Raw genomic sequence first — 113241 nt, forward strand, 5'->3', positions numbered from 1 at the left:
CGCGGCGGCGCCGACGCTGCGTTTCCCGCTGCGCGTCAGCGAGGCGGGCGGCGGCGCGGTGCACGCCGTCGCGCTGCGCTGCCAGATCCGCATCGAGCCCCAGCGGCGCCGCTACTCCGCCGCCGAGGCCGAACTGCTCACCGATCTGTTCGGCGCGCCGTCGCGCTGGGGAGAGACGCTTCGGCCGCTGCAGTTCGCCACCGTCTCGCTCATGGTGCCGGGGTTCACCGGGTCGACGGAGGTCGATCTGCCGGTGCCGGTCTCCTACGACCTGGAGGTGGCGGCGGGCAAGTACTTCGCCGCGCTCGACGACGGCGAGATCCCGCTCCTGCTGCTCTTCAGCGGCACCGTCTTCGCCAGGACACCTACCGGCTTCGCGGTGGAGCAGGTGCCGTGGGACCGCGAGACCCGCCACCGGCTGCCCGTCGCGGTCTGGCGGGAGCTGATGGACCGCTACTTCCCCGGGGAGGGATGGCTGCGGCTGCGCACGGACACGCTGCGCGCCCTGCACCTGTTCAAGTCCGCCCACGCGCTGGCGACGTGGGACGACACCGTGGAGGCGCTGCTGGCGCGGGCGAAGGAGGCGACGTCGTGACCATGTCGATGCGGATCGCCCGTGAGGTCGCCGACGCGGTGCTCTACGAGGGGTACCTGCTCTACCCCTACCGGGCCTCGGCCACCAAGAACCAGGCGCGCTGGCAGTTCGGGGTGCTGGTGCCGCCGGCCTACACCGCGACGGCCGAGCACCCCGTCTGCCAGACCGAGTGCCTGCTCGAGGTGGCCCCCGGCGCCGAGGACGCCGTGGTGCGGATCGACCTGCGCTTCCTGCAGGTCCGCTCCAGGACCGTCGAGCGCGCCGAGGCCGGCGGGCACCGCCCCGTCCCCGCGCTCGAGATCGCCGGGCAGACCTACCTCACCTTCGACGAGGCCGTGGAGCGGGAGCGCGACACGGTGGTGGCGCTGGAGGAGGTGCTGGCCGCCGAGAGGACCTACGACGTGGGCCACCCGGGGGCGCGTGCGGTGGAGCCGCTGACTGGCCCCGGCGGCGAGCCGCTCGGCCGGATCGTGCGTGAGGACCGGCGTCTCGACGCCGTGCTGCGGGTGCGGGCCGAGCGGGTGGACGGGCCGTATGGGCTGGTGAGGCTGCGCGTGCGGGTCGAGAACACCACGGAGTGGGACGATCCCGACGCCTCCAGGGACGACGCGCTGCACTGCTCGCTGATCGCCGCGCACACGCTGCTCGAGGCCGGGTCGGCGGCGTTCGTGTCCCTGCTCGACCCGCCCGCCTGGGCGGCGGCCGCGGCGGCGGCGTGCGAGAACCTGCGCACCTGGCCGGTGCTGGCCGGCGAGCCCGGACGGCGTGACGTGATGCTGTCCGCGCCGATCATCCTGTACGACCACCCGTCCATCGCGCGGGAGAGCCCGGGCGACCTGTTCGACGCGACCGAGATCGACGAGTTGCTCAGCCTGCGCACGCTCGCCCTCACCGATGCGGAGAAGCGCGAGGCCAGGGCCACCGACCCGAGGGCCGCCGAGATCATCGACCGGGTGGGCGACCTCCCGGCGGAGGTGCTCGAACGGCTCCACGGCGCCGTCCACCGGCTGCATCCGGCCGCGCAGGCCGCTCCGCCGTGGTGGGATCCGGGCTCCGACCGGTCGGTCTCGCCCGAGAGCGACAGCGTCGTGGTCGACGGGGTGACCCTCGCCAGGGGCAGCGCCGTGCGCCTGCTGCCGGCGCGCGGCGGCTCGCGCGCCCGCCGGGCCGACGCCCACGACATGTTCCTGGCCGGGCGGCGGGCGACGGTCGAGGCGGTGTTCCTCGACGTGGACGGCGAGCGCCACCTGGCGGTGACGCTGGACGACGATCCGGGCGCCGACCTGCTGCGCGAGCAGGGCCGGTTCCTCTACTTCGCGCCCGACGAGGTGGAGCCCCTGACGGGCGGGCAGGAGGGCGGATGAGCCGGAAGGTCCTGGTCGCGGGGGTCGGCAACGTCTTCCTCGGTGACGACGGCTTCGGCGTCGAGGTCGCCAGGCGGCTGCTGTCGGAGGGCGGTCTGCCGGCCGAGGCGGTCGTGGCCGACTTCGGGATCCGCGGCGTGCACCTGGCCTACGAGCTGCTCTCCGGCTACGACGAGATGATCATGATCGACGCGCTGCCGATGGACGAGCCGCCGGGAACGCTGGCGGTCCTGGAGCCAGCGCTCGACGAGCACGGGCCCGCCGACGACGTGCTCGCCCGGGCGGCTCTCGCCGACGCCCACGGCATGACCCCCGAGGCGATCTTCGGCCTGATGCGGGCCTACGGGGTCACGATCGGCCGCGTGGTCATCGTCGGCTGCCAGCCCGCCGACGTCTCACCTGGCATGGAGCTGAGCGAGGCGGTCGCGCGAGCGGTGCCGCGCGCCGCCGGGCTGGTGCGCGAACTTTTCGGACCGCGACAGGAAGGAAGGCCCGACGATGCTGAAGCGTCTGCTGATCGTGCTGTGCGTGGCCGTGCTGGCCGTGCTGGTGTGGCAGTCGATACCCGACATCAAGCGCTACCTCCACATCAGGGGGATGTGAGCCGTGCATGAGTTCGGGATCGCCGCCTCGGTGCTCGACGCCGTGGAACGCCGGGCCGTCGGGCGACGGGTGGCACACGTCAAGGTCCGCGCCGGCGCGCTGCTGCGCATCACCGGGCCGGCGCTCGACCAGGCCTTCTCCCTCGTCGCCCAGGGGACGGTCGCCGACGGCGCCACGATCGACCTGATCGTGGTGCCCGTCCAGCTCACCTGCAGGACCTGCGGGCGCCAGGAGGAGACGGCCGACGCGCTGGCCGTGTGCGGCGGCTGCGGCGGCGACGACGTCGACCTGCGCGGCGGCGACGCCCTGGTCCTCGAATCGATCCAGATGGCGGAGGGACACCATGTGCCTGGGAATCCCCGGTGAGATCGTGGAGATCCTGCCGGACCACGCCGACCTGGCCAAGGTCGACGTGAGCGGGGTACGGCGGGCCGTCAACATCGGCCTGCTGGAGAACGAGCGGCTCCAGCCCGGCGACTGGATCCTCATCCATGTCGGCTTCGCGCTGTCGAAGATCGACGAAGAGGAGGCCAGGGCCGCGCTGGACTTCCTGGAGGGCATCGGCCAGGCCTACGACGACGAGCTGGCGGCGCTTCGAACGTCATCGATCGACCGGGGGTGAGGCGCGATGCGCTTCGTCGACGAGTACCGCGACGCCGAGAAGGCACGCGCCCTCTCCGCCAGGATCGCGAGCCTGTGCGAGCCGGGCCGGGCCTACAAGTTCATGGAGGTGTGCGGCGGCCACACCCACACCATCTACAAGCACGGCCTGGAGGACTACCTGCCCGAGACCATCACGCTGGTGCACGGGCCCGGCTGCCCGGTGTGCGTGATCCCGATGGGGCGGGTGGACGACGCCATCCACATCGCCGAGCAGCCCGACGTCGTCATGACCTCCTTCGGGGACATGATGCGGGTCCCTGGCGGGCGCGGCTCGTTCTTCGACTCCATGGCCCAGGGTGCCGCGATCCGCATGGTCTACTCGCCGCTGGACGCGCTCAAGGTGGCCAGGCAGAACCCGGACAAGCGCGTGGTCTTCATGGCCATCGGCTTCGAGACCACGGCGCCGTCCACCGCCATGACGGTGCTGCGGGCGGCGGCAGAGGGTCTCGGCAACTTCTCGGTCTTCTGCAACCACGTGACGATCATCCCCGCGATCAAGGCCATCCTGGACTCGCCCGACCTGCGGCTGGACGGCTTCATCGGCCCCGGTCACGTCTCGACCGTCATCGGCTGCCGGCCGTACGAGTTCATCGCCCGCGACTACGGCAAACCGCTGGTCGTGGCGGGCTTCGAACCGCTGGACATCCTGCAGTCGATCTACATGCTGCTCGTGCAGCTGGCCGAGGGCCGCTCCGAGGTCGAGAACCAGTACGCGCGCGTGGTGCCCTGGGCGGGCAACCTCACAGCGCTCAAGGTCATCAACGAGGTGATGGAGCTGCGTCCGTACTTCGAGTGGCGGGGTCTCGGCTTCATCTCCCACTCCGCGCTGAGGATGCGGGAGAAGTACGCCGCCTTCGACGCCGAGCAGATCTTCGAGATCCCCGGCGGCAGGGTGGCCGATCCGAAGGCCTGCCAGTGCGGCGAGGTGCTGAAGGGCGTGCTCAAGCCGTGGGAGTGCAAGGTGTTCGGCACCGCCTGCACGCCGGAGACGCCGATCGGCACCTGCATGGTCTCCTCCGAGGGCGCCTGCGCCGCGTACTACAACTTCGGCCGCTTCTCGCGCGAGCGGGTGAGGGAGGCGACGCGGTGACCGGCGTGGAGAGGACGGGCACCGACCGGGCCCGCCTCGGCGGGACGGACCTCGGCGGGACGGGCATCGGCGGCACCGCCGACTGGGCGGAGGCGGCCGTGCGCGAGCACGCGGCCGAAGCCGAGGGACCCAGCCGCGAGGAGCAGGTGCTCGAACGGATCGACCGGGCGCGCCGCCGCAAGGCCAGGGTGAAGGAGGAGCACATCACCATGGCCCACGGCTCGGGCGGCAAGGCGACGCAGACGCTGGTGGAGGCGGTCTTCCTGGAGTCGTTCCGCAACCCGCTGCTCGAGCCGCTCGAGGACGGCGCCGTGCTGGACGTCGGTACGGCCAGGCTCGCCTTCACCACCGACTCCTACGTGGTGTCGCCGCTGTTCTTCCCCGGAGGGGACATCGGCGACCTGGCCGTCAACGGCACCGTCAACGACCTGTCGGTGTGCGGCGCCCGCCCGCTGTACCTGTCGGCCGGATTCGTGCTCGAGGAGGGCTTCCCCGTCGAGGACCTGCGGCGCATCACCGCCTCGATGGCGGCGGCGGCCGCCGCCGCGGGCGTGCTCATCGTGACCGGGGACACCAAGGTCGTGCAGAGGGGCAAGGCCGACGGCTGCTACGTCAACACCGCCGGTGTCGGGCTGATGGACCGGCGCTTCGACCTGGGGGTCTCCCGCGCGCGTCCCGGCGACGCGATCCTGGTGTCGGGACCGATCGGCGAGCACGGCGTCACCATCATGCTCGCCAGGGGTGAGCTGGACATCGAGGCCGACCTGACGTCGGACACCGCGCCGCTGAACGGCCTGACCGCGGCGCTGCTCGACGCGTGCGCCGGCGAGGATGACGGCGCGGGCGCCGGTGAGGACGGTGGCGGGGCCGGCGGCGGGGGCGCGGTGCGCTGTCTGCGCGACGCCACCCGCGGCGGGGTCGCGACGATACTCAACGAGATCGCGCGCGCCTCGGGCGTGGCCGTGGTCGTCGACGAGGAGGCCGTCCCGGTACGGCCGGGCGTGCGCGGCGCGTGCGAGTTGCTCGGCATCGACCCGCTCTACGTCGCCTGCGAAGGCCGCATGGTCGTGGTCGTCGACGGTGCGGCGGCCGACACCGCCCTTGCGGCCCTGCGAGGGCACCCGCTGGGCGAGGGTGCCGCGCTGGTCGGCCACGTCAAGGACGATCCCGCGGGTCTGGTGCTGCTGAAGACCGCCTTCGGCGGCACCCGCATCGTCGACCTGCTGGTCGGCGACCCGCTCCCCCGCATCTGCTGATGACTTCTGACGGAGGTGCTGAACATGTCAGAGCCCCGCGAGCCCGAGGACCAGCACGGGTTCTCTCCCGACGTCGGACGCGGGAGCGAGGAGGCCCGCCAGGCCGGTGACCGTGCCTTCACGCCCGAGCAGGCCGCTCCGCCCGGCGAAGGGCGGGCGCCGTCCGAGGAGGAACGCGCCGGTGTCTCCGCCACCGACACCGAGCCGGGCACACCGCACGGCGTGGGCGAGAGCACCTCCAGGCGGGCGGAGGAGATCGCCGAGGAGGAAGAGGAGGCCGGAAGGGAGACGATCGGGGTGAAGGGCGAGTCGGGCCGGCCGTACGGCGGCTCGAGCGCCGAGGACTCCACGGGGGTGGGGCCGCAGGAGCCGCAGGACGGGGAGAGCCCGACCCTGCCCTCGGGCGACCAGGGCGGCTGACCCGCGCCGCTCAGCGAAGCCGGTCGCGGGCCGCGGCGACGGCGGCCTGGCCCAGGCTGATCCCGCCGTCGTTCGGCGGCACCCGCCGGTGCGTCAGGACGTGGAAGCCGCGCTCCTCCAGCAGCGCCGTGGCCCGCCCGAGCAGCAGGAGGTTCTGGAACACCCCGCCCGACAGCGCCACCGTGGACGGGCCGCCGGCCTGCCGTAGCCGGGTGCAGCCGTCGGCGACGGCAGCCGCGATCGCGTTGTGGAACCGGGCGGCTGTCACTGCCCGGTCCGTGCCCGCCCGCACGTCCTCCACGACCGCCCGGACCAGTTCGGCGCCGGGCACGACGAACGGCTCCTCCCCCACCAGGCGGCACGGGTAGGCGCCGTCCTCGGCCTGGTCGGCCCACTGTTCCAGCTCGATGGCGGCCTGGCCCTCGTAGGTGATCGCGTCGCGCTCGCCGACGATCGTCGCGACGGCGTCGAACAGCCTGCCCATGCTGGAGGTGGGAGGGGCGCCGACGCCGCGGCGGGCGAGCGCGACGACGGCCGCCCAGCGCTCCGCGTTGCGCCGGACGACGTCGAGGCCGGCCGGCACGTCGCCGTCGTAGGCCAGGTCGAGGTGGGCGGCGGCCATGCGCCACGGCTGCCTGATCGCCGCCGCGCCGCCGGGCATCGGCACCGTCGCCAGGTGGCCGGCCCGCCGGAAGCCGGTCAGGTCCGCGATCAGGAACTCGCCGCCCCACAGCGTGGCGTCCTCGCCGTAGCCGAGCCCGTCGAAGGCCACGCCGATGACCGGCCCCGCGACGCCGTTGTCGGCCAGGCACGAGGCGACGTGCGCGTGGTGGTGCTGCACGGCGACCAGGTCGAGGCCGTCCCTGGCCAGCGCGTACTTGGTGGACAGGTACTCCGGGTGCAGGTCGTGCGCCAGCACCTCGGGGACGATGTCGAACAGCCGCCCGAAGTGCTCGACGCCCTCGGTGAAGGAGCGCAGCGTCTCGTAGTTCTCCAGGTCGCCGATGTGGTGGGAGACGAAGGCGTGCCCGTCCCTGGCCAGGCAGAAGGTGTGCTTGAGTTCGGCGCCGCAGCCGAGGACGGGCCGCGGGAAGGGCCAGGCCAGCTCGAGCGGCTGGGGCACGTACCCCCGGGAGCGCCGCACGGGCAGCGCCTCGCCGCGGAAGACGCGTACCACCGAGTCGTCGGTGCGCATGTGGATGCGCCGGTCGTGGGTGAGGAAGGCGTCGGCGATGCCGCCCAGCCTGGGCACGGCCTCCTCGTCGACGTACACGATGGGTTCGTCGCAGACGTTTCCGCTGGTCAGCACGATGGGGGTGGCGAGCCGGCGGAGCAGGAGGTGGTGCAGCGGGGTGTAGGGCAGCATCAGGCCGAGCCAGTGGTTGCCGGGGGCCACCGGGGCGGCCACCTCGGCGTCCGGACGGCGGCGCAGCAGCACGATCGGGCGGGCCCGGCAGGTGAGCAGGCGCTCCTCCTCCCCGCCGACCTCGCACAGCAGGCGGGCGGCGGCCAGGTCGGGCACCATGACGGCGAACGGCTTGTCCTCCCTGTGCTTGCGGCGGCGCAGCGCCGCGACCGCGCTGTCGTCGGCGGCGACCGCGGCCAGGTGGTATCCGCCCAGCCCCTTGATCGCCAGGACGGCGCCGCCGGCCAGCAGCCGCGCCGTGCCCTCCACGGGATCGCCGTCGACCTGCCGCCCCTCGCGGTCGAGCAGCCGCAGGCCGGGCCCGCAGGCCGGGCAGCACACCGGCTGGGCGTGGAAGCGGCGGTCGGCCGGATCGTGGTACTCGCGCGCGCAGTCAGCGCACATGGCGAAGGCGGCCATCGTGGTGCGGGCCCTGTCGTACGGCACGCCGCGGACGATCGTGAAGCGCGGCCCGCAGTTGGTGCAGTTGGTGAAGGCGTAGCCGTGGCGGCGGTCGGCCGGGTCGTCCATCTCGCGCAGGCAGTCGGCGCAGGTCGCCACGTCGGGTGAGACGAGCGCCCGGCGCCGCCCGCCGGTGGCGCTGCCCGCGATGACGAAGCCCGCCTGGCCCGTGGCGGGGATGGCCCCCACGCTGATGCGCTCGATCGAGGCCAGCGGGGGCGGGCTGGCGCGCAGCGTCGCCAGGAACTCCTGGACCCGGGCGTGCGCACCCTCGACCTCGATGAACACCCCCCGCTCGTCGTTGCCGACCAGCCCGTCGAGGCCGAGCCCGGTGGCCAGGCCGTACACGAAGGGCCGGAACCCGACCCCCTGCACGACGCCTTCGACCAGGACCATGGCGCGGACACGCCTGCTCACCTCCTCATTGTCCGTCCGGACCCGGACGGGCGAGAAGCTGGGGGCGGCAAGGGAAAGTTGGTTATGGTCGTACAGAACCGTCGACAAGGTCTGTGCTCAAATGAAGCTTCCAGGCCGGAATCCAGGCCGGCGCACCTGACGTGCGCATCGTCGAGGCGAACACCGGGAAACCCATGGAAAGACGCAAGCATCTGCGCGGCATCGTCCAGCGGCGCGCCACGGACCTCGCAGGCGAGCTCGACCACCAGCTGGCCGAGTGGTCGCGGCGTACCGGGATCGCCGTCGAGACTTGGGCGTTGCCCTCCGAGCGGGTGCCCAGGCGGGTGGTCGAGGCGGTTCTGGGCTGCTTCGCCGAGGCGCTGTCCAACGTCGAGAAGCACAGCGGCGCGCGGGTCGTCTCCGTCGCCGTGACCGTGGGCGACAAGGGGCTGCGCCTCACGGTCAGCGACGAGGGAAGGGGTTTCGTCGGGCCGGCCGCCGGCCGCGGGATCGTCGCGATGCGCGCGCACCTGGCGTCCGTGGGCGGACGCTGCACCGTCACCAGCACCCTCGGCGGCGGCACGACGGTCAGCGGGGTGATCCCGCGCGCCGCCCTGCGCGGCCTCTAGCGAGGCGGGCGGGCCGTCAGGTGTGCTCGGAGATCAGGATCCCGCTGGTCGACGGCTCCAGCGCCTCGAAGACGTGCGGCAGGTCTCCCGGATAGGAGATGTAGTCGCCGGGACGCAGCTCCACCGGCTCGTCGACGACGCCCACCAGCGCCCGGCCGGCGGCCAGGACGACGTGCTCGATGACGCCGGGCATGTGGGGATCGGAGGAGCGCACGGTGCCGGGTTCGGCCTCGATGCGGTAGATGTCGCGGCGGGCGGCCGGGGGGCTGGCGGCCAGCAGGACGGCCCGGTAGTCGGCCTGCGCCGAGGCGACCGCCACGCCCTCGTCCGACCTGATCACCCGGACCCGCGGCCGGGGCGGGTCGATGATCTGGGAGAACGGCACGTTCAGCGCCGTCGACAGCGCCCACAGGGTCTCGAGGCTGGGATTGCCCTGTCCGGACTCCAGCTGGGAAAGGGTCGACTTGGCGATGCCGGCCCGGCGGGCCACCTCGGTGAGGGACAGGCCGGCGGCGCCGCGCTCGCGGCGCAGGGCGGCCGCGATGGATTTCATGGGAACGTCCCGCTCCATGTGTTCAGAATATCATCCGGCCGTTCGATTTGACGAACACGGACAGAAGTGTTCATTCTGGACTCCATGCGTTCGATAGTACGAACACTCGACCGCGGGCTGCTGCGCGACATCGCGCTGGTGAGCCTGGCGATCGGTGTGGTCGGCATCTCCTACGGGGCGACCGCCGTGGCGGCCGGCTTCCCGCTGTGGCTGCCGGCGATCCTCGGCCTGCTCGTACTGGCCGCGGGCTCCGAGTTCCTGTTCATCGGGATCATCGCGGCGGGCGGCAGTCCCATCGCCGCGGTGGTGGCCGGGCTCGCGGTCAACGCGCGCCACCTGCCGTTCGGGCTGGCCCTGCCCGACGTGCTCGGGCGCGGCTGGCGGCGGCTGCTCGGCACCCACCTCATGAACGACGAGTCGGTCGTCTTCGCCCTCTCACAGGAGGAGCCCGCGCGGAAGCGGGCCGCCTACTGGGCCTGCGGGATCGGCATCCTGATCTGCTGGCCGCTCGGCGCCGTGACCGGCGGCCTGGCCGGGGCCCTCATCGACGACACCGGGGCGCTGGGGCTCGACGCGATGTTCCCGGCCGTCCTGCTGGCGCTGGTCCTGCCGGCCCTGCGGGACAGGGACAAGCGCCACGCGGCGCTGGCCGGCGTCGTCGTCGCCCTGGCCGCCACGCCGTTCCTGCCCGCGGGGCTGCCCGTGCTGCTCTCGCTGGCCGGGCTGGCGCTCATCGCCACGCGCGCGGAGGCCTCCCGATGAACAGCCCCGTCGTGCTGGTGGCCGCGGCGCTGGTGCTCGCCGCGGGCACGTTCGCCTTCCGGCTGGCCGGCCCCCTGCTGCGTGACCGTGTCACCTTCCCGCCCCGGATGGAGCGGCTCATGGCGGCGGGCGCCGTCGTCCTGCTGGCCGCGCTGGTGGCGACGACGACCCTGACCGAGAAGGGGGGTCTGGCGGGCGTCGCCAGGGTGGCGGGGGTCGCGGTCGCCGGGGTGCTCGCCTGGCGCAGGGCGCCCTTCCTGGTGATCGTCCTGTCCGCGGCCGCCGTCACCGCGGGGCTGCGGCTGCTCGGCGTGCCATGACCGCCGGCCGCGGTCACCGCGCTCGTGCTCCATGGAGGATGCACACCAGGCCGATCTCGGCGACGTTCTTGGTCAGCTCCACGTTGAGCCAGCCCGCCACGTCGGCCAGCGTCTGCTCCTGCCCCCACAGCCCGGCGGTCCGGTCGGCGGAGTCGAGGTCGGCGTCGGTCAGCGACGACAGCCGCTCCTGCCAGTCCGCCTTCAGCCCGCGCAGCCACTCGGCCGCCGCGGCGGCGCCACCCGGCCAGATGATCTCCTCGCGCGGTGGCGCGCCGTCGCCGAAGCAGTGCCCGAGCGTGGTCGTCCACCAGAAGCCCATGTGCCAGGTCAGCCAGCCGATCGTGACCGCCGGCACCGGGTCGGGCTCGGGCACCTGCCAGTCGGCCACCCACCGGCCCCGACCGTCCTGACGCACGCTCCAGCAATGCGGCGCCGGCTCCCACAGGCACAGCGCGTCGTCGATGTCCTTGAGGTGGTGGTCGAACAGCGCCCAGGCGATGTCGAGCTGGCGCAGGAGGAGGTCGATACGGGCCACAGTCATGCGCGGGAGTCTGGCAGCGACGGCGGGGGACTACCACCGATTATCCCGCGGCCGCCTTGGCGATCAGCGTGGCGGCGTGCCGTACCTCCTGCTCGGTGCTCCAGCGGCCCAGCGACAGCCGCAGCGCGGCCAGCGCGCGCTCCGGCGGCAGTCCCATGGCCAGCAGCACGGGCGAGGGGGCGTCGACGCCTTCGTGGCAGGCCGAGCCGGTGGAGGCGGCGATCTCAGGCACGGCGGCCAGCAGGGCACGGCCGCTGGTGCCGTCGATGCTGACGTTCAGCGTGCCGGGCAGGCGCGCGTCCGGGTGACCGTTGAGGCGCACCCGGCCCGGCAGCCGGGCCTCCAGCTCCGCCTGCAGCAGGTCGCGCAGCGCGGCCAGCCGTACGGCGCTGCCGGGCAGCTCGCGCCGGGCGGTCTCGGCGGCCTGGCCCAGGGCGGCGGCGAAGGCGACGTTCTCCGTGCCGGCCCGCAGGCCGCGCTCCTGGCCGCCGCCCGGGATGACGGGACGAAGCGGGGTGCCGGCACGCACGTACAGCGCGCCCACCCCCTTCGGGGCGTACATCTTGTGGCCGACCACGGTCAGCAGGTCCACACCGAGCGCCGCCACATCGACGGCCACCTTCCCGACGGCCTGGGCGGCGTCGGTGTGGAACAGCGCGCCGCTCTCCCGCGCGACGGCGGCCAGCTCGGCGATCGGCTGGATCGTGCCGGTCTCGCTGTTGCCGTAGGCGACCGACACCAGCGCGATGTCCCCTTGCCGCACGGCCGCGCGCAGGTCGCCGGGATCGACGCGGCCGTGGCCGTCCACCGGCAGCGGCGTCACGATGAAGCCCTCGGCCCGCAGGCCGTCGCAGGACCGCAGCACGGCGGGGTGCTCGGTGGCCGGCGCGACGACCCGCCGCCGCCCGGGGTCGCCGGCGCGGACGGCCAGGGCGGCGCCGCGGACGGCCAGGGCGTCGGCCTCGGAGCCGCCGCCGGTGAAGATCACCTCTGAGGGCTCGGCGCCGAGCAGCTCGGCCACCTGCCGGCGGGCACGGTCGAGGGCCGCGCGCGGCGCGCGGGCGTAGGCGTGGCCGCTGGAGGGGTTGCCGAAGTGGGCCGTCAGGTACGGCAGCGCCGCCTCCAGCGCTTCGGGGTCCACCGGGGTGGTGGCGTTGTAGTCCAGGTAGACGGGCGCGCCCGCGAGCGCGGGATGCGTCATGGCGGCCTCCTCGGGAGCGGATGAAGATCGCGATCCCGGCCGAACGTAGCAGGAGGGGCTCCCCCCGGGAAGTCAAGCTATTGCTTAGGAAAGTTTCTTTATAAAGAGTGGACTCGACCGTCCCTCTCCCCCCATTGGAGCACACATGCGTCTCCGCCCCCTCGTCCTGGCCGCCGGCTTGTGCGCCGCGCTGGTCACCCTCGCCACCCCCGCCCACTCCGCCGCCGTCGTCGACGTCCCCTTCGGCCCTCTCTCGATCGGCGACTACTGCCGCGCCAAGGTCTCCTCCTCCGCCTGGATCGGCTTCTACGAGTCGAGCGGCCTGCGGTGCTACGGCAGCGGCCCCGGAGGCGGCCTGCAGTACGCCGGGTCCGGTGACCCGTACCTGGCCTGCAAGTTCCTCACGACCGACGTGGTCATGAGCGCCTTCCGCGGCACCTCCGACGCCCTGGTGTGCCGGGTGATCCGCTGACGGTCCCCTCCCGCCGTGCCCGCGAGGGCGCGGCGGCCCTCCACCGGCGCCGGGCGTACACCGTTCGGTGTAGCCCCTACCCCGAACGGTGCACAGGACGGTGACGATCACCGGATGACGCGGCCCCGCGCGGCATGCGGCGCTCGCGCCCGCGGAACGCCACCCCCGCTGCCCGGTCCAGCCGGCCGCTACCCCGGCGTGCGCGTGCCTCGCAGGTGGGTCATCCCGGGGACGAGAAGCAGGCATGGCGGGATCACCAGCACGAGCCCCGCCGCGCCCAGAAGGACGGCCTGGTCGCCGGTCAGGTTCGTCAGCGGCCCGGTCACCGCCTGGCCGAACGGCATGAGGCCGAAGGTGGCGAGCCAGGCCAGCGAGGTGATCCGCCCGATCAGGTGGTCGGGTACCTCGCGGTACATCGCGACGTCCCAGCAGAGGGCGTACGTCTCCACGCCGAAGCCGGCGATGAGGTAACAGCAGAAGAGCACCCAGATCGAAGGGGCGTACAGCAGGCCGAGAGGGACGAGGGCATACAGCGACATCGAGCACATGGCCACGACTCCCGAGCGCCGGGGGCGCCAGGCCATCATCGTGACGCTGCTGATCAGCCCGCCGGCGCCGTAGCACGCGAGGGCCGTGCCGTACGCCGTGTAGGAGCCGAACATGTCCCGGCTCAGCACGGGCAGGAGCACCTGGCTGGGCGCGATCACGAACATGAGGCTGACCGGGGAGAACAGGAGCAGGGCCGTCAGCCACGGCCGGCGCCCCGCCTCGGCGAATCCCGCCGTCGCCTCCTTGAGGAGGGAACGGCGGGCGACCGGCGTCCATGACGGCTCCGCGACTCCGCGAAGGGCGAGCGCGGCGGCGGCGAACACGAGCGCCGCCAGCACGAAGGGAAGGACCCGGCTCCCGCCGGCGAGCAGCGTGCCGATCACCGGACCGGTGATGACCCCCACCCGGGTGCAGATGTTGACCAGGGCCCGGCCGGACATCCGCCGGTCCTCGTCCAGCGAGCCCGCCAGGATGGCGTTGAACGCGGGCCGGATGAACGCCTCGGCGGCGCCGACCACGAACAGGACGGTGGCCGGCAGCCACACGGCGGCGGTGTGCCCGCCCACGACGATGGGCACGCTCGCCGCGGCGGCGTCGACGGCGAGCATGACGGTCAGGATCCGCCGTCGCGACAGGCGATCGGACCAGACTCCCCCTACCAGGAGCAGGCACAACGACGCGACGCCCTTGGCGGCGAGCACGACGCCGACCGTGGCCGCGTCGCCCCCGGCGCTGAGCACGGAGACGGTGACGGCGACCGCGAGGACCTGCTCGCCCACCACGAAGCCGAGCTGCGCCAGCGCGATCATCCGGAAGGCGGGATTCCGCAGTGCCGTCAGATCGATGCCCGCCGGTATGAGCCGCACGATGCCAGTCCCCCGGCTTCTCTGCCCGGAGCGCGAACTCGACGAGCGCTGACGTGGCGGCCGCGAACATGCGCCGGGCGGCTTCGAGGACACTCCGGAACCCGCCTACAACAGGCTGACGGCCCGGTCAACGGCGCCCGCCACGTCTCCGTCGGCCGGATAGAGAAGCGACCGGCCGGGTACCAGGCCGAGCGCCGTCGGCATCCTCAGCGCGCGTTTCCATCGGTCGAAAATCCGCTCGGTATCGGTGCCGTCGCCGCCGAGCAGCAACACCGGCAGGGTCGAGGACGCCAGGACGTGGGTCATGTCGTCGATGGCGGGGAGTTTCAGCCAGGTGTAGGCGCTGCGCCGACCCAGCCCGCACGCGATGACGATCGACCGGATCACGGCCTCCGGTGACAGGTCGTTGCGGATCCTGCCGTCGATCCACCGGGAGATGAACGGCTCGACCATCGCGATCAGCTTGCGGTCGTTGAGCTCGTTCACCGCCCGCGCGGTGTTCTCCAGCACCGAAGGCGTGGCGGCGTCGTCCAGCGCGATCCTCGTCAGCGTCTTGCCCCCGTCGAAGCCCATGGCCGCGATGGTCTCCGCGTCGTAGCCGGTGAAACGGTCGTCGATCTCGAACGACGAGCCGGCCAAGCCGGTGCGATTCATGGACCCGAAGACCGACTTGCCGTCCAGGACGCCCAGCAGCAGCAGGTCTTCCAGGATGTCGGCGGTGCCCATCACGCCGGTGACGCCTGGACGTTCGAGCGCCGTGCAGAGCCGGTCCAGGAGATCGCCCCGATCCGCCATGGCCATCGGATCGCCGCCCGCGCCGAGCGCGCCGCGCGCTGGATGGTCCGCGGCGATGATCATCACTCGGCCGTGCTCGCCCAGCACGGAGGGCGCCGGTATGCGAAGCCTCGCGGCCTCGGCGATCGCCTCGGGGTTGTGCACGCGTGTCCGCACGATCTCGGCCACCCTGGCAGCCACGGCGCTCCTCCAAAGGGGCAGCTTGTCAGGACATAGTTTTGTCCTGACAAGACTTATCAGCCGGCAAACCCCGAGTCAATGCGAAGCGGATCGACGGCCGGGCGACGTGGTCCGCACCCTGCGAGCCGCGGAACGCGGAGGTCGGGCGGCGCTCCGAACCAGCACGGAAGGGCGCCCGTCCCACCCGGGGCAGGCAGCGACCGGGACCTTCGGTCGTCCTCTAGCCGGTCGGCGTGATGGGTCCGTGCAGGCGCACGCCCTCGAGGGAGAGCCGAGACTCGTAGGCCCCCGCCAGGTCGCGCAGCGCCGACCCGCAGTCGCCGTGGTAGACGGGCCCGTGCATGAGGCAGAGCGCCGTCGGCTCCAGCCCGGCCAGCGCGCGCATGGTGGGACCGGTGGACGGGGTGAGACAGGTCGCGCCGTAGGCGTCCTCCGCCGCCAGCGCGGGGCTGACGATCTCCTTGTCGGTCATGGCGGGCGCCGGGCCCATCGCGGTGAACAGGTCGCCGCACAGCAGGGTGCCGGCGGTCTCCTCGTAGAACAGGCCCGCGTCCCAGCCGTGCGGGACGTGCGGCGTCTCGATCCGCCGCACCCGCCTGCCGCCCAGGTCCATGACCTCGCCGTCGGCCAGCGGCCGGGGCGGCCGGTCGGCGAGGTCGTTCACCGACACCAGGCACCCCACGCGGCCGTGCGCCACCTGGGCCCGGGGCGCGGCGGCCAGCCAGGCGTTCATCGATCCGCACTCGTCGGCCTCGACGTGACCGAAGGTGATCCAGCGCAGCCGCTCCAGACCGATGAGGCGGTCGACGGCCGCCGACACCGGGAGGAACAGCGCGCGCAGCCCGGTGTGGAACAGCAGCGGCTCCTCGGCGTCGATCAGGTACTGGTTGAACATGATGCCGGCGTCAGGGACGAACGTGGACATCCGGTAGACGTCCGGCGCGACCTCGGTGACGGTGGTGTCCATCCTGGTGCCCCCTCGCGGCGGGTCCCCCTTCCGCCATCGTCTCACGGGGCACTGGTGATCTCCGCGGCCGGCGTCCGGTGCGCGCGTGAGGCCAGTCCATCTCCTGCAGCCACCGGGGGCGAGCGTTCCCCGAGGCCGGATCCCTCGGCAGGGGTTCGCAGGCGGGGATCCGCCCGGCCCTTCCTGCTGAGAGTGGTCTCAGGTTCGGCCGCGCGGGCGAACATATCGCGATATATCGTCCTAACCGGGAACATGTGATCCTCCGGCGGTGGTTGTCCCGGAGATACTGGCTTGTGGAGGGTGAGCGATGGCGGCGATGCGGACAGTGGGCCGATTGCTCGCGGGTGGGGCGGCGCTGGCCGCGGCGGGCTGGGCGTTGCGCGACGTGCCCGCGGAGCTGGGCGTCCGGCCGTTGACCTCGGGCGAGGAGCGGGCCGGCAGGATCCGCCGCTCGCGGCAGTTCAGGGACGGCGTCTTCTACAACCCCATGCCGGAGCCGACCAGGGTGGGCGCGCCGTCCCCCGGCCTGCTGCGCGAGCTGATGAGGGACCGCGAGTCGCGCCGTCCCCCCGGCCCGATCCCGCTGCGCACGCCCGCCGCCACGGCTCCGTCACCGACCGGGCTGAGCGTCGTCTGGTACGGCCACGCCTCCACGCTCGTGGAGATCGAGGGCAGGCGGGTGCTGTTCGACCCGGTGTGGAGCAGGCGGGTCTCCCCCACGCCGTTCGTCGGCCCGCGGCGGCACCACCCGGTGCCCGTCGCCATCGAGGAGGTGCCGAAGCTCGACGCGATCGTCATCTCGCACGACCACTACGACCACCTGGACCTGTCGACGGTGCGCAGGCTCACCCGCATCTCCAAGGCGCCGTTCCTGGTGCCGCTCGGCATCGGCGCGCACCTGGAGCGATGGGGCGTGCCGCTGTACCGGATCATCGAGCTGGACTGGGAGGAGGAGGCGATCGTCGCGGGGCTGCGTTTCGTCTCGACGGCCGCCCGCCACTTCTCCGGCCGGTCTGTGACCCGCAACGACACGCTGTGGGGTTCGTGGGTGGTCGCGGGCGCCCGGCGCAGGGTCTTCTACGCCGGCGACTCGGGCTACTTCGAGGGATACGCCACGATCGGCGCGGACCACGGCCCGTTCGACCTCACGCTCATGCCGATCGGCGCCTACAGCCCAGCATGGCCCGACATCCACATGAACCCGGAGGAGGCGGTGAACGCCCACGTCGACCTGGGCGGCTCGGTGCTGCTGCCGGTGCACTGGGCGACGTTCACCCTGGCCCTGCACCCGTGGTCGGAGCCGGTCGACCGGCTGTGGCGCGAGGCCAAGGCGCGCGACGTCTCGATCGTGGTCCCGCGTCCCGGCGAGCTGGTCGACACCGCCTCGGTGCCGGCGGTCGACGCCTGGTGGCAGGCCGTACAGTCGTAGGCGTGAGCAACATCGAACCCAACCCGCAGGAGACGGTGTGCGCGGCGGGCGAGCCCGTCCGCGAGCTGGTGCGAGGGCACGAGGTCGCGCTCGGCGGGCCGCGCGCGATGACGGTCACCCGCACCCTGCCCGCCGTGGGGCGGCGCATGGTGGGCGCGTGGTGCTTCGTCGACCAGTACGGCCCCGAGACGGCCCGGATGCGGGTGCCGCCGCATCCGCACACCGGCCTGCAGACCGTCACCTGGCTCGTGGCAGGCGAGGTGCTCCACCGTGACAGCCTCGGCAGCCTCCAGCCGGTACGGCCGGGCCAGCTCAACCTGATGACGGCCGGGCGCGGCATCTCCCACTCGGAGGAGTCGCCGCGGACGGAGCTGCACGGCGTGCAGCTGTGGGTGGCGCTGCCCGAGGCGGCGCGCCACGTGGCGCCGCACTTCGAGCACCACGGCGACCTGCCGGTGGTACGTGGGCCCGGACACGCGGCGACGGTCCTCATGGGTTCCTTCGGCGGCGCCGCCTCCCCCGCGAGCACCTACACGCCGCTGGTCGGCGTCGAGGTGTCGGTCGACGGCACGGCCGAGCTGCCGATCCGGCCCGACTTCGAGCACGCGGCGCTGACCCTGGACGGCACGCTGACCGTCGACGGCGAGGCGCTGCCCGCCGGGCCGCTGCTGTATCTCGGGCTCGGCCGGTCCGCGCTGCGGGTGTCGGGCACCGGGCGGCTGCTGCTGATCGGCGGCGTGCCGTTCGAGGAGGAGATCGTGATGTGGTGGAACTTCGTCGGCCGCACGCACGAGGAGATCGAGACCTTCCGCAAGGAGTGGGCGGAGGGCACGCTCTTCGGCCGGGTCACCGGGTTCGACGGCGACCCGTTGCGCGCTCCCGCCCTCCCCACGGCCCGTCTCAAGCCGCGCGGCCGGACCCGCTAGCCGTCACAGGGCCTCGAGCAGGCGGCCGATCTCGTCCTCGGTGTTGTAGTAGTGCACCGAGGCGCGCACGGCCGACCCGGGCGACACGGTGTCGAAACGCTGGTCGGGCTCGGTGGCGCTGACGTTGATGCCCTGCTCGCGCAGCCGCAGCTTCACCGCGGTGCTGTCCTGGCCCGCCACGGTGAAGGTGACGATGCCCGAACGCCTGGCGCCGCGGTCGTGCACGGTCACGCCGGGCTTGCCGGCCAGTCCCGCGCGCAGGGTCTCGGCCAGTTCGGCCACCCTGGCCTCGATCTCCTCCAGACCGATCGCCAGCGCGTAGTCGACGGCCGCGCCGAGTCCGAGCTGGCCGGCGAAATAGCGCTCCCACGTCTCGAACCTGAGGGCGCTGTCGCGGATCTCGTAGGTCGTGGGGGTCACCCAGCTGGCCGCGTGCAGGTCGAGGAAGGGCGGCTCGAGGCCGCGCATCGCGCTGCGCCGCGCGTAGAGGAAACCGGTGCCGCGCGGGCCGCGCAGGAACTTGCGCCCGGTGGCGGACAGGAAGTCGCAGCCGATCTCGTCGACGTCGAGGGCGATCTGGCCGACGGACTGGCAGGCGTCGAGGAGGTAGAGCACGCCGGCGTCCCTGCACCGCCTGCCGACCTCGGCGGCGGGGCTGACCAGGCCGTTGTGGGTGGGCACGTGGTTGATGGCCACCAGGCGCACGCCGCCCCTGCCCAGCTCGGACTCCAGGCGGTCGAGGTCGATGGTGCCGTCGGCGTCGTCGGGGATCACCTCGACGGTGACGCCGCGCGAGCGGGCGATCTGGAGGAAGGCGATGCCGTTGCTGACGTACTCGCTGGTGGTCGTCAGGATCCTGTCGCCCTCCTGGAAGGGGATGCCGTAGAAGGCCATGTCCCAGGCGCGGGTGGCGTTCTCGACGTAGGCGATCTCGTCGCGGTGGGCGCCGAGCAGGGTGGCGACGGAGTCGTAGAAGCCCTCCAGCCGCTCGGCCTCCCGGTCCTTGGCCTCGTAGCCGCCGATGGCCGACTCCAGGTCGAGGTGTTCCTTGACGGTGTCCATGACGACGCGCGGGGGCAGTGCCGCGCCGGCGTTGTTGAAATGGATCACATGCGCGCAGCCAGGGGTCTCCGCACGCGCCTTGTCAATGTCGATCACATGTCACACGCTATCAATACACCGAGATGTGCGGATGGTCGTAGTGGTTGGCGGTGGTTCCGCCCCTGTTCGACATCGTGCGCCAGGTCTTGGTCCTGACGTGCCAGATCCGCTGCCGGTAGATCACGTACATGATGCCGAGCCGTTCGGCGTTCTTGACCACCCAGGCGGAGATCTCGTGGCCGCGCTGCGCCTCCTGGGCCGACGGCATGGCGCCGCCGCGGCTCAGCATGAAGTCGCAGGCGCGCCCGAGCGGATGCTCGCCGCCGTCCTGGATGGTCCGGTAGCACCCGATCCCGTACGGCACGCCGAACCGCTCCGCGATGAGCTTCTTGACCAGCCGCATCCTCGGCGTGATGTTGTCGGGACCCGAGGGCAGCTGCGGCACCCACGACCCGTCGGGCCTGCGCACGCCGGGCGTCGGGTAGAGGAGGTCGATCCTGTCCTTGATCTTCGCGATGACCTTCTCGGCGTCCTTCTTCTGGACCTCGAGCTCCTTGATCCGCGCGCCCAGCTCGTCGGCCCGCCGCTCGGCGTCGGTCTTGGCCTGCCGGTGCTCGTCGCGTACCCGCGTGAACCCCTCGAGGCGCGCGCCCTGCTCCTCGCCGATCGCCGTCAGCACGGCCATGCCGTCGAGGTCGACCTGGCCGAGCAAGGCGGGGACGATGCCGAGCCCGCCCGACATGTACTGCTCGGTGGCCATGAGGCGCAGCTGCGCCGACTCCCTGTCGAAGTCGGCCTGGGCGACCTTCAGCCGCTCGCGGGCGGTCTTCTCGACCTTCTCCACCTTCTGCAGCTCGACGCGGCTGCTGTAGTACTCGGTGATGAGCTTGTCGGACTTCTTCTGCAGCGCGGCCAGCTCTTTCTTGAGCTGCTTGACGCTCGGCCTGGGCTTGGCCCACGCTTCGGCCGGTGGCGACGCCAGGGGCATGGTCACCGCCAGACCGGCCGCGAGCACGATGCGGAGCGGGGCGCGCCGCCGGTCGCCGGGGGCCGCAACCGCCACGCTTCTCCTTCGTCCGGGGGATGGCGCGGGGAGAGCGCCGTTCTGTCCGATGGACGATAGTAGAGGATCCGGTCAGATGTGCGGCATTCGGCCCTGACGCCGCGTCAGGGCCACGGTTGCTCACGGGCCGCGCCGCCGGCCCGCCCACGGTCCGCGGCGGCCCCGGACGACGGCGCCAGGCGACGGCGACGGCGGGTGACGGCCATCCGGCGGCCGAGCAGCAGCACGCCGGGGAAGGCCGCGCCGCCGAGCAGTCCGGAGCCGACCGTGACCCCGAGTCCCGCGTTGACGAGGCCGTCACCCTCGCCGCCCAGCAGGGGGACCTCGACCGAGACCGACACCTCGGCGGACACGATCGGGCGCCCGGCGGGCGTGGTCGCCTGGCCGCCGGAACCCGTGTCACGGGAGCCCGTGTCACCGGAGCCCGAGTCGCCGGAGCCCGTATCACCGGAACCCGAGCCACCGGAACCGGAGTCGCCCGGGTTCGGCCCACCCGTTCCGGGATCACCCGAGTTCGGATCACCGGACCCCTGGTCGCCCGGCCCCGGGTCACCCGATCCCTGCTGCCCCGGCCCCGGATCGGCCGGAGCGGAGGTCGCGGGATCGGCCGGCGGGGTGGTCCTGGCGCGGGTCGGTTCGGGGGCGGCGGTGCGCGTGCGGGTGGGTTCGGGCGCCGGGATGCGGCTGGGTTCGGGGGCCCTGGTGCGGGTCGGTCCAGGATCAGAGGTGCGGGTCGGTCCGGGATCAGGGGTGCGCGTGGGGCGCCGGCCGGGGGTGGCGGGCGGCGGGCTGGGCCGGGCCGGCGGCGGGTCCGTGACACCGGGAGGCTGCCGGTGCGCGGTGTCCGCGGGCCGCGGCTCGGCCGGCCACTCCGGTTCACCGGGCCGCCCGGGGCGCGTGTCGGGGTCCGGGACGGCCGGCGCCGCCGTACCGGAGGCAGGGGCGGGCAGGGCCGCAGGGCCGGTCGTCGGGCGGCGTCCGGACAGCGGTTCCGCCGGCGGGTCCCGCCAGATCGTGAAGGTGGCGAGCACCGCGGCGATCGTGGCCACGGTCACGGCGGCCGTCACCGCCAGCTTGCCCGCGGGCGCGAGGGTGGTCCGCGCCAGCGTGCTGGTGGTCTCGGCGATGGTGGGCCCGGCCAGCGGGAAGAGCGTGGTGTACGGCACGGTGAGCGCCGCCAGACCGGTACGGCCGCGCCGTTCCCAGTCCTCGCCGTAGGCGGCGGCCGCGGTGGCCTCCAGTTCGGCGATGAACGCCTCGGCCGAGGCGGGCCGGGCGGCGGGGTCCTTCGCCAGGCCGTGCCCGACGAGCGCCCTGACCGGTTCGGCCACGTCACGCAGCGGCGGCGGCAGGTACTGGTGCTGGTAGGCGAGGGCGGCCGTGGTCGGGCCGTCGAAGGGACGGCGCCCGGTGAGGCACTCGTAGAACACCACGGTCGCGGCGTAGACGTCGGTGGCGGGGCTCGCGGGGGCCTCGTTCCACTGTTCGGGCGCCATGTACGGCGGGGTGCCGGCCGGCGGGCCGCTCTGTCCGCACGCGCCGGCGAGGCCGAAGTCGACGAGGCGGCTGTCGCCGTCCGAGGTGACGATCACGTTCTCGGGCTTGAAGTCGCGGTGCACGACGCCCGCGCGGTGCGCCTCGGCCAGCCCGAGCAGCGCGCCCTTCAGCACGGTCATTGCGGCCTCGGGGCCGGTCGCGCCCTCGCGCGTGAGCAGCCGGCGCAGGGTGACTCCGTCGACGAGTTCCATGACGATCGCGGCGCCCCGCTCACCCTCGACGTACTCCAGCAGGCGGGCGATGTGCGGGTTGTCCAGGCCGGCGACGAGCGCGGCCTCGGTCCTGAATCGATCGACCAGTTCGGGGTCGGACAGGTGCTTGATCGCGACGGGTGATCGGTCGGTGTCGCGAAGGGCCAGCATGACCCGCCCCGTGCCGCCGTGGCCAAGCTCCCTGATCTCGGTGTAGCCAGGCACCTGCATGCCCGGACGTTAACCCGCCGTCCCACACCATGTCGAGATCCGTTGTCGAACTATGCGCTGTAGTACCCTGTGCCGATTACCTATAGGGGGCACCCGTACCCCTCTCCCCCTGGACGCTGACGGAGTATGAAATGTCCGACATGCACGATGCGCATGACCATCACGGCACGCACGGCCATCATGCCGCGCCCGCCCGCCACGCCGCGCACGAGCACGAAGCGGGGCACGACCATCATGCCGGGCACGGCAGTCATGCTGAGCACGGCAGTCATGCCGGGCACGGCAGCCATGCCGCGCACGGCGGTGGCGTTTCCTGGGGCATGGCCGCCACGGCGACCCTGCACTGCCTCACCGGATGCGCCATCGGAGAGGTGCTCGGCATGGTGATCGGCACCGCCCTGAGCTGGTCGAACGCGCCGACGATCGCCCTGGCCATCGCCCTGGCCTTCGTGTTCGGCTACCTGCTCACCATGATCCCCGTGCGCAGGGCCGGGCTGAGCTGGGGGCGCGCGCTGCGGGTGGCCCTGGCCGCCGACACGGTCTCCATCGTGGTGATGGAGATCGTGGACAACGGCGTCATGCTCGTCATCCCGGGCGCGATGGACGCGGGGCTGGCCACGGGCCTGTTCTGGGGGGCGCTGGCGGTGGCGTTCGCGATTGCCTTCCTGGTGACGACGCCGATCAACAAGTGGCTCATCGGCAAGGGCAAGGGCCACGCGGTGGTGCACGCCTACCACTGAGATCCGCCGGTCAGGCGGCGACCCTGGCGGCCCCGAGGAACCTGCGCACGTTCACGGCGGCGGTACGGCCCGCGCGGTTGGCGCCGACCGTGCTGGCCGAGGGGCCGTAGCCGACCAGTTGCAGGCGCGGCTCCGCGACCGCCTGGGTGCCGTCGACCTGGATGCCCCCGCCGGGCGTGCGCAGCCGTAGCGGGGCCAGGTGGTCGAGCGCCGAGCGGAAGCCGGTCGCCCACACGATCGTGTCGGCGGGCTCGAACCGGCCGTCGGCCCAGGCCACCCCGTCCGGCTCGATCCTGGCGAACATCGGCAGCCGGTGCAGGGTGCCCTTCTCCATCGCCTCGAGCACGACGGGGGTGTGGCCGAGGCCGGTCACGCTGACCACGCTCCGCGGCGGCAGGCCCTGCCGTACCCGCTCCTCGACCTTGGCCACCGCCTCCCTGCGCGCCCCCTCGCCGAAGTCGTCGTCGCGCCAGACCGGCGGGCGGCGGGTGACCCACAGCGTGCCGGCCGCGACGCCGCCCAGCTCGGACAGCACGTGCATCGCCGAGGCGCCGCCGCCCACCACGACGACCCTGCGGCCGGTGAACTCCGCCGGTCCACGGTAGGCGGCGTAATGGAGCTGCCTGCCGAGGAAGCCCGCTCCTCCCGGGTAGTAGGGCCAGTAGGGGCGCGTCCACGTGCCGGTGGCGTTGACCACCGCCCTGGCCGCCCACTCCCCCGCGCCGGACGAGACCACGAGCCTGTCGCCGGCGCCGCGCCGCACCGCGCTCACCTGGGCGGGCCGCACGATGGTCAGCCCCACCTGCCGCTCGTAGGCGCCGTAGTACTCGGGGACGACCAGCGCGGCGGGCGCGAGCCCGTCGGCGGACGGCTCCCGGTGGACTCCGGGCAGGTCGAAGATGCCGTGCACCTTGCTCATGGTCAGCGAGGGCGAGCGGTGCCGCCACGCGCCGCCCGGCCCCTCGGCGGCGTCGAGCACCACGGGTCCCAGGCCGAAGCGGTCCAGGAAGTAGGCGCTGGACAGGCCCGCCTGACCCGCTCCGATCACCACGACGTCGGTCTCGTTCACGTCCATCACCAACCACGCGGGCGCGCCGGGCCTTCCCGCCCTCGGGGAAGGCCCGGTACGGCCTCAGCCGAGCGTGACGCTGTCGAGGTCGGGGGCGTAGGCGATGTCGTTGAAGAACCGCAACGTGTTCGACCCCGCCTGCAGCGACGCGGTGAACACCGCCGACACCGGCGTGTTGAAGTCCGGCCCGGTCAACGTCACCGCCACCGGCGCCCCGCCGTTCACACTCACCGAGAACGACCGCGTCCCCCCGACCGTCCCCGCCACCGTCACCTGACGCGCACCCGCCGACGCCGACACCACCGACAACGTCACCGCGTTCGCCGGACCGTTCCCGATGAACCGCACCTTCGACCCGCCCGAACACGCCCCGCACGACGACACCACCGCCGCCCCGCCCAGCACCCCGGCCTCCCCCTCGTACGCCGAGACCGGCGGCGCCGCACCCGACACCTCCAGATAATCCAGATTCGGCCCCCCACCCGCGGTCGTCGCCGTCGCCGTCACCGCGTTCACCCCGGCATTCAACGGCACCGGCACCGACACCTCCCGCCACGCCGTCCACGACCCCGTCCCGGGGAAGTCCACTGGCAACGCCGTCCCGTTCACCGCCACCGCCATCGGCCGGTTCGCCGTCGTCCCGTTGGCATACCGGAACGTCAACGACGCCTGCCCCGCAACCGCGGCACTCACCTGGAAACCCACCGACGAACCCACCACGTTGTCGTAGTTGACGAACCCACGACCCGAGAACCCGGCGTGATTCGACTCCACCACCCCCTGACCGATCACCCCGTCCTCGGCCTCGTGGCGTCCGGGGGGCGGCGCGCTGCCGGGGTAGGAGGTGCCGACCCACGCCTCGTCCACGCGAAGCCTGGCGACGCCGTGACTGTTGACCTTCTCCAGGCGGACATACCTGGTCGTGGAGGCGGGCAGGTCGATGATCTGCACGCCGCGGTGGTTGGGCAGCGTGCCCGTCTTGACGGGCGAGCCCCACGTGGAGCCGTCGTCGCTGACGTAGACCCGGTAGTCGCGGATGCGGGCCGACTGGGTGACGGGGTGGGTGGCGGAGTCCTCACGCTGGTTGACGGCGAGGTAGCGCACCTGCTTGGCCGAGCCGAGATCGAAGCGGAGGGAGACCGGCTGCGTCGTGCCGGCGTCCCAGTAGGTGAGGTAGTCGCCGTCGCCCGCGGCGGCGGCCGAGGTCGTGACGCCGGAAAGGATGCCCTCCCGGCCGCTGGAGACGACCTTGAAGACGGTGTCGTAGGGGTCCCATGATGAGATCCCGGTGAGGGTGAGGGTGCCGCCGCCCTGGCTGAAGGTCACCGGCGCGCCCGTACGCAGGTCGGTGACGGAGGTGATGCGGTAGCCGTTGTCGCGCAGCGCGAGCGTGCCGCCCGTCGGCCTGGTGAGGACGTGCACGTAGTGCAGGTTCGGGTCGGTCCTGCTGATCGTGGTGACGCCGTGGGCGCCGTCGTTCCAGAAGCCGGGCTTGAGCCCGCCGTGCATGTAGCCGCCGCCCTCGGTGCCCTTCAGCGACTCCCAGATGGCGTCCAGGTAGCCGTCGGCGAAGGTGTTGAAGGCCGCCTGGTTGGTCGGGAAGGTGCCGTTGACCTGCGCGGTCTCGGCCATGAGCGCCTTGACGGAGGATCCGGCGTTGCTGATCAGCCGGCCGAGGGTGAGCATGCGGTCCACGCCCGGGTCGGACCCGTCGTACCACCAGGCGCCCGACGTGGGCAGCTTGAAGTCGGCCTCGATGAGTCTCGGCAGCGCCGTGTAGACCGCCTGCGGGTAGTCGTAGGGCGGCGTCATCCCGGTCTTCTGCTCGTTGCTGATCATGTCCATGATCGCGGTGTCTTCGTTGTTGTTCGACAGCGTCATGTCGGGCCGCTGCTGGTAGATCTTGGCGTAGAGGTTGTTGCGCTCCCAGTAGGCGTTGTCGTTGTCGATCCAGAACCCGGCCAGCTTGGGGTAGCGCTGCATCTGCTCGAAGAACTGCAGGTAGCTGAACTCGCCGAAGCCGTCGCGGGTGCTCAGGTCGACGCTGTGGCCCACGTAGGCGGAGAAGGCCGCCGAGTTCAGCCACGACCCCGAGCCCAGCCCCTCCCGATGCCACTGCGGGTCGTCGGTCATGTAGTAGATGACCTTCAGGCCACGGGCGTCGGCCGCGTCGATGAGCTCGCCGAGGAAGTCCCTGCCGGTACGGCAGGAGCCGGGGATCTGCGAGGGGTACGGCCTGGCGTAGCCCAGCCTGCTGTGGAAGGTGGCGAGCACGATGTACTCGGCGTGCAGCTTCTCGGCCTCGCGCACCCAGTAGCCGGCGTCCCATCCGCCGTTGGTGACGTCGGCCTCCCACTGGGTGCAGTCGGTGTGCTGGGGCGCGGTCCGCAGCCCCCAGTGCAGGAACAGCCCGGCGACGGCGTCGCGCAGGAACGCCTGCCGCGGATGCTGCAGGTCGGCCGCGGCGGGCGCGAAGGCCGGCAGGCTCAAAAGGAGCGCGAGCAGCGCGATCCGCAGGGTGCGGGAGCGCATCTACACCACCTCCAGGTGGTCGAGGTCGGGTGCCGTCGGCGGTGGTGGCGATCTCCGCGGAGAGATTGGAGCTTTGCACCGTGATCCCACACATAGTCACGGTGGTCAACGGGAAAAGGGGCCCAATTTAGGAAACCTTCCTAACTTTCATGGACGCGTTGACCATGATGACGTATGAGTTGAGCAGAGGCATACGGGAGAAAACGCGCCATCAGCCGCCCGCAAGCCGTCCATGAGACATGGGAGGTCTCGTGCGCATGTCACTCAGATTCCGTCATCTGGCCGCGGCGGTGGCGCTGCTGCTGGAGGCGGAGGCCGCCACGATCTCCCAAGGCGTGGTCGAGTCGAACCACGCCGGGTTCACCGGGTCCGGCTTCGTCAACTACCACAACGTCGCCGGCTCCTCGGTGGAGTTCGCGGTCGAGGCGGCGGAGGCGGGCACCCACACGCTGACCTTCCGCTACGCGAACGGCACCACCGCCAACCGGCCGATGAGCGTGTCGGTCAACGGCACCGCCGTCGCCGTCGACTTCCCGCCGACGGGCGCGTGGACCACCTGGCGGACCGCGGTCGTCGGCGCCAGGCTCGAGGCCGGCGCCAACACCGTCAAGGCCACCGCCGCTGCCGCGGTCGGCGGGCCGAACCTCGACTCGCTGCGGGTCGAGCCCGTCGACTGGTCGCGCGAGGTCGTCGAGTCGACGATGGCCCGCCACACGCCCGCCACGCTGGGCGGCTGGAGCTACACGCGCGGCCTGTACCTGTGGGGCCAGTACCTGGTGTGGCAGCGTACGCGGGACCCTCGCCACCTGGCCTTCATCAAGGACTGGGCGGACCGGTTCGTCGACGCCTCGGGCGGCATCGGGCAGAGCTTCGACAACCTCGACAGCATGCAGTCGGGCAACATCCTGCTGGCCCTCTACCGGGAGACCGGCCAGGCCCGCTACCGGACCGCCGCCGCCAAGATCAGGAACCGGCTGAACACCTATCCGAGGACGAGCGACGGCGGGTGGTGGCACGCCACCTCCGACTCGCGCCAGGGCCAGCTGTGGGCGGACGGCGTCTTCATGGTCAACCCGTTCGTGGCCCGTTACGGGGCGTGGGTCGCCGCCGACTCCTTCACCCGCGACGAACCCGCCAGGCAGCTCGAGGTCTACTTCAGCCATCTCAGGCGCCCCGGCGGGCTGCTCTACCACGCCTACGACGAGCCAGGCGGGCTCACCGCCTCGTGGGTGAACCCGTCGCTCGGCAACACCAACGGCCTGTCCTGGTGCCGGGCCATCGGCTGGTACGGCATGGCCACCACCGAGCTGCTGGAGATCATGCCGGCCGACCATCCCCGCCGGGCCGCCCTGGTAGACATCCTGCGCACGCTCGTCCAGGCCTACGCGCACTGGCAGGACCCCGCCACCGGCAGGTGGTTCCAGGTGGTCACCGAGCCGGGGGACCCGGCCAACTGGACGGAGACCTCCTGCTCGGCGATGTACACCTACACGATCTCGCGAGCGGTCGAGCGCGGCCACGTCGACGCCTCCTACGCGGCCGTCGCCGCCCGCGGCTACCAGGGGGTGCTGGCGAAGGTGTCGCTCGGCGCGGACGGCCGGACGACGATCACCGACATCGGCGAGGGCACCAACGTCGACGACGTCACCGGCTACTACTACGGCAGGGCGCGGCCGGTCAACGACTTCCACGGCCTGGGCGCCTTCCTCATCATGAACGAGCAGCTGGCCCGGGTCAGCCGTCCTTCCTGAGCGCGGCGCGGCCCTCGGCCGCGCCGACGAAGCGCATCTTGCCCAGCGGCACGTCCGCGGGCTCGGGCGCGGTCCTCCTGCCGGTCCGGCCCGCGCCTTCGCGATCGGTGGGCAGCACGTAGGGCCGCCTGAGCACCTCGTCGAGGATGAAGACCGTCTCGGTCGCCTTCACCGCCGGGATGTTGGCCATCCGCTCGGTCACCAGCCGGTGCACCTCGGCCACGTCGGCGACCCGCACCTGGATCATCGCGTCGTGCTGCCCGGTGGTGATCGCGCAGTACTCGACCTCCGGCATCCGCGCCAGCTCGGCGCGGAACTGCTTCCACATCTGCTGCCGCACGGTGACGAAGACCAGCGCCGTGATGCCGAGCCCGGCGCGCACGTGGTCGATCTCGGCGGTGAAGCGCTTGATGGCGCCGTCGGCGCGCAGCGCCTCGAAGCGGGTGTAGGCGTTGGCCCGCGAGATGCCCACCCGTTCGGCCAGCGCGGCGACGGAGATCCGGCCGTTCTCCCGCAGGACCTCGAGGATCTTCATGTGGGTGGCGTCGAGATCAAGCCCGATACCGATCCGTCCAGTCGGATCCCCAAGCCTCCCGCTATTCCCAGACATTTCACTCATTGTGTAGCCAATTTCTTCAGTACCGTCTCACTCATATGACGTGAGCTGGACATTCTGCCGCACAATCCTCGACCAACCCCAACCAACCGTCCAGCTTCGGAGGACACCCCCATGGCGACCCGCTCTCAGACGGCAGCACTGCTGGTCGTCGGTGCTCTCGCGCTCGCCGCCTGCTCCGCCGGCGGCGTCAAGTCGTCGGCAGCCCCGCAGTCCGGCGCCAAGTCCCTCGTCATCGACACGTCCTTCGACCTGAAGACCGCCGACCCGGGCCGCACCTACGAGCCGACCGGGCTCATCGTCGGCAAGGCCGTCTACGAGACGCTGCTCACCTTCGACGGCTCCGACGTGACCAAGCCGGTGCCCGGCCTGGCCGAGTCCTACGAGCTGTCCGAGGACGGCAAGGCGCTGACCCTCAAGCTCAGGCAGGGCGCCACGTTCGCCGACGGCTCCCCCGTGACGGCCGACGACGTGGTGTTCTCGCTGACCAGGGTGCGCGACATGAAGGGCACCCCCTCGTTCCTGCTCGACGGGGTCGAAGTGGCCAAGACCGACGCCACCACCGTCACGCTGACCTCGAAGGCGCCGAACCCGGCCCTGCCGTACATCCTGCCCAACCCCGCCCTCGGTGTGATCAACAGCAAGGTCGCCAAGGAGCACGGGGCCACCACCGACGCCTCCGACAAGGCCGAGCAGTACCTCAACTCGGCCTCGGCCGGCTCCGGCCCGTACGTGATCGAGTCGTTCAACCTGACCAGCCAGGTGGTGCTCAAGGCCAACCCGAAGTACTACGGGACCAAGCCCGCCTACGACCGGGTGGTCATCCGCAACGTCGAGGCGGCCACGCAGAAGCTGAACGTCCAGCGCGGCGACAGCCAGGTGGCGCTCAACCTGTCCGGTGACCAGGTGACCGGCATGCCCGCGACGCTGCAGGTGAAGAAGACCGCCTCGGCGAACGTCATCTTCCTGCTGGCCAACCAGGACTCGGCGATCAGCAAGACCACGCCGAACGCCAAGTTCGTCGAGGCCCTGCGCAAGGGCATCGACTACGCCGGGCTGCTGGAGCTGGCCGGTGAGGGCTCGACGCAGGCGCCGGGCATCATCCCCTCGCAGCTGCTCGGCGCGCTGCCCGCCGACCAGGCGGCCAAGCGCGACGTCGAGGGCGCCAAGGCGGCGCTGGCGGCCAGCGGGCTGTCCAACCCGACGGTGAAGCTCGAGTACCCGAGCGAGCTGACCGTCAACGGCCTGTCGTTCCAGCCGCTGGCCGAGCGCATCCAGGCCAACCTCAAGGAGGTCGGCATCACCGTCGACCTCTCGCCCGCGCCCGTCACCACCGCGCTGGACAACTACCGCAACGGCAAGGAGGAGCTGGGCCTGTGGTACTGGGGCCCTGACTACCCCGACCCCAGCGACTACCTGGCCTTCCTGCCCGGCAAGCTCGTCGGCCTGCGCGCCGGCTGGAAGGACGGGGCGGCCAAGGACGTCTCGGCGGCCGGCGACAAGGCGGCCACCACGATCGGCGACGACGCGCGCAAGGCGGCGTACGCCGAGGTCCAGAACAAGCTGAACGAGGCCGGGCCGTTCGTCCCGCTCATCCAGCCGAGCCAGAACATCGTGACCGCGGCGTCGGTGACCGGCCTGGAGTACCACCCGGTCTGGACGGTCGACGTGGCCGACCTCGGCGCCAAGTAGGCCGCGATGACCGTCCCCGAGGACACCTCGGCCGCTCCCCCCGCTGCGGGGGCGGCGGCCGGGGGCTCCCCCAGCAAGGCGCCCGCCCCCGCCCCCCGTGCGGGCGGGGCGCGCGCCCGCAGGCACCCGCTGGCGCGCTTCCTGCTGCGCCGGGTGCTCATCGCGATCCTGCTGGCGTGGGGCATCACGCTGGTCACCTTCGTCCTGACGAACCTGGTGCCCGGCGACCCCGCCGCCGCCAACCTGGGCCAGCGCGCCCTCGGCGATCCCGCGATCGTCGCCCAGTGGCGACAGGAGCACGGCCTGGACAAGCCGCTGCCCCAGCAGTACCTCCTGCACCTGCGGGGCCTGCTGAGCGGCGACCTCGGCACCAGCCAGCAGAGCCACCGGCCGGTCAGCCAGGACCTCGCCGAGACCGTCCCGGCCACCCTCGAGCTGGCGGGCGCGGCGATCCTGGTCTCGCTGGTCCTGGGAGTGGCCTTCGGCGTCGTGGCGGCGCTGCGCAGGGACCGGCTGTCGGACCACTTGCTGCGCGTGCTGAGCCTGATCGGCATCTCGGTGCCGACGTTCTGGCTGGCCCTGGTGGCCTTCTACGTCTTCTTCTACCGCCTACAGCTGACCCCGGGCAGCGGGCGCATCGACCCCGGCCTGACCGCGCCGCCGCCCGTGACGGGCCTGGCGACCGTCGACTCGGCCCTCGCCGGGCAGTGGGACGTCTTCGCCAGCGCCGTCGGTCACCTGCTGACCCCCGCGCTGGTGCTCGCCCTCTACACCATCGGCCTGCTCACCCGCTTCACCAGGAGCGCGGTGCTGGAGGTGCTGGGTCAGGACTACGTCAGGGCGGCCAGGGCCAAGGGCCTGCCGGGCCGGGTGATCCTGTTCAGGTACGTGCTGCGCTCGGCGCTCGTGCCGATCATCACGGTGGCCGGGCTCGCCTTCGGCAGCCTGCTGTCCGGCACGGTGCTGGTCGAGGCGATCTTCGCCTGGCCTGGCGTCGGGCAGTACGCCTACAAGAGCGCCACCACCCTCGACCTGCCCGCCGTCATGGGCGTGGGCCTCGTGGTCGGCGGCGTCTACCTGGTGATCAACCTGATCGTGGACGTGCTGTACGGCGTCATCGACCCCCGAGTGAGACTGCAGTGAGACGACGACTCCCCGAAGCCTGGCGGCAGCCCCTGGCCATCATCGGCGGGGCCGTCGCGCTCGCCTGGCTGGTCATCGCGCTGGCCGCCCCGTGGCTGGCCCCGCACGACCCGCTCGCACAGGACCTGCCCCGCCTGGCCGCGCCAGGCCCTGGCCACTGGTTCGGCACCGACCAGCTCGGCCGCGACATCCTCAGCAGGGTCCTGTACGGCGCGCGCGTGTCGATCCCGCTGACGCTGCTGCTGGTGGTGTTGTCGGTGCTGGTCGGCGGGCTGCTCGGCGCCTGCGCCGGATACTTCGGCCGCTGGGTGGACGAGACCATCATGCGGGTGGCCGACCTGGTGTTCGCCTTCCCCACGGTCATCCTGGCCATGGTGGTGGCCGCGGCGCTCGGCGCGAGCCTGGGCAACGCGGTGCTCGCCGTCCTGGTGGTGGCCTGGCCCGCCTACGCCCGCGTCACCCGCGGGCTGGTGCTCGGCGTGCGGGAGCGGGAGTTCGTGCTGAGCGGGCGGCTGCTCGGCTTCTCGGTCTGGCGCTCGCTACGCGTGGACGTGCTGCCGAACGTCACCGGGCCGGTCCTCGTCCTGGCCACCCTCGACATCGGCACCGCGCTGCTGCTGCTGTCGGGCCTGTCCTTCCTCGGCCTGGGCGCCAAGCCGCCGTCCCCCGAATGGGGCGCGATGGTCGCCGGCGGTGTGGAGGTCTTCGACAGCTGGTGGGTGGCGACCTTCCCCGGCCTGGCGATCCTGACCGTCGTGCTGGCCTTCAACTTCCTCGGCGACACGCTGCGCGACGCCCTCGACCCGCGTACGGCCCGCGCCATCAAGGAGCGTGCCCTCTGATGCTGGACATCACCGACCTCAAGGTCACCATCGGCGGCAGGACCGTCCTCGGCGGCGTCGACCTCTCGCTCCGCGAAGGTCAGATGCACGGCCTGGCGGGCGAGAGCGGCTCCGGCAAGACCATGACCGGTCTGGCCGTCCTCGGGCTGCTGCCGCACGGCGCGAGGGCCACCGGCACGATCGCGCTGGAGGGCAGGGACCTGCTCGGCCTGCCGGCCAAGGAGCTGAACAAGGTGCGCGGCGGCCAGGTCGCCATGGTCTTCCAGGACCCCGCGACCAGCCTGCACCCGATGCTGACCGTGGGCAGGCAGCTGACCGAGCACATGCGCCACCATCTCGGGCTCGGCCGGGCCGAGGCCCGCGCGCGGGCGGTGGAACTGCTGGGCAAGGTGCGCATCCCCGGCCCCGGCGAGGCGTTCGAGCGCTACCCGCACCAGTTCTCCGGCGGGATGCGGCAGCGCATCGCGATCGCCATCGCGCTGGCCTGCTCGCCCAAGGTGCTGATCGCCGACGAGCCGACGACCGCGCTGGACGTGACGGTGCAGGCGGGCATCCTGCGGCTGCTGCGCGGGCTCTGCGACGACCTGGGCCTGGCCGTCCTGCTGGTCACGCACGACCTCGGGGTGATGTCGGCGGTGGCCGACCAGGTGAGCGTGATGAAGGACGGCCTGGTCGTCGAGACGGGCCCGCGCACGCAGGTCCTGCGCGAGCCCGCCCACCCCTACACCCGCGCGCTTCTCGACTCGCTGCCGGACGCACCCGCGCCTCTCGCGGCCGGCCCCGCCGAGCGGCCCGCACAGCAAGAGCGCCGAGCCGACGGGGAGAGCTCATGACGACGCTGGACATCCGCGACCTGGTGGTGGAGCACCGCTCCCCCGGACGGCCCGTCGTAAGGGCGGTGGCGGGCGCGAGCCTGACGGTCTCCCCCGGCGAGGTGGTGGGCCTGGTGGGCGAGTCGGGCTGCGGCAAGTCGACGCTCGCCAGAGCCGTCTGCGGGCTGCACCAGGCGGCCGAGGGCGAGATCACCTTCGGCGGGCGCCAGGTCACCCCGCTGGGCCTGCGCAGGCGGGCGCTGACCGAGATCCAGATGGTCTTCCAGGACCCCTACGCGTCGCTGAACCCGCGCCGCCGCGTCGGCGACCAGATCGCCGACGGCCTGCGGACCGCGGGCGACACCACCACGGCCCCTGCCGACCTGCTGGAGCGGGTGGGCCTGCCGCGCGAGTTCGCCGGCCGGCACCCGCACGAGTTCTCCGGCGGCCAGCGGCAGCGCATCGCCATCGCGAGGGCGCTGGCGGCCAGGCCGCGGCTGCTGATCGGCGACGAGCCGATCTCCGCCCTGGACGCCTCGGCCCAGGCGCAGGTGGCCAGGCTGATGCGGGACCTGGCCGTCGACTCGGGCGCGGGCCTGCTGTTCATCAGCCACGACCTGTCGGTGGTACGGCTGATCGCCGACCGGATCGCGGTGATGTACCTGGGGAAGATCGTCGAGGTGGGCCGTACCGAGGAGGTGTGGGCCGACCCCCGCCACCCCTACACGCGGGCGTTGCTGGCCGCCATCCCCCAGCCCGACGGGCTCGGCGTGCTGCCGGCGGAGCTGTCCGGCGACGTCCCCGACCCCGCCGACCCGCCGCCCGGCTGCCGCTTCCACCCCCGCTGCCCCCTCGCCATGGACGTGTGCCGGGTGAAGGAGCCCGACTTCGGTCCCGTCGCCTGCTGGCTGCACGCCCCCGAGCGATGAGGGAGGAGCTGGTCAGGCAGGCGATGTCCGGGGCCGGGGTGGACGCGCTGGTGCTGCGTCCCTCCCCCGACTTCCGTTTCCTCGGCGGCGCCGCCGAGGGGTTCCTCGTCGTCACCCTCGACGGGCCGCCCGTCGAGACCGGCGACCCGGTGCCGTGCATCCCGCGCGGGGCCCGCCGGGTGGGGGTGGACGACGAGATGCGGGTGGCCGAGCTGTTCGGCATGCGGATCGACGCCGAGATCGTCCCGGCCTCCGCCGTCCTGCGCGACCTGCGGCTGCGCAAGTCGGCGGAGGAGGTCGAGGCCGTGGCCAGGGCCGCCGCGGCCGCCGACGCGGTCGTGACGGCGGCGCGGGAGCTGGCCTGGTTCGGGGCGACCGAGCGGGAGATGGCGCGCCGGCTGCGGATGCTGCTGATCGAGTCGGGCTGCGAGGAGATCCTGTCGGTACGCGTGGGCGCCGGCGAGCACACCGCGGCCAGGGACCACCGGCCCACCGACCGGGTCATCAACCCGGGTGACGCGCTGCAGGTCTCGGTGTGCGGCAGGTGGGACGGCCTGTGCGCGGAGGTGGCCAGGGCCTTCGCGGTCGCCGAGCCGCCCGAGGACTTCGAGGCGATGCTGTCGGTCGTGCTCGCCGCGCGCGCCGCCGCCCTCGACGCGGTACGGCCCGGCGTCCCGGCCGAGCAGGTCGCCGCCCGCGCCCGCCAGGTGATCGAGGACAGCGGCTACGGCGGGTTCGCCGACGTGAGCGGCAGGGGCGTCGGCTGGGGGCACCAGGAGGGCCCGTCGCTGGCCGACCCCGAGCCGCTGGCCGACGGGATGACGTTGTGCGTCGCCCCGGCCATCCACCTGACGGGGCTGTTCGGCGCCCGGGTGGCCGACACGGTCGCCTGCGCCGCCGGCGGCCCCGTCCTGCTCAGCTCCAGCTCCCCCGCCCTCCACGTGCTCGACGCCTGACCCGCCGCCCGGCCGGGCGGACGGGCGGCGCGCCGTGGTCTCGCCGGGAGGGCGCCGCGAGCCTGTCCTGGTTCGTGAGGGCCTTCCCGGCGGCGTGGGCCCGGCGGGGCGGGCGCCTATCGGCGTTCGGCCAGCCAGGTGAGGTTGTGCCGCTGGTCGGCGAGGGTGGCGGCCCACGTGTCGGGGGTGACAGGGGGGCTGTCCTGCTCGATGACGTACCAGCCGGCGTACCCGTCGGCCCTCAGCTGGGCGAGGAAGGGTTCGAGGGCGACGTCGCCACGGCCGAGGGGGCTGGCGACCTCGCCCCACCACGCGTCCAGGCGCGCCTCGCCCCTGGCCTCGGCGTCCGCGACGACCGCGTGGCAGACGTCCTTGACGTGGACGTGGTGCACCCGGCCGGCGTACTTGCGGGCGTATTCGGCCGGTTCGGCGCCGCCCAGCGCGAAGTGGCCGCTGTCGAGGCAGAGCGCCACGTCGGTCAGCTCCATGAGCGTGTCGATCTCGTCGGCCCGCTCGACGTAGGTGGCGTAGTGCGGGTGGAAGACGGGCCGCACGCCGTACGAGGTGACCAGCTGGCAGGCGGCGGCGACGCGGTCAGCCGCGCGGCGCCAGGCGGCGGCGTCCCACCGGCCGCCGGTACGCCACGGGTCGGCGCGCAGCGCCTCGTCGCCGTCGTCGGCCAGCACGGCCACCACGTCGGGGTTGCCGGAGGCGGCCAGCTCCTCCAGCGTGTGGCGCATCGCCGCCAGGTCGGCGTCCGGGACCTCGTGCGGCGCCGACAGCTTCAGCGGGACGTAGGCGCCCACGACGGCCAGCCCGTTGTCGGCGAACGCGCGGGCGGTCTCCTCGGGTGAGCCGAAGAAGCCGGGCGGGCCGAGCTCGCTGCCCGTGTACCCGGCTGCAGCCATGGCCTCGAGCAGCTCGACCGGCTTCATGCCGATGCCGTGTCCGCTGTGCACGCCGTAGCTGCAGGGCGCGGAGGCGATCTTGTTCATGCGAGGCTCCTGGCGATCTGCTGGAGGGCCGCGGTGTCGTAGGCGGCGCCCGCGGCGGTGGACAGGACGGGCGCGCCCTCGGTGACGGAGGCGTGGAAGGCGAGCAGCTCGTGCAGGAAGCCGGTGCGGTGGTCGCAGCGGAACTCGGTGGTGGCCCGCTCGCCGTCCTTGGCGGTCTGCACCACCAGCGAGGCGCGGGCGTCGCGCAGGTAGGGGCCTGGCATGTTCAGGTAGAGGCGTCCGGCGGACCCGAAGACGGCGATCTCCTCGCCGTAGTCGGGATAGTCGGGCAGCCAGTTCCACGACAGCGACAGCTGGGCCTCGCCGAAGGTGCCGAGCGCCTGCAGCTGCGGCGGTTCCTTCAGCTTCACGCCGGGCTCGAGCCCGGCGGCCTGGGCGTGCGCGATCGTCAGCGGCTGCTCGCCGAACAGGGCGCGCAGCACCGACAGCTCGTGCACGACCGAGCCCTGCAGCACGTCGGCGTAGATCGACAGGTACGGCTCGCCCAGGTCGCCGACGGCCTCGACGGCCTTGCGCCGCTCGTGACCGTCGGCGGGGACCACCGCGTCGGAATGGCGCAGGAAGCGCTGGTGGGAGTACTGCGGCTGGTCGGCGGGGTGGAGCACGGTGACCCGCACGAGCCGGATCGCCCCGAGGCGCGACAGCTCCCCCCTGGCCCTGGCCATGATCGGGTCGTACATCTTCATGTACGCCACCTGCAGCACCAGCCCCTTGGCGGCGGCCGTGGAGCCGAGCTCGACGCACTCGGCCACGGTGTGCGCGAACGGTTTCTCGGCGAGCACGTGCTTGCCCGCCTCCAGCGCCCTGCGGGTCAGGTCGGCGTGGGTGCCAGGGGTGAGCAGTAGGACCGCGTCGACCTCGGGGTCGGCCAGCACGTCCGCCGCGTCGGTGGAGTGCCGCACCGGGCCGCCGTGCTCGGCCGCGATCTGCGCCGCCAGCGTGGGCGACAGGTCGCAGACGTGCGTCACCTGGTACTTCTCGCGGAGCGCCCGCAGGTTCTGCAGGTGCACGGCTTGGGCGATGAGGCCGAGACCGATGACGCCGAGGCGCATGGGCGTGCTCCTTGACTCGATGGGATCAGCTTTTTCTATCGACTCTCCCACCGAGGTGTCAAACATTTGTTAAGACATTAGGTGGTTCTCATGTGTGGTCCTCACGTGGTGGCGGCAGCCGTACGGTCAGCTCCAGGACATCTCCCCCGTGGCCACCTTGGCGCCGAGCTCCAGGTTGACCAGCCCGCCGAGCCCGGGATAGCGCCTGGTCATGGATCTGCGCAGGGCCCTGGCCCGGTCGTCGCGGCGGCTGGCGTCGCGCAGTTCCGTCTCGAACGCCACGAGGTAGTCGTGGGTGAAACGGATGACGGAGGCGTCGAAGGGCCCGCCCGACGCGCGGTGGCCGGCCACGACGTACTCCGGCTCGAGCGCGCTCATCTCGTCGAGCGCCCGCCGCCAGCCCTCGCGCTCCTCCGGCGTGGGGGTGTCGGCGGTCCACGGGTGGACGCCGCTGAACAGGGCGGCGCCGCCGAGGACGGCGCGCCGCTCGGCGTTCCACAGGTACCCGGTGCGCCACTCGACGGCCGGATCGCCCGCCCGCACCTCGAAGACGTGCTCCTCGAGCTCCAGGTGGCCGCCGAGGAGCGGCTCGGGGATGACCACGTCGGTGGCGAGGTTGCCGCCCAGTTGCTTCCAGATCTCCAGCTTGGACCGCCAGGTCGCCTCGATGCGCTCGACGGTGTCGGGGGTGGCCAGGACGCGCACCCGCGGGAAGACCTGCCTGACCACCTGGAGGCCGAAATAGTAGTCCGGGTCGGCGGCGCTGACGAAGACGGTGGACAGGTGCTTGCCGCTGTCGATGACGTCGGCGAGGACGCGGTGCTGCTCGGCGAGGGTGAACTGGCCGTCGACGAGCAGCGCCTGCTGCTCGCCGGCCACCAGGACGGACGTCTTTCCCAGGCCCGTCTCCCCTGCTGTGTGAACGCTGAAGCGCACTGTGGGCATGCCGGGATGATTCCCGACCAGGGTCAAGTCGTAAGGCGGAGTTTCGTCCAGACTTGGTGATTTCGCGGTGCGGGCCCGCCGCGCCCGGGCGACGCCTTGGGGTAGGAGACGAAGCGACGCCTGATTTTCCGGCTTGCCGGACGAATCGGTGGAGGGTCGTCGTGGCCTAGCGTCGGACGGAGCCCTGCGACGAAGTGGAGAGACAATGAAGATCACCGGAGTGGAACTGCGCCGGATCGCCATGCCGTTGGTCGCGCCGTTCCGCACCTCCTTCGGCACCGAGACCTCCCGCGACGTGCTCCTGGTCAGAGTGGTCACGCCGGACGCCGAGGGATGGGGCGAGTGCGTGGCGATGTCGGAACCGCTCTACTCCTCCGAGTACGTGGAGGGCGCGGCGGAGGTGATCCGGCGCTTCCTGCTGCCCCTGCTGCCGGACGACCTGGACGCGTACGGCGTGGGCAGGGCCATGGAGCCGATCAAGGGCCACCGCATGGCCAAGGCGGCGCTGGAGACGGCCGTGCTCGACGCGCAGCTGAGGGCCTCGGGCGAGTCGTTCGGCCACTTCCTGGGCTCGGCGAGGGACCGGGTCCCCTGCGGGGTGTCGGTCGGCATCATGGACTCCATCCCGCAGCTGCTCGACGCGGTGGAGGGCTACCTCGACGAGGGCTACGTCCGGATCAAGCTGAAGATCGAGCCGGGCTGGGACGTCGCGCCGGTGCGCGCGGTCAGGGAGCGGTTCGGCGACGACGTGCTCCTGCAGGTCGACGCGAACGCGGCCTACACGCTCGTCGACGCCCAGCAGCTGGCCAGGCTGGACGACTTCGGGCTGCTGCTGATCGAGCAGCCGCTGGCCAACGACGACCTGGTGCAGCATGCCGAGCTGGCCAAGCGGCTGCGCACGCCCATCTGCCTCGACGAGTCGATCGAGTCGGCCGAGCACGCCGCCGCGGCCATCTCGCTCAAGGCCTGCTCGATCATCAACATCAAGCCGGGCCGGATCGGCGGCTACCTGGAGGCGCGGCGCATCCACGACCTGTGCAGGGCGCACGGGATCGCGGTCTGGTGCGGCGGCATGCTGGAGACGGGCCTCGGCCGGGCCGCGAACGTGGCCCTCGCCGCCCTGCCCGGCTTCACCCTGCCCGGCGACACCTCCGCCTCGCGCCGCTACTACGCCACCGACATCACCGAGCCCTTCGAGCTGGACGGCGGTCACCTCGACGTGCCGTCCGGCCCCGGTCTCGGCGTCGAGCCGATCAAGGACATCCTGGAGGAGGTCACCACGGCAACGGAGTGGATCGGCCTCGGCTGAGGCCGGTTGGGCTGCCGGACGAACCGACCCCCCCGTCTTGATGTTTCCCGACGAGTTCCTCCGGCGGCCCCTTGGCATACCGTCACGGCATGCCGTTCGATCTCCACCACCGCGCCCTCGTCGCGGACACGCATAACGACCTGCTCATGGCCGTCGCCGCCCGCCCGCCGCAGCGCTGGGCGGGCTTCTTCCGCGACCGGTGGCTGCCCCAGTTGCGGGAGGGCGGGGTCGATCTCCAGGTGCTGCCCGTCTTCATCGACGACGCCTTCCGCCCGGAGGGCGCGCTGCGCGAGACGCTCCGCATGATCGAGTGCGCGCACGTCGTCGCCGAGGGCAACGCCGACGCCGTCGCGCTCTGCACCGACGCGGCCCAGATCGACGCCGCCCTCGACGACGGCAGGATCGCGCTGGTGCTGGCCATGGAGAGCATGCCGGGCCTCGACGCCGACGTGGAGCTGATCTCCACCGTGTACCGGCTCGGCGTAAGGATCGCCTCCATCGCCCACTGGGGCCGCACCCCGCTGGCCGACGGCAGCGGCGAGGACGCCACCGGCAGCGGCCTCACCTCCCACGGCGTCGCCGCGCTGAAGGAGATGGAACGGCTCGGCATCGTCTTCGACATCTCCCACCTGGGCGCCTCAGGCGTCGCGCACGTGCTGGAGCTGGCCACCAGGCCGCTCATGGCCACCCACTCCTCGGCCCGCGCCCTGCGCGACCACCACCGCAACCTGACCGACGACCAGCTGAGAGGGGTCGCCGCGACCGGCGGCGTGGTCTGCGTCAATTTCGTCCCCGCGTTCCTGGTCGACGACCCGGCCGGCCACACCCTCGACCGGCTCGTCGACCACATCGAGCACATCGCCGCCGTCGCCGGCGTCGACCACGTCGGTCTGGGTCCCGACTTCGTCCGCGAGGTTCTCATGGACACCACCCCGCCCTGCTGCGAGGAGCTCGGTTACGGCGAGATCGACCCCCTGGCCACCCTGCCGGGACTGGACGGCCCGCGCGGCCTGCCGCTGGTCACCGAAGCCCTGACCCGCAGGGGCGTGCCGGAGAAGGACATCCTCAAGATCCTCGGCGGCAACGTGCACCGGCTCCTCGGCGAGGCGCTGCGATGACCGAGATCAGGGAGTTGCACAGCCTCGAGGAGTTCGGTGAGGCCTTCGCGGTCTTCACCGGCATCTGGGGCTTCGAGCAGAGCAACCAGCCGATCAACCCGGAGCTGATGCGCGCCCTGGCGCACGCGGGCAACTACGTCGCCGGCGCCTACGAGGGCACGCGGATGGTGGGCGCCTCCGTCGCCTTCTTCGCCGAAGGCGGGGCGCTCCACTCCCACATCACCGGCGCGGTCACCGGCCGGGGCGTCGGCTTCGCGCTCAAGCAGCACCAGCGCGCGTGGGCGCTGGCGCGCGGCATCAACCGCGTCACCTGGACCTACGACCCGCTGGTCCGCCGCAACGCGCACTTCAACCTGGCCAAGCTGGGCGCCAGGCCCGAGGAGTACCTGCCGGGCTTCTACGGCGTCATGCAGGACGCCGTCAACAGAGGCGACGAGTCCGACCGGCTGCTGGCGGTGTGGCGGCTGGCCGAGCCGCCGGTGCCGTACACGGTGGAGGGGGCGGGCGTGGCGCTGAAGGAGGAGGACGGCAGGCCCGTCGCGGGCGACACGGACGCGAAGGTGCTGCTGGTCGCGGTGCCCGCCGACGTGGAGGCGCTTCGCAGGCGGGATCCCGGCACCGCGAAGGCCTGGCGGCACGCGGTGCGCGAGGTGCTGGGGGGGCTGCTGGAGGACGGCGCCCGGGTAACAGGTTTCCATATGAAATCCCATTACGTGGTGGAGCGGCCCTGAGGGGCGCAGTATGGGACGCGTACCTCTGTTGAGGAGGACGCGATGCTATCCGAAGGACCGCGCGTGGTCGTCGGGGTCGACGACACACCCGCCTCTCGCTGGGCACTGCTCTGGGCGGTGGAGGCCGCCAGGCTGCGGGGGATGGCGCTGGTCGCCGTCCATGTCAGCAGGGCGCCCGTGCATCCCTTCCCTGAGGCGCTGCCGTACACGCATACCGTCAGGCAGATGGAGGAGGCCAGGAGCGTCGAGCTGATCCAGACCCTGTTCGACGACATGACGGGCGGCGCCCCGCCCGACATCAACACGCTCGCCGTCGCCAGGCTCGGCGAGCCCGGCCCCCTGCTCGTGGAGCTGGCCAGGCCGATCGACCTGCTGGTCGTGGGCAGGGGGCACCGGAGCGGGCTGGACCGGCTGCTGATGCCGTCCACCCGCCGCTACTGCACCGGCCACGCCCGCTGCCCGGTGGTCGTCGTGCCGACGCCGCCGGCCGCGGACCAGCGGACGGGAGCGCTCTCCCGTCCGGCGTGGATCCGCTGGCTGTCGCCGCGCCACCCCGCCGAGTGAGGCGTCCCGCCCCGTGGCGGCCCGCCACGGGAGGCGGTTCGCGGGGTGAGGCGGCCACGCGCCGGCGCTCAGGTGGTGGGCAGGCGCGGCACGGCCGCCAGCAGGGCGCGGGTGTAGTCGTGCGCGGGCGCCTCCACCACCTGGTCGGCGGGCCCGTACTCCACCAGCCTGCCGTGACGCATGACGGCGATGTCGTCGGCGACGTAGCGGACCACCGCCAGGTTGTGCGAGATGAACAGCATCGACAGGCCGAGCTCGGCGCGCAGCGAGCGCACCAGGTTCAGCACGGCGCCCTGCACCGACACGTCCAGCGCCGAGGTGATCTCGTCGGCGACCAGCAGGCGGGGCGCGGCGCCGAGCGCCCTGGCGATCGCGACGCGCTGGCGCTGGCCGCCCGACAGCTCGCGCGGATAGCGGGCGGCCGTCTGCGCCGGCAGCGACACCAGGGCGAGCAGCCGTTCGACCTCCTGGGCGTCGGGCCTGCGCAGGCCCTCGGCCACCGACGCGCCCACCGTCATCCGCGGGTTCAGCGAGGCGTAGGGGTCCTGGAAGACCATCTGCACCCCGCCGCCGTCCTCGATCACCCCCGTGTACGGCACCAGCCCGCTCACCGCTCTGGCCAGCGTCGACTTGCCCGAGCCCGACTCGCCCACCAGGCCGACGACGCGTCCTGGCGGGATCTCCAGCGAGACGTCGTCCACGGCGGTGAACGCGCCGAACCTGACCGTCAGGCCGTTGATGATCACGAAACCTCCCAGCAGGCGACACGGTGCGCCTTGCCATGCTCTTCCAGTGGCGGACGCTCGGCCACGCAGCGGCTGGTGGCCAGCGGGCACCTGCCCGCGAACGCGCATCCCTCGCCGACCTCGGCCGGCCCCGGCTGGCGGCCGGGGATGCTGGCCAGCGGGAGCGACCTGTCGGTGGTCATGTCGGGCACCGAGGCGACCAGCGCCCTGGTGTAGGGGTGGGCGGCGGCGGCGAGCCGGTCGGCGGGCAGTTCCTCGACCACCCGGCCGGCGTACATGACGACGACCCTGTCGCACAGCGCGCCGACCACCGCGATGTCGTGCGAGATGAACAGCGTTCCCGCCTGGCTCTCCTCGGTCACCTCGCGCAGCAGGCGCAGGATCTCCTGCTGCACGGTGACGTCCAGGCCGGTGGTGGGCTCGTCGGCGATGACGAGCCGGGGCGCGCCCATGAGCCCCATGGCGATGACGGCGCGCTGGCGCATGCCGCCGGAGAACTCGTGCGGGTGCTGGCGGGCGCGGCGCTCAGGGTCGGTGATCCGCACGTGGCCGAGCCGGTCGACGGCCCTGCGCCAGGCGTCGGCGCGGTCGGCGCGCTGGTGCACGGTGGCCACCTCGGCCAGTTGCCCGCCGACCTTCAGCGCCGGGTTGAGCGAGGCCATGGGGTCCTGGAAGACCATGGCCAGGCGGGTGCCGAGCAATTTCCTGCGCTGCTCCTCGGGCAGCGCGTGCACGTCCTGGCCGCACAGCAGCACCGGCCCGCCGCCGACCACGCCGGGGTGGGGTACCAGGCCGCCGACGGCGTAGGCGGTCAGGCTCTTGCCGCTGCCCGACTCCCCCACGACGCCGACGATCTCGCCGGGGCGGACGGTGAGCGAGACCTCGCGCACCGGGGTGACGCCGCCGGGGAAGGTGACGGTGAGGTCCCTGACCTCCAGCACCGCCTCGTCGTCGTGCCGCCCGTCCTCGTCCGCCGGGGGCGGCGGGACGGCCGGGGCCGCCCGGTGGACCTCCGCGCGGCTCGCGGTCCTGGCCAGCGCCTCGCCCAGCAGGTTGAACCCGACGCCGGCCAGCACCACCATCAGCGCGGGACCGAGCGCCACGACGGGGTTGACGTAGATCCGGGCGAAGCCGTCGAACAGCAGCCGCCCCCAGTCGTAGCCGGGCGGCTGCACGCCGAGCCCGAGGAAGGACATCCCGGCCAGGCCGAGCAGGCTGCCGCCGATCATGGTGGTGAGGTTGAGGATGAGGGGTTCGGCGATGTTCGGCAGCACGTGCCTGGTGACGATCCTGGTCCTGGACACGCCGAGCAGCCTGGCGGCGGCCACGTAGTCGGCGGCCGCCACGGAGGCGGCCAGCGTCTGGGTCAGCCTGGCGAAGCCGGGGGCGACGGCGACCCCGATGCCGAGCACCGCCCCGCGCGCGCCGAGCCCGGCCACGACGGCGGTGAACATGGCCAGCAGCAGCCCGGGGAAGGCCACCAGGGCGTTGACGGTGGCGGTCACGAGCCGCGCCGGCCGGCGCGGCAGCACGGAGGGCAGCGTGCCGAGCACCACGCCGATCGCCGCGCCGATGGCGGTGGCCAGCACGGCCAGCAGCAGCGACATCCTGGTGGCCACCAGCACCCTGGCCAGGATGTCGCGGCCGAGGTTGTCGGTGCCCAGCGGGTGCGCGGCCGAGGCGCCCGACAGGGCCGCCACCGGGTCGATGAGCTCGGCCCTGTCGCCCCAGATCGGCGGCCCGACGACGGCCAGCACCAGCATGAGCGCGACGACGGCCGCTCCGGCCAGCCCTGCAGGGGTCCGCATCAGCCCTCCTTGATGGTCGAGCGGGGGTCGAGCGCGCCGAGCGCGAGATCCACGGCCAGGTTGACGACGAGCACGATCGCGCCGTAGACGAGGATCACGCCCTGGGCGACGGGGAAGTCCTTCTGCGTGATCGCCTCGGTCAGCCGCATGCCGAGGCCGGGCCAGGCGAAGACGTACTCGACGAGCACGCTGCCGGCGATGAGCCCGCCGAGCAGCAGGCCGCCCGTCGTCAGCGTGGCCGTCAGCGCGTTCGGCAGCACGTGCCTGACGTTGACCCTGGCGGCCGGCAGCCGCTTGGCCCTGGCCAGCCTGACGTAGTCCTTGCCGAGCTCGCGTGCGGTCTCCACGCGGACCAGCCGGGCGATCAGCGCGGCGGGCCCGATGGCCAGCGCGGCGATCGGCAGCACGAACGACAGGGCGCCCTCCTTGCCGGCCGGCGGGAACCAGCCCAGCGTGATGGCGAAGACCACGACCAGCGCGATCGAGTAGAGGAACTCGGGGACGGCCACCGCGGCGCCGGTGCCGGCGGTGAAGCCGAGCTCGGTGCCGCGGTGGCGGCCGTTCTCGGTGCGGATCGCCACCCACAGCCCGAGGGGCACCGCGACCAGCAGCGCGACGAGGGTGGCGAGCACGGCCAGGGTCAGCGTGTTCGGCAGCCGCTCCAGGATGGTCTGGCCCACCGGCTCCCCGGTGAGGAACGAGGTCCCGAGGTCGCCGGTGAAGACGCCCCTGACGTAGGTGACGAACTGCATCGGCAGGGGCTGGTCCAGGCCGAGCGCCGCGGTGCGGGCGGCGACCAGCTCCGGGGGCGCGGCGGGCCCGAGGGCGGCCCTGACGGGGTCGCCGGGAATGAGGTGGATCATCGCGAACGTGGCGACCATGAGGGCGGCCAGGGCCGCCGCGAACCTGACCAGGCGCGGCAGGAGCAAGGGTCAACCCGCCTTCGTCATGCGGATGGAGGTAGGCATGACCAGGCTGCCGACGATGTCCACGGTGGCGCCCTTCGTCGCGACGACCACGGTGTTCTCCACGACCGGGACCAGGTCGGCGGCCTCGAACAGGGCCGACTCGGCCGCCAGCCAGTCGGCGCAGCTCTCCGCGGCAGGCCTGGCCGACGCCTTGGCGACCAGTTCGTTGTAGCGGCTGTTGTCGATGTGGGCGAAGTTGGCGCCCTTGGGCGCGCTCGGCCCGCTCAGGAAGCCGGTCAGCTGCGACGGCAGGAACACGCCGATGGGCAGCCAGACGACGTCCCAGTCCTGGGTGACGTTGAGCGATTCGGCGAGTTTGGTGTCGATGACGCCGTTCAGCCGTACCTCGACGCCCAGCTTCTTCCAGGTGGCGGCGAGGTATTCGGCCGCGGCGAGCACACCCTGTCCCCTGGTCGTGGCGTACAGGTAGCGCAGCGTCAGCCGCTTGCCGTCCTTGACCCTGACGCCGTCGGGACCGGGCCGCCATCCGGCGGCGTCGAGGGCGGCGGCCGCGGCCGCGGGGTCGTGAGCCGGCACGTGCCCGCTGACGCTGTCGCCCTTGCAGGGGCGCGGCTCGAGCACCAGGCTGGTGGCCTTCCGTCCGGTGCCCGAGGCGGCGATCGCGGCCAGTTCCGTCAGGTTGACGCCCTGGGTGAGCGCCTTGCGCACGGCGGGATCCGCGGTCGGCCGGTCCTCACCCTGGTGGTAGAAGAACTGGCCGTTGGCGGCGCCGAGGACGGTCTTCTGGATCGACCGGTCGGCCTCCACGCGCTGCCTGTCGGGCCCCTGGATGTCGGCCGCGTTCAGCGCGCCCGACGTCAGCAGGTTGACCGCGGTCTGCTCGTTGGGCACGACCTTCAGCACGACCTTGGCCGGCAGCCCCGGCGTCCTGGCGGTGACGCCGCCGGGGCCCCAGGCGTAGTCCTGGCGCCGGGTCAGGGTGTAGTGGTCGCCGGAGACGGCCTCGGCGAGCTGGAACGGGCCCGAGCCCGAGGTCTGCCTTGCCAGCAGCGAGCGGTCCTTCAGTCCCTTGCCGCAGACGATGTACACCATGGCCGCGCTCTCCACGATGAAGGAGAAGGGCTGGGGCATGGTCAGGGTGACGGTCCCGGCCGCGTCGTCGGCCTTGGCCGTCATCCCGGCGGGGACGAATACGCCGTAGATGGGCGACTTGGTGGCGGGGTCGGCGATGTGGGTGAAGTTCTCGGCCACGACCGACGGGGTGACGGGCGAGCCGTCGGCGCAGGTGACGTCCTTGCGCAGGGTGAAGGTGACCGACTCGGGTCTGACGTCCCACTTCGCGGCCAGGGCGGGGGTGAGCGTCCCGTCGGGCCGCATGCCGACGAGGGTGTCGTAGGCGTAGTTCAGCACCTCGTTGGTGACCGACAGGATGGCCGTCGCGGGGTCGAGAGCGCCCGGATCGGCGGGGATGGCGGCGGTGAAGGTGGCGTTGTCGGCGAGGCCGCCGGCGCCAGGGGTGGACGGCGCCGCGCCGCAGGAGGCGGCCAGCAGTCCCGTCAGGGCGAGCACGGTCGCCGCGGTGGTTGCGTTCATGCGAAGCTCCCGGCTGGAGGGGTGGCCTCACCCTCCCCTGTGGCCTCGCGGGATTCTTCGTGCGCGGCGACGAAAGCGGCTGCTCCTCTAGTGCCGCCGTCCGAAGATACGCATCATGAGCATGGCGGCGAGCCGCGCCTCGGCGTCGGCGAGATCGAGACCGCTGATCTCGGTCAGGCGGCGCAGCCGGTATCTGAAGGTGTTGGAGTGCACGTGCACGGCCGCGGCGGCGGCGTTGACGTCGCCGAAGCTGTCGAGATAGGCGCCGAGGGTGGCGGCCAGTTCGGTGCCGTGCTCGGCGTCGTAGCGCAGCAGCCGGTGGTAGGGCCCGGTCGGGGCCTGTTCCTCGGCAGCGGCCAGGTCGCCCAGCTGGAGCAGCAGCGACTCGAAGTGCACGTCGCTGTAGCCCGCCACCTGTCCTGAGAGGCCCCTGGAGCGCAGCACGCGCAGCGACCTGTCGGCGTCGGCCCGCGATCTGGCCACCTCGCCCAGGTCGGCGGCGAGCCTGCCGACCCCGATGTTGGCGCTGTGGCGGGGCCCGACCCTGGACAGGAAGCTCTCGGCGACGCGTACGGCCCTGGCCTCCTCCTCACCGCTGGCGTGCAGCGGCAGGAGCGCGTAGGCCACCGAGCCGACGAGGGCGGCGGCCGCCCTGGGATGGATGGCGCCGACGTGGAGGGCGAGCGCGTCGCAGAAGCGCTGCCGGTCGGCCTCGGCCTGGGCGGCGTCGGCCCGCGTCTCGGTGAGCTGCGCGGCCAGCACGCACAGCCGTTCGCTGGCCACCCCGAGGCGGCCGGCGGCTTCGGCGGCGTCCCTGCCGCCCTCCAGGATGGTGGACAGCAGGTCGGCCTGCAGCCGCCGACGGGTGTCGGCGCCCACGCGCTGGCGCAGCAGGTGCAGGGCGACGATCTTGGCGGCGTCGACGAGCGCCCACTCGCGCTGCTCGCTGAGCGGCTCGCGGACGGCGGCCCAGATGGAGCCGAGGATCTCGTCGCCGGAGCGGACGGCGATCGCCACCCGGGGCAGCCCCTCGGACAGTTCGATGAAGATCGGCCCGGTGCTCTGGTAGAGCTTGCGGAACCAGCCCTGCTCGTCGAGCATGCGCTGGTACACCTCGGGCACCTGGCGGCCGAGCACGGTGGCGATCCTGCTGGAGTCGGCCTCCTCCTGGCGGCCGGAGAAGGCCAGCACCCGGGCCGAGCGGTCCTCGATGGTGACCGGCGCGTCCAGCAGCGCGCACAGCGCGTTGGCCAGGGAGAACAGATCGTCGGGCGGCTGCTGGCCGGACTCCGTCAGATCGCCTTCGGCCAGCAGCGAGCGCAGCAGCGCCGCCACCTGTGACCAGGAGGCGGCGCGGGTGAGGCCGAGCACGGCGACGCCGGTCTCCAGCACCTTGGCCCGCACCCGCTCGTCGGCCGCCACGGGCTGCTTGATCACGATGCCGGAGCCGGGGCGGGCCCCCTCCAGCAGGTCGCAGATCGCCTCGGCGCCTTCGACCCCCACGCCGAGCAGCAGGCCGCCCGGGGGCAGCAGCAGCTCGTCGAGGGGGTCGTAGATGTGGACGCCGGTGACCTCGGCGTCGAGGTCGCCGGGCGAGGCGGCCACGTCGAGCACCGTGCTGCCCAGATCGTCGAGGATCCGGCGCAGACTGGCCCGCGGCCGAGTCGTCATCTCCTCACGATAGTGGACGAAAACTGACATCAGCCGCGTAGCTCGTCGACCGCCTCGCGGGCCACCGCGCCGATGACGGCATCCGCCTTGGGCAGGCGGTAGCCGAGCGAGCGCGGCCGGAGGTAGACAGCGACGGCGTAGCGCCTCCCGTCCGGGTACTCCACGACGCCCGCCTCGTTGCGGACGCCGAAGATCGTCCCGGTCTTGGCGGAGATCCGGACGTCGTCGCCGAAGCCCGACGACAGCCGGTGCGGCCAGACCTGCCGTCCCATGATCTGCCTGACCTCCGCGCAGGCCTGCGGCGGGCCCGCCTCGTCGCGCCAGATCTTGGCCAGCAGCGTGGTGGTCTCGCGGGGGGTGGAGGCGGAGGTCCTGGCCGGGTCGAGCACCGACAGCGTGCGCATGGTCTCCGGCGGCGCGGCCGCCGCCTCCTCCAACGAGCCGGCACCGAGCTCGGACAGGACACTGCCCAGCAGCACGCGGCAGTCACCGACCAGGCGCGTGCCCTTCAGCCCGAGCTCGGCGAGGGTGGCGTTGACACGCTCCACCCCCACCTTCTCCAGCAGCACGTCGGTGGCCGCGTTGTCGCTCATCGACATCATGAACAGGGCCAGGTCGCGCAGGGAGAGCTCGATCTCGTCGGCGCAGCCGGAGGTCCCGATGCCGCCGTCGCGGTGCTCCAAGGTCACCGGCAGCCGCTCGGTCCTGGAGATCAGGCCCGCGGCGGCCTGCCTGGCGTACTCCAGGACGATCGGGATCTTGAAGACGGAGGCGAGCACCACGGGGTCGTCGGCCCCGTGGCACACCTCGCGCTCACCGTCGATCTCCCGCGCGTGCAGGAATCCCTCGACCTCGGCGGCCGCGAACAGCTCACGCACGTGCCACCGCCCTGCCGCCGCTGTGGAGGAAGATCCGCCCGTCCCGCTCCAGGAAGGTGATCGTCGTCTTGGCCTCGACGTCGATGAAGGACTCGTCGGAGTGGTGGACGAACCTCTCGGTCGTGCGCTCGATGCCCGCCTGGCGCATGAACTCGCCGGGAATGGTGGTCACCTCCAGGCCGCCGCCGACCGCGGCCACCTCCTGCACGGCGGCCGGCCCATGGTAGGTGCCCGCGTAGCGGGTGGCGTCCACCGCGGCGGGCCGGTCGGGCACGGTCGGCAGCGGGGTGGGGGTCACCCCCGCCAGCTCGCGGACCAGTGAGAAGGCCAGGTCATCGAGCATGGCGGGCACGTCGCCGCCGTTGCAGCTCATCGCGATCGTGAAGCGGCTGCCGGGGACGATCCGCCAGAACGTGCTCTGCCCGACGGTGCCGCCGTCGTGGCCGAAGACGGGCGCGCCCCAGTCGAACAGCTCGAAGCCGAGCCCCCACCGGTCGGCGAGCAGGCCGGGCACGCCCGGCACGTCCACCTGGGCGGTGGTCATCGCGGCGACCGTCTCCTCCTCCAGCAGCCTGGTGCCGCCGGGCGTGACGCCGCCGTCGAGGAACATCCGGCCGAAGCGGACCAGCTCGCGCGGCGCCAGGCACAGGGTGGACCCGGCGGGCGCGTTCGAGCGCGGCATCTGCCAGTTCGGGTTGACCGCGTTGCCGGGCCCGAGGTGCCCTGCCGAGGCGCGGAACAGCACGGCCTCCTCGGCCAGCAGCGCCCCGTGCGTGACGCCGAGCGGGTTCATCAGCCGCTCGCGCATGGCCCGCTCCCACGTGCCCCCGGCCAACCTGGCGGCCAGCGCGCCGAGCACGACGTACCCCGAGTTGCAGTAGGAGAACATCGCGCCCGGCTCGTAGACCTGCGGCGCGCCGTGCAGGAAGCTCACGAAGCGGTCGAGGCAGTCGTCGCCGCGCCCGGTGTCCTCGAACAGGTCGCCGGCGAACCCGGCGGTGTGGGTCAGCAGGTGCCTGACCGTGACCGTCTCGGCTGCGGCGGCGTCGGCCAGGCCGAACTCCGGCAGGTACTTGCGCACGGGCGCGTCGAGGTCCACCGCGCCCTCCTCGACCAGGCGCATGACCAGGGCGGCCGTCCAGATCTTGGTCGTGGAACCGACCTGGAAGAGGCTGTCGGTCGTCGTCTCCACGCCCGTGTCGCGGTTGACGACGCCGGTGGCCGCCTCGATCAACCGGCCGTCCGCCCACACGGCGACGGCGGCTCCGGGGACGTTGTGGTCGCGCGCGGCCTCGTCGAGGCGGTGCTGCAGGTCCATGGATGCTCCTCAGGCGATCTTGGGAGTGGCGCGGACGCCCATGTGGACGTAGGGGGAACCGTCGGCCAGCTCGTAGAAGACCGCCGACAGCCACTGCGGGTCGTCCGGGAGGCGGCCGACGAAGGTGACGTCGTCGACGGGCAGCAGGTCCAGCTCGGCCGGCTCCGACAGGTCCGCCAGGGCGCCCGTGGACTCCATCAGCAGCCGCAGGCCGCCGTCGCGGACCGTGATCGTCAGCCGCGCGCCGACCCGCTCGTACACCCCGGCGTACCGCTCGGCGTCCACCTCGACCGGCTGCTCGGGCGGCCCGAGCACCGGGGGGACGGCCACGCCGTCCAGCTCGCGGAACAGCTCGGTGGCCAGGTGGTGGAAGAAGGCCGCGCTGTGCCCGCCGTTGGCCACGGCGCACACGACGGTGCCGGTGTCGGGCAGCATCCACAGCATCGACGACTGGCCGATGGTGTTGCCGCCGTGGGAGACGACCCGCCGGCCGTCCCACTCGTCGAGGATCCAGCCGATGCCCCAGTGCGTGCCCAGCGTGTACGGGTTGGGGAGGGCGACCTGCGGCTCCCACAGGGCGCGCGGGTCCTTGAGCAGACCGCCCTCCAGGTGGGCGCGGGCGAAGGCGACGACGTCGGCGGGCCTGGCGGTGATCAGCCCGGCCGGGCCGCAGGAGCGCATGAGTCCCCACACGGGGCTGGGCTCCCCGTCGACGTGACCGACGGCGGCGCCGAAGCGCAGCACGTCCTCGGGCAGGGTCCAGGTGTGGGTCAGGCCCAGCGGTTCGATGATCTGCTCGCGCAGCGCCTGGTCCCACACCTTGCCCGTCAGGTGCTCGACGACACGGCCGGCGATGACGAACCCCGCGTTGCAGTAGGACTGGGTGGCGCCGAGCGGATGGTTCTGCGCCAGGTCGGCGCAGGCGGCGACGTACCGCTCGATGCAGTCGTCGCCACGGCCGGTGTCGAGGAACAGGTCGCCGTCGATGCCCGAGGTGTGGCTGAGCAGGTGACGGACGGTCACCGTCCCGGTCACCTCGGGGTCGCCGACCCGGAAGCCGGGCAGCAGCTCGGCGACGGGGGTGTCGAGGGTGAGCGCGCCCTGCTCGGCCAGCAGGGCGAGCTGGGTGGCGGTCCACACCTTGGTGACCGAGCCGATCTGGAAGAGCGAGTCGGGCGTCACCTGCGCGCCCGTGCGGCGGTTGAGGACACCGGCCGCGCTCTCGTGCACCTCCCCCTGGTGGAGGTAGGCGACAGCGGCGCCGGGGACGTCGTATTCGGCGATCAGCTCTGCGAGCCGATCACCCATTGCTCCAGCCACGCGACGATCCTTTCGTTGTAGTCGAGCCGGTGGGACGGGCGTCCGTTGAGGATGAACAGGTGCGAACCACCCGGGTAGCGCACGAGCCTGGCGGGCACCCCGCGCTCGCGCAGCGCGGCGAACCACTGCTCGGCCTGCCCGACGGGGCAGCGGTCGTCGCGCTCGCCGTGCAGGACGAGGGTGGCCGCGCGCACGCCTGCCACGTGCGTGAGCGGCGACTGCGCCGCCAGGTCGCCGCGGCACTCGAACGTCTTGAGCAGGTGTCCGGCGTCCGAGGTGCCCGACATGCTGGTCAGGTCGCTGACGCAGCCGCCGGGGATGGCGGCCCTGAACCGGTCGGTGGTGGCCGACAGCCAGCAGGCCATGTAGCCGCCGTAGCTGTAGCCGGTGACGGCCAGCCGGTCCGGGTCGGCCACGCCCTCCTCGACCAGGTCGTCGAGCGCGGCCAGGAAGTCGCCGGCGTCGGCCAGGCCCCACGCGCCGATCGCGGCGGTGTAGAAGGCCTCGCCGTACCCGTCGCTGCCGCGCGGGTTGAGCGTGAGCACGCTCCAGCCGCGCGCGGCGAGCACCTGGTGGTAGAGGTGGACGCCGTCGAAGACGGGTGCCCACGCGTTGTGCGGGCCGCCGTGCACGTCGAGCAGGAGCGGTCCCGGCTGCTTCAGCGCCGGGTCGCGCAGCAGGAAGCCCTCGACCGGGGTGCCGTCGGGGGCGGTGAACACGCGGCGTTCGAGCGGGAACAGCTCCACGTCGGGCAGCGCGTGATCGGTGAGCCGCCGACCGTCGAGGTAGACGTCGCCGGCGCTGCCAGGGCCGGCGGCCACGTAGGCCAGGCGGCCGGCCGCGGCCGTGGCGCCCGACACGCCGAACTCCCCTCCCACCCTCGCCCGGCCGTCCAGGTCGAACAGGTGGGTAAGGCCGCCGTCACGGGCGCAGAACAGCAGCTCGTCGCCCAGCAGGAGCGGCGGGGCGCCCGGGTAGCCGGGGGCGCCCACCATGACGTTACGGTCCAGGCCGGTCTCGATCTCGACCAGGCCGCCCGCCTCGAGCGCGAACAGGCGGGTGTGGCCGACGGGCTCGCCGGTGAATCCGGTCACCACCAGGCGCTCGCCGAGCCACCACACGCCCGTGCAGGTCACGCCCTGCTCGGTGAGCCGCTTGGGCTGCCCGCCGTCGAGGTCGACGAGGTAGACGGCGCCGCCGGGCACCAGGTCCCGGTCGGGCTCCATGGCGGCGACGAAGGCGAGACTCTGCCCGTCGGGCGACCAGGTGGGCTCGCCGGCGTGGAAGTCGCCCTCGGTGAGCCTGCGCCAAGCGCCCGAGTCCACCTCCACGACCACCACGTGGGTGCGCAGGTCGCGCAGCAGGCCGGCGCCGTCGGCCTTGTACTCCAGGGTGTCGGCCACGACCGGGTCGTGCGCCTGCGCCTCGCCGTACGGGGCGGTGAAGGCCAGGCGGCGGCCGTCCGGCGACCACACGGGCGGGCCCGCGCCGTCGGTGGCCAGCACGCGCGGCTCGCCGCCGTCCATCGGCAGCAGGTGGATCTGCGGCTTGCCGTCGACGGGGCGGACGAAGGCGAGCGTTCGGCCGTCGGGCGACCAGCGGGGAGCCAGGTCCGCGGGGCCGCCGGTCAGCCGGCGCGGCTCGTGGCCCGGCTCGGCCAGCCACACCTCGCAGCGGTTGTCGTCGGCGTCCCTGTCCGCGGTGGTCAGCGTGTAGGCGACCGCGCCGCCGTCCGGGCGCACCTGCGGATCACCGGGTACGGCGATGCGGAAGAGATCGTTCAGGGAGAGGCGGGACATGATCGAACGGTAGGTGAGAGGCCAGGACGCATCTTCGGCCGCGCGCACGAAGCGGACGCGGTTCATTGTGCCGTCGTACGAGGGGGCACCCCATCGGCGAAGTGATCAAGGCCACATCCTTGTCCTGTCCGATCGGTCAGCTCTGACCGATCGGACAGTTATCGTGGCTGGCATGGCACGTCCCGCTTCCGCCCTGCGCGGCCACCTCCTGGACGCGGCGTTGGACCTGTTCGCCACGCGCGGCTACAAGGGCACCTCGCTGCACGACATCGCCCAGGTGGTGGGCTGTTCCAAGGCGTCCTTGCTCTACTACTTCGTCAGCAAGGAGGCGATCCTCACCGAGCTGCTCACCCCCGCCGGCGAGGAACTGGGCGCGCTGGACGCCCGGCTCGCGGGCATGGAAGGGGCCCCGGCCGCGGAAGCGGCCGTCACCGGCTTCGTCGACCTGGCCATGCGGTTCCGGCGCGAGGTCAAGGTCCTGTTCCAGGACATCCCCGGGCTCACCGGCCACCCGGCGCTGGGTGCCGTGCCCGCCGTCATCGCGCGGCTGATGGCGGCGATGGCCGAGGGCTCGGCCGCGGCCAAGGGCCTGGTCACCGCTTCCATGGTCATCGGCGCGGTCTCCGTCACCTGCGCCAGCGACCTGCCGGTGACGGACCAGGACCTGCGTGCCGAGCTGATCCGCGGCGCCCTGCGCACACTCGACCGCGAAACCCCCTGAACACGAGGAAAGACACCCACGTTCATGGCTTCTCTGCTTTACCGGCTCGGCCGGTTCTCCTTCCGCCGCCGGGGGCGGGTCCTCGCCGTCTGGCTGCTCGCGCTCGCCCTGCTGGGCGGGGCGGCCGCCGCCTTCATGGGCCCCACCAGCGACGACTTCACGATCCCGGGTACGGAGTCGCAGCGGGCGCTCGACTCCTTGCGGCGGCAGTTCCCGCAGGCCGGCGGCACGACCGGCACCATCGTCATCGCCGCACCCGAGGGGAGGAAGCTCGACAGGGCCGCGGTCGCCGCCATCGTGCAGGAGGCCGACCGGGTTCCGGGTGTGATCGCCGCCGTCGACCCCTTCCAGGTCGGCGCGGTCTCGCGCGACCGCTACGCGCTGGTCCAGGTGCAGTTCGACACCGCCACCAGCGAGATCACCGACGCTCAGCGCGCCGCCTACCAGAAGGTCGGCGCCTCGGCGCACGGCCTGCGGGTGGAGCACGGCGGTGAGGTGATGACGGCAGGAGCCGAGATCGGCTCCACCGAGGCTCTCGGTGTCCTGGTCGCCGCCGTGGTCCTGGTGGTCACCTTCGGCTCCCTCGTGGCCGCCGGCATGACGCTGCTGAACGCGCTCGCCGGCGTGGCCGCGGGGATGTCCGGGCTGTTCGCCCTCAGCGGCGTGCTCGACCTGACCAGCACCGCGCCCATCCTGGCGCTGATGCTGGGACTGGCCGTGGGGATCGACTACTCGCTGTTCATCACCTCCCGTTACCGGCAGTTCCTCGCCGAGGGCGTCGAGGCGCAGGAGGCCGCCGGGCGGGCGACCGGCACCGCGGGCTCGGCCGTGGTCTTCGCCGGTGCCACCGTCGTCATCGCCCTGGCCGGTCTCGCCGTGGTGGGCATCCCCTTCCTCACCGTCATGGGCCTGGCCGCGGCCGGCACCGTCACCCTTGCCGTGCTGGTCGCCCTCACCCTGCTGCCCGCCATGCTCGGCTTCGCCGGCCCCCGCGTCATGCCCAGGGCGCACCGCCGTGGAAGGGCCGCCGGCCCCGGCCGCGAGGGCTTCGGTTACAGCTGGGGCCGGATCGTCACGCGCCTGCGCGTCCCGATTCTGGCGGCCGGTGTCGTGGGGTTGGCCGCGCTGGCGCTGCCCGCCCAGGACATGCGCCTGGCCCTGCCCGACGCCGGCACAGCCCCCTCCGGCTCCGCGCCCCGCGAGGCCTACGACCTGATCACTGAGGGCTTCGGGCCGGGCCTCAACGGCCGGCTGGTCGCCGTCGTCTCCGGCGACGACGCCGCATCCACCGGCGCGGCCGCCAAGCAGGCCGCACTCCTGATCCACGGCACCGAGGGCGTGCTCGGCGTCTCCCCGCCGCAGACCAACAGCCAGGGCACCACCGCGCTGATGACCGTCATCCCCAAGGCCGGGCCCACCGACGCCGCCACCGAGCGGGCGGTGCGCCTGATCAGGGAGCGCGTGTCCGGCGTCAAGGGCGCCACCGTCGCGCTGACCGGCGCCACGGCCATCGGCATCGACGTGTCGGCGAAGCTCGCCGAGGCGATGCCCGTCTACCTGCTGCTCGTCGTCGGCCTGTCGATCCTGCTGCTCATGCTCGTCTTCCGCTCGCTGCTGGTGCCGCTCAAGGCGGCGCTGGGCTTCCTGCTGACCGTCGGCGCCACGTTCGGCATCACGGTGGCCATCTTCCAGCAGGGGCACCTGGCCGACCTGGTGGGCGTCGACGTCCCCGGACCGCTGGTGAGCTTCCTGCCGATCCTGCTGATCGGAATCCTGTTCGGGCTGGCCATGGACTACGAGGTCTTTCTCGTCTCCCGCATGCGGGAGGACTTCGTCCGCGGCGACAGTCCGGGCCAGGCGACCGTCAACGGGCTGGGCCACAACGCCCGCGTCGTCACCGCCGCGGCTCTCATCATGGTGGCCGTCTTCGGCGGATTCGTGTTCATGGATGACCCGATCATCAAGTCCATCGGCTTCGCGCTGGCCGTCGGGGTGTTCGTCGACGCGTTCCTCGTCCGGCTGACCCTGGTGCCTGCCGTGATGTCCCTTCTCGGCCGCGCGGCATGGTGGCTGCCCCGCGCCGTCGACCGGGTCCTGCCGAACCTCGACGTCGAGGGCGAGGGCCTTCACGAGCACCCCGCCGACCGGCACCGCGACGACTCCAGGGAGACCGCCAGGGTCTGACGTCCCGCCCAGCCGTCCGCTCGCTCCCGGCGGGATCGCGGCGCTGGCGCGGCGGTGGCGTCGCCTGGGCGCGGATTCCGGCGCGGCGGTGGCGCGGCCCGGGTGCGGATTCCGGCGCGACGGCGGCCGGGTCCCGGTGGGGGACCCGGCCGCCAGCCAGGCCGGACATGCTAGTCGAGGATGGACAGCACCGTGCCGGCGCCGACCGTCAGCCCGCCTTCGCGGATGGCGAAGCCGAGCCCGGGCTCCACGGCCACCGACCGGCCGAGCTCGACGACCGCCTCCACCGTGTCGCCCGGCGCGGCGGGCCCGTCCATGACGATCTGGCCGGGCACGTCGGTCGTGCGCAGGTAGAACTGCGGCCGGTAGCCGCTGCCGACGGGCCGGCGTCGCCCGCCCTCGGCCTCGGTGAGCAGGTAGATCCTGGCGGTGACGCGCGTGTGGGCGCGCTGGGAGCCGGGCGCGGCCAGCACCTGGCCCCGCCGTACCTGCTCGCGCCGCACGCCGCGCAGGAGCACCGCCGCGTTGTCACCGGCCTCGCCGCGCTCCATGGTCCTGCCGAAGGTCTCCACCCCGGTCACCACCGCGGTGAAACCCTCGCCCAGGCCGACGACCTCGACCGTGTCGCCGACCTTGACCGAGCCGCGCTCGATCGCGCCGGTGACGACCGTGCCGCGCCCGGTGACGGTGAGCACGTTCTCCACCGGCATGAGGAACGGCGCCTCGACGTAGCGGACGGGGACCGGGATGTGGTCGTCCACCGCCTGGAGCAGCGCCTCGACGGACGCCGTCCACGTGGGGTCGCCCTGCAGCGCCCGCAGCCCGGAGACGCGGACCATGGGCACGTCGTGGTAGCCGTGCTCGGCCAGCAGCTCCGACAGCTCGAGCTCGACCAGGTCGGCCAGCTCCGGGTCGGCGCCGTCGGCCTTGTTCAGCGCGACGACCAGGTGCTCGACCCCGACCCGCCGGGCGAGCAGCACGTGCTCGCGCGTCTGCGGCATGATGCCGTCCTGCGCGGACACGACCAGGATGGCGCCGTCGAGCTGCGCCGCCCCCGTGATCATGTTCTTCACGTAGTCGGCGTGGCCGGGCATGTCCACGTGCGCGTAGTGGCGGGTGGCCGTCTCGTACTCGACGTGCGAGATGTTGATCGTGATGCCCCGCTGCGCCTCCTCGGGCGTGCGGTCGATCCGCTCGAACGGCGTGTACGTCGCGCCGCCCCGCTCGGCGAGCACCTTGGTGATCGCGGCGGTCAGCGTGGTCTTGCCGTGGTCGACATGCCCCATGGTGCCGATGTTGAGGTGCGGCTTGTTCCGCACGTAGGCCTGCTTGGCCATCGTCCCTTTCCTTCGACGCTCGATGCCTGGTGACCCGTCGGGTCGTCAACCCTCCCCCGCCGGGTCACGATCGGACGCACGGGAAAGGGTCAGCGCTCCAGGCCGTCGCGGAGCGTCGCGGCACGGCCCAGCGCGCCTGCTGCCGCAGGCGTGAGCTGGAGGACGTACCGGAACATGATGACCATGATGTCGGTGTGGAATGCCCGGCGGCAACGGATTATTCCGCGTCCCGCCCGGCCGCACGGCGCTGTCAGGCGGCCGCCGCTCCCGGACGGGCCTGTGAGGCGGCCGTTACTCTCGGACGGGCCCTGTCAGGCGGCCGCTACTTCCGGACGGGCCTGTCAGGCCGCCGTTACTTCCGGAGGGGCGGGGCGGCGAGGGGAAGGCGCAGGACGAAGCGAGCCCCGCGGGGGTGATCGGCGGCGTGCAACTGGCCGCCGTGCGCGCGGGCGATCTCGCGCGCGATGGCCAGGCCGAGTCCGGTGCCACCGGGGTCGCGGTGGCGAGCGTCGTCCAGCCGGTACAGGCGCTCGAAGACCCGTTCGCGGTCGGCCGACGCGATGCCTGGCCCGTCGTCCACGACCTCGAGGATCGCCTCGGGCGGGGCTGTGGTGACGTGGACCTCGATCGTGGTGGAGGCGTGCCGCTCGGCGTTGTCCAGCAGGTTGCCCAGCAGCCTGGCGAGGCGGATCCGGGAGGCGCGTACCAGGACCTCGCGCTCCAGGCCGGTGACGACGGTGGCGGCGGGGGCGCGGCGTTCGAGCTCGTCGGCGGCGAAGACGCCCAGGTCGAGCACCTCCATGTCGGCGGTGGTGCCGCTGTCGGGGCGGGCCAGGTCGAGCACGTCCGCGACGATCTCGCTCAGCCGCTCGGTGTTGCGGAGCAGTTTGCGCAGCATCTGCCGCTGGTCGATGTGCGGTTCGGCGAGCGCGGCCTCGAGCTCGGTCAGCAGTCCGGTGATGGGGTTGCGCAGGTCGTGCGAGGTGTCGAAGACCGCCTGGCGTTGCCGGCGGACGGCCTCCTGGAGCGCCGAGATGGTCGCCCGTTGCCGGTCGTGTGTCTCCTGGAGCTGTCCGGCGAGGTTGTGCAGTTCGCAGGCGCGCGCGTAGAGATCGGCGTTCACCTCGTCCGGTTCCACGTCGCGGCCGGGGGCGGTCCGCATGCCGTACCGCTTCATCGCCTTGACGAAGCCGGTGACCTCCTGGCTGCTGAGCAGGATCCAGTCGACCCCGTCCTTCGGCCCCAGGATAGGCGTGTTGACCGTGCTCCAGTACCTCTCCTCGAAGACGCCGGGCCGGCCCACCTCTTCGATGTCGTAGCGCTGCGCCGACATGACGTCGGCCTGGCCGGTGGCCGCGACCTGTTCGAGCGAGGCGCGCAGCGCCTTGGCGCCCTGCATGCCCGGGTCGTCGAGGATGTTCGGGTTCATCGGGAAGGCGGCGAAGACGTCCTGGCCGATCAGTTCAGCCCGGGTGCGATCGAGCGCCCTGAGGAGGGAGTCGTTGACCGCCGTTATGACGAAGTCCGGTGTCAGGACCGCCGACAGGGACGGGGCGGCCGTGAACACCGCCTCGTAATCGATCTTTACCTGCATACCCCAGCCCCCTTTGGCGTTTTTTGTCCTTTTTGGGGTGACCTAAACGCGGGGAACGCCGGGGGCCGGACGTCACGGCTGGTCGAAGGGCGCTCCGCCCAGACTCGTCGAGAAGGAGGTGGTGGCCGTCGGGGTGGTGATGACCCCGTCGAACGCCTCCCGCATGGGGGTCAGCACGCTGGCGCTCTGGCTGCGGATGCGGTCCAGCGCGCCCTGCGGGGCGTGGCGCAGGTTCGTGAGGCTGACGGCGGTGCCGAATCCCGCATCGACCAGCGCCGCCTCGACGCTTCCCGGCTCGGGCGCGGCGAGCTGCTCCTCGGCGACGGTGAAGCCGGCCTCGCTCTTCTCGTCCAGGTGCATCTCGGCGACGCTGCCGGCGGTGTGGGTCAGGGCGAGCGCCCGGTAGCCGTCGCCGAGCATCCGGCTCAGGTAGTGCCCCATGGGAAGGGCGGCCAGCTCGCCGCCGTAGCACACGGGCGTCTTCTGGATGTGCTGGTTGTGGGCGGCCAGGACGATGCGCGCGCCGGGCTCGGCGCGGTCGAGATGCCAGCGCAGCGACCGGGCCATGTAGTGGTCCCGTACGGACGCGTCCCCCGGCAGTCCCTCACCCGCGAAGAGGGCGCGGATGGCCCCGAACATGTAGTCGGCGTGCAGCGCCGCCTCCAGATGGCGCCGCGCCACGTCGTAGCGGTGCTGGTCGCTGCGCGAGACGTAGAGCGGCTCCAGCGCCCGGAAGCGCAGCAGGAGCCGGGTCAGCGAGGCGGTGAGCGCGTCCTGCTCGCCCGCCCCCAGGCGCGCCCACCGGGGCGCCGCCACGGCGACCGATCTGCCGGTGAACCGGTCGGCGATCGCCATGGCCCGCTCGACCTGGCCCAGCGCCTCCCTGTCGACGTCGAGCAGGTAGCCGGCCAGCGGCTCCAGCGCGGGGCGCAGCTGCCCTCCGGCCACGGGGGTGTCGACTCCGACGAAGCGCACCGGATGCGCGCTGGTGAGGTTGTGCCGGCGCAGCCAGCGCACCATGTCGGGGTTCATCCCGGCGTTCGTGGTGCCGCTGAGGGCGGCCAGATCGGCTTCGTCGCCGTCGCCCCGCAACCACTCGTCCAGGGCGAGGCCTTCGCTGAACCCGAACTCGAAGGCGAGGACGGTGAACCCGCACCGCTCGGCGAGGAAGCGCAGCACCCGCTGGCGGACCTGGGTGAACTCCCTCACGAAGTGGGCCCCCTCCCCCACGGCCACGACCCGGGCATCACCGATGATCTCGCGCAGCGGCTCGAGGTCGTCGAGCGGCGCGTCGGGATCGAGGCCGGTCAGGATGCTGGTGTGCGTCCGGAACCAGGTGGCGAGAAGGTCCGCGGACATCCGGTCGGTCGTCATGGCGAGTCGCTCGATTCTCGGTATGGAAACGTCGGAAGGTCACCGAAAAGGGGGGCGCGGAAGGAGCCGAGCGGCGGCGAAGGGAGACGGGGCCGTGGCCCCCGCGTCATCCGGCCGGAGACGAACGCGCTCCGGCGTCAGAGGAAAAGACTGCCCGTGGCCATGGAAGCGACACTATCAGCGCCGCGACCTCGGACGACGTAAGGCCGGTCCCCTCCGGGTGAGAGGACCGGCCCGCGTGGCGGCGCGGCGGTCACACCGCCGAGAAGCGGAAGCCGAAGCGCGCCTCCCGCGCCCGCAGCTCGTATCGCGGCAGGACGCCGGGGCCGCACGCCGCGCTGCCGACGCCGTGCTGGGCGTGGTCGAGGTGGACGTGCACCCGCTCCCCCGCCCGCAGGTCCGTCAGGTGGGCGGCGCGCTCCAGCTCGGCGGTGCTCCACCGGCGTGCGGTCAGCCCGAACGCGGGCTCGCCCGCGATGCGCAGGCCCCGGCCCTGGCCGTCGACGAGGATGGCCCACCGCACGTCGGCGCGCTGCCCGTTCTCCTGCGGATACACGTACGGCGTCTGCAGTTCCTCGATCGTGGCGCCGAAGCCGCCGATCCGGGCCGCCAGGCCCGTGTCGGGGTAGGACTCGCCCGGGCCTCTGCCGAACCAGACGACCTCCGACAGGCTCGACGGCAGCGTCATGGCCACGCCGAGCCTCGGCAGCGGCAACGTCCACTCCCCCTCGGGCACCACGTGGACGTCGAGCGCGAGTCCCGCCTCGTCGGCGGTCCACCGGTAGGTGACGCGCATGCCGAGGTCGGTGGCGGCGGGGGCGACGCGGGCGCGGACGGTCAGCGCGTCGTCCTCGTGGGTGACGGCGACGACCCGGTGGGTCAGGCGGTGCAGTCCGAGGCTGCGCCAGTTCCAGTCGAGACCGCCGAAACGCTCGTTGTCGACGGGCGCCCGCCAGAGGTGCAGCCTGGGCCCCTCGACGTCCAGCCCGAACAGCGTGGTCAGCCGTCCTGTCCTCGCCTCGAACACCCCTCCGCCCAGCTCGGCGCTCTCCCCCCGCACCACGAGCTCCGCCCGCCCCGCGGGAGCGGGTCCTTCGCCGCGCGCGGGGGCGGGCGAGCCGTCGCCGACCTTCAGCTCGCTCCAGGCGATCTCGTGTCCCTTCTCCGCCCACGGCAGGTCGGCCGCCAGGACGGCCTGCACGGTCAGCCACACCTCGCCGGGCTCGTCCGTCTCCGGCAGGTCGGGGAGCTTGACCTCGGCCCGCTCCCCTTCGGGCACGTCCAGGACGCCCTCGGCGACCGCAACGCCGCCCGCCGTCAGCGCCCACCAGAACTCCAGCGGGTACGGCACCGCCCGCGTCACGGTCACCGTCCCGTCCGAGAAGGTGACCGTGACGGGCTCGAACACCTTCTTCAGGTCGAGCAGCCCCGGCGACGGCCGGCGGTCGGGGAAGACCAGGCCGTCCACGACGAAGTTCGCGTCGTGCAGCGGCTCGCCGTAGTCGCCGCCGTAGGCGTAGCCGTACTCGTCGTGGGCCAGGCCGTGGTCGATCCACTCCCAGACGAACCCGCCCGCGAGTCTCGGATAGGTGTCGAACAGCTCCTGGTACTCCGCCAGGCCGCCGGGGCCGTTGCCCATCGCGTGGGCGTACTCGCACTGCACGAACGGCATCGCCCTGCGCCGCGCGTCCAGCCCGGGGTCGTCGAGCGGGTCCTCGGCGCCCCGGCCGATCGCCTCCACCTCGGCGTGCGAGGCGTACATCCTGCTGTAGACGTCCACGTCGGCGCACGACGGGTCGCCCTCGTAGTGGATGGGCCGCGACGGGTCACGCTCGCGCGTCCAGCCGGCCATGACCGCCAGGTTGGCGCCGGCGCCCGCCTCGTTGCCGAGCGACCACATGACCACGCTGGGGTGGTTCTTGTCGCGCTCGACCATCCGCTTCATCCGGTCGAGCAGCGCCTCGCTCCAGCGAGGGTCGTCGGTGGGGTTGCCACGCCAGCCGACCTGCCCGAACCCGTGCGTCTCCAGGTCGCACTCGTCGACCACCCACAGCCCGTACTCGTCGCACAGGTCCAGGAACGCGGGGTGCGGCGGGTAGTGGCTGGTGCGGACGGCGTTGACGTTGTGCCGCTTCATCAGCAGCACGTCCTCGACCATCGTCTCGTACGGCACCGCGCGGCCGTGCCGGGGGTGGAACTCGTGCCGGTTGACGCCCTTGAAGACCAGCGGGACGCCGTTGGCCTTGAGCACGCCGTCCTCGATCGTGATCGTGCGGAAGCCGATGCGCAGCCGTACGGTCTCCTCGGCGGTGGAGAAGACGGCCTCGTACAGGCGGGGCGTCTCGGCCGACCACGGTTGCGCGGCCACGCGCACCTCGGTGCCGGGCGCCAGGTCGGTCACGCCCAGCTCAGGGACGGACAGCAGACCCGCGCCCTCGAAGCTGAGCGTGCCGTCGGCGGCGGCGTGCACGAACACGTCAGCGGTGGATCGGGTGAGCGTCACCTCCCTGAAGATTCCGGGCAGCCACCACATGTCCTGGTCCTCGAGATAGCTGGCCGCCGACCACTGGTGCACCCGCACCGCAAGCACGTTGCGCCCCGGCCTGAGGTACGGCCCGGCGTCGAACTCGGCGGGCAGCCTGCTGCCGGTCGTGAAGCCGAGCTCGTGGCCGTTCAGCCAGACCTTGGCGCACGAGTCGACGCCCTCGAACCGCAGCCGCCCGCCGCTCCACCCCTCGGGAAGCTCGAACGCGCGCCGGTAGTCGCCGGTGGGGTTCTCGTCGGGCACGTACGGCGGGTCGACGGGGAAGGGGTAGGAGACGTTGGTGTAGGCCGGGCTGCCGTACCCGTGCAGCGGCCAGTGGGAGGGAACGGGAAGCGTGTCCCAGGCCGCGTCGTCGAAGTCTGGGGCGGCGAAGTCGTCGGGCGCGTCGGCGGTGGCCGACAGGCGGAAGCGCCAGTCACCGTTGAGATCGATCGAAGGGGCGTCGGAGCGGAGCGCGGCGCGCGGGTCCAGTCGGCCCGCTCCCGGAGCGAAATCGGCGAAGTACACAAAAACCGATGTTTTCCGAATTAATCACACATGTCCAGACGTTCAGCGGGTCCGGCGACGTCGCGACGGCCCGCCACGCGCGCTCGGGGACACGTGCCCCTGGACGCGTGCCCCTGGACGCGCCCCGGCCCGGCGCCCAGGGTGGCGGCCGGGTGGGCTCGCCGTACGGGAGGAAGAGCCGGGGTGGCCGCGCCGTACGGGAGGAAGAACGGCACGGGCGGGCTCGCGGTAGCGGAGAGGACGGCACCGGACGGCCGGACCGGGCAGGCAGGACGGGGGTTCAGTGACGCGGGGGGAGTTCGCCGGAGCCGCGAGGGATCAGGTGGGTGGGGATCTGGGTCTTGGCCGTGCGTGACCGGTCGCCGGCCAGCCGGGACAGCACCAGCGCCGCCGCCGCCGCCCCCATCGCCGCCGGGTCCTGCGCGACGACCGTCAGGGGCGGGTCGAGAACCTCGGCCAGCGGCAGGTCGTCGTAGCCGACCAGGGCCACGTCCTTGCGTCCCGCCCTGGCCAGCCCCACCACCGTCCCGGTGGCGGCGAAGTTGTTGGCCGCGAACAGCGCGGTCGGCGGGTTGGGCAGGCCGAGCAGCCGTTCGGCCGCCGCTGCGGCGGCCGCGGCGGAGTGGCCGGTCTCCACCAGCGCCTTGTCGAACGGCAGGCCGGCCGCCGCCAGCGCCTCCCGGTAGCCCTGCAGGCGTTCGCGCCTGGTGTAGAGCGTCGTGGGCAGGTCGCCGATGAAGCCGATCCTGCGGTGCCCGTGGGCGATGAGGTGGGCGGTGCCGTCGCGCGCCCCCTCCCGGTTGGAGCTGACCACGCAGTCGGCCACCAGCCCCACCGCGGGCCGGTCGAGGAAGACGATGGGCAGCCCGGCTTCGCGTTCGGCGCGCAGGTAGCGGTGGTCGCCGGCCGCCGAGGGCACGACGAGCAGCGCGCTCACCCTGCGGGCCAGGAAGGTGGCCACCAGGGAGCGCTCGAGTTCCCTGGTCTCGCTGGAGGAGCCCACGATCACGGTCAGGCCGCGTTCGCGCACGGCGCTCTCGATGCCGCCCGCGACGGTGCCGAAGAACGGGTTGCCCATGTCGGGGATGACCAGCCCGATCGCCGCGTCCCTCGCGCCGACCCGCATGTTGCGCGCCATCAGGTTGGGCTGGTAGCCGAGCCTGCGCACGACCTCCATGACCCGCGCACGGGTCTCGGGGGCGACGGGGCCGTCCTCGTTGAGGACGCGGGAGACGGTCTTGGCGGTGACGCCGACCTCTCGGGCGACATCGGTCATCGTCGGGCGCCGCGCGCTCGCCATCGAACCTCCCCGTTGTCGTGAACAGGGTAAGGGATCACGACAGGCCGATGGCCTCCGCTGCGTCCTTGTCGGCGATGACCGCCTTGCCCTCGGACACGGTCAGCGCGCCGGTCATGATGGCCACGACCTCGGCCATGCTGTGCTCGCCCGGCTTGAGCTGCGCGACCCTGCGGCCGAGCCGCTGGACGTGGATCCTGTCGGCGATCTCGAAGACGTGCGGCATGTTGTGGCTGATCAGCACGACGGGCAGGCCCCGGTCGCGGACCCTGCGGATCAGGTCGAGCACCTGTCCCGACTCCTTCACCCCGAGGGCTGCGGTGGGCTCGTCCATGACGACCACGTGCGAGGCCCACGCCACCGCTCTGGCGACGGCCACGCCCTGCCGCTGTCCGCCCGACAGCGACTCCACGGGCACGGACAGCGAGCGCAGCCCGATCTTCAGCTCGGCCATGTACTCGGCCGAGGCGGCCCGCATGCGCGGCTTGTCCAGCATCCTGAAGACCTTGCCGAGCACGCCCGGCCTGCGCAGTTCCCTGCCGAGGAACATGTTGGTGGCGATGTCGAGCGAAGCGGCGATGGCCAGGTCCTGGTAGACGGTCTCGATGCCGTGTCTGCGCGCCTCCAGCGGGTCGCCGAAGCGCACCCGTTTCCCGTCGAGCAGGATCTCGCCGGAGTCGGGCTGGATGGCGCCGGTCAGCGCCTTGATGAGGGTGGTCTTGCCGGCGCCGTTGTCGCCGATGACGGCCAGCACCTCACCCGGCATCAGGTCGAAGTCGGCGCCGTCGAGGGCGGTGACGTGTCCGTAGCGCTTGACCAGGCCCCGTGCCTGGAGAACTGCGGTGGTCATCGGGTCCTCCTGCGGGAGAGCTGGTCGACGGCGACCGCGAGGATCACCAGGATGCCGGTGATGAGCGTCTGGTAGATCGACGGGACGCCCATCAGCTGGAGTCCGTTGCGGAACACTCCCACGATCAGCGCGCCGATGAGCGTGCCCAGGACCTGTCCGCGCCCGCCGAACAGGCTCGTGCCGCCGAGCACGACCGCGGTGATGCTGTCGAGGTTGTCGGTCTGCCCCGCCTGGGGGTCGCCCACGCCGGTGCGGGAGACCAGCAGGAGGGCGGCGATGCCGTACACGAGGCCGGCAAGGCTGTAGACGCCCACGGTCAGCCGGTCGGTGCGGATGCCGGTGAGCCTGGCGATCTCCGGGCTGTTGCCGAGGGCGTAGACGTGCCTGCCCCACGCGGTGTGCCCCAGCAGGTAGGCGAACAGCAGGAAGAGCGCGATGGTGAGCACCGAGCCGTAGGTGACGCGGGTGTCGCCGAGCTGGAAGGTCTGGCCGAGGAAGGTCAGCTCGGGCGGCAGCCCGGTGACCGTCTGGTCCTGGGAGTAGATGTGGGTGAGGGCGAAGACCACGTTCAGCATGCCGAGCGTGACGATGAACGGCGGCAGCACGATCTTCGTCACCAGCAGCCCGTTGATCAGGCCGAACGCGGCGCAGACGGCCAGGCCCGCGCCGATCGCCACCAGCGGCGGGATGGACAGGGACAGCTTGGCCATCACGATGCCGCCGAAGGCCATGATCGCCCCGTTCGACAGGTCGATGCCCGCGGTGAGGATGATCAGTGTCTGGCCGATGGCCAGCGTGCCGACGACCATGACCTGCTGGATGATGAGCGAGAAGTTGCCTCCGGTGAGGAACTGCTCGCTGTTCAGCGAGAAGAAGGCGCAGGCCAGTATCAGCGCGGCCAGCGGCCCCGCCGTCGGTGTGGTCAGGATCCTGCGCGGCAGGCTCGCTTCGGTGACGGCCATGTCAGCCCCAGCAGTTGGCCAGGCCGTAGGCGGTGTCCTTGGCGTCCACCCCGGCGACCGGCTTGTCGGTGATGAGGGTGACCCCCGTGTCGGTGTACCCGCTGGGCTTGTTCCCACTCTTGGCGAAGTCGGTGACGGCCTTGACCCCCATCTCGGCCATCTTCAGCGGGTACTGCTGGGAGGTGGCGCCGATCCAGCCGTTCTGCACGGCCTTGACACCGGTGCAGCCGCCGTCGACGGAGACCACGAGCACGTTCTTGTCGACGCCCTTGGCCTTCAGCGCCGTGTGCGCGCCCAGCGCGGCGGGCTCGTTGATGGTGTAGACGAGGTTGATGTCGGGCGCCTTCTGCAGGCAGTTCTCCATGGCCGTCTGGCCCTTGGCCTGGTCGCCCTGGGTGTCCTGCGAGCACACGATCGACGGGTCGCCCTCGGCGACGCCGAAGCCCTTGAGGAAGCCGTCGTGGCGCAGCTTGCCGACGGTGATGCCGGGAGCCAGGTCCAGGGTGGCGATCTTGGCGGCCTTGCCGGCCATCGCGGCCTTGGCGTACGCGCCGATCAGCTCGCCGGCCTTGAAGTTGTCGGTGGCGAACAGCGCGTCGGTGGCGTCCTGCGGGTCGGTCGGGGTGTCGAGGGCGATGACCAGCACGCCCGCGTCCCTGGCCTTCTTGATGGCGGGCACGATGGCCTTGGTGTCGCTCGGCGTGATGAGGATGCCCTTGACGCCCGCGGCGACCATGTTCTCGATGGCGGTGATCTGGCTGGCGTTGTCGCCGTCGAACTTGCCCGCGGCGCTCATGAGCTGGGCGCCCTGATCCTTGGCCGCTGCGGTGGCGCCCACCTTCATCTTGACGAAGAAGGGGTTGGTCTCGGTCTTGGTGATGAGGCCGACCTTGACGGGCTCCGAAGCCGAGCCGGACGTGGTGCCGCCGCCGCATCCGGCGGTGAGAAGGGTAGCGGCCGAGAGGCCTGCGATGAGTCGCTTCATGGCGGGTGTTCCTCACATGAGCTGGGCGGACCCGGTGTCATCGTTGACATATGTCAACGTTGACATCCGCTGTGCTGCGATGATGAACTCCGTTTCGGGAAACGTCAATGCCCCCCGCCCGTAACGAAACGGCAACAGCGGAAAGGCAGGCACATGATCGCCGTCCTGGGTGAGTGCGTCGCCGACGCCTTCGCCGGCAAACGTCCGGGCGAGCTGATGTTGCGGGTGCTGCCCGGTGGCGGGCCCGCCAACACCGCGGTCGCCCTGGCCCGCCTCGGCACGCCGGCCGGCTTCCTCGGCCGGCTGTCGGACGACGTGTTCGGCGAGCTGTTCCGCGAGCGGATGGCCGCCTCCGGCGTGGACCTGTCGGCGTGCGTGCCGGCCCGCGAGCCCAGCACGCTGGCCGTCGCGACCCTGGACGCCCACGGGCAGGCGCGCTACACCTTCCACGCCGAGGGCACCGCCGACTGGCAGTGGAGCGCCGCCGAGCTGTCGGCCGACCGGCTGGACGGCGCGTCCTGCCTGCACACCGGCTCGCTGGCGCTGGTCAGGGAACCCGGAGCGAGCGCGGTCGCCGACTTCGCCGCGCGCGCCGCCGCGACGGCGACCGTCTCGATCGACCCCAACGTACGGCCCAGCCTGGCCTCGCGCGAGGACTACCTGAGCCGGATGCCGCGGTGGTGCGAGCTGGCCGACATCCTCAAGCTCAGCGCCGATGACGTGGCGTTCCTGCTGCCCGGCGCCTCGGTGGCCGAGGCGTGCGCGCTCTGGCACGCGTGGGGGGCCCGGCTCGTGGTGGTGACCATGGGTGCCGAGGGGGCGCTGGTGTCGCTGGACGGGGAGACAGCGGCCCCGACAGCAGGCCCCACAGCAGGTCCGGCAGCGGGCCCGACAGGGGTGCAGACAGCAGGTCCGACAGCGGTGCAGACAGCGGCCCCGACAGCGGCCCCGACAGTGGTCCCGACTGCGGCGCAGACGGCGACGGTGCCGGCGGTGCCCGTCGAGGTGGTGGACACGGTGGGCGCGGGCGACTCGTTCACGGCGGGCCTGCTGCACCGGCTGGAGAGCAGGGGGCTGCTGGGCGGGCGGCTGGAGCGGCTCGACCTGGCCGCAGCGGCCGAGGCCGCGGCGTTCGGCGCCAGAGTGGCGGCGCTGACCTGCGCCGTGCCGGGCGCCGACCCGCCGTGGGCCGACCAGCTCGCCCAGCCGGACGCCTGACCCGGAGCCGGGATGGCGGCGGAGGGACTGCCCCTGCCCGGGGCGGGCCACCGCGGCGGCCCGCCCGGCGGCACGGCCGACCGTGACAGCCGACGCCGGGCGGCCCGGGGTGACGGCCGGCGGTGGTGGCCGGGCGCGGAAGGCGCCCGCCTCCCGGTGGGGAAGCGGGCGCCTCAGGGTGCGAGGGTCAGGCGGCGGCGCTGGACGCGGTGGCGACCGTTGCCTCCTTGGTGACCCCGTTCACCGTGACCGCCACCAGCACCTGCCCGCGCCGTAGCGCGGTCAGCGTCCCGGTCGCCGGGTCGAGCGAGGCGACGTGCCAGGGCCTGGCCTTCGACAGCGGCCCGATGTGCAGGTTCGGCGAGCCGGACCACTCGGCCGACACCGGGTAGGCCACGGGGACCGTCCGGTCGTCCTGGGTCAGCGACGCCTTCACCGTCGCGGGCGATCCCACGGAGACCGACGCGGGCGCGGTCAGCGTCAGCGTGTCCACGTGCGGACGCACCTGGGTGCCGATCCAGCTGGGCGCGTCGACGAACCAGTTGCGCCTGACGTGCTCGGCCTCCTTCGGCGTGACCGGGTCGACGCCCCACAGCGACCACCCGGTGAACCCGCCGTCGTCGGCGGCGGTGGCCGGGTTCTTGCCCGAGTTGCCGTTGATGAAGTACGGCACCGCGTCGACGCGGGCGGCGTTGAACGTCCCGACGTGCGCCCCGATGTAGGCGGCGCCCTTGCCCGTCGTCCGCTGGAAGTCGGCCAGCCATCCTTCGACGAGGGCCGCTTCCTTCCGGTCGCCGAGCTGGCTGCCCTTGCCGGGCGTCGGGTCGCGCGGCGGCACGTGGAACAGCACGACCACCGACCCCACGTTCCCGTCCCCGGCCGCCGCGGTGAGCTGGTCGCGCAGCAGCTCGATCTGCTCGAAGCCGCCGCCGCGCAGGTTGAGCCGCGAGGTGTCGAGGGTGATGAACCTGGTCCCCTTGTGGTCGAAGACCTTGGAGGTGTCGCCGAACACCGCCCGGAAGTTGTCGATCTTGCCGCCCATCACCTCGTGGTTGCCGGGCACGTAGTGGTACGGCAGGCTCCCGCCCAGCTCCTCGTCGAGGATCCGCTTCGCCAGCGCGAAGTCCTCGGGCGAGGCCTCGTCCACCAGGTCGCCGTTGATCAGCAGGAAGTCGGGCTTGGCGGCCTTGAGCTCGCGCAGCGTCCTGCGCGCGTTCTTGACGATGTCGCTGTCGGGCTGCCGGGCCACGAACTGGGCGTCCGACATCACCGCGAACCGCCACGGCATGGCGGTGACCGACGGCTTCACCACCGGGTCGCTCACCCGGGCGGCGGGCGGCGCCTGCACCGAGGGAGGCACCCTGGCCACCAGCCCGTCGATGGTGATCGCGTTGGTGTACGTGGCGTCGGCCCTGGTCTCGGCGACGTAGAAGCGGCGCAGCTTGAGCGGGTAGCTCACCCCGGGCGGCACCGTGAACTCGACGTACTTCCAGCCGCTCCAGGTCAGGTACGGCCCGCGCAGGATCTGCGACTGCCCCTGGGAGTCGTAGAACTCCAGGCTGGGCCACTCGCCCTTGCCGGCGGAGTTGATCCACAGCCCGAACGCCTGCGGCTGGCCGGGGATCACGATCTGCTGGGGCGGCGAGGCGTAGGCGGCGCGGGTGGCGGTCGACTGGGTGAAGTCGTAGGTGAGCTTCAGCCCGCCGCCGCTCTGCCCCTGGCCGGCGGCCAGCGAGCCGGTGGCCCTGGCCGCGGCGAACGTCCACGAGCCGGCGTTCTCGAAGTCGGCGACGGCGACGTCCTCGAACCCGACGGTCACCGGCACGGCGGCGCTCACCGCGCCCACCCGCGCGGTGATCAGGCCCGATCCGGTGCCCTTGAGCGCCTTGACGGTGAAGAACCCGTGCGGGGCGGGCTTCACCTCGAGCAGCGAGGTGTCGTAGTCGAGCTTCACGTCGCCCGGCTCGATGGGCGCGGAGTTGCCGTTGCGGTCGTAGCCGACGACGCCGAAGCTGCCCGTGGCGTCGGCCGCCGCCAGACCCACCCGGTCGGTGGTGACACCGAGGCGGGCCAGCGGCTGCAGGACGGTCAGGTCCAGGGTGCCCTTGGCCGCGCCGTGCCTGGCCGTGACCGTGGTCTGCCCGGGGACCCAGGCGTGGAAGACGCCCTCCTTGGAGACGCGGCCGTGCACGGAGGTCGAGGTCTGCCACGAGGGCGCGCCCTCGGCCGGGCCGTACGTCTCGTCGTATCCGGCGGCGGTCAGCCGCCTGGTGAGCCCGGGGAAGACGCGGTCGGGACGGCCGCCGGCGACCGGTCCGACGCCGGGCGCCTTGGCGGGGTCGCTGGCGGTCTCCAGCCAGAAGCCCTTCAGCTCGCCGCTGCCCTGCGGGGCGTAGAGGGCCAGGCCGTTGGGGACGTGCCGCTCGCCGCCGTCGGAGGGGCTGTTCTCCACCTGGACGTCGGCGCTGCCGGGCTCGCGGGCGAGCATGGTGGAGGAGCCGCCGCCGTCGAGTTCGAGCGCGTTGTGGGCGCCCAGCTCGACCAGGAGCGCGGCCATCTCGCGCAGCGTCAGGCCGCGGCTGTCGGCCTGACGGCCGTCCACGGTGAGCAGGTACATCTTCCTGCCGTCGGCGGAGAAGCCGACCGCGGTGCGGGGGTGGCTGTCGGTGTCGGTGAACGGCTGCGCCTTGCCGTCCTTGACCAGGACGTTCCTGCCGCCGAGCGCGGTCTGGACGGCGCCGCCGTCGGAGGGCTTGGGCTGGTACTTCACCTCGACCCGGTCGCCCACCTTGAGCTGGGCCAGCGCGTCGGCGCCCGCCTCGCGGCCGAGCAGGACGGTGGTCCCGGCGGGGATGGGGCCCTGGCCTGCGCCGGTGCGCACCTCGGTGACGGCTCCGTCCACGAGCACCACCTCGGTGACCTTGGCGGAGTCGGAGCGCCGGTAGGAGCCCCACAGCGGGGTGAACAGGCCCACCCCGCCGGTCTGGACGAGCTGGTTGAACTGGGTGAGCGTGATCGGTGCGCCGCCCGCGGGCGTGGCGGTGCCGTCGAAGTGCATCTGCAGGACTCGGCCGACGCCCTCGTTGAGGGCGATCGCGTTGTTCCAGCCCTGGACGGGCGACTGGACGAGCGCGCCGTCCTTCACGCCGACGCCGAGCGCCGCGCCCGAGCGGTTGATGTCGAAGAAGTCGCCGTTGACGGCGGCCACCGCGCGGGCGCGATCGGCGGGCCCCGACAGCGGCTCGGTCTTCGACACCTCGCCCGAGTTGAGATAGCCGGTGGAGACGCCGCCCGACAGGTCGGCCGACAGGGCGTCGGCGCGCAGCCAGCCAGCCGCGTCGAAGCGGTCGAAGGAGGTGAGCGTGAGGCCCGGCGCGACGGGCCGGACCTTCTTGGCCGTCTCCAGCGACCGGCTCGCGGGGGCGTTGAGCAGGAGGGTGGAGTCGGAGCTGTAGGACGACGCGGGAGGCGCGTCCTCTGCGGGAGCGGGGGGATCGGCCTGCGCCGGGCTGGCCAGAAGCCCTAAGGCCAGCGCGGCGGACGCCATGAAGCGGAGGGTCTGCACGACGGCACTCAATCGTGCCATGGTGACAAGTTTCAAGACTTAGTCATGAACTAAAAGAAAATTTCAGATCTTGTCTCGTCCCGTCCGGCCCCTGCACGATGGGGCGCGTGGACCTCGACGCGTTCTACCGCGATCCCCATCCTGTCTACACCATCGCCAGGCGGACGCCGGGTCTGACGTTCGTCCCCGAGCTCGGGGCGTGGCTCGTCGCCCGCCACGCGGACGTGCGCGAGGCGCTGAGCAGGCCGGACCTCTTCTCCTCCGCGGGAGCGCTGCGGCCCGACCAGGTGCCGGGGCAGGAGGCGCTGGCCGAGCTGGCCAAGGGATTCCTGCAGACGAGGACCGTGCTCAGCACCGACGGCGAGGCCCACCAGCGCTACCGGCGGCCGATCTCGCGCGGGCTGTCCCCCGCGCGGGTCGCGGCGGCCCTGCCGTACGTCACCGGGAGGGTCCACGCGCTGCTGGACGCCTTCCCCGACGACGGGCCGGTGGAGTGGATGGCGGCCTACGCCAGGCCGCTGCCGGCCGAGGTCTTCGGCCACCTGTTCGGCCTCGACCCGGCCGACGTGCACCCTGCCGTCGAGGCGGGCAGGCAGGCCGAGGCGCTGCTGTTCCGGCCGCTCTCGCCCGCCGGGCAGGCAGGCGCGGCCCGCGCGACCGTCGGGCTCCAGCACCTGCTCCACGGCTACGCGCTGCGCGAGCCCGGCGACGACCTCGTGGGCGAGATGGTCAGGGCGCTGACCAGGGACGACCCGCACGAGCTGGTCTCCAACCTGCAGAACCTGCTGCTGGCGGGGCACCTGACCACCAGTGCCCTGCTCGGCACGCTGGTGCTGAACCTGCTACGCCACCGCGAGCAGTGGGAGCTGCTGTGCGAGCGGCCGGCCCTCATCCCCGCCGCGATCGAGGAGGGCGCCAGGTTCGAGGCCCCCGTCCAGGGCTTCCGCCGTACGGTCACCAGGCCCTGCACCCTCGCCGGCCACGAGCTGAAGGAGGGCGAGCAGATCTTCGTCTCCTACGGCTCGGCCGGCCGCGACGAGGCGGTCTTCGACCGCGCCGGCACCTTCGACATCACCCGCGAGCCGCTCAGGCACCTGTCGTTCGGTCACGGCGCGCACGCCTGCCCCGGCGCGCAGCTGGCCCGCGAGCAGGTCCGCCTCACACTGGAGCAGCTCACGGCCAGGTACCCGGGCCTCAGGCTGGCCGACAGCGAGGTCGCGATGCTGCCGACCCTCATCCACCGCTCCCCCGAAGCCGTCCATCTCACCTGGTGAGCGCCGACATCCGCCGCTTGCCGTGTGTCTCAACCTCTGGCTTTCGGACAGACGTGAACGCAGACTGAAAGGGCAGATCAGCGCAGAACGCGTGGAGCAGCCGTGGACACTCTGTACGATCACATGCCGATCCTGTCGCGAGGCAGGCACCGTAACCCGCGCAAGGGCGCCTGCTTCATGGAGCTGGCCTCCTATCTGGCGGGCGAGCGGTGGAGCGACCATCCCGCGTGCACGCACCCCCTGCTCGCGGGCCTGGCCCGCCTGGTCAACGACCACACCACCGACGAGAACAGGAGCAAGCTGGTCCCGCTCGTCCCCTCGATCATCGGGCTGACCGGTGACGACCTGCGGATCGATGCCAGGCTGGCCCTGCGCGCCGCGACCACCGCCCTGCCCATAGCGGCCGCCGAGCGGCAGCTCGCGCTGGCCGTCTCGGTGCTGGCCGCCGAGGAGATGCTGGCCAGGCTGGACGGCCGTCCCGCGGGGCTGGAGGAGCGCAGCAGGCGGGCCTTCGCCCAGGCGCCGCACGCGGCCGAGTCGGCCAGGCGCTTCAGCCGCGCCGCGAAGATCACCGACAAGGGCTTCCGCAGGTACGCGGCGCCGAACGCGGTGCAGCTCGCCGTCGTGGGCATCGCGCAGGCCTGCGTGCCGGATCCCGACTCGATCCTGCGCGAGCTCCTGGCCGGCGCGATCGCCGAGTGCGACGCGATGATCCCGAGGGATCAGCGCCGGCCGGCCAGCGTGACACCGGCCAGCACCGCCACCGCGACCGCCAGCGCCGCGGGCGGGCCCACGTGGAAGTGAAGCAGCCCGCCGCACAGCGCGCCGCCGCACATCCCGAACACTGAGACGAGCCGGCGCCGGGCGGCGGTCCCCGGCGCCTCGCTGGCCAGTCCGGTGATCGTGGTCGTGAGCACCGTGGTCGTCATGTCGGGGACGGCCAGCTTGCGCACGATCGCGTTCTGCATGCCCATGCCACCGGCCAGCAGCGAGATGAGCGTGATCTGGGCGCCGTCGCCCCGGTGGCCGAACAGCAGCGAGACCGCCAGCGCCAACGTCACGAGCGTCAGGTGGACGGCCGTGACGGGGGCGAAGGCCCGCTCGACGGCCGAGCGGGCGATCAGCCGCCCCGCCGTCCAGGCCCCGGCCATGAACGCCCCGATCGCCAGCAGCGACCACCACAGCGACAGCTGCCGCGCGCCCGCCAGCGCGAAGCCGACGAAGACCACGTTGCCCGTCATGTTGGCGACGAAGACCCTGCTCAGCCCCAGGAAGCTGACGGCGTCGACGAGACCGGTGACGAACGTCAGGGGGATGAGCAGGGCCGGCAGGACGCCGTGCCGGTCGGTGTCGCCGGGCAGCAGCCAGGTGGCGACGCGGCGCAGCACGGGAGCTACGGCCGGGTCGAGGTGGCCGGCCGCAGGCCCGGGACGGTCATCGCCGCCCCTTCCGCCAGTGCTTCACGATGGTCCTGATCGTCAGCAGCAGCACGACGGCGACGACCTGGCCGCCGACCACGATGCGGTTGACGTCGACGGCGGGCCGCCAGGTGACCTCGCCGTTCTTGATGACGTACACGCCCGCGGGGGTGGCGCCGAGGCCGTAGCCGCCGCCCGAGCCCTGGCGCGGCTGCTCGCCCTCCTGCTTGCCGCCGCCGCCCCCGCCGCCCTGGGCCACCTTGGCGACGGGGATGACCGTCACGTCACCGTTGGTGACCGGCTCGCCGAAGACGCGCCGGACGGTGGCGGCGTCTTTCGTCTTCTCCACCAGTTCCATCATGTCCATGAGGTCATCTATATCCATTGACCCGGCGCAGGACCACCATCTCGCTGCGGTAGTCGGGGCCGTTCATGAACCAGGTGGGCAGGGCCAGGCCGTGCGACATGAGCGTCTGGCCGTGCAGGCGCCCGCCCGAGGCGTCCTCGTAGACGGCCGACGGGTCCAGGCCCGCCAGCCGTACCCGGCGGGGCGGCTGCTTCGACAGCGCGAACGGGTGGTAGGCGAGCACCACCACGGTGTCCTCGTGGACGTACTGCACGGCCGAGGCGGTCACGCCGGGGGTGCCGGCGAGGCGGTGCAGGCGGCCGTGCTGGATGACCGGGCGCACCGCCTTGTAGGCCGCGATCAGCTCGCGGGCCTGGTCCAGCTCGGCGGCCGACCACCTGGTCAGGTCGCCGCCGATGCCGAGCACGCCCGCCATGGCCACGTGGAAGCGGTAGGCGAGCGGCACCTCGCGCCTGGTGTGCGGGTTCGGGCTGTCGGTGACCCAGGCCGACATCGTCCCCGCCGGGTAGAGGTAGGAGTAGCCGTCCTGGATGGCCTGGCGGTCGCGGGCGTCGGTGTTGTCGGAGGTCCACATCTCGTCCGTGCGGCGCATGATCCCGAAGTCGACCCGGCCGCCGCCGCCCGAGCACGACTCGATGCGCAGCCCCGGATGGCGCTCGCGCAGGGTGTCCATGACCTCGTAGACGCCGCGGGTGTGCTCGATCCACAGCAGGTCGGCCCGCTCCCCCGCCTCGGTCCAGCCCGCCTGGGTGAAGCTGCGGTTCATGTCCCACTTGAAGTAGTCGAGCCCGTACTCCGACACCAGCCCCGACAGCCAGCCGACCGCCCAGGCCCGCACGTCCGGCCTGCCGTAGTTGAGCACGAGCTGGTTGCGCAGCGTGTCGCGGCGCCGGTCCTGGTAGTGCAGCACCCAGTCGGGGCGCTCGCGGTAGAGGTCGCTGTCGGGGTTGACCATCTCGGGCTCGACCCAGAGGCCGGCCCGCATGCCGAGCTCGCGAACGGTGTCGAACAGCTTGGTCAGGCCCTGCGGGAAGCGGTCGGGGTTCGGCCACCAGTCGCCCAGGCCGCGCTTGTCGTCGGTGCGGGCGCCGAACCAGCCGTCGTCCACCACGAACAGCTCCACGCCCAGGTCGGCGGCCCTGCGGGCGAGCTCGATCTGGCCGTCCTCCCGCACGTCGAACCAGGTGGCCTCCCACGAGTTGTACAGGACGGGCCGCTCCTCGAACGGCGTGGGCAGGACGTGGTGGCGGGCGTAGTCGTGCCAGGCCCTGCTGGCCGCGCCGTACCCGCCGTCGCTGTAGAGGCCCAGCGCCGGCGGCGTCACGAGGTTCTCGCCCGGCTCCAGCACCCACGCGGGGCCGTCGTGGCCGAAGCCGGTGGTGACGGCGACGTCGCCCTCGGGACGGCGCTGCGCGGTCAGCCGCCACGAACCGCTCCACGCCAGCGCGACCGTCCACACCTCGCCCCGTTCCTCGGTCGCGTCACCGGCGTCGATCATGATCCAGGGGTTGGCGCGGTGCGAGGTGGTGCCCGTCCTGCTGGTGAACGTGGTCTCGCCGACCGGCAGCTCGGCCCGGTGCAGCTGGGTCTCCCCTGCCCAGGCGCCCGCGACGCCGGTGTAGCGATAGCCCGCCTGCTCGGGGACGACCCAGCTGCCCGAGTCGACCCGGCCGAGCCGTACGGCGTGGGCGCCCTCGTTGGCGAGGCTCACCCAGCGCTCGACGACCTCCCCCGCCACCTTCACGTGCAGGCCCACCCGCAGCCCTAGCGGGTCGCGCAGCACCAGCTCGATCTCGGTGTCCGACAGCACCGCCTTGGCGAACGACAGCTCGACCGAGCGGACCCCGCCGGCGTACGTGGCCTGCAGCGACGGCACCCCCCAGCGGCGGCCGCCCTCGACGGGAAGCAGTTCGTCGATGTCGCGGGGGTCGTGGAAGCCCGAGCCGACCCGCCTCGGCACCTGCCCGACGACCTCGGCCAGCGCCTCCTCCGGCAGCCGCGGCCCCCAGTACCACTGCACGACCCGCGTGTCGTCGCCCGCCGCCTCGACGCCGAACACGTACGCGGAGGTCGCCGTGAGAGCCGCCCAGGCGCGGTCACCAACCGAGAGTATATTCACACTAGACACAAACCCCATGAGAGCAGATCGCCTCCTTCGTCGCCAGAGGGGAAGTTTCGTTCACTCCATGAATCTCTCTCCCGCCGCGCGGGCCGTCTTCGTCGAACTGCTCCTGCACGGCCCGCTCTCCAGAGCCGAGGCGGCCCGGCGGCTCGACCTGTCGCCCTCGGTGCTGACCAAGCTGACCAGGCCGCTTCTCCAGGCCGGGTACCTGGTGGAGGAGCCGGGGCCCGCCGGTGTCCCCGGCCGCCCGTCCGTGCCGCTGCGGGTCGAGCGCTCGCGCCGCGCGTACGTGGGGATCAAGCTGACCGAGACGGAGCTGTTCGCGGTGCGCACCGACATGGGGGCGGCGGTCACCGCGGAGGTGCGCATGCCGCTCGACGGGCACGACGTGAGGCCGGTGGTCGGCCGGATCGCCGACGCGGTGGCGGTCCTGTCCGCGGGCGGTCCGCCCGCGGCGGTGGGCGTCAGCCTGGCCGGGACGGCGTCGCGAGCGGACGCGGTCGTCCACCGCTCGCCGTTCCTGGGCTGGCACGACGTTCCGCTGGCCGCGCTGGTGAGCGCGGCGACCGGGCTGCCCGCCGTCCTGGAGAACGACGTGCGCGCCCTGACGGCGGCCGTGCACTGGTTCGGCGCGGCCGCAGGGCACCGGACGTTCGCGCTGGTCACCGTGGGCGAGGGGCTCGGCTGCGGGATCGTCGTCGACGACCGCCTGGTGACCGGCACGGCGGGCGTCAGCGGGCAGATCGGGCACCTGGCCGTCGACGAGGGCGGGCCGATCTGCGAGCGCGGGCACCGCGGCTGCGCCCGCGCCTACCTCGCCGCGCCGGCCATCAGGCGCTCGGCCAGGGCGGCGCTCGACCGCCCCCGGCTCACCTTCGAGCAGGCGCTCGAGCTGGCCCGCTCCGGCGACCTGGTGGCGCGGCGGATCTTCGACGAGGCGGGGCGGGCACTGGGCCGGATCGTGGCCACGATCGCGAACCTGATCGGGCCCGAGGTGGTGGTGCTGTCCGGGGAGACGGTGCACATGCACGCGGTGTGCGCGCCGGCGTTCGAGGCGGCGCTGGCCGAGCACACGCACTGGACGAGCGACCCGGTGGAGGTGCGGGTGCAGCCGTTCGCGTTCACCGAGTGGGCGCGGGGGGCGGCGGTGATGGCCCTCAGGCACGACCTCGGCGTCCCCTGACGCGCGCGCCCGCGCCGCCCGTCACGGGCCCGTCATGTCCGGACCGTCATCTCGGGGCCCGTCATGTCCGGACCGTCATCTCGGGGCTCGTCCATCTCGGGGCCTCTCAGGTCAGGGCGCGGCGCCAGGCCACCCAGTCACCGGTGTGGTTACGGTTGCCGGTGATCGGCCACCAGCCCGGCGGGGCGGCCGGCCAGGTGCGCCTGATGTCCGTCCCCACCGGCCACGGCATCACGACCAGGCTGACGTCGGCGGGAAGCCACTCGGGGTGGTCCGGGTCGATGGGCACGAGCCTGGCAGGCACCTGGTACGCCTGCGAGACCCAGATCCGCCAGTGCACGCCCGCGTAGTCCATCCCCACCCGATCGCCCGCCCGCAGCCCCGCGGGGGTCAGGTCGGTGGCGAACGCCAGGATGCGTCCCCACGGCGCGGTGACCTTCGACACGGTCACCCCGGCGATCGCCAGTTCCGCCGCGACGCAGACGCCGGCGATGAGGACCAGCGCGGTCGTGCGGCGCACCAGGGTCGTCACCAGGACGGCCACGGTGAGCGCGAGCACGGCGGTCACCGTGGCCTGGCCCAGGCTGAGCGAATCCCAGTTCCAGGTGAGGAAGCAGATCTCCGGGAAGTCGAACATGCCGAAGAAGTCCCGGGACAGCCGATCCCCCGCGTGCAGCCGCACGACCGCCATGGCCAGCAGCGTCAGCACCCCCGTCGCCAGGGCCGCTCGCGCCGCCGCCGCCCGCCGGGCCCTGGCCAGCACCGCCAGCCCGGCGACGAGCAGCACCGGCGTCAGGCAGGCCAGATACCTGCCGTAGGCGAGGTTGGCGACGGTGCCCTCGCTCGGCAGGGCGGCCGAGGTGGCCAGGGCGATGCCGGCGACGGCGGCCAGCGTCGTCCCCGCCACCATCCGGTCGGCCGCCGGTCCGCCGGACGACCCCGACGGCGGCGCCGGATGACCGGCGGACGGCCCGCCAGGCGACCCCGACGGTCCCCCGAGCGACCCGAACGGCGCTGGATGACCGGTGGACGGCCCGCCAGGCGACCCGATCCGCGCTGGACGGCCACCGGACGGCCCGCCGCGGCGCAGGACGAGCGCGGCCAGCGCGACCAGGCCGGCGCCCGCCAGTCCCCCGGTGGCGACGACCGTGTGCCAGAGCTGGCCGGCCGCGACCGACAGCGTCCACGCCAGGCCGTCCAGGGTGCTGAGCCGGGTGGTGAGCCACTGTCCGAGCGGCGCGACCCCGCTCGGGTAGATCTGGCTGCGCACCCAGGCGTTCAACGCCCATCCGGCGCCCGCCACGCCCGCGGTGACGGAGACCGGCAGCCAGCTGCCCCGTCCCACGGTACGGCGGTGCCGTACCACGACGAAGGCCAGCAGGCACGCGTGCACGAGCAGGAGGACGAGTCCCCGCGCGTGCGTGCTGGAGGCGAAGGCGATCGTCGCGCCGGCCGCCACGCCGTACGGCCTGCCGCCGCCGCTGAGCCAGGCGTGCAGCAGGAGCAGCCAGCCGAGCACGATCACCGGCAGGACGGCGTCGGTGAGCGCGAACTGGGCGTAGTAGACGGCGGACGGCACCAGCGCGGTCACGTGCGCGAGAAGGTAGGCCGTGCCGCGCGGCAGGCCGATCCGGCGGAAGGCCGCGTACGCCAGGAGCACGAGTCCGGCCCCGATCAGCGCGTTGACGACCACCACCAGGCGATAGACGGTGTGGGCGTCGTCGCTGATCCAGTAGGCGGGGGCGATGAGCAGGGCGTAGCCGCCCTGGTAGAACGTCCGCCAGGACAGGTCGCTCGGGGCGCCGCCGGACAGCAGCCGCGCGGCCAGGAGATAGCCGGACTCGTCGGGGATGAGCAGGGGCGCGGCGTGCTGGAATCCGAGCGCGGCGCGCAGCACGGCCTGGACCAGCCAGCCGGCCGCGAGCGCCGCCCCCCAGAACCGGCGGGGCGGGGCCGTTCTCCGGGCGCGCGCAAGGGCACGGAGCGGCGGAGTGGTGGCGGTCGTCGGTCCCACGATGGCCCCTGAAACGGCGGGAGTGAATTCCGGTGCGGTAACACCATATCCGCGCGCCTTTGCCGTCCCGAGAATGCCGGGCACCACCGGCGGATATGCGTTTCACATAAACGCGGTAATGACGCGCGGGCGCCGCGTCGGGAAACATTCCCGGACACGGCGCCCATTTCGTTTCACTGCCGCAGGTTCGGCGGCGTGTTGTTCACGAAGGGCCCGCAGTTGCCCGGCCAGGTGTAGGTGCCGGTGACGATGCAGGCCGCCTGGAAGACCTGCCCGTCGGCGGTGAGGATGGAGATGTGGACGTCGTTGCTCGGCGGCTGCCCCTGGTCCACGATCGTCGCGGCGACCACCGTCTCCCCCGCGGGGACGATCGGCGTGAGGTTCTGCCACGTGGGCGTCTTGTTCGAGTCGCGGATGAACAGGCCCCCGGTGGCCGGCACCAGCAGGGTGAAGTAGTTGTTGTTGGACTGCGCGCTGTCGATGCTCACGGCGGGACCCTGCGGACCCGTCGGGCCGGTCGCGCCCGTGGCACCCGCGGCACCGGACGGGCCGGTCGACCCCGTGGCCCCTCTCGGCCCGGTGGGGCCGGTGACACCCCTCGGCCCGGTCGGACCGGTGACGCCCCTCGGCCCGGTCGGACCGGTGACACCCCTCGGCCCGGTCGGACCGGTGACACCCCTCGGCCCGGTCGGACCGGTGACACCCCTGGGTCCAGTCGGACCCGTGGCGCCTCGCGGTCCGGTGGCACCGGTCCCGCCGGTGGCGCCTCTCGGCCCGGTGGGGCCCGTCGCGCCGGTGTCCCCGGTCGCGCCGGACGGACCCGTCGGACCGGTCTCCCCGGTCAGGCCCGTGGGGCCGGTGGGACCCGTCTCGCCGCTCTCGCCCCTGGGGCCGGTCAATCCTCTCGGACCCTGGGGACCTCTCGGCCCGACGGGCCCCCTGGCCCCCGGCGGGCACTTGCAGGAGCCATGGCGGCACTGGCACGGCTTGCAGTTCTTCTCCCACGGGAAGCACGAGCGCGTGACGAGCCCCGCGTTCGCCTGCGAAGCGAGCCCAGTCGACCTCGCGCCGCCGGCCGCGGCCCGGCCGATGTCGGCGCTGGCGTTTCCTGATGCCTGAAGGGACGAGGCGAGGACGATCGTCGCGGTGGCGGCCCACGCCAGGGCGCGGCGGTTCCGACCGAGGCCTTTTGTCCATTTAATATTACTAAGGGACATCTGACTTCCAGGTGACTTCGGGGTTCTGACAAACGTGCATCTCGACCGCGCTCGACCTGCGACGGCACGCTCGGAAATACCCTGGAAACAGTGAGAGAATCTGCCGATCACATCATTGAGAAGCAAAGAGATCTCAAATACGGATACCCTCGACCGTGCCGCCATATCGAAATACTTGGCGACCCTGTTCCCTTTTATCCCTTTTCAGGACCCGACCCGCCCCCGCCGGGAGCGCCCGATCCCGGGGCTTGCGCAAAATATGCAGACCGGTCTACTTTAAGCTCCATGGGACAGAAGGGCGCCGAGACGCGGGCCAGGCTGCTGGACGCGACACAGGAGCTGATCGAGAGCGGCGGATACTTCGGCGCCGGGCTCAACCAGGTGATCGCGGCCAGCGGCGCACCGAGGGGATCGCTTTACTTCCACTTCCCCGGCGGCAAGGACCAACTGGTGGGCGAGTCCGTACGGCGGGCGGGCGGGGAGATCGGCCAGACGATGGACGACCTGGCGGCGGCCGCCGCGTCCGCCGAGGAGTTCGTCGCGGCGGTGCTGGAGTGGCTCGGCGACCGACTGGAGGAGTCGGGGTGGCGCAGGGGCTGCCCGGTGGCCACCGTGGCGCTGGAGATGGCCGCCACCAGCGATCCGTTGCAGGAGGTCTGCTCGGAGGTCTACGCCGGCTGGGAGTCGGCGCTGCGTGGCATGCTGGCCGGCCGCCCGGACGCCGGCGACCTCGCGGTCACCGTCCTGGCCTTGATCGAGGGAGCCCTGCTGCTGGCCAGGGCGCACCGGAGCAGGGAGCCGCTGCGCAGCGTCGGGCGCCGGATCGCCACGCTGCTGCGCTGAACCCCGCCCGAGCACCCGGGTCACGCACCCGGGCCCTACTACGTCCACAAAATATGTAGACCGATCTATTAACGGAGGCATCATGGACGCCATCGTCTTCGGGGCGACCGGCTTCGTCGGCCGCGCCCTCATCGCCGAGCTGCTCACCAGGGGACAGCGGGTAGCGGCGGCCGTCCGCGAGGACACCCTCACCCCCTGGCTGGCCGCCCAGGGGATCGGCACCGCCGGACTGACCGTGGTCGGCGCCGACCTCACCCGGCCACTCGACGGCCTGCCTGAGGTCCGCGACGTCTACAACGCCGCCGCCCGCTTCGCCTTCGGACTCGGCGTCGCCGAGGCCCGAGCCGTCAACGTGACCGGCGCGCTCAACGTGCTGGAGTGGGCCGCCACCTTGCCGGGCCTGCGGCGGCTCGTGCACATCAGCGGCTACCGGGTGAGCGCGTCGGAGGGCCGTCCCGACTACGGCAGGCTGGGCGCCTACGAGGCGTCGAAGTTCGAGGCCGACCTGGCCGTCCGCGGGCGGGCGCGCGAACTGGGCGTTCCCCTGACCATCGCCAACCCCAGCACGGTGATCGGGCCGGGCCAGTACATCGGCCTGGCCGCGCTGGTGGCCGACCTGTGGAACGGCCGGCTGCCCGTGCTTCCCGGCGGGCCCGACGTCTTCCTGCCGGTCGTCACGATCGACTACTTCGCGCGCTTCCTGGCGGAGATCCCGACCCGGGAGGCGGGCGTGGACTACTGGGTGCTCGATGAGGCCACTCCCCTCCTGCCCGACCTGGTCAGGACGATCGCCGACCACGCCGGCGTCCGGGCGCCGCGCCGTACCGTCCCCGCCGGCCTGGTCCGGCGGCTGCCGCGCAGGCTGACCGGCGCGGACCCGGAGACGCTGTCGTTCCTGTCGGCCGACCGCTACCCGACGGCCAGTGCCCGCGCCTTCGCCGCCGCCGCCGGCCTGGAGATGCCGCCGGTCGCCGACGCCCTCCGCCGGTGGGCGGACGACCTGGTGGCCGCCCGCTTCGGCGCCGCCATGCCGTGGCTGCGGCCGTACGGCTACCAGGCGGTGGCAGGCAGCCGCACCTGGGTGATGGGCGAGCGGCGCCGTCCGGCCTACGTGCTCCTCCACGGCCTGCCCATGAACGCGGACGTGTGGGCGCCGCTCGCCGCGCACCTGCCGGGCGACGTCCTGGCCGCCGACCTCCCCGGCCTGGGCCGCTCCGGCCCTCTCCCGGCCGGCCCCATCCCACCCGCCGACATCCCGTCCGTGGCCGCCCCATCCGTGGCCGCCCCATCCGTGGCCGCCCCATCCGTGGCCGCCGCAGCTGTGGGCACCGCAGCCGTTGAGACGCGTGGGCATGGCCGACGACGGGCGGGAGCGGCATCAAGGAAGGCGTCGAGGGAGGCATCGACGGAGGCGTGGCTGGCCGAGCTGATGGGCCCGGTCACGACGCGGCCGGTGCTGGTGGCCCACTCCCTGGCGTGCGGTCCCGCGCTCCGCTTCGCCGTCGACCACCCGGAGCGGATCGCCAAGCTCGTGCTCGTCTCCCCCGCCTTCCTGCAGCGGCCCGCCGCACGGCTCACCCGGTCGCGGCCGGCCGCCCTGCTGGCGCGCCGGATGTCGCCCGCGCGCCTGGCCGGCACGCTGGGCCTGCCCGAGGGACCGGCCGTGTCCGGCGCCGCCGCCGACCTGCGCAGGCCCGGCGTGGCCCGCCGGGTGATCGCCGCGCTCCGTACGGCTCACGCCGAACGTGAGACGTCGCGGCGGCTGCTCGCCAGGGTCACCGTCCCGGTGGAGATCGTCGTGGGATCGGCCGACCCCCTGGTGACGGCCGTCGACCACCCGGTGACCGAGATCCCGGGAGCGGGACATCACCCGCAGCTCACCCACCCCGCCGAGGTCGCCGACGCAGCGCGCCGGGAAAGCCGGGCTCGGGTGCGGGCGCGAGACTAGCGGAGGGAGGAGCGCACGGCCTCCTCGTTACGCCCGATCACCGCCGAGCCGTCGTCGGCGGTGATGATCGGCCGTTGGATCAGGATCGGGTTGTCGGCCAGCGCCCTGATCCAGGATTCGCGATCGTGCGGGTCACGCGGCCAGTCGTTCATGCCGAGTTCGACGGCTCTGGCCTCGCCCGTCCTGGTGATGTCCCACGGTTCGAGGCCGAGCCTGGACAGCACGTCACGGATCTCGTCCGCGGTCGGGGGGTCCTCCAGGTAGCGGCGCACCGTGTAGTCCGCCGCCGCGGCGTCCAGGATGGACAGCGCGGACCGGCATTTGGAGCAGTCGGGGTTGATCCAGATTTCCATGACCTCAACGCTTTCTCATGCGGGGACCTGCCCGGTATAGCAAGCCGGCCGTCGGGCGCGCCAATCGGCGGCCCGCCTCCGCACGCGAGACGCCCCGCCGGCTGCACGTCGCCCGCTGTTCGGCAGCCGGACATGTGACATCCCTAAGGTGCCCGCCATGAGACGTATCGCGATGATGATGTGCGCGGGCGCGCTGGCCTTCGGCGCCACCGCTCCCGCCGCCGCTGCCGACCCCGGTGCCGACCCCAGGCCCGGGGGCGACGGCAGGGCGACGCTGACGGGTTTCGCCTCGCTGCCGGCGCGGACCTTCGTCCCGGGCAGCCCGCCGTCCGGGGCGCAGTTGGGCACCACCCCGATCAACGGTGTGACGCCGCCCTTCCCCGGGCAGCCGGTGCAGGGTTTCAGCGGCATCGCGCGCCGCGGTGACGGTGTCTTCGACGTCCTGTCGGACAACGGTTTCGGCGCGAAGGCCAACAGTGCCGACTTCCTGCTGCGCGTGCACCAGATCAAGCCTGATTTCGCCGCGAAGACCGTGCGGGTGCTCGGCGGCTTCAACCTGTCGGACCCGCGTGGCCTGGTGCCGTTCCCGCTGACCAGGCCCGACCGGACGCTCACCGGCGCCGACTTCGACGTCGAGTCGATCGTGCGGGCCGCCGACGGGACCTACTGGATCGGTGACGAGTTCGGCCCGTTCCTGCTGCACGTCAACGGGCGGGGCGAGCTCGTCGACGCCCCGATCGAGCTGCCCGGTGTCAAGGCGCCGGAGAATCCGGGCCTCGACGGGGCCCAGCCCAATCTCGGCAGGAGCAAGGGCTTCGAGGGGCTGGCCAGGTCGGTGGACGGCCGGCGGCTGTATCCCCTGCTCGAGGGCACGGTGAGCGGGGATCCCGCGGGCACCCTGCGGATGTACGAGTTCGACCTGCGCAGGCGCGCCTACACCGACCGCCGGTGGACCTACCGCCTCGACGACCCGTCGCACGCCATCGGCGACGCGATCGCCGTCGACAGGCACCGGTTCCTGATCATCGAGCGGGACAACCTGGAGGGCGACGCGGCCAAGGTCAAGCGCGTCTACCTGGCCGACAAGCGGGATCGGGACGGCGACGGCGCGCTCGACAAGACGCTGGTCGCCGACCTGCTCGACCTCGCCTCGCCCGCCGGGACGTTCCGGTTCCCGTTCCAGACGATCGAGGATGTGATCATCCTCGACGACCGGACGCTCGGCCTCCTCAACGACAACAACTTCCCGTTCTCGTCCGGTCGCAGGCCGGGCAGCCCCGACGACAACGAGTTCATCACCATCCGCCTGGCCCGCCCGCTCCACGCCGACGACAGGGTCTATCGCTAGCGGCGTGGAGGGCGTTCCTGCCGCCTGGATGGCGCCGATCGCGTGCGATCGGCGTTCGGAGGCAGGATGGCCCGAACGGTCAGGGTCAGCGGGCTCACGGATCCAGCAGGGTGGCGAGGCGGCACGAGTACGGCGCGCTGTCGGCGGGCGATGATCGTGCCGGCCTCGACCGGCGGCAACGCGGGCCGGTCATCGCCCGGCTGGTGCGGGCCGATGAGGACACCGTCCGCGATGTGATCCACCGCTTCAACCAGATCGGGCCGGCCCGCCGGGACCCTCGGTGACCGGGCGGCCGGCCCCGTCTGCTCAGTGATGACGACGACGCCTTCGTCATCCAGATGGCCACCGAACCCGGTTCACCCGCTGGTCCGTCCGCAAGCTCCTGGCGTCTCCGCATCGCCTGCCCGCGGCGTGAACCCACTTGACCTTGACACGGTGACAAGGTCTTCGCTGGTGCCAAGGAGGTGGTCCCGATGGCCGTACAGAAACAGGACACGGATACGATTCGAGCTTTCCAGGGACTGGAGGACAGCAGCTCGTCGGTGCGGCTGCGGGCAGCGCTGGCGGTCGGCACGACCCCTGACCCGCGGTTCATCGACAAGCTCATCGAACGATGCGCGATCGAGCCCGAATTCCATGTGCGCGACATGCTGACGTGGGCACTCACTCGCCACTCGGCGTCGATGACGGTCCCAGAGCTTCTCAAGGAAGTCCGCTCGGAACGTGCGCAGGCACGAAGCCAGGCATTGCACACGCTGTCCAAGATCGGGGATCGGCAAGCGTGGCCGGCGATCACACGGGCGCTTCTGTCCGACGCCGACGATGAGGTGGCGCGGAGCGCTTGGCGGGCGGCGGTCGTGCTGGTGCCTGAAGGGGAAGAGCCCGAGTTGGCCGCGGTGTTGTCGACGCAGCTCGGGCGCGGCGGACGCGAGATGCGGCTGAGCCTCAGCCGGGCGCTGATCGCGCTCGGTGAGGTGATCGTGCCAACGTTGCGCGCCGCGATGACGGATCTCGACCCCCGGGTGCGCGCGCACGCGATCGCCACGGAACGGCTGTTGCGCGACCCGGACGCCGGATTCGAGTTCGCGATCGAGGAGGCCAAGCGCGTCGTAGCGCTCGGCAGCGTCAGCAAGGAGGAGTGATGGGCAGTGTTGATCGGTGACGTGGCACGACGGTCCGGGGTCAGCGCCCGCATGCTCAGGCATTACGACTCACTTGGTCTGGTGCGGCCGACAGGTCGTAGCGGCGCAGGCTATCGGGAGTACTCCAGCGAGGACGTTCGGCGGATCTTCCATATCGAGAGCCTGCGGTCCTTGGGGTTGTCGCTGCGTGACGTCGGGCGCGCGCTCGACGATCCCGACTTCACGCCCTCAGAGCTCGTCGACGACCTCATCCGCCAGACGCGAGAACGCATCGCAGCTGAGACGGAACTGCTCACGCGACTGCGTCGGATCGACGCCGTAGAACCCGCCGGCTGGGAGGATGTCCTCCAGGTCGTCGCACTCCTGCAGGCGTTGCGCTCGAAGAGCGCCGGGAAGCGCCAGCGCGCGGCCTTGTCCTCAGCCGAAGAGGTTCCGGTGCCGGTGGAAGCACTGGTCGAGGCAGCGCTGAGCGAAACGGACCCGAACGTCGCCGGAGCCCTCCGATGGGCTCTGGCGCGATCGGGCGATGCCGGATTGGCGCTGCTGGCGGAGGGCCTCGGCTCACCAGTGGCCGAGGTGCGCAAACGTGCCGTCCAGTCCATCGCCGAGTTTCCGAACGGCGAGGCGACCACGCTGCTGCGGGACGCCCTCACGAACCCCGACATCGTGGTCCGCGGGTACGCGGCTCTGGCACTCGGGGCACGGGGCGGAGCCGACGCGGTCCCGACGCTCATCGACATGGTCGTCGAGGGGACGAATGACGTCGATGCGGCCGATGCCCTGAGCGCGCTGGCGGGTCGCCCCGCGTTGGCGGATCAGATCGCTACCAGGCTCGTCGATCGCCTCGCCCACGGCGCCGTTGAATCGGCTGCACGTCGACGGCTGACACAGGCGCTCGCGGACATCCCGGGAACCACAGCGTCACGAGCCCTCGCGGATCTGTCACATGACGAAGACCGTGCCGTCGCGCTTACCGCGACATACATTCTCGGGATCCGCGACGCGCGATGACGGATCTTTCCCGGGGTGCTGGGTGCCTGGACAAGGGGATCCTCTGCTCGCCGCGGAGCGAATGCCTGGTGATCCCGCGGCGTGAACCCATTTGACCTTGACACGGTGACAAGGTCTTCGCTGGTGCCAAGGAGGTGGTCCCGATGGCCGACCTCGTGTGGTTCGTTCCAAATCTCGATGCGCGAGACGCGCGGCTGGCGGTGCAGGTGTCATGACCATGATCTACAAGTCCGAGGCCGGTGGACGCGAACTCCTCGACCAGTACCGGCAGGTACTGGACGCCTGGCCGGTGCCCGCCGAGCACGTACGGGTGCCCACTCGCGAGGGCGAGACCTTCGTCCTCGTCTCCGGCCCAAAGGACGCGCCGCCCCTGGTGCTGCTGCACGGCTCCGGCGCGAACGCGTCGATGTGGCGGGAAGATGTCGCCACCTGGTCTCAGCACTTCCGCACGTACGCCGTCGACCTCGTCGGCGAGCCGGGCCTGAGCGCGCCCTCGCGCCCCGCCCTGGGCTCCGACGCCGTATCACTCTGGCTGGACGACGTACTGGAAGGGCTCGGGATCACCGGCGCCGCGTTCGTCGGGACGTCCCTCGGCGGCTGGACGGCCCTGGACTACGCCATCCGCCGTCCAGAGCGAGTGACCCGCCTGGCCCTGATGTGCCCCGGCGGCGTGGGACGGCAGAAGGTCGGCTGGATCTTCAAGGCTCTCCTGACCGGCCCGTTCCGACGCGGCGGACTGCGCGAGTCGGCGATGGCCGTCGCAGGACTGGACGGGGAGAAGGACCGGCAGGCGCTCGACGCCGTCGTCCTGACCTTCACGCACTTCAACCCGCGCAGGGAGAAGCTCCCGGTGTTCTCCGACGACGCGTTGCGCGGCCTCACCATGCCCGTACTCGTCATCGTCGGTGACCGTGACGCCATGTTCGACTCCCACCAGACCGCGCGGCGCGTGCGTGAGTGCGTCTCGCACTCGACCGTGAACCTGCTCCCCCAGGTCGGTCACGCCGTCTTCGGCCAGGCCGAGCCGATCGCCGAGTTCCTCCGGGCATGAGCGCTAGCGGCCCGGCGAGGCCCTCTCGCCGGTCGTCGCCCCCACGCTGTGCCACCCGCCGGGCGCGATCCGCGAGGCGGCCTCGGGCCAGGTCCCCGGCGCGTAGGACTCGGGCTCGACGTCGGAGGTGAGGAGGTCCTGGACGATCCGCCAGGACTCCTCCACCAGGTCGAAGCGCACGAAGTGCCGGGGGTCGCCGGCGAGCGCGTCCTTCAGGACCTGCTCGTAGGCCGCCTCGGCCGGCCCGAGCGCCGTGGCGAAGTCGACGGAGACCGCCACCTCGTGCGTCCGGTCGAGCACGTCCAGCTCCTTGGCCAGCAGGTCGAAGGTCACGCCGGCGTCCGGGTGCATCCGGAACCTGAGCAGGTTGGGCGCCGGCCGGGCGCTGAAGTAGGCGACCGGCGGCCGGTGCAGCTCGACGACGATCTCCAGCGCGTCGACGGGCAGGCACTTGCCGGTGCGGACGCAGAACGGCACGCCCGCCCAGCGCCAGTTGTCGATGGTGGCGCGCAACGCGACGAACGTCTCGGTGCGCGAGTCCTTCGCGACCCCCGGCGTGTCGCGGTACCCCTCGTACTGCCCGCGCACCACGTCGGACTCCTGAACGGCGCGGACCGAGCGCAGCACCCGCCACTTCTCGTCGAGCACGGCGCGGGCGTCGGCCGACGGCGGGGCGTCCATGGCGGTGTAGGCCAGCAGCTGGAGCAGGTGGTTCTGCACGACGTCGCGCAGCGCGCCGACCCGGTCGTAGAAGGCGCCCCTGTCCTCCACCCCGAAGGTCTCTGCCAGCGTGATCTGGACGCTGCGCACGTAGGTGCGGTTCCAGATGGGTTCGAGCATGGTGTTGGCGAAGCGGAAGACGATCAGGTCCTCGACGGGTTCCTTGCCGAGGTAGTGGTCGACGCGGAAGAGACGCTCCTCCTCGAAGCAGGTGAGGAGTTCGGCGTTCAGCTGCCTGGCCGACTCCACGTCGTGCCCGAAGGGTTTCTCCACCACCAGCCGCGAGCCGGTGTTGAGCCCCACCGCGGCCACGCCCTTGGCCACGGTGGCGAACAGCGACGGCGGCACCGCCAGGTAGTGGGTGAGGTGGCCGAGGCCGTTGACCTGATCGCGCAGCCGCTCGTAGGTGCCGTGGTCGGCGAGGTCACCGGCGACCAGCCGCAGGTCGAGGTGCGGCGACAGGTCCTGCCCGACGGCCTGGCGCGCGAAGGCGCGCAGGCCGTCGAGGCCGAGGTCGGTCTTGGCGACCCCGACGACCGGTTCCTTCAGCTGGCCCGTCTCGGCGAGCCGGTGGAGTGCCGGCAACAGCATCTTCTTCGACAGGTCGCCGGTGATGCCGAACAGGACCAGCGCCATGGGTTCACACCTTCCTGCCCCTGAGCCTCCGGTAAGCGCGCACGAGCGCGGCGGTGGAGGCGTCGGGCACCTGTGCAGGAGCCTCGGCCGAGGTGAGCGCGGGCGCCAGGTCGAGCGCCATCTTCTTGCCCAGCTCGACACCCCACTGGTCGAAGGAGTCGATGCCCCAGATGGTGCCCTCGACGAAGACGATGTGCTCGTAGAGGGCGACGAGCTGGCCGAGCGTGGCCGGCGTCAGCTTGGGCGCGAGGATGGTGGAGGTGGGCCGGTTGCCCGGCATCACCTTGTGCGGCACGATCTCGGCGGCCGTGCCCTCGGCCGCGATCTCCTCCGCCGTCTTGCCGAAGGCCAGCGCGGAGGTCTGCGCGAGGAGGTTGGCGGTGAGCAGGTCGTGCATGCCGTCGGCGTCCTCGAACGGCTCGGCGAAGCCGAGGAAGTCGGCCGGCACCAGCCGCGTGCCCTGGTGCAGCAGCTGGTAGAAGGCGTGCTGGCCGTTGGTGCCTGGCTCGCCCCAGTAGATCTCGCCGGTCGGTACGGTCACCGACGTGCCGTCGGCCCGCACCGACTTGCCGTTGGACTCCATGGTCAGCTGCTGCAGGTAGGCGGGGAAGCGGTGCAGGCGCTGGCTGTAGGGCAGGACGGCGTGGGTCTGCGCGTCGAAGAAGTCGGCGTACCAGATGCCGAGCAGGCCCATGATGACCGGAATGTTGGCCTCGAAGGGCGCGCTGCGGAAGTGCTCGTCGATGGTGTGGAAGCCGTCGAGCATCTCCCGGAAGCGCTCGGGCCCGATGGCGATCATCAGCGACAGGCCGATGGCGCCGTCGTAGGAGTAGCGGCCGCCGACCCAGTCCCAGAAGCCGAACATGTTGGCCGTGTCGATGCCGAACTCGGCCACCTTCTCGGCGTTGGTGGAGACGGCGACGAAGTGCTTGGCGACGGCCTCCTCACCGAGCGCGCCGACCAGCCACTGGCGGGCCACCCTGGCGTTGGTCAGCGTCTCGAGCGTGGTGAAGGTCTTGGAGCTGACGATGACCAGCGTGGTGGCTGGGTCGAGGTCGCGCAGCGCGCCGTGGATGTCGGCGGGGTCGATGTTGGAGACGAACCTGGCGGCGATGCCGGCGTCGGCGTAGTCGCGCAACGCCTCGTAGGCCATGGCGGGCCCGAGGTCGGAGCCGCCGATGCCGATGTTGACCACGGTCCTGATGGCCTGGCCGGTCTGGCCCTTCCACTCGCCCGAGCGCACCCTGGCGCTGAAGTCGCTCATCTTGTCCAGGACGGCGTGCACGTCGCCGACCACGTCCTGCCCGTCGACGACCAGCTTGGCGTCGGCGGGCATGCGCAGCGCCACGTGCAGGACCGCCCGGTCCTCGCTCACGTTGATGTGCTCGCCGGAGAACATGGCCTCGATCCGCTCGCGCAGTCCGGCCCGCTCGGCCAGCGCCAGCAGCAGCTCCATCGTCTCGGCGGTGGCGCGATGCTTGGAGTAGTCGAGGTACAGGTCACCGGCGGTCATGCTCATCCGCTCGACCCTGCCGGGGTCCTCGGCGAACAGCTCGCGCAGGTGCCTGCCCGCCACGGCCTCGTGGTTGGCCTTCAGCGCCGCCCACTCGCCGCTCCGAGTGATGTCCACGTCTCCTCCTCGCACTCTCAACCTGACGACCTACCCGCGATGGATGATCCATCGCACCGCGGGGAGGTTATCAAGCGGTCATGAACCGATATTGCGACTGCGTCAACGCCGCCTCCTGCGCCGCTTCTTCCGGGTGCGCGTAATGCCCGGTCTCCAGCACGAACAGCTCCTTGGGGCCGGCGAGCGCGTTGTAGATGGCGAACTGCCCGGGAGGCGGGACGGAGGGATCGAACAGGGCGGCGCCCACGTGCACGGGGCGGCGTACGAAGGTGGCGGCGGTGGCGGCGTCGAAGTAGGCCAGGACGTCGAGCACCTCGGGGTGGGCGGCGTAGTGGTCGCGGACGGCCGCGCCGCTTCCCGTGCACGGCAGCGTCACGCGCAGCGGGTGGTTGCCGAAGCTGGGGATGACCAGGGCGCCGCTGGTGAACCGGTCGTCGAAGGCGAGCACGAACGGGCCGATGCCGCCGCCGAAGCTGGAGCCGATGTAGTCGAGCCGGACGGCCGCGGCCTCGGGGACGAGTTCGGCCAGCGCGGTGGCGGCGCACCACATGTCGGCGACGCAGGCGCCGTGGATGTAGGTCTCGCGGGCGCCGATGCCGTGCAGCACGTGCCGCTGGGCGTCGGCGGGGATGCCGGGATGCAGGCTGCGGGCGGGCAGGCCGCGGGCGCACGGCCAGATGGTGGCCGTGCCGGGGATGTTGACCCTGACTTCGGGGTGGTCGCGGCCGCCGTAGCCGTGGGCGACGACGCGCGCCCTGGTGACGCGGCCGTCGAGCGGGAGGCTGAGCCAGCCGCCGATCCTGAACCCGTCGACGGAGGTGTAGGTCACGCCGTGGAAGCGCAGGCCGTCGGCCTCCCACTCGGCGGGGCCGAGCTTGGGCGCGACGCTGACCGCCATCGCCTGCTCGTGTGTGCCGCGCCAGAACGCCGCGAAGTCGGCGGGCGCCGGCGGAGCCGGTACGGCCAGCAGCGCGTCGAGGTCGTAGCCGTAGGTCGGGTCGAAGGTGAACTCGTGCCGCGGGATCAAAGCCAGCCCTCCATGCAAGATCGTCAGGCCAGCTTAACTGCCCTTTCCCGGACGCCGGAAACGACGCTCCACGGTGCGCCGGGCAGCCGTTCGCTGTCGGCCGTCTCGGCCATGAGCAGCGATCCGGCGGGCAGTCGCGGCGAGTTGGCGGCCACCACCCGCCCCTCGGCGTTGACCAGGGTGACCGGGGTCGGGCAGGCGGCCAGCACGCCCAGCAGGAGCGCCTCGAACCTGGCGGCGCGCACGTCGGCGCCGACCACGCCGAGGAAGCGGTCGCCGGCGCGGGCGGGCGTGGTGAAGGTGAGCATGTAGGTGTCGGTGCCGCCGTAGTCGACGTAGGGCCCGACGACGTGGCGGCGGCCGGTGCGCTGGGGCACCGCGAACCACTCGGCGGCGGTGTAGTCGTAGAAGTCGAGGCTCTCGGGGTCGAGGTCGACGTCCAGGAAGATCGGGTCGTCCTCCGGCGGCGTCTGCCACCAGTCGAGCCAGCGCGGGCGGTCGGCGAGCACGCCGGGGGCGACGATCACACCGGCGCCGGCGGCGATGCCGTGCAGGCGGCGCAGGCAGCCGAAGATCTGGGGGCGGACGCCGGCCAGGTCGGCGGCGGTGAAGCGGGACCGGTAGCTGTCCTCGACGCCGGTCCTGATCTCCTCCAGCGCGCGGAAGACGTCCTCGACGATCGCGTGGACCCTGGCGGCCACGAGGGCAACATGTGGATCGCTCATCGCCACTCCCGTTGGTCCTGGGTGACAAGTCGCCAATGGAACTCCATCAGACGCTCGGTGCCCCTGTCGAGGTGCTCCTCCGTCAACGTTCGTGCCCGGTCGGGCTGCCGGGCGGTGATGGCGTCGATGACCTGCCGGTGGCTGCGCACCACCTCCTCCCGGTCGACGGCCTCGCCGTACGGGAGCCAGAGCAGCTCGCCCACCTCGGACTGGATGTCGATCTCGGCGCGGGTGAGCCTGACGGACTGGGCGGCGGCGGCGACCTCGATGTGGAAGCGGCCGTCGGCGCGGCGGCGCTCGCCGACCGTGGCGGCCGCTTCGAGGCGGTCGACGACGTGGTGGAGCCGGGCGATCTGGTCGGCCGAGGCGCGCATGGCGGCCAGGCGGGCGGCGGCGCCGGCGATGGCGGACCGGTAGTCGCCCATCTCGCGCAGCTCGGAGCTGGTCAGCTCGCGCAGCCTGGTCCTGAGCCTGGCGGTGGAGGGGTCGGCCGGGCCGCGCACGAACGTGCCGCCACCCCTGCCGCGCCTGGTCTCGACGAGCCCGCGTTCGCGCAGCGCGGCCAGGGCGGCTCGCAGGGTGACGGTGGAGACGTTGAGCGAGGCGGCCAGGTCGAGCTCGGCGGGCAGTTGGTCGCCGTCGCCGATGAGGCCGAGCGCGATCGCCTCGGCCAGGCGCCGTACGACGACCTCGACCCTGCCGGAGCCGTCGTCGACGGGGGCGAAGACGGCGGCGTCGGGGAGCTGATCCACGGCAGCCAGCATATTGCATTCTGAAATATGAACTCATAGTTTTAATCGCAACCCGATCTGAGGGAGGCCGACCCGTGCCTGATCCCGAGAAGAGGTTCGCTGAGGAGTGGCGCAACGCCGCCTACAACTGTTTCTCCTCAGGCCACAAGTTCTGCCGCGAGGTCTGCCCGGTCCTGCAGGTCACGCGCAACGAGTCGTGGAGCCCCACCGCCTTCCACGCCAACGTGGTGGCGATGGAGCAGGGCTCCCTCGAGGTCGCCGACGTCGCGGCCGACTACGTCAACTGCACCGGATGCGGCGCGTGCGAGCTGCGCTGTCCCAACTCGCTGTTCACCGGCGACTTCTACCGTTTCCGCACCAGGACCGTCGACCTGGTCAAGGCCGTGCGCGCCCTCGCCGTACGGGAGGGCGTGCACCAGCCGGGATGGCAGCGGTGGAACCTGCTGACCGACGAGCTGACGCACGAACCCGTGACCTCGCGGGTGTCCCAGGAGCGGGTGCGCGACTGGGCCCAGGGCCTCGACCTACCGGTGGGCGGGGAGACGATCCTGTTCGTCGACTGCGAGGCCGCCTTCCACCGGACGACGGCGCCCCGGGCGGTCGCGCGGATGCTCGAGCTTGCGGGCTACCCGTTCGGGCTGATGAACGAGCAGTGGTGCTGCGGCGGGCCCGCCGCCGAGATGGGCTACGAGGAGCAGGCGCTCCGCTTCGCCAGGCACAACCTGGAGGACTGGCGGGCGAGCGGCGTGCGGCGCGTGCTGGTGCTCGACCCGCACGACTACATCACCTTCACCGAGGACTACCCCAGGTATTTCGGGGAGTCTTTCGACATCGAGGTGGTGCTGGTGGTCGAGCTGCTGGCCGCGATGCTCAGGGACGGGCGGCTGGTGCCGCACGTGCCCGTCGAGCGGACGGTGACCTACCACGACCCGTGCCGGCTCAACAAGCGCAAGGGGATCTGGCAGGAGCCGCGCGAGATCCTGCGCGCCATCCCCGGCCTGACCTTCCATGACGTGGACCGGGTCAGCCAGTGGTCGTACTGCTCGGGCGCGGGCGGCGGGCTGGGCGTCGAGAAGCCGGAGCTGACCGCCAGGATCAGCCGGATGCGCATGGACAAGGCGGCCGAGCTCGGTGTCGACACTCTCGTCACCGCCTGCCCGTGGGCCGAGCGGCCGCTCACCGAGGCGGGCGGCGCCCGCGCCATCGGCGTGGTCGACCTGCACGAACTGCTGGCCGAATCGCTGGGGGTGGCCTGATGACCATCGCCATGGACGACCCGGTGCTGGAGGAGCTGCGCCAGGTCCTCGGCCCCGAGCACGTGCTGACGGGCCGGGCCGACCGGCTCAACCGCACGCGCGTGCCCGCCCCCTTCCCCGTGCACCGGTGGGCGGAGCGGATGCCTGACCTGGTGGTCCTGCCGGGCTCCACCGAGGAGGTGGCGGAGGTGCTGCGGCTCGCGCACGCCTACCGGATCCCGGTGGTGCCGCGCGACGGCGGCACCGGGCTGACCGACGGCGCGGTGCCGCTGCGCGGAGGCATCGTCGTGGATGTGAAGCGCATCAACCAGATCAAGGAGATCGACCTCGAGAACAGGACCTGCACAGTTGGCACGGGCATCAACGCGCTGAAGCTCAACGAGGTGCTTTCACGCCACGACCTGATCTTTCCCGACGACCCCGCCTCCTACCCGTGCTCGCTGGTCGGCGGCAGGATCGGCACCAGCGGCTGGTCGCTCATCGGCTCCCGGTACGGCCACAGCCGCGACCTGGTGCTGAGCTTCGACCACGTGCTGCCGACCGGGAAGGTCATCCACGTCGGCGACGGCATCGGCCGGAAGATCACCAAGTCGTCGAGCGGCTACCAGCTCAAGCACCTGTTCATGGGGCACCAGGGCACGCTCGGCATCGCCACCGAGGCGACACTGAAGCTGTTCCCCAAGCCCGAGGCCGAGTTCTCGCCGTTCTGGGCCTTCGAGGACTACGACAGCGCCTACGCGGCGGTCGGGCGGCTGGCCCGGGCCGGGGTGGCCACGTTCGCGGGCGCGGTGCTGTTCGACGAGTGGAAGGTCGCCTACCTGCGGCGTGACGACGAGGCCTACATCCCGCAGCCGGCGTCGGTGAAGGCACTGGTCTGCGCGGCCCTGTACGGCTACGAGGACGAGGTGCGCGCCGGCGGCCGGCGGCTGCTGCGGATCGCCCGCTCGTCGGGCGCCCGCTACCTCGGCGACGAGATCTCCGAGGGCGACTGGGCCGCCCGCCACGACCGCTACGCCACGCCCCTGCACGGGCGGACGCGCTCGGGGCAGGTGGTGCCGATGAGCTGGCACTGCGAGGACGCCTCGATCAACTACTCCCGGCTGCCGGCCGTACGGCTGGCATGGCACGAGATCGCCGACCGGCTGCGCAGGGAGTCGGACGTGTTCGACGACTGGGGCATGTTCGCCTACACCAACGGCTCCACCGGCGCCGACTACCTGACCGAGATCGACATCGGCATCTGGGAGCAGCGCCTGGACGACGCGGCCTGGACGGCGTGGGTGGCCGCCAAGCGCGACCTGGCGGCGGTGGCGCTGGCCAACGGCGGCTCGATCAGCGCGTGCCACGGCTCCTGCCGCGAGGGCGAGGTGGACCTGGTGCCGGAGGAGCTGGGCGGCGGCTTCGAGATCATGCTCGCCGTCAAGCGCGCCGTCGACCCGCACAACATCATGAACCCGGGCAAGTACCTGCTCGACCGCGCCTACGAGCCGGGTCTGGAGGAGCCGTGAGCTACCGCTACCACGACGAGATGACCCCGCCGCCGCCCGAGCGCGCCTCGGAGGTGGCGATCACCAGGTTCGAGCACGTCTACGAGGTGGATCCGGCCCTCATGACCGAGCACGTGACCCAGCAGACCTTCCCCAACTGGGACACGCTGCGCCTGGCCCGCTCCCGCGCCGACCACCTGGCCTGGATGCACCGGCACTTCGCGCACAAGGTGATCTCGGGGCAGGAGCTGCTCGATGACCTCGACGGATGACAGCAGGCTGGCCGACCTGGCCGTGGCCAGACCGCAGGAACTCGGTGTGGCCCCGGCGGGCGACGCCATTCCCCAGGAGGAGCGATGAAGTTCAGTTACGTGATGCTGCCCGACTACCCGCTCCAGGAGTCGCTGGAGGCCATCAAGGTCGCCGACGAGCTGGGCTTCCACGCCTGTTACGCGGCCGACGAGACCTGGCACAAGGACCTCTGGCTGCTGTTCGCGGCCGCCTCGCAACAGACCAGCAGGGTCAGGTTCGGCCCGAGCCTGTCCTCGGTGGTGCTGCGCGAGCCCTCGCTCATCGCGCAGGCCGCCGCCACCCTCGACGAGCTCAGCGACGGCCGCGCCGAGGTGGTCCTGTCCAGCGGCAACTTCGGGCTGCTCGCCCAGTACGGCATCGACTGGGCGACCACCAGGCCGCTGTCACGCGTGAAGGAGGCCGCGCACGTCGTCCGCACGCTCCTGGACGACGGCGCCATCACCTTCGAGGGCGAGTTCTTCCGCTACAACGGCCTGTTCACCTTCGCCAGGCCCGTGCAGGAGCACGTGCCGGTGAAGCTCGGCGCGATGCGCGGCCCCCGCTCCTTCCGCGCCGCGGGAGAGCTGTCCGACGGCGTGCACCACGCGCTCAGCTACACCCGCGAGGCCTACGACTACCTGGTGTCGGAGTTCAGGGCCGGCGCCGAGAAGGCGGGCAAGGACTGGACGGCGATGGACATCGGAGCCTGGGTCGTCTTCGCCACGGGACCCGACTCCGCGGTGGCCAAGGAGGCCGCGCGCAGCATGGTCGGCCTCTACGCCTCGTCGATGCCCGCCGAGCAGCTGGAGCGCAACGGGGTCGACCCGAACGTGATGAAGCCCGTCGTCGACGCGCTCGGGGCCGGCGACCTGGCCAGGGCCATCGAGCTGACCAGCCCGGAGCTGGGCGACCGGCTGTCGATCGCCGGCACTCCCGAGGAGTGCGTGGAGAAGATCAGGCGCGAGATCGAGCCGTCGGGGGTCAACCACATGATCCTCGCGGTGACGGACGCGACGCTGGTCAAGCAGTTCATGGGACGCGACCTGCCGGAGGTGGCCTCCGTCGAGGAGCAGCTGCGGCTGATCCATGACCGGATCATGCCCGCCTTCGCGTGACCGGTGCCCGTCGGCAGCGGAGAAGGTGTGTAGCGCGGAGCTGGCGGGGCAAGGACCCCGAAACCCTGCAACCGAGAACGAGGAGGAGCCGTAGTGCTCACTCTGACGCCAAACGCAGCCCAGGTCATCAAGGATCTGACCGCCCGGCAGGATGCGGAGGCCAGCGGTATCCGCATCTCGTCACAGGGCGACGACCAGGGATCCCTGGTGCTCAGCATGGCCGACGCGCCTGAACCGACCGATGAGGTGGTGGAGAAGGAAGGAGCCAGGGTCTACCTCGACCCGGTGGCGGCCAGCGTCCTGGACGACAAGTCACTGGACGCCGACACCGACGGGGAGGGCGGGGTCGCCTTCCACGTCACGGGTCAGCAGGACGCCTCGTGAGAGGCGATCACACCATCAGGAGCGCGGCGGCCTCGGCGGCGGAGGGAAGGCCCTCGACGTCGCCGTGCACCTCCACGATGCGCCCGGCGAGCACGCTGCCCACCCGAGCGGCGTGCTCGCGCGTGGCGCCGGAGAGCCTGGCGGCCAGGTAGCCGCCGAGCAGCGCGTCTCCCGCGCCAACCGGGTCGCGCACCACCCGCGCGGCGCTCGGCAGGTGGCCGGCCGCGCCGTCCTCGCCGTGATAGTAGACGCCGTCCGCGCCGGCCTTCAGCACGACCTCGACGCCCTCGGGGCGGCGCGCCAGGGCGGCGGCGAACACGTCGGCGGGTGCCGTGGCGCCGAACAGCGGTTCCGCCTCGTCCTGGCCGAGAACCAGCAGGTCGGTGCGCGGCAGCAGGTCGAGTACCGTGGCCAGCACGCGGTCCTGGCGGCCGAGCGCCGGGCGCAGGTTGGGGTCGACGACCAGCAGCGCCCCCGCTGAGCGCGCGCCTTCGGCCAGGGCCCGGACCAGCCGCTCGGGCCCTTCGCCGAGGGCGATCGTGATGCCGCTGACGACGATCGCCCTCGGCCGGGCGTCGAGGATCGCGGCGGCGTCGCTGTCGTCCATCCCGGCCGCGGCCGACCCCGACCGGTAGTAGTGCACGCGCCTGACCCCGTCCGGCAGCACCTCCTTGAAGAACACGCCGGTCGGCCTGGTGCCGTCGCGGCCGACCAGGCAGGTGCCGACGCCGAGGGACGCGGCGACGGCCAGGACCCGCTCGCCGAACGGGTCGGCGCCCACGCGCGAGGCGAACCAGGCCGTGCCGCCGAGCCGGGCGACGGCCGCGCACACGTTCAGCTCGGCGCCGCCGACGTGCACGCCCATCCGCCCGGCGGTCGCCAGGCGCTCTCCTTCGGCGGGCTGGAGCAGCACCATCGCCTCTCCGACACCGACCACGTCAGGACGCGTCACCACATCCCCCATCGCTCGCGGGTTTGCTTTTCCACCAGTGCCGGGAAATCATCTCATCACTCATGATTGTGGACGGGGGCTCCCGGTGCGTGACTTCCGGTGGCGGCTGACCGAACGCCTGGTGGCCGACCGCGTGATCGGCATCATCCGCGCACCGTCCGCCGAGACCGCCGTCACGTACGGCAGGCGGCTGTCGGCCGCCGGGCTTGCCGCCGTCGAGGTGTCGCTGTCGACGCCCGGCGCGCTGGCCGCCGTCCGCGAGCTGGCCACCGGCGCGCTCGTCGGCGCGGGCACCGTGCTCGACGCGGTCCAGGCCGGAATGGCGATCGAGGCGGGCGCCCGCTTCCTGGTCTGCCCCACGCTCGACGCGGGCGTGATCCGCGCGGGCCACCGCCACGGCGTGCCGGTGGTCGCCGGAGCCCTGACGCCGACCGAGATCGTCAGGGCGCTGGAGGCCGGCGCCGACCTGGTCAAGCTGTTCCCCGCGACGCAGAGCTCCCCGCAGGCGCTGCGCGACATCCTGCAGGCGCTGCCGCAGGCGCCGATCGTCCCGACGGGCGGGATCAGCGCCGCCACCGCGCCCGAGTGGATCGCCGCGGGCGCGGTGGCCGTCGGCATCGGCGGCGAGCTCACCCGCGGCGCGCCGCGCGAGGCCCCCTCACGCGTCCACGGCCTGCTCGCGGCGCTCCGCGCCGCCCGCTGACGATCCACGCCGAGTATGCCTAGGCCAGGAGTTTGGCCACGTACCTGAGCTGCTCCTCCCGCTGGAAACCGCCGCCACCCTCGTGGTTGTTCCACGGCCAGACGGTGATCTCCTTGTCCGCCTGCCAGTGGTTGTAGGCGGCGAACACCGTCGAGGGCGGGCAGACGTCGTCCATCAGCGCCACCGAGTACAGCGCCGGCACCTGGCCGCGCGCGGCGAAGTTCAGGCCGTCGAAGTAGGACAGCGTGCGGAACACGGTGCCGGCGTCGGCCCGCTGGGTGGCCAGGAAGCGGACGATCTCCTGGTAGGGGTCGCGGCCGGTGATCTCGACCGCCCTGCGGAAGTGGGTGAGGAACGGGACGTCGATCAGCGCCCCCCGCACCGTGGGACGCAGCGCGGCGACCGCCTGGGCGATGCCGCCGCCCTGGCTGGCGCCCGACACCACGATCCTGCCCGCGTCGACGGCCGGGTGTCCCGCGGCCACGTCCACCGCCCGCACGGCGTCGGTGAACACCCGTCGGTAGTAGTAGTCGGCGGGGTCGAGGATGCCTCTGGTCATCATGCCGGGCGCCTGCGGCGACCGGCCGCCGTGCGGGTCGGCGGTGGCGCCGGGGCTGGTGGGGCTGTGCGCGCCCTGCCCGCGGGTGTCGACCACCAGGACGGCCAGGCCCGCGGCCGGCCAGGTGAGGTGGTCGTGGGGGAAGCCCCTGCCGCCCGAGTAGCCGATGTACTGCACCATGCAGGGCAGGGGGCCCTCGGCCCCGCGCGGCACGATCAGCCACGCGTTGATCCGGTGGCCGCCCCAGCCGGCGAAGGAGGTGTCGTAGACGTCCACGGCGGTCAGCGGGATGTCGTAGGGCGTGAACGAGGGAGCCAGATCGTGCTCGGCGGCCTCGGCGAGAGTGTCGCTCCAGAACGCGTCGAAGTCGGCGGGCTCGTCACGCTCCGGGCGGTACTCGCGCAACCGGTCGAGGGGGAGGTCGAACAGGGGCACAGGGTCTCCCGAAGGTCAGAGGTCAACTCCTGACATTCCACCTCACCCGTCACTGAAAGCGCTATCCGGACTCCCGCCCTGCGCCATGATCAGCCGTCCGCGCCGTGCGGGTCCTCCGGGCCGTGCGGGCCGTCCGGGCCGACCACGGCGGCCAGCGCCTCCAGGAAGGCGGTCACCGCGGGGCGGTGGTCGCCCGCCCGCCACCCGATGGCCAGGCGGGCCGGCGACAGCCCGCCGACCGGCCGGCTGACCAGCCCAGGACGCTTGTACAGCTGGGCGTTGCCCTCCGCCAGCAGGACCAGGCCCAGCCCGGCCAGCACCGCCTCGAAGACCTCGTCGGCCGAGCTCGCCTCCGCGCCGACGACCGCGTCGGGCCTGCCGAGCCAGAACTCCCTCATCGGCCCCGCCGCCGCGGGCAGCGCGACGAACGGCTCGTCCCTGAGGTCGGCGAAGGCGATCTCCTCCCGGCCGGCCAGCGGGTGCGCCTCCGGCAGGGTGACGAAGCGCCGCTCGGTCGACAGCACGAAGGTCGCGATCCCCTCGGGCGCGGGCAACCACAGGAAGGCCACGTCCGAGGTGCCGTCGGCCAGTCCCGCGCTCGGGTCCTCCCACCCGACCACGCGCAGCGACACCGTCCAGCCCGGCATGCGTTCCCTGAAGCGGCGCAGCGCCTCGGCCTGGATGCCCCTGCCGACGGCGGTCTGCAGGCCGACGACGAGCGTTCCCGTGGGGGCGGCCTGCCGTACCAGGTCGAGACCCTCGTCCCACCGGGCGAGCAGGTCGCGGGCGACGGGCAGCAGCGCCGCCCCCTGGCGGGTGAGCGCCAGGCCGCCCGGCACCCGGTCGAACAGCGTGCAGCCGATCTGCCGCTCGAGCGCCCTGAGCTGCTTGGACAGCGCGGGCTGGGAGACGAAGAGCCGCTCGGCCGCCCGTGTCACGTGCAGGTCCTCGGCGGCGGCGACGAAGTACCGCAGCTCCCGCAGATGGATGTCCATAACCATCGGTTATACCGGCATGTCTTGGACCGGCCCGGACCCGGGGGCGGATGCTCGGAGACATGAGAACTCTTGGCACGCTCACCGTCCCGCCGATCGGCTTCGGGGCGATGGTCCTTTCGCCCGGCATCTACGGGCAGATCGACGACGACTCGGCGCTGACCGCGCTGCGGCACGCCATGGATCACGGCGGCACCCACATCGACACCAGCGACGCCTACGGGCCCGACGGGCACAACGAGCGCCTCGTCGGCAGGGCCGTCAAGGGCAGGCGGGACGAGGTCGTGGTGGCGACCAAGTTCGGGCTGGCCGTCCCGCCCGGGGTGGAGACCCGTTCGATCCCCGTGGGCTACGCCTTCGGCGAGCTGCGCGGCAACGCCGACCCCTCGCTGGTGCGAGGGTACGCCGAGCGCAGCCTGCGCAACCTGGACACGGACGTGATCGACCTGTACTACCTGCACTACCCCGACCCCGGCGTGCCCGTCGAGGACACCATGGGCGCGGTCGCCGACCTGGTGCGGGCCGGTCTGGTACGGCACGCGGGCCTGTCCAACGTGACCGCCGGGCAGCTGCGCGCGGCGCACGCCGTGCTGCCGATCACGGCGGTGCAGGTCGAGTGGTCGATGTGGCGCCCGATCGAGCCGGACCTGCTGGCGACGGCACGGGAGCTGGGCGTCGGCATGGTGGCCTGGAGCCCCCTGGGCTCCGGCTTCCTCACGGGAGGCGTCACCAAGCTCGAGGAGGGCGACTTCCGGCACAACGCGCCGCGCTTCGACCCGGCCAACCTGGCCACGAACAACGACAGGTTCGCGCCGATCAGGACGCTGGCCGTCGAGCTCGGCATCACCCCGGCCCAGCTCGCGCTGGCCTGGCTGCTGCACCAGGACGAGCACGTCGTCCCGATCCCCGGCAGCAGGACGCCCGCGCACATCACCGAGAACCTGGAGACGGCCGGCATCATCCTGCACCCCGACACGCTGGCCCGGCTGGACCGCGCGCTGGCCGGCTTCCAGGCGGTCGGCGCCACGCTGCTGTAGGGCGCGGCAGCACGTGGCGCGACCGCCTCACCAGCCGGGGTCAGCCGGCCGGGTGGTCCTCCCACACCTCGGGAGGGACGAACGTGGAGGTGACGGGGACGAAGCGTCCCTCCTCCGCCGACTGGAGTATCGCCGCCATCACCTCCACCACGTGCGCCGCCAGCTCGCCGGAGGCCCGGTGCGGCCGTCCCGCCGCGATGGCGCGGGCCATCTCGAGCACGCCGATGCCGCGTCCCAGGGTGGTGCCCTCCACCGGTAAGTCGGTCCAATCGGGCGCTCCGGTACGGCGCAGCCGTACCGGGCCGGTGAAGTTGTTCGGGTCGGGCGCGGCGAGCGTGGCCTCGGTGCCGGTGAGTTCGAGGAAGTCGCCGCGGGCCAGCGGCGAGTCGAAGGAGAAGACGGTCGTGGCGCGCTGCCCGCCGGCGAACTCCAGCAGCGCGCTGACGTGGGTGAGCACCTCGACGTCGAAGACGGAGCCGGCCAGCGGGCCTGAGCCGACCGTGCGCCGGGCGTGCGCCCTGCTGCCGTTGGCCGCCACCTTCGTGACGGGGCCGAACAGCACGGCCAGGGCCGTCAGGTAGTAGGGGCCCATGTCGAACAGCGGTCCGGCGCCGGGTTTGAAGAAGAACTCGGGGCTGGGATGCCAGCGTTCGGGGCCGGGGCCCTGCAGGATCGTGATCGCCGACAGCGGCCTGCCGATGGCGCCGTCCGCCAGGGCGCGGGCGACGGTCTGCAGTCCCGCGCCGAGGAAGGTGTCGGGCGCGCAGCCCACCCTGACCCCGGCCCGCTCGGCGGCGGCCAGCAGCTCGCGGCCGGTGGCGGGGTCGAGCGTGAGGGGTTTCTCGTTGTAGACGTGCCGTCCGGCGGCGACGGCCGCCATGGCGACCTCGGCGTGCGCGGCGGGCACGGTCAGGTTGACGACGATCTCGACGTCGGGGTGGTCGAGGACCTGCGACACCTCTCCCGCGACGGGCACGCCGTACTTCTCGGCGGCGGCTCTGGCCCGGTCCGCGTCCAGGTCCGCGCAGGCGACCACGCGCAGCTCGGGCATGGCGGCGAAGTTGTCGAGGTAGCGCCTGCTGATGTTGCCGCACCCCACGATCGCGACACCGGTCACCGGTCCACCTCGCGCAGGTAGGCGAGGGAGTCGGCCAGCGCCTCGAAGATGTCGGTGGCGCACCGGTCGAGCTCGACCACCCGCATGGCCTGCGGCGCGGCGGCGAGGATGTCGGGGATGGGCAGCGTGCCCGCGCCCACGGCGGTCATCGGGTCCTTCAGGTTGGCCGGGCCGTCCTTGACGTGCAGGAACCGCACCCGCTCCCCCAGCCTGCCGAGCAGTTCGGGGACGTCGGCGCCGCCGACCGCGGCCCAGTAGACGTCCACTTCCAGGATCACTCCGGGGTCCAGCAGGTCGGCCAGCGCCTCGAGGGCGTGCCGCCCGCCGACGTGCGAGGCCAGCTCCCAGTGGTGGTTGTGGTAGCCCACGCGCACCCCGCGTTCCGTCCCCCAGGCGGCCGCGGCGTTCAGTGCGTCGGCGGTCCTGCTGATCCCCTCCGCGGTGGTGAACTCCGCCGGGTCCACCATGGGCACGATGAGCGTGCCGGCGATCTTCAGGTACTCCTCCCTGCCGGGGCCCAGCAGCGGGGCGTGCGCGGAGTGGATCTCGAAGCCTTCGACGGGGGTGAGGGTGAACGGCTCGACCGCCTCGTAGCCGAGGGAGGCGAGTCTGGAAAGGGTGGCGGTGGGGTCGGCGGCCAGATGGTCTCGGAGGGTGTAGAGCTGGACGGCATAAGACCTCATGGTGTTGAACGCTAACTACGCCAGGTGTGTGGTGCAATGTCCCCATGACGGTCGACGAGTCCCAGATCGACCTGCTGTCGGAGGCCTTCCTTCGCCAGCCCAGGCGCTACACCAGCCGTCAGGTCGCCGCGATGGCCGGGGTGCCGGTCTACCGCGCGCGGCGCTACTGGCGCGCGCTGGGATTCCCGAACGTCGCCGACGACGCGGTCGTCTTCACCGAGGCCGACGTCGAGGCGCTGAAGACGCTGGTCGCCCTGGTCAGCGACGGCTGCTACGACGAGGAGCACATGCTCCTGGTGACCAGGGCGCTCGGCAGGGCGACGGCGAGCCTGGCCGAGTCCCAGGCCGAGCTGGGCGCCGAGACGCTCGACCTGGCGGGCGTGCCGCTGGCCAAGCGCCCGGAGGCCTGGCGGGCGCGCGCCGACCGCGTGGTGCCCTCCCTGGAACAGCTGCTGGTCTACACCTGGCGCCGCCAGCTCGCCTCGGCCGCGGGCCGCATCGTGGACCAGGAGGTCGGCACCGTACGGCTGGCCGTCGGCTTCGCCGACATGGTCGGATTCACCAGGCTCAGCCGCCAGATCGCGGAGAAGGAGCTGGCGGGGCTGGTGGAGCGGTTCGAGGGCCGGTCGGCCGACGTCGTCACCTCCTCGGGCGGCAGGGTGGTCAAGACGCTGGGCGACTCGGTGCTGTTCGTGGCCGATCTGGCCCGGGTGGCCGCCGAGATCGCGCTGCGGCTGCTGGAGGTGCACGCCCCCGACCGGGCCATGCCCGACCTGCGGGTGGGCCTGGCGATCGGCCCGGTGATCAGCAGGATGGGCGACGTGTTCGGCACGACCGTCAACCTGGCCAGCAGGTTGACGTCGCTGGCGCCCGCCGGTGGCGTGCTGGCCGACCCGGCGCTCGCCGAGGACCTGTCCGCCTCCCCGGGCTTCGCCCTGGTGCCCGCCGAGCCGATGACCGCCAAGGGGCTGGGCGAGCTGCTGCCGTCCGTGGTCCGCAGGGCGCCCCGCGACTGAGGCGCCCCGCGGAGCGCTCTCAGGCCGGCTCGGCTCCGCCGGCCTCGTCGTGGACGGCGGGCGGGGTGAGCACGGGCTCCAGGAAGGTCAACGTGCCGCGCTCGGTGTCGAGGCGGGCCCGCACGCCGATCGGGTAGGTCTGCATGGCGATGCCGTGGCCGATGTCGGCGCCCGCCATGACGGGCACCCCGAGGTCGCCGAGCCGTTCGACCAGCATGCGCTCGACGTCGCGCGGCTCGCCGCAGTCGGTGAAGGTGCCCAGCAGGATGCCCGCCACCCCGTCGCTGTAGGTGGCGCGGCGCAGCTGGGTGATGTAGCGGTCGAGCCGGAACAGCTCCTCGTCGACGTCCTCGAGGAAGAGGATGGCGTCGCGGGCGGGCAGGCTGGTGTCGGTGCCGAGGGAGGCGGCCAGCAGGGTCGCGGTGCCGCCGAGCGTGCGGCCCTCGGCGACGCCGGGCACGACGGTCCTGAAGTCGGGGAAGGTCAGCTCGCGCACCTGCTCGGGGGTGAACAGCAGCTTCATCAGCTGGTCGAAGTCGTACTGTCCCGGTCCCTCGTAGAAGCCGTCGCAGGCGACCATGGGGCCGAACAGGGAGACCCAGCCGAGCTTGGCGGCCAGCGCCTCCAGCAGGGCGGTGACGTCGGAGTAGCCGACCACGACCTTCGGCCGGTCGGCGGGGACGCGCGACCAGTCGACCAGTTCGAGCGTGCGCTGCATGCCGTACCCGCCGCAGGCGCAGAAGACGGCCGCGAAGGAGGGGTCGGAGAGCGCGGCGGTCAGCTCGCGCGCCCGGGTGACGTCGTCGCCGGCCAGGTAGTCGTACTCGGTGCCGCCCATGCGCACGGCGCTGAAGACCTCGGGCTTGAGCCCCACCGTCTCCATGGCGCGCAGACCTCTGTCGAGGTTGGCCTGGTTGGGCGGGCCGCTGGCGGCGATCACCGCCACGCGGTCGCCGGGACGCAGAGCGGGTGGACGGATCACGAAATCTCCTCCAAAGGCGTGAGATGGCAGGCGACTCCCGCGAGCACGGGCGGGTCGATCGTGCCGCACTCGTCGGTACGGCTGGGACAGCGGGGATGGAAGCGGCACCCCGCGGGGATGCGGGCGGGGTCGGGCGGTTCGCCCTGCAGCGGCGTCGCCGTGCCCGACGCGGCGGCGAGCATGGCCCTGGTGTAGGGGTGGCGGGGCCTGATCAGCACCTCCTCGACGGTGCCCGACTCGACGATCCGGCCGAGGTACATCACCGCGACCCTGTCGGCGATGTTCCAGGCCAGCCCGAGGTCGTGGGTGACGACCAGGGCCGACATCCCGAGCTCGTCCCTGAGGCCGAGGATGAGCTTGAGAATCTCGCCCCTGACCGAGGCGTCGAGCGAGGCGACGGGCTCGTCGGCGACGATCACCGAGGGTTCGAGGGCCAGCGCGCCCGCGATGACGACGCGCTGCTGCTGCCCGCCGGACAGCTCGTGCGGGTAGCGCCCGAGGTAGTCCTCGGGTGGCCGCAGCCCCGCCCTGGCCAGCGCAGAGGTCACCCGGTCGTCCTTCAGCCCGTGCAGGCGGGGGCCCTCGGCGACGGCCGCCCTGACGGTCTGCCGGGGGTTCAGCGCGCCGCCCGGGTCCTGCAGGATGAGCTGGACGTGGCGGCGGTACTCCTTCAGCCGCCGGTAGTCCAGGGGCGCGCCCCGGTAGCGGACCTCGCCGCGCGTGGGCCTGACCAGGCCGACGAGCGCGCGGGCCAGGCTGGACTTGCCGCAGCCCGACTCGCCGACGAGCGCGACGATCTCGCCCTGCCGTACCTCGATGTCGACCCCGTCGACCGCGCGGGCCCGCCCGTAGGCGATCTCCAGCCCGCGCGCCTCCAGCACCGGCGTCATGACGCCCCTCCCTCCAGCACGTGCACGCAGGCCGCCGCGCGACCCTCGCCGCTCGGCCACAACTCCATCGCCCCGGTACGGCACGCGGGCCCCACCGACTCGCACCGGGGCGCGAACGCGCAGCCGTCGCCGAGGTCGGCGATCCGCGGCGGGTCGCCCGGCAGTCCCTCGGGCGCCAGCCTCGAGGCCGGGTCGCCGATGGTGGGGAAGGCCCTGGCCAGCGCTCTGGTGTAGGGGTGGCGGGGGTCGGCGATCAGCTCCTTGGCCGGGCCCGTCTCGACGATCCGGCCCGCGTACATGACCGCGAGGCGCTCGCACATCTGCGCCAAGACCGCCAGATCGTGGCTGATCATGATGACCCCGATGCCCGACTCGCGGACCAGGTCGCCGAGCAGCCGCAGGATCTGCGCCTGCACCATCACGTCGAGCGCGGTCGTCGGCTCGTCGGCGACGATCAGGTCGGGGCGGCAGGCCAGCGCCATCGCGATCATGATGCGCTGCCGCTGCCCGCCGGAGAACTCGTGCGGGTAGTCGCCCGCCCTCCGCGCGGGCACGCCCACCGCCTCCAGCAGTTCGGCGGTCCGCCCGCGCGCGGCCTTCACGCCCACCCTGTCGTGCAGCAGGATCGGCTCGCAGATCTGGTCGCCGACCGTGCGGACCGGGTTGAGCGCGCTCATCGCGCCCTGGAAGACCACCGAGACGGCGTTCCAGCGGACGGCCCGCAGCCTGTCCCACCGCGCGGTGAGCAGGTCCTCCCCTTCGAACAGCACCTGGCCGGTGACGCGGGCGGTGGCGGGCAGCAGCCGCAGCAGGCTGAGCGCCATCGTCGACTTGCCGCACCCCGACTCGCCCGCGACGCCGAGCGTCTGGCCGCGCTCGAGCGTGAAGCTCACGCCGCGCACGGCCTGGGCGGCGCCGTCACGGGTGCCGTAGCTGACGGTGAGGTCGCGCACCTCAAGCATGAGCGGACCTCCTGGGGTCGAGCAGGTGCTCGACGGCCCGCCCGGTGAGCGTGAAGCCGAGCACGACGATGAGGATCGCGACGCCGGGCGGCAGCAGGTACCACCACGCTCCCGCGGTGACCGCCCCGCCGGCGAACGCGGCCTGCAGCATGGAGCCCCAGGTCACGCTGGTCGGGTCGCCCAGGCCGAGGAAGGTCAGCGTCGCCTCCGACAGGATCGCCGACGCGACGGTCAGCGTGCTGGAGACCAGGATCAGCGGCAGGACGTTGGGCAGCACGTGACGCAGCATCACCTGGGCGTTGCCGGCGCCGAGGACCCTGGCCCGCTCGATGAACGGCCTGGCCTCCACGGCGAGCGTCTGGGCACGGACCAGGCGGGCGGTGGCCGTCCACGAGGTGACGGCGATGGCGATGGTGATGGAGGCCGCGCCCTGGCCGAGCACCGCCGACAGCGAGATGGCCAGCGGGAGGCTGGGCAGCGCGATGAACCAGTCGGTGACGTGCATGAGCGCCTTGCCGATCATGCCCTGGTAGTGCCCGGCCAGCAGGCCGACGGCGCTGCCGAGCAGCACGGTGAGCGCGGTGGCGATCAGCCCGATGGCCAGCGACTCCCGCGCGCCCCAGATGACCAGGAGCAGCACCGAGCGTCCGGCCTGGTCGGTGCCCAGCGGGTAGCCGCCCACGGGCGGCGACAGCTGCGGTCCGGTGACCTTGACGACGTTGAGGTCGGCGTCGCCGATGTAGAGGGGGGCGGTGAGGGCCAGCAGCGCGAAGGCGGCCAGCACGCCCACGCCCCAGAACAGCGACCTCATTGGGCACGCACCCTCGGGTCGAGGAAGCGGTAGGCGAGGTCGGCCAGCAGGTTCATGATGATCACGCTCGCGCTGAAGATGATGAACGTGCCCTGGAGAAGGGGCAGGTCGGGGATCTTGAGTGCCTGGTAGGTGAGGTAGCCGAGTCCCGGCCACGAGTAGACGGCCTCGACGGTGATCGCGCCGCTGACCAGCGTGCCGAGGTGCATGAAGATCATGGTGACCGAGGGCAGCAGGGCGTTGGGCGCGGCGTGCCTGCGGCGCACGCCCCCGTCGGTGAGGCCCTTGGCGCGGGCGGTGAGCAGGTAGGCCGCGCCCCGCTCGTCGATGATCGAGGACCGCATGATCGTCACGTACTGCGCGAAGATCACCAGGACCATGGTGAGGCAGGGCAGCACCAGGTGACGGGCCACGTCGAGCACGTCGGTCCCGGGCAGCGACGGGTCGCTCATCCCACCCGCGGGCAACAGCCCCGGGATGCTGAAGGCCACCAGCAGGATCATGCCGAGCCAGAACGTCGGCACCGACCAGAGGGTGAGCGAGGCGCCCGAGGTGATCCTGTCGAACACGCTGCCCTGCCGCCAGCCGCTGCGCATGCCCAGCCACAGCCCGAGCGCGACCGAGATGACCGCCGAGGTCCCCATGAGCAGCAGCGTGGGGCCGAGCCGATCGGCGACCAGGGTGGAGACCTGCTGCTGGAACTGCCAGGAGTAGCCCAGCTCGCCGCGCAGGGTGTCGCCGACGAAGGACAGGAAGCGCCGCCACAGCGGATCGTCGAGGCCGAGCTGCAGGCGCAGCTGGGCCAGCTGGGCCTCGCTCGTGGGACGGCCCCGGGTGAGGGTCCTGACCGGGTCGGCCGGCATGAGGCTGAAGATGACGAAGCCGATGACGAGCGTGACGAAGAAGCTGACCACGGCGGCGGCGAGCTTCTCGGCGAGGTGGCGGCCGAGGCCGCGCACCGCCGTACCGGAGGCCGCCCCGCCGCGTGACGCGAGGCTACTCACGGTCGCCCGCCGTCTTCCTGCGGCGGACCACCAGCACGCCGCCGACGGCGACGATCACCAGCGCGCCCAGCCCCAGCCACACCCCTGAGCCGCCGCCACCGCCGGCGGCCGGCGCCTTGGCCACGGCAGGCGGGCTGGCCTTGAGGTAGCTCCAGAAGGCGGTCTGCGCCGGGTGG

103 protein-coding genes (2 of these 103 cut by a window edge) are annotated in these 113241 nt (G+C 72.5%); 47 read left to right on the forward strand and 56 right to left on the reverse strand.

Going from position 1 to position 113241, the window contains the following annotated elements; translation table 11 throughout:
• The 8 genes in view from ACWDLG_RS21890 to ACWDLG_RS21925 are tightly spaced (at most 24 nt apart) and all read left to right on the forward strand, a layout consistent with a single transcriptional unit that may run on beyond the window.
• On the forward strand, positions 1-595 hold the 3' portion of the coding sequence (locus ACWDLG_RS21890; RefSeq protein ID WP_449922501.1) for a DUF6084 family protein. It extends 47 nt beyond the left edge of the window; the window shows 595 of its 642 coding nt (coding positions 48-642); its start codon lies beyond the left edge, outside the window; its stop codon occupies positions 593-595.
• 2 nt (positions 596-597) lie between these two features.
• Positions 598-1959, forward strand: coding sequence for a hypothetical protein (locus ACWDLG_RS21895; protein WP_449922823.1), 1362 nt, complete (start codon positions 598-600; stop codon positions 1957-1959).
• A complete protein-coding gene (locus tag ACWDLG_RS21900; RefSeq protein WP_449922503.1) occupies positions 1956-2573 on the forward strand; it encodes a hydrogenase maturation protease in 618 nt (205 codons plus the stop codon). The genes ACWDLG_RS21895 and ACWDLG_RS21900 overlap by 4 nt, the downstream gene beginning before the upstream one ends.
• Positions 2566-2928, forward strand: coding sequence for a hydrogenase maturation nickel metallochaperone HypA/HybF (locus ACWDLG_RS21905; protein ID WP_449922505.1), 363 nt, complete (start codon positions 2566-2568; stop codon positions 2926-2928). Before ACWDLG_RS21900 ends, ACWDLG_RS21905 begins: the two co-directional genes overlap by 8 nt.
• On the forward strand, positions 2906-3184 hold the full coding sequence (locus tag ACWDLG_RS21910) for a HypC/HybG/HupF family hydrogenase formation chaperone (protein ID WP_449922507.1): 279 nt from the start codon (positions 2906-2908) through the stop codon (positions 3182-3184). The genes ACWDLG_RS21905 and ACWDLG_RS21910 overlap by 23 nt, the downstream gene beginning before the upstream one ends.
• A gap of 6 nt (positions 3185-3190) precedes the next feature.
• Entirely contained in the window at positions 3191-4315 is a 1125-nt protein-coding gene (hypD, locus tag ACWDLG_RS21915; protein ID WP_449922509.1) for a hydrogenase formation protein HypD, read from the forward strand.
• Positions 4312-5571 carry a hydrogenase expression/formation protein HypE gene (gene hypE, locus ACWDLG_RS21920; protein ID WP_449922511.1) on the forward strand — a complete coding sequence of 420 codons (1260 nt, stop codon included), beginning with the start codon at positions 4312-4314 and terminating at the stop codon, positions 5569-5571. The genes hypD and hypE overlap by 4 nt, the downstream gene beginning before the upstream one ends.
• 24 nt (positions 5572-5595) lie before the next feature.
• A complete protein-coding gene (locus tag ACWDLG_RS21925; RefSeq protein WP_449922513.1) occupies positions 5596-5991 on the forward strand; it encodes a hypothetical protein in 396 nt (131 codons plus the stop codon).
• Between the two features lie 10 nt (positions 5992-6001).
• Here the strand turns inward: ACWDLG_RS21925 and hypF are convergent, their stop codons facing one another.
• Positions 6002-8275: a carbamoyltransferase HypF gene (hypF, locus tag ACWDLG_RS21930; RefSeq protein ID WP_449922515.1), complete on the reverse strand. Its 2274-nt coding sequence runs from the start codon at positions 8273-8275 to the stop codon at positions 6002-6004.
• 173 nt (positions 8276-8448) lie between these two features.
• Between hypF and ACWDLG_RS21935 the strand changes: the two genes are divergently transcribed.
• Positions 8449-8883, forward strand: coding sequence for a sensor histidine kinase (locus ACWDLG_RS21935; protein WP_449922517.1), 435 nt, complete (start codon positions 8449-8451; stop codon positions 8881-8883).
• A gap of 16 nt (positions 8884-8899) precedes the next feature.
• On the opposite strand, the gene ACWDLG_RS21940 is transcribed toward ACWDLG_RS21935, so the two are convergent.
• Positions 8900-9436: a helix-turn-helix domain-containing protein gene (locus ACWDLG_RS21940; protein ID WP_449922519.1), complete on the reverse strand. Its 537-nt coding sequence runs from the start codon at positions 9434-9436 to the stop codon at positions 8900-8902.
• A gap of 84 nt (positions 9437-9520) precedes the next feature.
• Here ACWDLG_RS21940 and ACWDLG_RS21945 point away from each other — a divergent pair, with 84 nt between their 5' ends.
• The gene (locus ACWDLG_RS21945; protein WP_449922521.1) at positions 9521-10198 is read left to right on the forward strand and encodes an AzlC family ABC transporter permease; all 678 of its coding nucleotides are present in this window, start codon (positions 9521-9523) and stop codon (positions 10196-10198) included.
• The gene (locus ACWDLG_RS21950) at positions 10195-10518 is read left to right on the forward strand and encodes an AzlD domain-containing protein (protein ID WP_449922522.1); all 324 of its coding nucleotides are present in this window, start codon (positions 10195-10197) and stop codon (positions 10516-10518) included. The genes ACWDLG_RS21945 and ACWDLG_RS21950 overlap by 4 nt, the downstream gene beginning before the upstream one ends.
• Positions 10519-10531: 13 nt before the next feature.
• Here the strand turns inward: ACWDLG_RS21950 and ACWDLG_RS21955 are convergent, their stop codons facing one another.
• Together ACWDLG_RS21955 and ACWDLG_RS21960 are read right to left on the reverse strand one after the other, a co-directional pair.
• Positions 10532-11059: a DinB family protein gene (locus ACWDLG_RS21955; protein ID WP_449922524.1), complete on the reverse strand. Its 528-nt coding sequence runs from the start codon at positions 11057-11059 to the stop codon at positions 10532-10534.
• Positions 11060-11099: 40 nt separating this feature from the next.
• The gene (locus ACWDLG_RS21960; protein WP_449922526.1) at positions 11100-12260 is read right to left on the reverse strand and encodes a cysteine desulfurase family protein; all 1161 of its coding nucleotides are present in this window, start codon (positions 12258-12260) and stop codon (positions 11100-11102) included.
• Between the two features lie 145 nt (positions 12261-12405).
• On the opposite strand from ACWDLG_RS21960, the gene ACWDLG_RS21965 reads away from it, so the two are divergent.
• Positions 12406-12732, forward strand: a complete 327-nt coding sequence (locus ACWDLG_RS21965; RefSeq protein ID WP_449922528.1) for a hypothetical protein — start codon at positions 12406-12408, stop codon at positions 12730-12732.
• Positions 12733-12920: 188 nt separating this feature from the next.
• On the opposite strand, the gene ACWDLG_RS21970 is transcribed toward ACWDLG_RS21965, so the two are convergent.
• The 3 genes from ACWDLG_RS21970 to ACWDLG_RS21980 form a co-directional block, all read right to left on the reverse strand.
• Positions 12921-14147 carry an MFS transporter gene (locus ACWDLG_RS21970; protein ID WP_449922530.1) on the reverse strand — a complete coding sequence of 409 codons (1227 nt, stop codon included), beginning with the start codon at positions 14145-14147 and terminating at the stop codon, positions 12921-12923.
• A gap of 105 nt (positions 14148-14252) precedes the next feature.
• The gene (locus ACWDLG_RS21975; RefSeq protein ID WP_449922532.1) at positions 14253-15122 is read right to left on the reverse strand and encodes a Cgl0159 family (beta/alpha)8-fold protein; all 870 of its coding nucleotides are present in this window, start codon (positions 15120-15122) and stop codon (positions 14253-14255) included.
• Positions 15123-15342: 220 nt separating this feature from the next.
• Positions 15343-16089, reverse strand: coding sequence for an oxygen-binding di-iron domain-containing protein (locus ACWDLG_RS21980; RefSeq protein WP_354922184.1), 747 nt, complete (start codon positions 16087-16089; stop codon positions 15343-15345).
• 316 nt (positions 16090-16405) lie between these two features.
• Here ACWDLG_RS21980 and ACWDLG_RS21985 point away from each other — a divergent pair, with 316 nt between their 5' ends.
• Together ACWDLG_RS21985 and ACWDLG_RS21990 are read left to right on the forward strand one after the other, a co-directional pair.
• On the forward strand, positions 16406-17518 hold the full coding sequence (locus ACWDLG_RS21985; RefSeq protein WP_449922825.1) for an MBL fold metallo-hydrolase: 1113 nt from the start codon (positions 16406-16408) through the stop codon (positions 17516-17518).
• 2 nt (positions 17519-17520) lie between these two features.
• Positions 17521-18444, forward strand: coding sequence for a pirin family protein (locus ACWDLG_RS21990; protein WP_449922533.1), 924 nt, complete (start codon positions 17521-17523; stop codon positions 18442-18444).
• Between the two features lie 3 nt (positions 18445-18447).
• Here the strand turns inward: ACWDLG_RS21990 and ACWDLG_RS21995 are convergent, their stop codons facing one another.
• The 3 genes from ACWDLG_RS21995 to ACWDLG_RS22005 all read right to left on the reverse strand — a co-directional run bounded on the left by ACWDLG_RS21995 (position 18448) and on the right by ACWDLG_RS22005 (position 22587).
• Positions 18448-19602, reverse strand: a complete 1155-nt coding sequence (locus ACWDLG_RS21995; RefSeq protein ID WP_449922534.1) for an aminotransferase class V-fold PLP-dependent enzyme — start codon at positions 19600-19602, stop codon at positions 18448-18450.
• Between the two features lie 13 nt (positions 19603-19615).
• Positions 19616-20608 (reverse strand): coiled-coil domain-containing protein, encoded by a 993-nt coding sequence (locus tag ACWDLG_RS22000; RefSeq protein ID WP_449922535.1) that lies wholly within the window; start codon positions 20606-20608, stop codon positions 19616-19618.
• A gap of 104 nt (positions 20609-20712) precedes the next feature.
• Positions 20713-22587 carry a protein kinase domain-containing protein gene (locus ACWDLG_RS22005; protein WP_449922537.1) on the reverse strand — a complete coding sequence of 625 codons (1875 nt, stop codon included), beginning with the start codon at positions 22585-22587 and terminating at the stop codon, positions 20713-20715.
• Between the two features lie 140 nt (positions 22588-22727).
• Here ACWDLG_RS22005 and ACWDLG_RS22010 point away from each other — a divergent pair, with 140 nt between their 5' ends.
• Positions 22728-23327: a DUF4396 domain-containing protein gene (locus ACWDLG_RS22010; RefSeq protein WP_449922538.1), complete on the forward strand. Its 600-nt coding sequence runs from the start codon at positions 22728-22730 to the stop codon at positions 23325-23327.
• 10 nt (positions 23328-23337) lie between these two features.
• On the opposite strand, the gene ACWDLG_RS22015 is transcribed toward ACWDLG_RS22010, so the two are convergent.
• Together ACWDLG_RS22015 and ACWDLG_RS22020 are read right to left on the reverse strand one after the other, a co-directional pair.
• On the reverse strand, positions 23338-24402 hold the full coding sequence (locus ACWDLG_RS22015; RefSeq protein ID WP_449922540.1) for an NAD(P)-binding domain-containing protein: 1065 nt from the start codon (positions 24400-24402) through the stop codon (positions 23338-23340).
• A gap of 57 nt (positions 24403-24459) precedes the next feature.
• The gene (locus tag ACWDLG_RS22020; protein WP_449922542.1) at positions 24460-26928 is read right to left on the reverse strand and encodes a discoidin domain-containing protein; all 2469 of its coding nucleotides are present in this window, start codon (positions 26926-26928) and stop codon (positions 24460-24462) included.
• 257 nt (positions 26929-27185) lie between these two features.
• On the opposite strand from ACWDLG_RS22020, the gene ACWDLG_RS22025 reads away from it, so the two are divergent.
• Positions 27186-28679 (forward strand): glycoside hydrolase family 88 protein, encoded by a 1494-nt coding sequence (locus tag ACWDLG_RS22025; RefSeq protein WP_449922544.1) that lies wholly within the window; start codon positions 27186-27188, stop codon positions 28677-28679.
• Here ACWDLG_RS22025 and ACWDLG_RS22030 read toward each other — a convergent pair.
• Positions 28663-29298: an Lrp/AsnC family transcriptional regulator gene (locus tag ACWDLG_RS22030; protein WP_354913218.1), complete on the reverse strand. Its 636-nt coding sequence runs from the start codon at positions 29296-29298 to the stop codon at positions 28663-28665. The two genes, ACWDLG_RS22025 and ACWDLG_RS22030, sit on opposite strands and share 17 nt — an antisense overlap.
• Before the next feature lie 111 nt (positions 29299-29409).
• Here ACWDLG_RS22030 and ACWDLG_RS22035 point away from each other — a divergent pair, with 111 nt between their 5' ends.
• Genes ACWDLG_RS22035 through ACWDLG_RS22060 form a run of 6 tightly spaced genes read left to right on the forward strand, consistent with a single transcriptional unit; the run spans position 29410 to position 35669 of the window.
• A complete protein-coding gene (locus tag ACWDLG_RS22035; RefSeq protein ID WP_449922546.1) occupies positions 29410-30987 on the forward strand; it encodes an ABC transporter substrate-binding protein in 1578 nt (525 codons plus the stop codon).
• Between the two features lie 6 nt (positions 30988-30993).
• Positions 30994-32130 (forward strand): ABC transporter permease, encoded by a 1137-nt coding sequence (locus tag ACWDLG_RS22040; RefSeq protein ID WP_449922548.1) that lies wholly within the window; start codon positions 30994-30996, stop codon positions 32128-32130.
• On the forward strand, positions 32127-32972 hold the full coding sequence (locus ACWDLG_RS22045) for an ABC transporter permease (RefSeq protein ID WP_354913224.1): 846 nt from the start codon (positions 32127-32129) through the stop codon (positions 32970-32972). The genes ACWDLG_RS22040 and ACWDLG_RS22045 overlap by 4 nt, the downstream gene beginning before the upstream one ends.
• Complete coding sequence (locus ACWDLG_RS22050; protein WP_449922550.1) at positions 32972-33805, forward strand: ABC transporter ATP-binding protein; 834 nt, start codon at positions 32972-32974, stop codon at positions 33803-33805. Before ACWDLG_RS22045 ends, ACWDLG_RS22050 begins: the two co-directional genes overlap by 1 nt.
• Positions 33802-34713, forward strand: coding sequence for an ABC transporter ATP-binding protein (locus ACWDLG_RS22055; RefSeq protein WP_449922552.1), 912 nt, complete (start codon positions 33802-33804; stop codon positions 34711-34713). Before ACWDLG_RS22050 ends, ACWDLG_RS22055 begins: the two co-directional genes overlap by 4 nt.
• On the forward strand, positions 34710-35669 hold the full coding sequence (locus ACWDLG_RS22060; protein ID WP_449922553.1) for a M24 family metallopeptidase: 960 nt from the start codon (positions 34710-34712) through the stop codon (positions 35667-35669). Before ACWDLG_RS22055 ends, ACWDLG_RS22060 begins: the two co-directional genes overlap by 4 nt.
• Positions 35670-35785: 116 nt before the next feature.
• Here the strand turns inward: ACWDLG_RS22060 and ACWDLG_RS22065 are convergent, their stop codons facing one another.
• The 3 genes from ACWDLG_RS22065 to ACWDLG_RS22075 form a co-directional block, all read right to left on the reverse strand.
• Positions 35786-36664: a sugar phosphate isomerase/epimerase family protein gene (locus tag ACWDLG_RS22065; protein ID WP_449922555.1), complete on the reverse strand. Its 879-nt coding sequence runs from the start codon at positions 36662-36664 to the stop codon at positions 35786-35788.
• The gene (locus ACWDLG_RS22070; protein WP_449922557.1) at positions 36661-37737 is read right to left on the reverse strand and encodes a Gfo/Idh/MocA family protein; all 1077 of its coding nucleotides are present in this window, start codon (positions 37735-37737) and stop codon (positions 36661-36663) included. Before ACWDLG_RS22070 ends, ACWDLG_RS22065 begins: the two co-directional genes overlap by 4 nt.
• Before the next feature lie 126 nt (positions 37738-37863).
• Positions 37864-38682, reverse strand: coding sequence for an MBL fold metallo-hydrolase (locus tag ACWDLG_RS22075; RefSeq protein WP_354913236.1), 819 nt, complete (start codon positions 38680-38682; stop codon positions 37864-37866).
• A 205-nt stretch (positions 38683-38887) separates the two neighbouring features.
• Here ACWDLG_RS22075 and menC point away from each other — a divergent pair, with 205 nt between their 5' ends.
• From menC to ACWDLG_RS22095, 4 genes are all read left to right on the forward strand, one after another.
• On the forward strand, positions 38888-39991 hold the full coding sequence (gene menC / locus ACWDLG_RS22080) for an o-succinylbenzoate synthase (protein WP_354913238.1): 1104 nt from the start codon (positions 38888-38890) through the stop codon (positions 39989-39991).
• Between the two features lie 89 nt (positions 39992-40080).
• The gene (locus ACWDLG_RS22085; protein WP_449922559.1) at positions 40081-41109 is read left to right on the forward strand and encodes a dipeptidase; all 1029 of its coding nucleotides are present in this window, start codon (positions 40081-40083) and stop codon (positions 41107-41109) included.
• Positions 41106-41840, forward strand: coding sequence for a GNAT family N-acetyltransferase (locus ACWDLG_RS22090; RefSeq protein WP_449922561.1), 735 nt, complete (start codon positions 41106-41108; stop codon positions 41838-41840). The genes ACWDLG_RS22085 and ACWDLG_RS22090 overlap by 4 nt, the downstream gene beginning before the upstream one ends.
• A gap of 42 nt (positions 41841-41882) precedes the next feature.
• A complete protein-coding gene (locus ACWDLG_RS22095) occupies positions 41883-42404 on the forward strand; it encodes a universal stress protein (RefSeq protein ID WP_354913244.1) in 522 nt (173 codons plus the stop codon).
• Positions 42405-42472: 68 nt separating this feature from the next.
• Here ACWDLG_RS22095 and ACWDLG_RS22100 read toward each other — a convergent pair whose 3' ends face one another.
• The 9 genes from ACWDLG_RS22100 to ACWDLG_RS22140 form a co-directional block, all read right to left on the reverse strand.
• Positions 42473-43150 carry an ABC transporter ATP-binding protein gene (locus ACWDLG_RS22100; protein ID WP_354913245.1) on the reverse strand — a complete coding sequence of 226 codons (678 nt, stop codon included), beginning with the start codon at positions 43148-43150 and terminating at the stop codon, positions 42473-42475.
• Positions 43147-44958 carry a dipeptide/oligopeptide/nickel ABC transporter permease/ATP-binding protein gene (locus tag ACWDLG_RS22105; RefSeq protein ID WP_449922563.1) on the reverse strand — a complete coding sequence of 604 codons (1812 nt, stop codon included), beginning with the start codon at positions 44956-44958 and terminating at the stop codon, positions 43147-43149. The genes ACWDLG_RS22100 and ACWDLG_RS22105 overlap by 4 nt, the downstream gene beginning before the upstream one ends.
• On the reverse strand, positions 44958-45887 hold the full coding sequence (locus tag ACWDLG_RS22110; protein WP_449922565.1) for an ABC transporter permease: 930 nt from the start codon (positions 45885-45887) through the stop codon (positions 44958-44960). The genes ACWDLG_RS22105 and ACWDLG_RS22110 overlap by 1 nt, the downstream gene beginning before the upstream one ends.
• A 3-nt stretch (positions 45888-45890) precedes the next feature.
• On the reverse strand, positions 45891-47480 hold the full coding sequence (locus ACWDLG_RS22115) for an ABC transporter substrate-binding protein (RefSeq protein WP_449922566.1): 1590 nt from the start codon (positions 47478-47480) through the stop codon (positions 45891-45893).
• An 87-nt stretch (positions 47481-47567) separates the two neighbouring features.
• On the reverse strand, positions 47568-49151 hold the full coding sequence (locus ACWDLG_RS22120) for a PucR family transcriptional regulator (RefSeq protein WP_354913253.1): 1584 nt from the start codon (positions 49149-49151) through the stop codon (positions 47568-47570).
• Between the two features lie 29 nt (positions 49152-49180).
• Positions 49181-50029 (reverse strand): serine hydrolase, encoded by an 849-nt coding sequence (locus ACWDLG_RS22125; protein WP_449922568.1) that lies wholly within the window; start codon positions 50027-50029, stop codon positions 49181-49183.
• The gene (locus ACWDLG_RS22130) at positions 50022-51347 is read right to left on the reverse strand and encodes a serine hydrolase domain-containing protein (RefSeq protein ID WP_449922570.1); all 1326 of its coding nucleotides are present in this window, start codon (positions 51345-51347) and stop codon (positions 50022-50024) included. Before ACWDLG_RS22130 ends, ACWDLG_RS22125 begins: the two co-directional genes overlap by 8 nt.
• 9 nt (positions 51348-51356) lie before the next feature.
• Positions 51357-52667, reverse strand: coding sequence for a serine hydrolase (locus tag ACWDLG_RS22135; protein WP_449922571.1), 1311 nt, complete (start codon positions 52665-52667; stop codon positions 51357-51359).
• Positions 52631-54466: a S9 family peptidase gene (locus ACWDLG_RS22140; RefSeq protein ID WP_449922572.1), complete on the reverse strand. Its 1836-nt coding sequence runs from the start codon at positions 54464-54466 to the stop codon at positions 52631-52633. Before ACWDLG_RS22140 ends, ACWDLG_RS22135 begins: the two co-directional genes overlap by 37 nt.
• A 172-nt stretch (positions 54467-54638) precedes the next feature.
• On the opposite strand from ACWDLG_RS22140, the gene ACWDLG_RS22145 reads away from it, so the two are divergent.
• Complete coding sequence (locus tag ACWDLG_RS22145; protein WP_449922574.1) at positions 54639-55187, forward strand: TetR/AcrR family transcriptional regulator; 549 nt, start codon at positions 54639-54641, stop codon at positions 55185-55187.
• 24 nt (positions 55188-55211) lie between these two features.
• Entirely contained in the window at positions 55212-57371 is a 2160-nt protein-coding gene (locus ACWDLG_RS22150; RefSeq protein WP_449922576.1) for an MMPL family transporter, read from the forward strand.
• 170 nt (positions 57372-57541) lie between these two features.
• On the opposite strand, the gene tuf is transcribed toward ACWDLG_RS22150, so the two are convergent.
• The 8 genes from tuf to ACWDLG_RS22190 form a co-directional block, all read right to left on the reverse strand.
• Positions 57542-58708 (reverse strand): elongation factor Tu, encoded by a 1167-nt coding sequence (gene tuf, locus ACWDLG_RS22155; RefSeq protein ID WP_449922578.1) that lies wholly within the window; start codon positions 58706-58708, stop codon positions 57542-57544.
• A gap of 352 nt (positions 58709-59060) precedes the next feature.
• Positions 59061-60302: an ATP-binding protein gene (locus ACWDLG_RS22160; RefSeq protein ID WP_449922580.1), complete on the reverse strand. Its 1242-nt coding sequence runs from the start codon at positions 60300-60302 to the stop codon at positions 59061-59063.
• A 72-nt stretch (positions 60303-60374) separates the two neighbouring features.
• Positions 60375-61676, reverse strand: a complete 1302-nt coding sequence (locus ACWDLG_RS22165; RefSeq protein WP_449922581.1) for an erythromycin esterase family protein — start codon at positions 61674-61676, stop codon at positions 60375-60377.
• Positions 61677-61929: 253 nt separating this feature from the next.
• Positions 61930-64728 (reverse strand): glycoside hydrolase family 2 TIM barrel-domain containing protein, encoded by a 2799-nt coding sequence (locus ACWDLG_RS22170; RefSeq protein WP_449922583.1) that lies wholly within the window; start codon positions 64726-64728, stop codon positions 61930-61932.
• A gap of 280 nt (positions 64729-65008) precedes the next feature.
• Positions 65009-66028, reverse strand: coding sequence for a LacI family DNA-binding transcriptional regulator (locus ACWDLG_RS22175; protein WP_449922585.1), 1020 nt, complete (start codon positions 66026-66028; stop codon positions 65009-65011).
• Between the two features lie 34 nt (positions 66029-66062).
• Positions 66063-66875 (reverse strand): ATP-binding cassette domain-containing protein, encoded by an 813-nt coding sequence (locus ACWDLG_RS22180; protein WP_449922587.1) that lies wholly within the window; start codon positions 66873-66875, stop codon positions 66063-66065.
• Positions 66872-67837, reverse strand: coding sequence for an ABC transporter permease (locus ACWDLG_RS22185; RefSeq protein ID WP_449922589.1), 966 nt, complete (start codon positions 67835-67837; stop codon positions 66872-66874). The genes ACWDLG_RS22180 and ACWDLG_RS22185 overlap by 4 nt, the downstream gene beginning before the upstream one ends.
• A 1-nt stretch (position 67838) precedes the next feature.
• Positions 67839-68822, reverse strand: coding sequence for a substrate-binding domain-containing protein (locus ACWDLG_RS22190; protein WP_449922591.1), 984 nt, complete (start codon positions 68820-68822; stop codon positions 67839-67841).
• A gap of 153 nt (positions 68823-68975) precedes the next feature.
• On the opposite strand from ACWDLG_RS22190, the gene ACWDLG_RS22195 reads away from it, so the two are divergent.
• A complete protein-coding gene (locus ACWDLG_RS22195; RefSeq protein WP_449922593.1) occupies positions 68976-70040 on the forward strand; it encodes a PfkB family carbohydrate kinase in 1065 nt (354 codons plus the stop codon).
• 187 nt (positions 70041-70227) lie between these two features.
• On the opposite strand, the gene ACWDLG_RS22200 is transcribed toward ACWDLG_RS22195, so the two are convergent.
• Positions 70228-73626 carry a phosphodiester glycosidase family protein gene (locus ACWDLG_RS22200; RefSeq protein WP_449922595.1) on the reverse strand — a complete coding sequence of 1133 codons (3399 nt, stop codon included), beginning with the start codon at positions 73624-73626 and terminating at the stop codon, positions 70228-70230.
• Between the two features lie 86 nt (positions 73627-73712).
• Here ACWDLG_RS22200 and ACWDLG_RS22205 point away from each other — a divergent pair, with 86 nt between their 5' ends.
• Entirely contained in the window at positions 73713-74879 is a 1167-nt protein-coding gene (locus tag ACWDLG_RS22205; RefSeq protein WP_449922597.1) for a cytochrome P450, read from the forward strand.
• 102 nt (positions 74880-74981) lie between these two features.
• On the forward strand, positions 74982-75683 hold the full coding sequence (locus ACWDLG_RS22210) for a hypothetical protein (RefSeq protein ID WP_449922598.1): 702 nt from the start codon (positions 74982-74984) through the stop codon (positions 75681-75683).
• Here the strand turns inward: ACWDLG_RS22210 and ACWDLG_RS22215 are convergent.
• The 3 genes from ACWDLG_RS22215 to ACWDLG_RS22225 are packed head-to-tail and all read right to left on the reverse strand — an operon-like array spanning position 75602 to position 78783.
• Positions 75602-76267, reverse strand: a complete 666-nt coding sequence (locus tag ACWDLG_RS22215; RefSeq protein WP_449922599.1) for a YoaK family protein — start codon at positions 76265-76267, stop codon at positions 75602-75604. The two genes, ACWDLG_RS22210 and ACWDLG_RS22215, sit on opposite strands and share 82 nt — an antisense overlap.
• A 46-nt stretch (positions 76268-76313) precedes the next feature.
• The gene (locus ACWDLG_RS22220; protein ID WP_449922601.1) at positions 76314-76664 is read right to left on the reverse strand and encodes a GerW family sporulation protein; all 351 of its coding nucleotides are present in this window, start codon (positions 76662-76664) and stop codon (positions 76314-76316) included.
• 4 nt (positions 76665-76668) lie between these two features.
• Entirely contained in the window at positions 76669-78783 is a 2115-nt protein-coding gene (locus tag ACWDLG_RS22225; RefSeq protein ID WP_449922602.1) for an alpha-galactosidase, read from the reverse strand.
• Positions 78784-78850: 67 nt separating this feature from the next.
• Between ACWDLG_RS22225 and ACWDLG_RS22230 the strand changes: the two genes are divergently transcribed.
• Positions 78851-79969 (forward strand): ROK family transcriptional regulator, encoded by a 1119-nt coding sequence (locus tag ACWDLG_RS22230; protein ID WP_449922604.1) that lies wholly within the window; start codon positions 78851-78853, stop codon positions 79967-79969.
• 106 nt (positions 79970-80075) lie between these two features.
• Here ACWDLG_RS22230 and ACWDLG_RS22235 read toward each other — a convergent pair whose 3' ends face one another.
• Together ACWDLG_RS22235 and ACWDLG_RS22240 are read right to left on the reverse strand one after the other, a co-directional pair.
• Positions 80076-81983 carry an ArnT family glycosyltransferase gene (locus tag ACWDLG_RS22235; protein WP_449922606.1) on the reverse strand — a complete coding sequence of 636 codons (1908 nt, stop codon included), beginning with the start codon at positions 81981-81983 and terminating at the stop codon, positions 80076-80078.
• 173 nt (positions 81984-82156) lie between these two features.
• Positions 82157-82471, reverse strand: a complete 315-nt coding sequence (locus ACWDLG_RS22240; protein ID WP_449922608.1) for a hypothetical protein — start codon at positions 82469-82471, stop codon at positions 82157-82159.
• A 1014-nt stretch (positions 82472-83485) separates the two neighbouring features.
• On the opposite strand from ACWDLG_RS22240, the gene ACWDLG_RS22245 reads away from it, so the two are divergent.
• Together ACWDLG_RS22245 and ACWDLG_RS22250 are read left to right on the forward strand one after the other, a co-directional pair.
• Entirely contained in the window at positions 83486-84043 is a 558-nt protein-coding gene (locus tag ACWDLG_RS22245) for a TetR/AcrR family transcriptional regulator (RefSeq protein ID WP_449922610.1), read from the forward strand.
• 82 nt (positions 84044-84125) lie between these two features.
• Positions 84126-85991 carry an alpha/beta fold hydrolase gene (locus ACWDLG_RS22250; RefSeq protein WP_449922612.1) on the forward strand — a complete coding sequence of 622 codons (1866 nt, stop codon included), beginning with the start codon at positions 84126-84128 and terminating at the stop codon, positions 85989-85991.
• Here the strand turns inward: ACWDLG_RS22250 and ACWDLG_RS22255 are convergent.
• A complete protein-coding gene (locus ACWDLG_RS22255; protein WP_354913306.1) occupies positions 85988-86344 on the reverse strand; it encodes an arsenate reductase family protein in 357 nt (118 codons plus the stop codon). The two genes, ACWDLG_RS22250 and ACWDLG_RS22255, sit on opposite strands and share 4 nt — an antisense overlap.
• A gap of 157 nt (positions 86345-86501) precedes the next feature.
• On the opposite strand from ACWDLG_RS22255, the gene ACWDLG_RS22260 reads away from it, so the two are divergent.
• The 5 genes from ACWDLG_RS22260 to ACWDLG_RS22280 all read left to right on the forward strand — a co-directional run bounded on the left by ACWDLG_RS22260 (position 86502) and on the right by ACWDLG_RS22280 (position 90896).
• Entirely contained in the window at positions 86502-87692 is a 1191-nt protein-coding gene (locus tag ACWDLG_RS22260; RefSeq protein WP_449922614.1) for an esterase-like activity of phytase family protein, read from the forward strand.
• A 110-nt stretch (positions 87693-87802) separates the two neighbouring features.
• Complete coding sequence (locus ACWDLG_RS22265) at positions 87803-87976, forward strand: hypothetical protein (protein WP_449922616.1); 174 nt, start codon at positions 87803-87805, stop codon at positions 87974-87976.
• Between the two features lie 189 nt (positions 87977-88165).
• Positions 88166-88834 carry a HEAT repeat domain-containing protein gene (locus tag ACWDLG_RS22270; RefSeq protein ID WP_449922618.1) on the forward strand — a complete coding sequence of 223 codons (669 nt, stop codon included), beginning with the start codon at positions 88166-88168 and terminating at the stop codon, positions 88832-88834.
• 6 nt (positions 88835-88840) lie between these two features.
• Positions 88841-89845, forward strand: coding sequence for a HEAT repeat domain-containing protein (locus ACWDLG_RS22275; RefSeq protein ID WP_449922620.1), 1005 nt, complete (start codon positions 88841-88843; stop codon positions 89843-89845).
• A 211-nt stretch (positions 89846-90056) separates the two neighbouring features.
• Positions 90057-90896 (forward strand): alpha/beta fold hydrolase, encoded by an 840-nt coding sequence (locus ACWDLG_RS22280; protein WP_449922622.1) that lies wholly within the window; start codon positions 90057-90059, stop codon positions 90894-90896.
• A gap of 3 nt (positions 90897-90899) precedes the next feature.
• Here the strand turns inward: ACWDLG_RS22280 and zwf are convergent, their stop codons facing one another.
• The 5 genes from zwf to ACWDLG_RS22305 all read right to left on the reverse strand — a co-directional run bounded on the left by zwf (position 90900) and on the right by ACWDLG_RS22305 (position 96386).
• Positions 90900-92252, reverse strand: coding sequence for a glucose-6-phosphate dehydrogenase (gene zwf / locus ACWDLG_RS22285; protein WP_449922624.1), 1353 nt, complete (start codon positions 92250-92252; stop codon positions 90900-90902).
• 4 nt (positions 92253-92256) lie between these two features.
• On the reverse strand, positions 92257-93882 hold the full coding sequence (gene pgi, locus ACWDLG_RS22290; protein WP_449922626.1) for a glucose-6-phosphate isomerase: 1626 nt from the start codon (positions 93880-93882) through the stop codon (positions 92257-92259).
• A gap of 70 nt (positions 93883-93952) precedes the next feature.
• Entirely contained in the window at positions 93953-94909 is a 957-nt protein-coding gene (locus ACWDLG_RS22295) for an acetylxylan esterase (protein ID WP_449922628.1), read from the reverse strand.
• Between the two features lie 23 nt (positions 94910-94932).
• Positions 94933-95634, reverse strand: coding sequence for a PDC sensor domain-containing protein (locus ACWDLG_RS22300; protein WP_354913319.1), 702 nt, complete (start codon positions 95632-95634; stop codon positions 94933-94935).
• Positions 95631-96386 (reverse strand): FadR/GntR family transcriptional regulator, encoded by a 756-nt coding sequence (locus tag ACWDLG_RS22305; RefSeq protein ID WP_449922630.1) that lies wholly within the window; start codon positions 96384-96386, stop codon positions 95631-95633. Before ACWDLG_RS22305 ends, ACWDLG_RS22300 begins: the two co-directional genes overlap by 4 nt.
• Positions 96387-96460: 74 nt before the next feature.
• Here ACWDLG_RS22305 and ACWDLG_RS22310 point away from each other — a divergent pair, with 74 nt between their 5' ends.
• The 5 genes from ACWDLG_RS22310 (at position 96461) to ACWDLG_RS22330 (ending at position 100919) form a co-directional block, all read left to right on the forward strand.
• Positions 96461-97642: a (Fe-S)-binding protein gene (locus ACWDLG_RS22310; RefSeq protein ID WP_449922632.1), complete on the forward strand. Its 1182-nt coding sequence runs from the start codon at positions 96461-96463 to the stop codon at positions 97640-97642.
• Positions 97642-99150, forward strand: a complete 1509-nt coding sequence (locus ACWDLG_RS22315) for an FAD-binding oxidoreductase (RefSeq protein WP_449922634.1) — start codon at positions 97642-97644, stop codon at positions 99148-99150. Before ACWDLG_RS22310 ends, ACWDLG_RS22315 begins: the two co-directional genes overlap by 1 nt.
• Entirely contained in the window at positions 99147-99401 is a 255-nt protein-coding gene (locus tag ACWDLG_RS22320; RefSeq protein ID WP_449922636.1) for a hypothetical protein, read from the forward strand. The genes ACWDLG_RS22315 and ACWDLG_RS22320 overlap by 4 nt, the downstream gene beginning before the upstream one ends.
• An 84-nt stretch (positions 99402-99485) precedes the next feature.
• Positions 99486-100535, forward strand: coding sequence for an LLM class flavin-dependent oxidoreductase (locus ACWDLG_RS22325; RefSeq protein WP_449922638.1), 1050 nt, complete (start codon positions 99486-99488; stop codon positions 100533-100535).
• Positions 100536-100628: 93 nt separating this feature from the next.
• On the forward strand, positions 100629-100919 hold the full coding sequence (locus ACWDLG_RS22330) for a HesB/IscA family protein (RefSeq protein WP_354913333.1): 291 nt from the start codon (positions 100629-100631) through the stop codon (positions 100917-100919).
• Positions 100920-100926: 7 nt separating this feature from the next.
• Here ACWDLG_RS22330 and ACWDLG_RS22335 read toward each other — a convergent pair whose 3' ends face one another.
• Positions 100927-101871, reverse strand: a complete 945-nt coding sequence (locus tag ACWDLG_RS22335) for a sugar kinase (RefSeq protein ID WP_449922640.1) — start codon at positions 101869-101871, stop codon at positions 100927-100929.
• A gap of 85 nt (positions 101872-101956) precedes the next feature.
• Here ACWDLG_RS22335 and ACWDLG_RS22340 point away from each other — a divergent pair, with 85 nt between their 5' ends.
• On the forward strand, positions 101957-102574 hold the full coding sequence (locus ACWDLG_RS22340; RefSeq protein ID WP_449922642.1) for a bifunctional 4-hydroxy-2-oxoglutarate aldolase/2-dehydro-3-deoxy-phosphogluconate aldolase: 618 nt from the start codon (positions 101957-101959) through the stop codon (positions 102572-102574).
• 19 nt (positions 102575-102593) lie between these two features.
• Here ACWDLG_RS22340 and ACWDLG_RS22345 read toward each other — a convergent pair whose 3' ends face one another.
• Positions 102594-103568, reverse strand: coding sequence for an acetylxylan esterase (locus ACWDLG_RS22345; protein ID WP_449922644.1), 975 nt, complete (start codon positions 103566-103568; stop codon positions 102594-102596).
• A gap of 89 nt (positions 103569-103657) precedes the next feature.
• Positions 103658-104563 (reverse strand): LysR family transcriptional regulator, encoded by a 906-nt coding sequence (locus tag ACWDLG_RS22350; protein WP_449922646.1) that lies wholly within the window; start codon positions 104561-104563, stop codon positions 103658-103660.
• A gap of 62 nt (positions 104564-104625) precedes the next feature.
• Here ACWDLG_RS22350 and ACWDLG_RS22355 point away from each other — a divergent pair, with 62 nt between their 5' ends.
• Complete coding sequence (locus tag ACWDLG_RS22355) at positions 104626-105600, forward strand: aldo/keto reductase (RefSeq protein ID WP_449922647.1); 975 nt, start codon at positions 104626-104628, stop codon at positions 105598-105600.
• A 40-nt stretch (positions 105601-105640) separates the two neighbouring features.
• Here the strand turns inward: ACWDLG_RS22355 and ACWDLG_RS22360 are convergent, their stop codons facing one another.
• Together ACWDLG_RS22360 and ACWDLG_RS22365 are read right to left on the reverse strand one after the other, a co-directional pair.
• Positions 105641-106717: a Gfo/Idh/MocA family protein gene (locus ACWDLG_RS22360; RefSeq protein WP_449922649.1), complete on the reverse strand. Its 1077-nt coding sequence runs from the start codon at positions 106715-106717 to the stop codon at positions 105641-105643.
• Positions 106714-107400 (reverse strand): sugar phosphate isomerase/epimerase family protein, encoded by a 687-nt coding sequence (locus ACWDLG_RS22365; protein WP_449922651.1) that lies wholly within the window; start codon positions 107398-107400, stop codon positions 106714-106716. Before ACWDLG_RS22365 ends, ACWDLG_RS22360 begins: the two co-directional genes overlap by 4 nt.
• A 44-nt stretch (positions 107401-107444) precedes the next feature.
• Here ACWDLG_RS22365 and ACWDLG_RS22370 point away from each other — a divergent pair, with 44 nt between their 5' ends.
• Complete coding sequence (locus ACWDLG_RS22370; RefSeq protein WP_449922653.1) at positions 107445-108416, forward strand: adenylate/guanylate cyclase domain-containing protein; 972 nt, start codon at positions 107445-107447, stop codon at positions 108414-108416.
• Between the two features lie 19 nt (positions 108417-108435).
• Here ACWDLG_RS22370 and ACWDLG_RS22375 read toward each other — a convergent pair whose 3' ends face one another.
• The 6 genes in view from ACWDLG_RS22375 to ACWDLG_RS22400 are tightly spaced (each overlapping or abutting the next) and all read right to left on the reverse strand, a layout consistent with a single transcriptional unit that may run on beyond the window.
• Entirely contained in the window at positions 108436-109398 is a 963-nt protein-coding gene (locus ACWDLG_RS22375) for a S66 peptidase family protein (protein ID WP_449922655.1), read from the reverse strand.
• The gene (locus ACWDLG_RS22380; protein WP_449922657.1) at positions 109395-110288 is read right to left on the reverse strand and encodes an ABC transporter ATP-binding protein; all 894 of its coding nucleotides are present in this window, start codon (positions 110286-110288) and stop codon (positions 109395-109397) included. The genes ACWDLG_RS22375 and ACWDLG_RS22380 overlap by 4 nt, the downstream gene beginning before the upstream one ends.
• Positions 110285-111250 (reverse strand): ABC transporter ATP-binding protein, encoded by a 966-nt coding sequence (locus ACWDLG_RS22385; RefSeq protein WP_449922659.1) that lies wholly within the window; start codon positions 111248-111250, stop codon positions 110285-110287. The genes ACWDLG_RS22380 and ACWDLG_RS22385 overlap by 4 nt, the downstream gene beginning before the upstream one ends.
• Positions 111243-112061 (reverse strand): ABC transporter permease, encoded by an 819-nt coding sequence (locus ACWDLG_RS22390; protein WP_354913357.1) that lies wholly within the window; start codon positions 112059-112061, stop codon positions 111243-111245. Before ACWDLG_RS22390 ends, ACWDLG_RS22385 begins: the two co-directional genes overlap by 8 nt.
• A complete protein-coding gene (locus ACWDLG_RS22395; protein WP_449922661.1) occupies positions 112058-113065 on the reverse strand; it encodes an ABC transporter permease in 1008 nt (335 codons plus the stop codon). The genes ACWDLG_RS22390 and ACWDLG_RS22395 overlap by 4 nt, the downstream gene beginning before the upstream one ends.
• On the reverse strand, positions 113058-113241 hold the end of the coding sequence (locus ACWDLG_RS22400) for an ABC transporter substrate-binding protein (protein WP_449922663.1). Its footprint extends 1652 nt past the window's final position; the window shows 184 of its 1836 coding nt (coding positions 1653-1836); its start codon lies beyond the right edge, outside the window — the gene reads right to left on this strand; the stop codon is at positions 113058-113060. Before ACWDLG_RS22400 ends, ACWDLG_RS22395 begins: the two co-directional genes overlap by 8 nt.

Source organism: Nonomuraea sp. NPDC003727, from assembly GCF_053586935.1.

What these genes read in the sequence shown, in the direction of transcription:
- ACWDLG_RS22245 (WP_449922610.1), top strand. Translation starts at nt 83,486, where the DNA reads ATGGGACAGAAGGGCGCCGAGACGCGGGCCAGGCTGCTGGACGCGACA.
- ACWDLG_RS22370 (WP_449922653.1), top strand. Translation starts at nt 107,445, where the DNA reads ATGACGGTCGACGAGTCCCAGATCGACCTGCTGTCGGAGGCCTTCCTT.
- ACWDLG_RS21980 (WP_354922184.1), bottom strand. Translation starts at nt 16,089, where the DNA reads ATGGACACCACCGTCACCGAGGTCGCGCCGGACGTCTACCGGATGTCC.
- ACWDLG_RS22030 (WP_354913218.1), bottom strand. Translation starts at nt 29,298, where the DNA reads ATGAGTGAAATGTCTGGGAATAGCGGGAGGCTTGGGGATCCGACTGGA.
- ACWDLG_RS21895 (WP_449922823.1), top strand. Translation starts at nt 598, where the DNA reads ATGTCGATGCGGATCGCCCGTGAGGTCGCCGACGCGGTGCTCTACGAG.
- ACWDLG_RS21965 (WP_449922528.1), top strand. Translation starts at nt 12,406, where the DNA reads ATGCGTCTCCGCCCCCTCGTCCTGGCCGCCGGCTTGTGCGCCGCGCTG.
- ACWDLG_RS22090 (WP_449922561.1), top strand. Translation starts at nt 41,106, where the DNA reads ATGACCGAGATCAGGGAGTTGCACAGCCTCGAGGAGTTCGGTGAGGCC.
- ACWDLG_RS21940 (WP_449922519.1), bottom strand. Translation starts at nt 9,436, where the DNA reads ATGAAATCCATCGCGGCCGCCCTGCGCCGCGAGCGCGGCGCCGCCGGC.
- ACWDLG_RS22185 (WP_449922589.1), bottom strand. Translation starts at nt 67,837, where the DNA reads ATGGCCGTCACCGAAGCGAGCCTGCCGCGCAGGATCCTGACCACACCG.
- ACWDLG_RS22105 (WP_449922563.1), bottom strand. Translation starts at nt 44,958, where the DNA reads ATGCGGACCCCTGCAGGGCTGGCCGGAGCGGCCGTCGTCGCGCTCATG.
- ACWDLG_RS21955 (WP_449922524.1), bottom strand. Translation starts at nt 11,059, where the DNA reads ATGACTGTGGCCCGTATCGACCTCCTCCTGCGCCAGCTCGACATCGCC.
- ACWDLG_RS22180 (WP_449922587.1), bottom strand. Translation starts at nt 66,875, where the DNA reads ATGACCACCGCAGTTCTCCAGGCACGGGGCCTGGTCAAGCGCTACGGA.
- ACWDLG_RS22060 (WP_449922553.1), top strand. Translation starts at nt 34,710, where the DNA reads ATGAGGGAGGAGCTGGTCAGGCAGGCGATGTCCGGGGCCGGGGTGGAC.
- zwf (WP_449922624.1), bottom strand. Translation starts at nt 92,252, where the DNA reads ATGGCGCTGGTCCTGTTCGGCATCACCGGCGACCTGTCGAAGAAGATG.
- ACWDLG_RS22160 (WP_449922580.1), bottom strand. Translation starts at nt 60,302, where the DNA reads ATGCAGGTAAAGATCGATTACGAGGCGGTGTTCACGGCCGCCCCGTCC.
- ACWDLG_RS22150 (WP_449922576.1), top strand. Translation starts at nt 55,212, where the DNA reads ATGGCTTCTCTGCTTTACCGGCTCGGCCGGTTCTCCTTCCGCCGCCGG.
- ACWDLG_RS22200 (WP_449922595.1), bottom strand. Translation starts at nt 73,626, where the DNA reads ATGGCACGATTGAGTGCCGTCGTGCAGACCCTCCGCTTCATGGCGTCC.
- ACWDLG_RS22115 (WP_449922566.1), bottom strand. Translation starts at nt 47,480, where the DNA reads ATGAACGCAACCACCGCGGCGACCGTGCTCGCCCTGACGGGACTGCTG.
- ACWDLG_RS22015 (WP_449922540.1), bottom strand. Translation starts at nt 24,402, where the DNA reads ATGGACGTGAACGAGACCGACGTCGTGGTGATCGGAGCGGGTCAGGCG.
- ACWDLG_RS22300 (WP_354913319.1), bottom strand. Translation starts at nt 95,634, where the DNA reads ATGAGCGATCCACATGTTGCCCTCGTGGCCGCCAGGGTCCACGCGATC.
- ACWDLG_RS21985 (WP_449922825.1), top strand. Translation starts at nt 16,406, where the DNA reads ATGCGGACAGTGGGCCGATTGCTCGCGGGTGGGGCGGCGCTGGCCGCG.
- menC (WP_354913238.1), top strand. Translation starts at nt 38,888, where the DNA reads ATGAAGATCACCGGAGTGGAACTGCGCCGGATCGCCATGCCGTTGGTC.
- ACWDLG_RS22055 (WP_449922552.1), top strand. Translation starts at nt 33,802, where the DNA reads ATGACGACGCTGGACATCCGCGACCTGGTGGTGGAGCACCGCTCCCCC.
- ACWDLG_RS22095 (WP_354913244.1), top strand. Translation starts at nt 41,883, where the DNA reads ATGCTATCCGAAGGACCGCGCGTGGTCGTCGGGGTCGACGACACACCC.
- ACWDLG_RS21950 (WP_449922522.1), top strand. Translation starts at nt 10,195, where the DNA reads ATGAACAGCCCCGTCGTGCTGGTGGCCGCGGCGCTGGTGCTCGCCGCG.
- ACWDLG_RS22190 (WP_449922591.1), bottom strand. Translation starts at nt 68,822, where the DNA reads ATGAAGCGACTCATCGCAGGCCTCTCGGCCGCTACCCTTCTCACCGCC.
- ACWDLG_RS22195 (WP_449922593.1), top strand. Translation starts at nt 68,976, where the DNA reads ATGATCGCCGTCCTGGGTGAGTGCGTCGCCGACGCCTTCGCCGGCAAA.
- ACWDLG_RS22025 (WP_449922544.1), top strand. Translation starts at nt 27,186, where the DNA reads ATGTCACTCAGATTCCGTCATCTGGCCGCGGCGGTGGCGCTGCTGCTG.
- ACWDLG_RS21945 (WP_449922521.1), top strand. Translation starts at nt 9,521, where the DNA reads ATGCGTTCGATAGTACGAACACTCGACCGCGGGCTGCTGCGCGACATC.
- ACWDLG_RS22120 (WP_354913253.1), bottom strand. Translation starts at nt 49,151, where the DNA reads ATGACGACTCGGCCGCGGGCCAGTCTGCGCCGGATCCTCGACGATCTG.
- ACWDLG_RS22035 (WP_449922546.1), top strand. Translation starts at nt 29,410, where the DNA reads ATGGCGACCCGCTCTCAGACGGCAGCACTGCTGGTCGTCGGTGCTCTC.
- ACWDLG_RS22250 (WP_449922612.1), top strand. Translation starts at nt 84,126, where the DNA reads ATGGACGCCATCGTCTTCGGGGCGACCGGCTTCGTCGGCCGCGCCCTC.
- ACWDLG_RS22175 (WP_449922585.1), bottom strand. Translation starts at nt 66,028, where the DNA reads ATGGCGAGCGCGCGGCGCCCGACGATGACCGATGTCGCCCGAGAGGTC.
- ACWDLG_RS22145 (WP_449922574.1), top strand. Translation starts at nt 54,639, where the DNA reads ATGGCACGTCCCGCTTCCGCCCTGCGCGGCCACCTCCTGGACGCGGCG.
- ACWDLG_RS22070 (WP_449922557.1), bottom strand. Translation starts at nt 37,737, where the DNA reads ATGCGCCTCGGCGTCATCGGTCTCGGCCTCATCGCCCAAGCCGTGCAC.
- ACWDLG_RS22325 (WP_449922638.1), top strand. Translation starts at nt 99,486, where the DNA reads ATGAAGTTCAGTTACGTGATGCTGCCCGACTACCCGCTCCAGGAGTCG.
- ACWDLG_RS22365 (WP_449922651.1), bottom strand. Translation starts at nt 107,400, where the DNA reads ATGAGGTCTTATGCCGTCCAGCTCTACACCCTCCGAGACCATCTGGCC.
- ACWDLG_RS22165 (WP_449922581.1), bottom strand. Translation starts at nt 61,676, where the DNA reads ATGACGACCGACCGGATGTCCGCGGACCTTCTCGCCACCTGGTTCCGG.
- ACWDLG_RS22230 (WP_449922604.1), top strand. Translation starts at nt 78,851, where the DNA reads ATGAATCTCTCTCCCGCCGCGCGGGCCGTCTTCGTCGAACTGCTCCTG.
- ACWDLG_RS22255 (WP_354913306.1), bottom strand. Translation starts at nt 86,344, where the DNA reads ATGGAAATCTGGATCAACCCCGACTGCTCCAAATGCCGGTCCGCGCTG.
- ACWDLG_RS22355 (WP_449922647.1), top strand. Translation starts at nt 104,626, where the DNA reads ATGAGAACTCTTGGCACGCTCACCGTCCCGCCGATCGGCTTCGGGGCG.
- ACWDLG_RS22220 (WP_449922601.1), bottom strand. Translation starts at nt 76,664, where the DNA reads ATGGACATGATGGAACTGGTGGAGAAGACGAAAGACGCCGCCACCGTC.
- ACWDLG_RS22390 (WP_354913357.1), bottom strand. Translation starts at nt 112,061, where the DNA reads ATGAGGTCGCTGTTCTGGGGCGTGGGCGTGCTGGCCGCCTTCGCGCTG.
- tuf (WP_449922578.1), bottom strand. Translation starts at nt 58,708, where the DNA reads ATGGCCAAGCAGGCCTACGTGCGGAACAAGCCGCACCTCAACATCGGC.
- ACWDLG_RS21925 (WP_449922513.1), top strand. Translation starts at nt 5,596, where the DNA reads ATGTCAGAGCCCCGCGAGCCCGAGGACCAGCACGGGTTCTCTCCCGAC.
- ACWDLG_RS22385 (WP_449922659.1), bottom strand. Translation starts at nt 111,250, where the DNA reads ATGCTTGAGGTGCGCGACCTCACCGTCAGCTACGGCACCCGTGACGGC.
- ACWDLG_RS22380 (WP_449922657.1), bottom strand. Translation starts at nt 110,288, where the DNA reads ATGACGCCGGTGCTGGAGGCGCGCGGGCTGGAGATCGCCTACGGGCGG.
- ACWDLG_RS22040 (WP_449922548.1), top strand. Translation starts at nt 30,994, where the DNA reads ATGACCGTCCCCGAGGACACCTCGGCCGCTCCCCCCGCTGCGGGGGCG.
- ACWDLG_RS22005 (WP_449922537.1), bottom strand. Translation starts at nt 22,587, where the DNA reads ATGCAGGTGCCTGGCTACACCGAGATCAGGGAGCTTGGCCACGGCGGC.
- ACWDLG_RS22350 (WP_449922646.1), bottom strand. Translation starts at nt 104,563, where the DNA reads ATGGACATCCATCTGCGGGAGCTGCGGTACTTCGTCGCCGCCGCCGAG.
- ACWDLG_RS21960 (WP_449922526.1), bottom strand. Translation starts at nt 12,260, where the DNA reads ATGACGCATCCCGCGCTCGCGGGCGCGCCCGTCTACCTGGACTACAAC.
- ACWDLG_RS22085 (WP_449922559.1), top strand. Translation starts at nt 40,081, where the DNA reads ATGCCGTTCGATCTCCACCACCGCGCCCTCGTCGCGGACACGCATAAC.
- hypD (WP_449922509.1), top strand. Translation starts at nt 3,191, where the DNA reads ATGCGCTTCGTCGACGAGTACCGCGACGCCGAGAAGGCACGCGCCCTC.
- ACWDLG_RS22140 (WP_449922572.1), bottom strand. Translation starts at nt 54,466, where the DNA reads ATGTCCCGCCTCTCCCTGAACGATCTCTTCCGCATCGCCGTACCCGGT.
- ACWDLG_RS22280 (WP_449922622.1), top strand. Translation starts at nt 90,057, where the DNA reads ATGACCATGATCTACAAGTCCGAGGCCGGTGGACGCGAACTCCTCGAC.
- ACWDLG_RS22315 (WP_449922634.1), top strand. Translation starts at nt 97,642, where the DNA reads ATGACCATCGCCATGGACGACCCGGTGCTGGAGGAGCTGCGCCAGGTC.
- ACWDLG_RS22075 (WP_354913236.1), bottom strand. Translation starts at nt 38,682, where the DNA reads ATGCCCACAGTGCGCTTCAGCGTTCACACAGCAGGGGAGACGGGCCTG.
- ACWDLG_RS22065 (WP_449922555.1), bottom strand. Translation starts at nt 36,664, where the DNA reads ATGAACAAGATCGCCTCCGCGCCCTGCAGCTACGGCGTGCACAGCGGA.
- ACWDLG_RS21935 (WP_449922517.1), top strand. Translation starts at nt 8,449, where the DNA reads ATGGAAAGACGCAAGCATCTGCGCGGCATCGTCCAGCGGCGCGCCACG.
- ACWDLG_RS22270 (WP_449922618.1), top strand. Translation starts at nt 88,166, where the DNA reads ATGGCCGTACAGAAACAGGACACGGATACGATTCGAGCTTTCCAGGGA.
- ACWDLG_RS22050 (WP_449922550.1), top strand. Translation starts at nt 32,972, where the DNA reads ATGCTGGACATCACCGACCTCAAGGTCACCATCGGCGGCAGGACCGTC.
- ACWDLG_RS22020 (WP_449922542.1), bottom strand. Translation starts at nt 26,928, where the DNA reads ATGCGCTCCCGCACCCTGCGGATCGCGCTGCTCGCGCTCCTTTTGAGC.
- ACWDLG_RS22130 (WP_449922570.1), bottom strand. Translation starts at nt 51,347, where the DNA reads ATGGACCTGCAGCACCGCCTCGACGAGGCCGCGCGCGACCACAACGTC.
- ACWDLG_RS22010 (WP_449922538.1), top strand. Translation starts at nt 22,728, where the DNA reads ATGCACGATGCGCATGACCATCACGGCACGCACGGCCATCATGCCGCG.
- ACWDLG_RS22260 (WP_449922614.1), top strand. Translation starts at nt 86,502, where the DNA reads ATGAGACGTATCGCGATGATGATGTGCGCGGGCGCGCTGGCCTTCGGC.
- ACWDLG_RS21900 (WP_449922503.1), top strand. Translation starts at nt 1,956, where the DNA reads ATGAGCCGGAAGGTCCTGGTCGCGGGGGTCGGCAACGTCTTCCTCGGT.
- ACWDLG_RS21910 (WP_449922507.1), top strand. Translation starts at nt 2,906, where the DNA reads ATGTGCCTGGGAATCCCCGGTGAGATCGTGGAGATCCTGCCGGACCAC.